Source organism: Pantoea sp. Cr_R13 (assembly GCF_029222565.1).
Taxonomy (GTDB): Bacteria; Pseudomonadota; Gammaproteobacteria; order Enterobacterales; family Enterobacteriaceae; genus Pantoea; species Pantoea eucalypti.
In genome coordinates this window covers 1-115,067 of the sequence record NZ_JARHXL010000002.1, presented here as the reverse complement: position 1 = coordinate 115,067, position 115,067 = coordinate 1, and the positions used below count along the sequence as shown (strand labels likewise).

The window sequence follows — 115,067 nt, the reverse complement described above, 5'->3', positions numbered from 1 at the left end:
CAACCCGCTTCCCGTTGCCGGTGTTCCGTGTCGATGGAGGCGCATTATAGGGAGTTTACTCAGGCTGACAAGTGTTTCTTCGAATTAATTTACTGAGCGCCTCTTTTTTAAACGAACGGCTTAAAAAGAGACGTTTCATGGCCGAATAACGCACAAAAGTGGCAACGAAACGTTGTAAAGAGACCTGCCGTTGCCGATTGCGGGTGCTATTATTTTGCTTCTTCTCGCAGGATAACCCCAGGAAGGACACTCAATGATAAAATCCGCGCGCAGCATGGCTGGTTTGCCATGGATAGCTGCTATGGCCTTTTTCATGCAGTCACTCGACGCCACCATACTGAACACTGCCCTGCCCGCTATCGCCACCAGCCTCGACCGTTCTCCCCTTGCCATGCAATCCGCCGTCATCAGTTACACCCTGACTGTCGCTATGCTGATTCCGGTCAGCGGCTGGCTCGCCGATCGCTTCGGCACGCGCAAAGTGTTTATTGTGGCGGTATCGCTGTTCACCCTTGGCTCACTGGCTTGTGCACTCTCACCGACGCTTTCGGTGCTGGTCATGTCGCGCATCATACAGGGCGTCGGTGGCGCAATGATGATGCCGGTCGCGCGACTGGCACTGTTACGTGCCTATCCGCGCAGTGAACTGCTGCCGGTACTCAACTTTGTGACCATGCCAGGTTTAGTCGGGCCGATACTGGGCCCGATGCTGGGTGGCGTACTCGTCACTTACGCCACCTGGCACTGGATCTTCCTGATTAATATCCCGATTGGCATTCTCGGCATTATCTACGCACGCAAATATATGCCGGACTTCACCACACCTAAGCGCCGCTTCGACTTTTTCGGCTTCATATTATTCGGGGCTGGACTGGTGATGATCTCGATTGGGATTGAGCTGTTCGGTGAGCGGATTGTTTCTGCCTGGCTGGCCGGCGGGATATTACTCAGCGGGATCGTGCTTTTACTCCTCTATATAGTGCATGCCCGAAATCACCCTTCACCGCTGATCAACCTGCCGATGTTTAAAACCCGGACCTTCTCAGTTGGCATCGTCGGCAACATTGCCTCTCGTCTCGGCACCGGCTGTGTGCCCTTTCTGATGCCGCTTATGTTGCAGGTTGGATTTGGCTTTTCCGCGATTATTGCAGGCTGCATGATGGCGCCAACCGCCCTGGGTTCGATTCTGGCGAAGTCGACGGTGACACAACTCCTGCGCTGGCTGGGCTACCGCCGTCTGCTGGTCGGCATTACCGCCATTATTGGCATCCTGATCGCCAGCTTCTCCCTGCAGTCACCCGCTGAAAGTATCTTCGTACTATTGCTTCCACTGTTTATTCTCGGCATGGCGATGTCTACGCAATTCACCGCCATGAACACCATTACGCTGGCCGACCTGAATGATGATAACGCCAGCGGCGGAAATAGCGTGCTGGCAGTAACGCAGCAATTAGCGATCAGTTTTGGTGTGGCCGTCAGCGCTGCGGTGCTGCGCTTTTATCAGGAGTTTGAAACCAGCACCATTTCACAGTTCCATGCCACGTTTCTGACTATGGGTATCGTCACCGTACTTTCGGCGCTGACCTTTATGCTGCTGAAAAACGGGGATGGACGTAATCTGATCAGTAATCGTGACAAGAAGAAAAAGCGCTAAACCGACCCCCGCACCACCAGTTCCGGCGTCAGCACCAGCGTTTGCTGACTGGCGTCGGGATCGCTGAGACGATGAATTAAGGTGTCTATCGCCAGTTCACCCAGCGCATCTTTCGGCTGATGGATGGTACTCAGTGGCGGAGTGAGATAACGCGCCAGTTCAATATCGTCATATCCCATCACCGCCATCTGCTGCGGAACCCGCATCCCGGCCTGATAGAGCGCGTGATAAACGCCGACCGCCATTGCATCGTTACTGGTGAAGACGGCTTCTGGCGGCGTTTCCAGCGCCAGCAGTTCGACCATCCCGTTGTAGCCCCCCTGAAATTCAAAATCACCATTCACCACATAGCCGGGCAGAATCTCCAGGCCACTCTTTGTCATGGCGTTACGATAACCTTCCAGGCGCATACGCGCAGGCGTTTTATCCTGTGGACCGGCGATACAGGCTATACGGGTATAACCGCAATCGATGAGATGCTGAGTAGCCAGTTCGCCGCCCAGCAGCGCGTTATCCTGAATAATGTCACCGCGGCCTTCAAAAGGTGCCCAGTCCATCATCACCGTAGGTATAGAAGGATAACGGTTCAGAATATCTGCCGAGGGCAGGTGACTTTCAGTGCACATCATCAGCAAACCATCGACACGCTTCTGCATCAGCGTTTCCAGACTGCGATTCATTCGCTCCTCGTCACCCGCCGTGTTACAGAGAATCAGGCTATAGCCACGCTGATAGCAGCTCTCCTCCACACCGCGCACCACTTCGGCATAAAAGGGGTTACTACTGGTGGTCAGCAGCATACCGATGGTGTGGGTCTGATTAATTTTCAGACTGCGTGCCAGCGCAGAAGGGGCATAGTTGAGATGACGTATCGCCTGCTCAACTTTTTCGCGCACGCCATCACTGACAAAGCGATTGTTATTGATCACGTGCGAGACAGTTGAGGTAGAGACGCCCGCCAGGCGAGCAACATCTTTCATGGTGCTCAAATGCTTAGTCCTGCTGCTGCAAAAATTCATCAATCTCCGCGCGCCACGGCACGGAGGGCTGTGCACCCGATCGCGTAACGGCAATAGCGGCGGCGGCATGGGCAAATCGCACCGCGTCGTACATTGGCTTCTGCTCCAGTCGCGCGGTAATAAAGGCACCGTTAAAGGTGTCACCCGCCGCGATGGTGTCGATAGCTTTAACACTGAAGCCTGCAATACGCTGACCTTCTCCCTGCTCGCTCAGCCAGACGCCACGGCGACCCAGAGTAATCAGTACCGTGCCAATGCCTTTTGCATGCAGCACGGCAGCAGCGCGCGCCGCATCTTCATCATTATTTACTGCAATGCCGGTCAGGCTCTCGGCTTCGGTCTCATTCGGCGTAATAATATCGACCAATGCCAGCAGTTCATCTGAAAGAGAGGTAGCGGGAGCCGGATTGAGGATAACCTGCGTCTGATGCTGCCGGGCAAGCGTCGCAGCGGCCAGCACGCTTTCCAGTGGTGATTCCAGCTGCATTAATAGTGCATCAGCATCGGCGATGACATGCTGATGACGCGCCACGCAATCGGGTGTTAACGCCGCATTTGCACCAGAGTAAATGCCAATGTTGTTCTCACCGTCACCGTTGACGAAAATCATTGCCACACCGGTCGACTCGCCCTCGACCACCTCGACTGGCGTGGTATCAATATTGTCCTGCGCAAGCTGCTCACGAATACGTTTACCCATGTCGTCAGCGCCCACACAGGCGATAAATGCGATATCGGCACCGGCACGACCAGCGGCTACCGCCTGATTTGCACCTTTACCGCCAAACGCAATCTGATAATTCTGCCCGATCACCGTTTCACCGGGACGAGGAAAGTGCGCCAGATTAAGGATGTGGTCAGCGTTGATACTGCCAAGAACGGCCAGTTTTGCGTTTTTGCTCATTAGGGGAGTCCGAAATAAGTGCGCCACCGGGAGGGTGGCGCGGTGCCCTGCTTTTCTTTGAGTTATTGAGTGACCAGCTTCAGGTCGACCGGATTGACCGCCTGCACTTTTTTACCCTTCAGCACTTTATCAGCGGTATCCACGCCGATCATGCCAATTTTGTCTGGCATCTGTGCCACAGTCGCAGACAGTTTGCCAGCTTCTACGGCTTTAACGCCATCAGCAGTGCCGTCAAAACCCACCACGATCACACCAGTTTTTCCGGCTGTCTGCAGTGCACGCAGTGCACCCAGTGCCATTTCGTCGTTCTGCGCGAATACCGCCTGAACATCCGGATGCGCCTGCAGCAGGTTCTGCATGACGTTCAGACCTTTGGTACGGTCAAAGTCAGCTGGCTGGCTGGCGAGGATCTGGAATTTATGCGCATCAGCGGCCTGTTTGAAGCCTTCGCCACGTTCACGGGCAGCAGATGTCCCGGCAATGCCCTGCAGTTCAATAATTTTGGCGTTTTCGCCCACTTTTTTGGCGATGAAGTCACCGGCCATTTTGCCGCCGAAGCGGTTGTCAGAAGCGACATGGCTGACCACGGTGCCCTGAGCTGCAACACGATCCAGGGTGATAACCGGAATTTTCGCCTGGTTAGCCATCTTCACGGCGTTACCCACGGCATCAGAGTCGGTCGGGTTGATCAGCAGCAGCTTCGTGCCGCGAACGGTCAGATCCTGCACGTTCGCCAGCTCTTTCGCCGGGTTATTCTGTGAATCCAGCACGACCAGGTTGTAGCCCAGTTTATCGGCTTCTTTCTGTGCACCCTCTTTCAGCGAAACAAAGAACGGGTTGTTCAGGGTTGAGACCACCAGCGCGATGGTATCTTTTGCCATAGCGTTGGTACTGAGTGTGGCGCCGAGGATCATGGCCAGTGCGGTTAACTTTTTCATCTTGTTATCCTGTGTAAGGTCAGAGTTATTTACTGCTTTTATTATCCACCAGCACCGCCAGCAGGATGACTACCGCTTTAACGATCATCTGGTAGTAGGAAGAGACGCCCATCAGGTTCAGGCCGTTGTTCAGGAAGCCAAGGATCAGCGCGCCAATCAGGGTGCCGAAAATACGGCCTTTACCGCCGGCCAGGCTGGTTCCGCCCAGCACGACCGCAGCAATCGCATCCAGTTCATAGCCGGTGCCCGCTGTCGGCTGTGCCGAAGAGAGACGCGCCACTTCAATGGTGCCCGCCAGCGCAGCCAGCATGCCACTCAGTGAATAGACGATAATTTTGACGCGATTCACATTGATGCCAGAGAGGCGCGTTGCCGCTTCATTACCACCCAGTGCATAGATATAGCGGCCCAGGCGGGTGTGTTGCAGCATGTACCATGCGGCAATAAAGACCAGCGCCATCAGCCAGACCGGCGCAGGGATACCCAGTGGGCGACCAATACCAAACCAGCCCAGCAGATCGGCATTGGCACTGAAGCCGGTGTTAATCGGGCTGCCGTCGGTGTAGACCATGGTCACACCGCGCAGCAATAACATCATGACCAGCGTGGCGATAAAGGCCTGTACCTTGCCGCGCGCCACAATGGTGCCGGTCAGGCCACCGATTGCCGCGCCCAGTGCCAGCGAAGCCGCCACCGCGACCAGCGCATTGACTTCCATGCCCACCAGCGATGCACCCACTGCGCCCGTCAGGGCCAGCAAAGAACCCACAGAGAGGTCAATGCCTGAGGTCAGGATCACCAGCGTCATCCCGACTGCCATAATGGCGTTAACCGAGGTCTGCTGCAGAATGTTGAACAGGTTCGCCACGGTAAAGAAGTTCGGACTCTGGCTGGCCACCACGGCGATCAGCACCATCAGCGCAATCAGTGACTTCTGTTCCAGCAGCCAGCTTTTGCTAAACCAGCGACGGCTGGCCGGTAAAGTTTGGGTCGTCATACCACTAAATCCTCACTGTGTTGCTTACCTACGGCGGCTGCCATCAGGCTTTCCTGAGTGGCTTCTTCTCGGGTAAATTCGCCGCTGATACGGCCTTCATGCATCACCAGAATCCGATCGCTCATGCCCAGCACTTCCGGCATTTCCGAGGAGACCAGGATGATGCTCAGCCCTTCGGCTTTAAACTGGTTAATCAGTTGGTAGATCTCTTTCTTCGCACCGACATCCACACCGCGTGTCGGTTCATCCAGAATCAGCACGTTGGGCCGGGTCATCAGACCGCGGGCAATCGCCACTTTCTGCTGGTTGCCGCCCGAAAGCAGGCCAATCGGCTGCTCCATAGACGGCGTTTTAACATTGAACAGACGGATAAAATCGCCCACCGCCAGCTGCTCTGCTGCATGTTTCAGCGTGCCGCTGCCGTGACTGAAATAGCGCAAGGCCGTCAGAGACATGTTCTCTTTTACTGACATGCCCAACACCAGGCCATCACGCTTACGATCTTCGGAGATATAGACGATGCCATTCGCCAGTCCATCCTGCGGAGAACGCGTCACGACTTCCCGGCCATTGAGCCACAGGTTGCCTTCGCGACGCGGCAATGCGCCGTACAGCACCTTCATCAGTTCGGTACGGCCCGCGCCCATCAGGCCGGAAACGCCGAGGATTTCACCTTTGCGCAGGCTGAAACTGACGTTCTCTACACCTGGTCCGCTGACGTTCTCCACTTTCAGTCGCACATCGCCTGGCGCCTGATCGATATGAGGATATTGATCTTCCAGCTTACGTCCGACCATCATCTCGATGAGGCTCTCTTCGGTCAGCTCGCTGACCGGACGTTCAGCAATAAACTGGCCGTCGCGGAACACCGTGACGTCATCGCAGATCTCAAAGATCTCTTTCATGCGATGCGAGATATAGACAATGCCGCAGCCCTGCGCTTTCAGTTCGTTGATCACGCGGAATAGAGACAGCGTTTCGGTATCGGTCAGCGCATCGGTCGGTTCATCCATAATGATGACCTGCGATTCGAAGCTCAGGACTTTGGCGATTTCGACCATTTGCTGATCGCCAATCGACAGATCCCCGACCAGCTTGTGGCTGTTGAAGCGCAGATTAAGACGTTTAAGCAATGCATCCGCTTCGGCATACATTCGCGGCCACTGAATACGGCCAAAACGACCTACATATTCGCGACCGAGGAAAATATTCTCCGCCACGGTTAACTGAGGGATCAGGTTCAGTTCCTGATGGATGATGCCAATGCCCGCTTCCTGAGACGCTTTTGGTCCACTGAAACGGGTCTCTTTGCCGAGCCAGCGCAGCGTACCGGCATCATATTGATAGATCCCGGTCAGCACTTTCATCATGGTGGACTTGCCTGCGCCATTCTCGCCCACCAGCGCCATGACGCGTCCTGCCCTAACATTCAGCGATGCACCCTTGAGGGCTTTCACACCCGGAAAGGATTTTTCAATGCCGTCGAGTTGCAGTAAAGGTTGCATAGCGGCCTCAGAAGGTCACACCGGCGCTGAGGATGACATTCGCAAACGGAGAACACTCTCCGCTGCGAATGACCGCCTGACTACGCTGCGTTTGTTGTTTGAATTGTTCATGACTGGTGTAGCTGATGGTGATGATATTCCCCTGGTGCTGTTGCAAGGCTTCGAGCACGGCGACAAGCGCACTATGAAGTTGCGGATTATGCTGCTTAATCTCTTCCGCGATCAGGGCGCTCTCTACCTGCATCTCCAGTCCGACAGCATTCACCACCTGCATAAAATCGGGCGTACCCGGCGTGAGCGCTAAGTCGATACGCTGCGGTCCTGCCGGAATCGGCAAGCCTGCATCGGCAATCGTCAGCGTATCCGTGTGTCCCAGGCGGGCAATCACATGAGAGAGTTCAGCGTTTAACAAGCGACCTTTTTTCATCTTTTCACTCCACAGCGAAACGTTTCGCTGATGGGAGTGTATGAAAAGCCGCCATCAACTCAACGGGCAAAGAAGAAATCTGTGATCGCCATCGAAACGTTTCGATCACGGGAGGGGAAATTTGCATTAAGGCGGGGAACGGGCAGAAAAAAGGGCCGCAAATGCGACCCTGAAGCAAAAGATTAAAGCAGCTTTTTAACCTGCTTAACGTCCATCTCAATGCTATTGAAATCTTTATCCAGTTCGCCCGTGAGCTCTACGTTATCTTTGGGCGTGATTGTCTGGCCGTTCCAGTGCTTGTGGTCGATTTCGACTTTCATGGTGCCGGTCTGGTCGCGGAACAGATAATCTTCTTTGCCGGTCTGTTTCTCCAGCTTGCCGCGCACGGTGATCCAGCTGTCATCTTTCATCTCTTCAGCCTGCTTCACGGTCACCACACTGGTGTGGTCTGCACTAAAGCCACCCTGTCCGGCTGCTGACTGCGTCTGTGTGGCTGGCGCGCTGGGATCAACAAATCCGCCCTGCTGCGCAGCGAAAACCGGGGCGGAAGCCAGCATAACGACGGCCAGAATTGCAGCATGCTTTTTCATGGTGTACCTCTTTTCAGTGGTGTTTTCGGTTTGAATACGCCCAGTTGACCATAGAGTTCTTAACAGCTTCTTAAGCGTTAAAAATAAGCGATTTTCGCCGAAATCATCTGTACACCAGGGAAGTTGCTTCGTATAAAGCGCTATCGGAACAGGGAGACGTGATGCGTATTTTACTGATTGAAGACGATCGCTTAATTGGCGACGGCATCAAAGCGGGGCTGAGCAAACTGGGCTTTAGCGTTGACTGGTTTATGTCTGGTGAGTCGGGCTTTAACGCGCTGGAGGCCGCACCCTGGGATGCGGTGATTCTGGATCTTTCACTGCCTGAGCGGGATGGACTCGATATCCTGCGGCAGTGGCGACAGCAGGGCAACGATGTGCCGGTACTGATACTGACCGCCCGCGATGCGCTCGATCAGCGGGTCAAAGGCCTGCAGCTGGGCGCCGATGACTATCTATGCAAGCCTTTTGCCCTAACCGAAGTGGCCGCTCGCTTACAGGCACTGATCCGCCGCCGTCACGGCCAGCTCCAGCCCGAACTCCGTCACGGTAACGTGGTGCTGATCCCCGGCAGCCACAGTGTGATGCGCGAGGGTGAGACGATTGCGTTGAAAAGTCGTGAACTGGCGCTGCTGGAACTCTTTATGCGCAATCCAGGCCGGGTGCTGACGCGTAGCCAGCTGGAAGATAAGCTCTACAGCTGGGACGCCGACGTCTCCAGCAATGCGGTGGAAGTGCATATCCATCATCTGCGTAAAAAGCTGGGCAGCACATTTATCCGCACGCTGCATGGCGTCGGTTATACACTGGGGGCCGCCGAATGCGATCAATGAGTCTGTTTCTGCGGCTGGGCATCGGTTTTGTGCTGCTGCTCGGCCTCTGCTGGGCCAGTGCCAGCCTGAGTGCCTGGCATCAGACGCGTGAAACCCTGGATGAGCTCTTTGATACCCAGCAGATGCTGCTGGCTAAGCGTCTGCTGACGCTGAATTTCTCCTCGCTGGACAATACCACACTGCCAAGAACCAAAGAGATGCTGCGCCACCATCGCGGCGAACAGGATGATGATGCACTGGCCTTTGCTGTCTTCACGCGTGACGGCAGGCAGGTGATGAATGATGGCGACAACGGCCGTTATCTGCCGTTTGAGGCGGAGCATCAGGGATTTCATGAGGGGCAGCTCACCAATGATGACGATCGCTGGCGATTTGTCTGGCTGACCACGCCCGATAAGCAGTTCCGGGTGGTGGTGGGACAGGAGTCGGAATACCGCGATGACATGACGCGGGATCTGATGAAGGCCAGCATGTTGCCCTGGCTAATCGCGCTGCCTTTAATGTTACTTCTGCTTATCGGTCTGGTCTGGTCTGAATTGCGGCCGCTAAAGAGGCTGGCAAAACAACTGGCGCAGCGTTCGGCCGATGATGATACGCCGCTAGAGGCAGACCGCGTGCCAAAAGAGGTGCAACCGCTGATGGTCGCGCTCAATGGTCTGTTCAGCCGCATTAGCGCCATGATGCAGCGTGAACGCCGCTTTACCTCCGATGCCGCGCATGAACTGCGCAGTCCGCTGGCCGCGCTGCAGGTGCAAAGCGAAGTGATACAGCTGACAGCGGATGACGAAGTCATGCGAACCCATGCGCTGCAGCAGCTGGATGCCGGGATTGTCCGCGCAACGCGGCTGGTGGATCAGCTGCTGACGCTCTCGCGGGTTGAAGCCGATGATGTGCGCAGCGCCTTCGAACCGGTGGCCCTGAAACGCACGGTGCAGGAGACGCTCGCCGCACAGCTGCCGCTGGCGGACAAAAACGGTGTGACGCTGCGCCTTCACGCAGAGGCCGATCCGCTGATTCAGGGGCATCCGCTGTTACTGTCGCTGCTGGTGCGGAATCTGCTGGATAACGCCATTCGCTACACGCCTGCGGGCAGTGAAGTCGATGTGCGGTTGCAGGCAAACAGCCTGTCGGTGGAGGATAATGGCGAGGGTTTGAGTGCAGCGGATCTGCAACGGCTCGGAGAACGTTTCTGGCGACCGCCGGGCCAGGAGAAGAGTGGTAGCGGGCTGGGATTGTCGATAGTCCGCAACATTGCCCAGTTGCACGGAATGCAGGTCACCTTCAGCCAGCGACCCGGCGGCGGATTATGCGTCACGCTGCGCTGGTCAGCGCCCGCCCCGTAAGGCGGACGCTGCAGATCAAATCTCGACCTGCGTGCCCAGCTCGATCACCCGGTTTGGCGGGATCTCAAACTGGTCTGGCGCGCGGAGCGCATTGCGCTGCAGCGCCAGGAAGAGTTTGCCGCGCAGGCGCAGATACCACGGACGTTTGCCGATGATCAGCGATTCATGTGACATGAAGAACGACGTCTCCATCATGCGGCAGTTAAGACCTTCCAGACCGCAGCGGTGGAAAATCTCCTCGACGTTTGGCGTTTCGCGCCAGCCGTAACTCGCCACCACGCGCCAGAAAGTCGGCGACAGCTGCTCAATAGTGACGCGACGCACGTTGTGCACATAAGGCGCATCTTCAGTTCGCAACGTCAGCAGCACCACCCGCTCATGCAACACTTTGTTGTGCTTGAGGTTATGCAGCATGGCAAACGGAATCACATTCAGTGCACGTGACATATAGACCGCCGTGCCCGGAACGCGAACCGGCGGCGATTTCTCCAGTGACGCGATCATCGCCTCCAGAGAGTTGCCATGTTCGTGCATACGGCGCAGCAGGCGGAAACGCTCGCTTTTCCACGTCGTCATAATGATAAACATCACCAGGCCGAGACAAAGCGGCAGCCAGCCACCGGAGAAGATTTTCACCAGGTTGGCGGTAAACAACGGTACATCGATGCAGAGCATCAATATCAGAATGACGGCGACCGCCAGCTTGTTCCAGTGCCAGTTTTTAACCGCCACGGTGCAGGAGAGCATCGCGGTCAGCACCATGGTGCCAGTCACCGCAATACCGTAGGCGGCAGCCAGATTACTTGAATGCTCAAAGCTGATAATCACAATCAGCACCGCGAAATAGAGCACCCAGTTGATTACCGGAATATAAATCTGGCCCGATTCACGCTCAGAGGTGTGGATGATGCGCATACCCGGCAGATAGCCCAGTCGCACCGCCTGACGCGTCAGCGAGAAGACACCAGAGATCACCGCCTGCGAGGCGATAACGGTGGCCAGGGTCGCCAGAATCAGCATTGGGATCAGCGCCCATTCCGGCGCCAGCAGGAAGAAGGGGTTTTTAATCGCTTTAGGGTCGCTGAGTAACAGCGCACCCTGACCAAAATAGTTCAGTGCCAGCGACGGCAGTACCACCGAGAACCAGGCCAGCCGAATCGGTACTTTACCGAAGTGCCCCATATCGGCATAGAGCGCTTCAACCCCGGTAATCGCCAGCACCACCGCGCCAAGCGCGAAGAACGAGACAGATTTATAGTGCACGAAGAATTCGACCGCATAGGCGGGATTCAGCGCATGCAGCACTTGCGGGTTTTTCATGATGCCGCTGACCCCAAGGATCGCCAGCACCAGAAACCAGACCAGCATCACCGGCGCGAAGAGTTTGCCCACCATGCCGGTGCCATGTTTCTGAATCGCAAACAGCAGCGTCAGCACCGCAATCGACATCGGCACGATAAAGGGATCCAGCGACGGCGCAGCAATTTCCAGGCCTTCAATAGCGGACATCACCGAAATGGCTGGCGTGATCACCACTTCCCCATAGAAGAAGCTGCCCCCAATCAGGCCCATGATCACCAGTACCGCCGTGGCCCGCGCACCGGTATGGCGGCCAGCCAGCGACATCAGTGTCAGTATTCCGCCTTCACCGGCGTTGTCGGCACGCATCACATAGCTGATGTATTTCAGTGAGACCACCAGCACCAGCAGCCAGAAAATCAGCGACAGAAAGCCAAACACCGCTTCCCGCTCAACGCCGAAGCCAAACTGTCCGGAGAGACATTCACGCAAGGTATACAGCGGACTGGTGCCGATATCCCCGTAAACAACACCAATGGCGGCCAGCGTTAATCCGCGAAGTGACTGCTTATTATCCGAGCTCATAGAGTTATCTTTTGTTGGAGTCTAAGAGGCGCGAAAACCCCTCGCTCAGGCCATCAAAAAGCGCACAGTATGCACGGTTTACCGAAAATTCCTATACCCGCTTCGCCTCGCTGGCAGGGTAACGGGGTCACTTCTGGCGATAAAGCGTTAATTAGCGTTGCTTTTAATCCAGGCAAACCTTCTGAAACAAAAAAGCTGACAGCTATCAACGCTTTCACGCATGATGATCTATAGAGTAAAGCGCTTGCTTAAGCGCGGCGGCCCGACGATCGTAAGGACAGTGAAGTGATTATGGCTCAACCCCATCTTTTGGCAGAAAGAATTTCTCGCCTCAGCAATGCGTTAGAAAAAGGATTGTATGAGCGGCATCACGCCATACGCCTTTGCCTGCTCGCGGCGCTGAGTGGTGAAAGTGTGTTCCTGCTGGGACCGCCAGGCATCGCCAAGAGCCTGATTGCCCGTCGCCTCAAATATGCCTTTCAGCATGCCCGCGCCTTTGAATATCTGATGACCCGTTTCTCCACACCGGAAGAGGTGTTTGGTCCGCTCTCCATTCAGGCGCTGAAAGATGAAGGGCGCTATCAGCGTCTGACCAAAGGATATCTGCCCGACGCCGAAATTGTTTTTCTGGATGAGATCTGGAAAGCGGGGCCGGCGATTCTCAATACGCTGCTGACAGCTATTAATGAGCGCCGCTTCCGCAATGGAGACAGCGAAGAGACTATCCCGATGCGACTGCTGGTCACCGCCTCCAATGAACTGCCGGAAGCGGATAGTGGCCTTGAAGCGCTCTACGACCGGATGCTGATCCGCCTGTGGCTGGATAATGTGCATGAGAAGCAGAACTTCCGTAGCATGCTGACCCACCAGCAGGATGAGCACACCAATCCGGTCGCGGAGTCCCTGCGCATCAGTGATGAAGAGTATGCACAGTGGCAGCTCGGCATCAGCCAGGTCAGTCTGCCCGATGCGGTGTTTGAGCTGATTTATCAGTTGCGTCAGCAGCTGGAGAGCCAGCCCGCCGCGCCTTACATTTCCGATCGTCGCTGGAAAAAAGCGATTCATCTGTTGCAGGCCAGCGCCTTCTATAGCGGTCGCAACACCATTGCACCGATTGACCTGATCCTGCTGAAAGATTGTCTCTGGCACGACGTTGCGTCCATGCAGCTGCTGGAGCGCGAAATCGACCTGCTGATGACGCAGCACGCCTGGCAGCAGCAGCCGATGCTGATGAAACTGCAGCAGATTAAAGCTCGCCGCATGGCCCTCCAGCAACAGCAGAGCATCGCGCAGGCGATCACGCTGGAAAAACACAGCGGCATGTTCAGCCGCAAACCCCATTACGATCTGCCAGAAAGCTTTACCGATGAGCAACTGACGCTGATGCTGCAAAAACCGCTGATGCTGCATGACATGCAGGTAAGTCATCTGGTGATCGCGCGTGATGCCCTGAATCAGTGGCTGCAAAAAGGCGGCGAGGTTCGCGGCAAGCTCAATGGGATTGGCTTTGCGCAGAGCCTGGATTTACACGTGGATGCACAGCATTGTCTGGCTATCCGTGATGTCAGCCTGCAATCGTCGCGCCTGACACTGCCAGGCGTCAGCAGCAGCGAGCCGCTGCCCGGTGAAATCACTGACGCGCTGGATGCACTGGAGAGTGAACTGCGGTCGCAGCGACATCAGTTCAGTCAGCATCAGCGCTGCCTGTTTATCAGTGATGACTGGCTGGCTCGGGTTGAAACCAGTCTGCAGGATGTGGCGGAACATCTGAAACAGGCGCGTAAATGATCTCAGTAGAGACGCTCAGCACACTGCTCTCAGTGGGGGAAACCGAACTGATTGAAGAGCTGATCATTGCTCTGCTGGCGTCGCCCCAGCTGGCGCTGTTTTTTGAAAAGTTTCCCGGGCTGAAGAAAGCGCTGCTGCGCGATATACCGCGCTGGCGAGCCGAAATCACAGCCGATCTCAAAGCCACGCCGGTTCCGGCCACGCTGGCCGAAGAGTTTCAGCTGTTCCAGCGAGTACAACTTCTCAGCGATCATGACTTCAGTCACCAGCTGAATGCCACACTTCAGGCACTTGAAAGCCTGCCGTCCCCCTTTCTGGATGAAGCTAACCGGCTGCTGCAGCATACCGATATTGCTCATCTCAGCAGCGCGCAGCACCAGCTTTTTCTGCAGCGCTGGCGGCTGAGCCTGACCTTACAGACGCTGACGCTGAATCAGCAGCTGCTGGAACAGCAGCGCGAACGTCTGCTGGCGGAACTGCAGCAGCGCATGGCACTGAGCGGCCAGCTGGCACCCATTCTGGGCGACGATGACGAAGCTGCCGCGGGGCGGTTGTGGGACATGAGTAAAGCGTCACTGCAGCCTGGCGACTATCAGCTGATGCTGCAATATGGCGACTTTCTGGCTCAGCAGCCGGAGCTGCTGAAACTTGCCCAGCAGCTGGGTCGCAGCCGCGAGGCAAAATCGGTGCCATCGCAGGATGCCCCGATGGAAGCTTTTCACCATCTGGTGCAGGAGCCTGCGTCAGTGCCGGAAGAGGTCAGCGGCATTCATCAGAGCGATGACGTACTGCGACTGCTGCCGCCGGAGTTAGCGGCGCTGAGCATCAGCGAACTGGAGCTGGAATTTTATCGGCGGCTGGTCGAGAAACGACTGCTGACCTACAAGCTGCAGGGCGATGCCTGGCATGAAAAGGTGACGATGCGCCCGGCCAGCCACCAGCAGCATGAAGAGCAGCCGCGCGGACCATTCATCGTCTGCGTTGATACCTCCGGGTCGATGGGAGGCTTTAATGAGCGTTGTGCCAAAGCGTTTTGCCTGGCCCTGCTGAAGGTCGCGCTGGCCGATCGCCGTCGCTGCTACATTATGCTGTTTGCTCATGAGGTGATTGGCTATGAGCTGACCGGCGATGATGGGCTGGAGCAGGCGATTCGCTTTCTCAGTCAGCGCTTTCGCGGCGGCACCGATCTGGCTGCCTGCCTCTCTTCCGTTGTTACCCGAATGGAAGGCGCACTGTGGCAGGAAGCTGATGCGGTGATCGTCTCCGATTTTATTGCCCAGCGTCTGCCGGAAGAGGTGATCGGGGCAATTAAAAAGCGTCAGCGACATAATCAGCAACGTTTTCACGCCGTGGCGATGTCGGCCCACGGAAAACCAGGCATTCTGCGCATCTTCGACCATATCTGGCGCTTCGATACCGGCATGAAAAGTCGTCTGCTGCGGCACTGGCGCCGTTAAGTCATCTGACAGAAAAACTTCTTTGCTATAGTAAATTACCGTTTCACTTACTCAGCAATCTGGAGCTTCCTGTGACGCTTGCTCAACCTCACCGCGATTTGCCTGCACCCACGCGGACGTTATTGCTCTCCGGCCAGAATAGCGAACAAAAACGTGCCGAATTGCTGGCCTATTTTCATCAGACCTGGGAACAGTATGAAAGTCTGTTCACCTGTCTGGCCGATTCAAAGGCCTGGTTTACTAAAGCTATTCCCCTGCGCCATCCGTTGATCTTCTATTTTGGTCATACCGCCACCTTCTACATTAATAAGCTGATGGCCGGACGTCTTATCGACGCGCGTCTGGACGATCGCATCGAAGCGATGATGGCGATTGGTGTTGATGAGATGAGCTGGGATGATCTCAACGACAGCCACTATGACTGGCCGACCATTGAGGAAGTCCGTGCATACCGCGGACGCGTTAAAGCGCTGGTCAGCGATCTGATCCAGACCATGCCGATCACGCTGCCGATCGGCTGGGAGAGCCCGGCGTGGGTGATCCTGATGGGGATTGAGCATGAGCGTATTCATCTGGAAACCTCCAGCGTGCTGATCCGCCAGCTACCCGTTGAGTGGGTCAGACCTCAGGCCGCGTGGCCGGCATGCCCGATGGCACGCCACCAGCGCGAGGCTGTTCCGGCCAATACCCTGCTGCCGATGCCTGGTGGCACAATTACGCTGGGGAAAACCGACGACACCTACGGCTGGGATGTCGAGTATGGCCGCCAGCAGGTTACGCTGCAGCCGTTCCAGGCGAGCAAAATGCTGGTCAGCAACGCGGAATTTCTGGCGTTCGTTGAGGCAGGCGGTTATCAGGATGCCCGCTGGTGGGATGACGAAGGCTGGGGCTGGTGTCAGTTTGCCAAAGCAGAAATGCCCACCTTCTGGGTCGGCACGCCTGCGATGCCCGATCAGCTTAAACTGCGTCTGATGTGTGAAGAGGTCGCAATGCCATGGGACTGGCCTGCCGAGGTCAATCAGCTGGAAGCGGCAGCCTTCTGCCGCTGGAAAGCGAATCAGACCGGCATGAGTGTTCAGCTCCCCTGTGAAGCGGAATGGGCTCAGCTACGCGAACAGGTCGCGGGCGATCAGCCAGACTGGGATCGGGCGCCGGGCAATATCAACCTGGCGTACTGGGCTTCCTCCTCGCCGGTCGACCTCTTCGCCCAGGGCGAGTTCTTCGATATCGTCGGTAACGTCTGGCAGTGGACGACCACACCGACCAATGGTTTTGAAGGCTTCAACGTTCACCCGCTGTACGATGATTTCTCCACTCCGACCTTTGATGGCAAACATTCGCTGATCAAAGGCGGCAGCTGGATCTCGACCGGCAACGAAGCGCTGAAATCAGCCCGCTATGCGTTCCGCCGCCACTTCTTCCAGCATGCTGGTTTCCGCTACGTGGTTTCCAGCCATCAGGAGACGATGGCGCCGAACCCATATGAATCTGACGCGATGGTGTCGCAGTACCTCGACTTCCAGTATGGCCCGCGCTATTTCGGTGTGGATAACTATGCCGAAAGCCTGGTGAAGCTGGCGCTGGACTACACAACGGCACGTGGCGAAGCCCTTGATATCGGCTGTGCCACCGGACGCGCCAGTTTTGAGCTGGCTCGCCACTTTGAACGCGTCACCGGTATGGACTACTCGGCGCGCTTCATTGATGTGGCGCTGCAGCTGGCCAGCGGCGAAGACTTTCGTTATCTGCTGCCGCAGGAAGGCGATCTGGTGGAGTATCGTCAGGTTCGCCTGAAAGATTTCGCACTGGAGAGCGAACTGGCGCAGCGGATTCAGTTTGTTCAGGGGGATGCCTGTAATCTCAAACCTCAGCCTGGCCGTTACGACCTGGTACTCGCCTCCAACCTGATTGATCGTCTACGCCAGCCTGCGCGCTTCCTGCGTGATGTCACGCCGATGCTGCGTCAGGGCGGTATTCTGATGCTCTCATCCCCTTATACCTGGCTGGAAGATTTCACACCGAAAGAGAACTGGCTGGGCGGTGTACGTGAGAACGGTGAGGCACTGACGACGCTGCAGGCACTGCAACGTCTGCTGGCGGCCGACTTCGAACTGGTCGATGAACCGCAGGATAAACCGTTTGTGATCCGCGAAACGGCCCGCAAGTTTCAGCATACGCTGGCGCAGGTCACCGTCTGGCGCAAACGCTAAGTGAACCGGCAGCGGCGCCCGTCGCTGCCGGGAGTTGCCTGAACCGTTATTTTGCTGCACATTCACCGTTGTTTACTCAAGCAGACCCATAACGAGGATGGCCATGGCCGAACATCTGCAGCTCGATAACCTGGATCGCGGCATTCTGAATGCCCTGCTGGATAATGCGCGCACCGCTTACGCCGAGCTGGCAAAACAGTTTAATGTCAGCCCGGGCACCATTCATGTGCGCGTGGAAAAAATGAAGCAGGCGGGCATCATCCTGGGAACACGGGTTGATATCGATCCGCGCCAGCTGGGGTTTGATGTCTGCTGCTTTATTGGCATTATCCTTAAGAGTGCGCGTGACTATCCGGCGGCGCTGAGCAAACTGGATGCGCTGGATGAAGTGGTTGAAGCCTGGTACACCACCGGCCACTACAGCATTTTTATTAAAGTGATGTGCCGCTCAATTGACGCCCTGCAGCAGGTGCTGATCAATAAGATCCAGACCATCGATGAAATTCAGTCCACAGAAACGCTGATCTCCCTGCAAAACCCGATCATGCGCACCATCAAGCCCTGATCCTCTTTTCCTTGTGCATAATCTTATCCCTGACGAATGTGGCGGCTGACAACGGCTGCATTCGCTTCTTCTGATCTATTAACCCTGTTGTCCACAGGTGGATCACCGCTTGATCACAGCGTACAATGCTCGCCTTAATGTCCGGGAGAGCAAGATGGCCGATATTACCTTAATCAGTGGCAGTACTCTGGGTAGCGCAGAGTATGTGGCTGAACATCTCGAAGAAAAATTACAGGAAGCGGGCTTCTCAACCCAGATGCTGCATGGTCCGGCGCTGGATGAGGTGCCGCACGAGGGTATCTGGCTGGTGGTCTGCTCAACCCACGGTGCTGGCGATATTCCTGACAACCTTCTGCCCCTGTTCGAGGCCATCACGGAAAGCAAACCCGATCTCTCGCAGGTGCGGTTTGGTGCTATCGGACTCGGCAATCATGAATATGATCTCTTTTGTGGCGCGATCCGCCAGATTACAGCGCTGTTAATTGCTCAGGGTGCCCGTCAGATCGGCGATCGCCTTGAGATTGATGTGCTGGAGCATGAGATTCCTGAAGATCCCGCAGAAGCTTGGCTGGAAAGCTGGAAAAACGCGATCTGAAGGGGGCTGGGGATCGCGAAATAGTCACGATCCCCAGTGGAAGATGCTGATTTTATCCTTTTCCTTCCTTTTATTTTGTGGATAACTACCCTGTTTTGTTGCGTATAACCGGTAGTTATCCAGATAACAACGGGGGAACGATTTTTGAGCTGTGGATAACAGTCCATTTTGATCCCAGCTTATACGGATCAGGATCACCGATCACTCACAGGTAGTGATCCTCTCTATCCTGTTGTTTCTGAGGTGCTTCTGGCACATATCCACAGAAAAGCGGGATCCTAATAAGAGATCTAACAGAAAGATCATATACAGATCTAAGATCCTTTCTTTTAAAACCGGACGATCCCGCGGCTTTCACCCCAGACGGAATTTGAGTAGAATCCACGCCCCAGGACGACGATCCTGCAAGTTCATCAACCGAGGTACCACTTCATGTTTTATCAGGATCCTTTTGACGTCATCGTAATTGGTGGTGGTCATGCGGGCACCGAAGCCGCAATGGCGGCAGCCCGAATGGGTCAGCAAACCCTGTTACTCACCCATAACATTGATACGCTTGGACAAATGTCCTGTAACCCGGCGATTGGTGGTATTGGCAAAGGACATCTGGTGAAGGAAGTGGATGCCCTGGGTGGTCTGATGGCCAGTGCAATTGACCAGGCCGGTATCCAGTTTAGGATACTAAACGCCAGCAAAGGCCCGGCGGTACGGGCGACCCGTGCTCAGGCTGACCGCGTGCTCTATCGGCAGGCGGTGCGAACAGCACTGGAAAACCAGCCTAATCTGATGATCTTCCAGCAGGCGGTTGACGATCTCATTGTGGAAAACGATCGTGTGGTCGGTGCAGTCACGCAAATGGGACTGAAGTTCCGTGCCAAAACGGTGGTCCTCACCGTCGGTACTTTCCTTGATGGCAAAATTCATATCGGTCTGGACAATTACAGTGGCGGTCGCGCTGGTGATCCCCCGTCCATACCGCTGGCAAAACGACTGCGTGCGCTGCCGCTGCGGGTAAACCGCCTCAAGACCGGTACGCCACCACGTATCGATGCGCGCACCATCGATTTTTCAGTGCTTAGCCCGCAGCATGGCGATAACCCCATGCCGGTGTTCTCGTTCATGGGCAATGCGTCTCAGCATCCACAGCAGGTGCCTTGCTGGATCACGCACACCAATGAGAAAACCCATGAAGTGATCCGCAATAACCTGGATCGCAGCCCGATGTACGCCGGGATCATTGAGGGGATCGGTCCACGCTATTGCCCGTCGATCGAAGACAAAGTCATGCGTTTTGCCGATCGTAACTCACATCAGATTTTTCTGGAGCCTGAAGGGCTGACCAGCAATGAGATCTACCCGAACGGTATCTCAACCAGTCTGCCGTTTGACGTACAAATTCAGATCGTCCGATCGATGCAGGGCATGGAGAATGCAAAGATCGTGCGTCCGGGGTATGCCATTGAGTATGACTTCTTCGATCCGCGCGATCTAAAACCGACGCTGGAGAGCAAGTTTATTCATGGCCTGTTCTTTGCCGGACAGATCAACGGCACGACCGGTTACGAAGAAGCGGCAGCGCAGGGGATGCTGGCGGGTCTGAACGCGGCACGTCAGTCTGCTGACAAAGAGGGCTGGGCACCGCGTCGTGATCAGGCTTATCTGGGCGTACTGGTTGACGATCTCTGCACGCTTGGCACTAAAGAGCCTTACCGGATGTTTACCTCCCGTGCTGAATACCGTCTGATGCTGCGCGAAGACAACGCCGATCTGCGTCTGACTGAAACCGGCCGTGAACTGGGTCTGGTGGATGATGCGCGCTGGGCGCGTTTCAACGAGAAGCTGGAAGCGATTGAACAGGAGCGTCAGCGCCTGCGGGATATCTGGGTTCATCCAAAGTCAGAGCACGTGACCGAAGTGAACACGGTTCTCAGCGCGCCGCTGACCAAAGAAGCCAGCGGTGAAGATCTGCTGCGCCGTCCTGAGCTGACCTATCTGAAGCTGATGACACTGGATGCCTTTGGTCCGGCTCTGGCTGATGAGCAGGCCGCTGAGCAGGTTGAGATTCAGGTCAAATATGAAGGCTATATTGCGCGTCAGCAGGAAGAGATTGATCGCCAGTTGCGTAATGAGAACACACTGTTGCCAGTGGAGCTCGACTACCGCCAGGTGAACGGGCTGTCGAATGAGGTGATCGCCAAACTGAACGATCACAAACCCGTGTCAATTGGTCAGGCGACACGTATCTCCGGCATAACACCGGCGGCGATCTCAATTCTGCTTATTTATCTGAAAAAACAGGGTCTGCTGCGTAAAAGCGCCTGATCTGAAACGGGGCGTGGCGACACGCCCCCGCTGAATGGACTTATGTTGTGATCAACACACTCACATCGCTGCTAAAGGCAGCCAGTATTTCCCTCTCCGATCAACAAAAACAGCAGCTGGTTGCCTATGTCGGCCTGCTGGATAAGTGGAACAAAGCCTACAATCTGACATCTGTGCGCGATCCTGAGCAGATGCTGGTCCGTCATATCCTCGATAGCATCGTGGTGGCACCGCATCTTAAAGGCTCGCGTTTTATTGATGTCGGAACCGGTCCCGGACTGCCGGGTATTCCGCTGGCTATCATAATGCCCGATGCGCACTTTACGCTGCTCGACAGTCTGGGCAAACGGGTGCGCTTTCTGCGTCAGGTTCAGCATGAGTTAGGACTCACTAACATTACTCCGGTCCAGAGTCGGGTTGAAGCGTTCCCGGCTGAGCCGCCTTTTGATGGCGTTATCAGCCGTGCATTTGCGTCACTGACCGATATGGTGAACTGGTGTCATCACCTGCCAGGAAGGGAAGGGCGCTTCTTCGCGCTTAAAGGCGTGCGTCCGGACGATGAAATTGACGAATTACCGGCTGGCTATGTTTCTGATGACGTCATTAAACTGCAGGTGCCGCAGCTGGAAGGTGATCGTCATCTGGTCATCATTCGTCATCAGTAGCCCTTCAGCTAGCAGGGGCTTTTATCAGGGTTCTGATGAAAAAAGTGCAGATGATGCGCTATCGATAAAAGATTTTGTTTAAGCCCTGGCGGAATGAAGGTTAAAACAGCGACGGAAATTATCCGAAAAGCTCTGTTACATTTAACGATTGGTTCACATTTAATTATCAGAAATATCACTTGTATAGGTGGGACGCGGAATAAAAGTAGTCACGCCAGAAAATATATCGCGGTAATAACTTTGCGTGCGTAATATCAATTTCACGTTTCTTAAGCATACTTCGATGTCAATAGCGTGTTTTTGATGAAAATAGACTTGCACACGCAATTTTATAATTTCAAAACAATGATTTTAAAGGTTTAATCTGTTTTACAGATTGTTCTTAAATAGGTCGAAGATAAAACTCAGTGTAGTGTGAGTGCTTATTATGTGATCTAAAGCACGCTTTAAAAGCAAGTTGCGCGTGAAATTTCAGTCAGATTAGTGCGAATCTCCGCAGGGTAATCTTTGGAAAAATAGCCCTCCGGAAAGAAATTTAAATAATTGTTCACCTTTTCGCTACTTACCGATTGAAATCGCAGGTGCGGCCCGTATAATTTGCACGGCTTTTGCTGCTTGACTCAACTGCGCAAAGGCAGTCTTATACGACACGCGACATACCCCTAACGGGGCAGGAGAGTATCAGCGTCATGTCAGTGTCTCTTTACAGTTTAAAATTCGCCCGAACGGTGCTGATGATTCAGCTGGTGACGATAGTCATCATCGGCGCACTCTTTACTGTTAAAGATGTCACCTGGGGTGTCTCTGCTCTTGCGGGTGGAGCGGCAGCCTGGCTGCCAAACGTAATGTTTTTGTTTTTAGCCTGGCGCCTGCAGGGGCAATCCCCCACTTCGGGGCGAGTCGCGTGGAGCTTCGCTTTAGGTGAAATAGCTAAAGTGTTTGCGACCATCATTTTGCTCATTGTGGCGTTGGGTCTGTTCGGCGCGGTCTTCTGGCCGGTCGGAATAACCTGGTTATCGGTGCTGGTGGTACATATTCTGGCACCGGCGGTAATTAACAACAAAGGGTAAGAGGCATCATGGCTGCAGGAGAAATCTCTACTCCGCAAGAGTACATTGGTCACCACCTGACACATCTTCAGTTGGACCTGCGTACCTTCGAGTTAGTGAATCCGCACGACGCTCCCGCGACGTTCTGGGTATTAAATATCGATTCCATGTTTTTCTCTATGGTGCTGGGAATCATCTTCCTGGTGTTGTTCCGTAGCGTGGCGAAGTCTGCCACCAGCGGTGTGCCAGGGAAAATGCAGGCGGCTATCGAACTGGTTGTCGGTTTCGTTGATAGTAACGTGCGCGACATGTATCACGGTAAGAGCAAACTTATCGCCCCGCTGGCTCTGACAATTTTTGTCTGGGTCTTCCTGATGAACTTCATGGATCTGCTGCCAATCGACTTGCTGCCGACAATCGCTGAGAAAGGTTTAGGCCTGCCGGCATTGCGCGTCGTACCGTCTGCAGACGTGAACATCACGCTATCTATGGCGTTGGGCGTATTTATTTTGATTCTGTTCTACAGCATCAAAATGAAAGGCATTGGCGGCTTCACGAAAGAGCTGACGCTGCAGCCTTTTAACCACCCGATCTTCATCCCGATCAACCTGATTCTGGAAGGTGTGAGCCTTCTGTCTAAGCCTGTATCACTGGGTTTACGACTGTTCGGTAACATGTATGCGGGTGAACTGATCTTTATCCTTATTGCCGGTCTGTTGCCGTGGTGGTCGCAGTGGGTGCTGAATGTGCCGTGGGCCATTTTCCACATCCTGATCATTTCGCTACAGGCTTTCATTTTCATGGTCCTCACGATCGTCTATCTGTCGATGGCATCTGAAGAGCATTGATTTTTTTCTCAACACTACTTTCCCTCTTGATTCCGGGTGGCAGCGCACCACGCTGAGGCCCGGAAGATTAAGGGAGCATTTAACTGAAACAAACTGGAGACTGTCATGGAAAACCTGAATATGGATCTGCTGTACATGGCTGCCGCTGTGATGATGGGCCTGGCGGCAATCGGTGCTGCGATCGGTATCGGCATCCTCGGAGGAAAATTCCTGGAAGGCGCTGCTCGTCAGCCTGACCTGATTCCTCTGCTGCGTACGCAGTTCTTTGTTGTAATGGGTCTGGTGGATGCAATCCCGATGATCGCTGTTGGTCTGGGTCTGTACGTGATGTTTGCTGTCGCCTAAAGCCCTGTGTTCACTCAGCGCACAATGTGCAAGGGTGAACGGATTCTGCCGCTTATCACGTTGATAACGGCAGAAAAGTTAAATACTCAATCTAGAGGCATTGTGCTGTGAACATTAATGCAACAATCCTCGGCCAGGCTATCGCGTTCATCCTGTTTGTCGCGTTCTGCATGAAGTACGTATGGCCGCCGCTGATGGCTGCTATCGAAAAGCGCCAGAAAGAAATTGCTGAAGGCCTTGCTTCTGCTGAACGTGCCAAGAAAGATTTGGATCTCGCGCAGGCTAATGCGACCGACCAGCTGAAAAAAGCCAAAGAAGACGCTCAGGTCATTATCGAGCAAGCGAACAAGCGTCGCGCGCAGATTCTGGATGAAGCCAAAACCGAAGCTGAAAACGAACGTAATCGCATCGTGACACAAGCGCAGGCTGAAATTGACGCCGAGCGTAAACGTGCACGTGAAGAACTGCGTAAGCAGGTTGCGTTGCTGGCTATGGCTGGCGCCGAGAAGATCATCGAACGCTCCGTGGATGAAGCTGCTAACAGCGACATCGTTGATAAACTGGTCGCTGAACTGTAAGGAGGGAGGGGCTGATGTCTGATCTGATTACTGTAGCTCGCCCCTACGCCAAAGCAGCTTTTGACTTTGCTGTTGAGCATCAAAGTATAGAACGCTGGCAACAGATGCTGGCGTTTGCCGCAGAAGTGGCTCGCAATGAACAGATGGCTGATCTTCTCTCAGGTGCATTAGCCCCTGAAGCGCTGGCAGCGTCGTTTAACGCAGTCTGTGGTGATCAACTGGATGAACCCGCACAGAACCTGATTAAGGTGATGGCGGAAAACGGACGTTTGACAGCGCTTCCGGCTGTACTGGCTCAGTATATCGAACTGCGTGATGCTCATGAAGCCACCGCTGAAGTCGATGTTATTTCCGCCAGTACGCTGAGTGACGACCAGCTGAATAAAATCAGCGCCGCGATGGAAAAACGTCTGTCACGCAAAGTTAAGCTGAATTGCAAAATTGATAAGTCTGTGATGGCAGGCGTGATCATCCGTTCGGGTGATCTGGTTATTGATGGCAGCGTACGCGGCCGTCTTGACCGTCTGGCTGACGTCTTGCAGTCTTAAGGGGACTGGAGCATATGCAACTGAATTCCACCGAAATCAGCGAACTGATCAAGCAGCGCATTGCTCAGTTCAATGTCGTGAGTGAAGCTCACAACGAAGGTACGATTGTTTCTGTAAGTGACGGTATCATCCGCGTACACGGCCTGGCCGATGTCATGCAGGGTGAGATGATTGCCCTGCCGGGTAACCGTTACGCTATCGCCCTGAACCTCGAGCGTGACTCGGTTGGTGCAGTGGTGATGGGTCCGTACGCTGACCTCGCCGAAGGCATGAAGGTTAAGTGTACTGGCCGTATTCTTGAAGTACCGGTAGGCCGTGGCCTGCTGGGCCGCGTCGTGAACACCCTGGGTGCACCTATCGACGGTAAAGGCGCAATCGACAACGACGGTTTCTCACCGGTCGAAGTGATTGCACCTGGCGTTATCGATCGTCAGTCAGTCGACCAGCCAGTTCAGACCGGTTATAAGTCGGTCGATGCGATGATTCCAATCGGCCGTGGCCAGCGTGAGCTGATCATCGGTGACCGTCAGACCGGTAAAACCGCGATGGCGATCGATGCGATCATCAACCAGCGTGACTCAGGCATCAAGTGTGTCTACGTTGCGATTGGTCAGAAAGCCTCAACCATCTCTAACGTGGTTCGTAAGCTGGAAGAGCATGGCGCACTGCAGAACACCATCGTCGTTGTGGCGTCTGCTTCTGAATCCGCTGCACTGCAGTATCTCTCTCCGTACGCAGGTTGTGCGATGGGCGAATACTTCCGTGACCGCGGTGAAGATGCGCTGATCGTATACGATGACCTCTCCAAGCAGGCTATCGCTTACCGTCAAATCTCTCTGCTGCTGCGCCGTCCACCAGGCCGTGAAGCATTCCCTGGCGACGTGTTCTATCTCCACTCTCGTCTGCTGGAACGTGCATCACGCGTAAGCGCTGATTATGTTGCGCGTTTCACCAATGGCGCAGTGACAGGTAAAACCGGTTCACTGACCGCGCTGCCGATCATCGAAACCCAGGCGGGCGACGTTTCTGCGTTCGTTCCGACTAACGTAATCTCGATTACTGATGGTCAGATCTTCCTGGAATCGAACCTGTTCAACTCCGGTATTCGTCCGGCTGTTAACCCAGGTATTTCGGTATCCCGCGTAGGTGGTGCTGCACAGACCAAGATCATCAAGAAACTGTCCGGTGGTATCCGTACCGCGCTGGCACAGTATCGTGAACTGGCGGCGTTCTCGCAGTTCGCCTCTGATCTGGACGATGCAACCCGCAAACAGCTGAGCCATGGTCAGAAAGTGACCGAGCTGCTGAAGCAGAAACAGTATGCGCCGATGTCTGTCGCGCAGCAGGGTCTGGTTCTGTTCGCTGCAGAGCGTGGCTACCTGAACGACGTTGAACTGGCAAAAATTGGCAGCTTCGAAGCTGCGCTGCTGGCCTTCGCCGATCGCGACCACGCTGAGCTGATGGCTGAAATCAACCAGTCGGGTAACTTTAACAACGATATCGAAGCGAAGCTGAAAGGCCTGATCGATACGTTTAAAGCAACCCAGTCCTGGTAATGTCTGGCGGCTTGTCTGAAAAGGCAGGCCGCAAGGCTTTGAGGAGAAGCTAATGGCCGGCGCAAAAGAGATACGAAGCAAGATTGGAAGCGTGAAAAATACGCAGAAGATCACCAAAGCGATGGAAATGGTCGCCGCCTCCAAGATGCGTAAAACGCAGGAACGCATGGCGGCCAGCCGTCCGTATGCAGACACCATGCGCAAAGTGATTGGTCACCTTGCGTTGGGTAATCTGGAATACAAGCACCCTTACCTGGAACAGCGCGACGTGAAGCGCGTCGGCTACCTGGTCGTTTCTACAGACCGCGGGCTTTGTGGTGGTTTGAACATTAACCTGTTCAAAAAATTACTGGCGGATATGAAGTCCTGGTCCGATAAAGGCGTGCAGAGCGATCTGTCGATTATCGGTTCAAAAGGGGCGTCATTCTTCAGTGCAGTGGGTGGCAACATCGTGGCGCAAGTCAGCGGCATGGGCGATAAACCTGCCCTGTCTGATCTGATTGGCCCGGTAAAAGTGATGTTGCAGGCGTATGATGAAGGCCGCATCGACAAACTGATGATCGTCAGTAACAAGTTCAATAACACCATGTCTCAGACTCCGACCATCACCCAACTGCTGCCGTTAGCGCCAGCGGAAGGTGAAGAAGAGATGAAGGCGAAGACCTGGGATTACCTGTACGAACCCGATCCGAAAGCGCTGCTGGATACCCTGCTGCGTCGTTATGTCGAATCGCAGGTTTATCAGGGTGTGGTGGAAAATCTGGCCAGTGAGCAGGCCGCACGTATGGTAGCGATGAAAGCCGCAACCGATAACGGCGGAAATCTGATCAAAGAGCTGCAGTTGGTTTACAACAAAGCTCGTCAGGCTAGCATCACCCAGGAACTTACCGAGATCGTCTCGGGGGCCTCCGCGGTTTAACCAGGTTTGGAATTAGGTAGAGGATTCAAGATGGCAACTGGAAAGATTGTCCAGATTATCGGCGCCGTTGTTGACGTCGAATTCCCTCAGGACGCGGTACCGCAAGTGTACAGCGCCCTCGAGGTTATGAATGGTGATGCGCGTCTGGTGCTGGAAGTACAGCAGCAGCTGGGCGGCGGCGTAGTACGTACCATCGCAATGGGTACGTCTGACGGCCTGAAGCGTGGTCTGAACGTCAACGACCTGCAGAAACCGATTCAGGTACCAGTCGGTAAAGCGACTCTGGGCCGTATCATGAACGTTCTCGGCGAGCCAATCGATATGAAAGGCGAGCTGAAAGAAGAAGATGGCAGCGCAGTAGAGATCGCCTCTATTCACCGCGCAGCGCCTTCTTATGAAGATCAGTCTAACTCGCAGGAACTGCTGGAAACCGGCATCAAGGTTATCGACCTGATGTGTCCGTTTGCCAAAGGCGGTAAAGTGGGTCTGTTCGGTGGTGCGGGTGTAGGTAAAACCGTCAACATGATGGAACTGATCCGTAACATCGCAGCTGAACACTCAGGTTACTCAGTGTTTGCTGGTGTGGGTGAGCGTACTCGTGAGGGTAACGACTTCTACCACGAAATGACTGACTCAAACGTTATCGACAAAGTTGCTCTGGTCTATGGCCAGATGAACGAGCCGCCGGGTAACCGTCTGCGCGTAGCCCTGACCGGTCTGACCATGGCGGAAAAATTCCGTGATGAAGGCCGCGACGTTCTGCTGTTCATCGATAACATCTACCGTTATACCCTGGCCGGTACAGAAGTCTCTGCACTGCTGGGTCGTATGCCATCTGCGGTAGGTTACCAGCCAACGCTGGCAGAAGAGATGGGTGTGTTGCAGGAGCGTATTACCTCCACCAAGACCGGTTCAATCACTTCCGTACAGGCCGTTTACGTCCCTGCGGATGACCTGACTGACCCGTCACCAGCAACTACCTTTGCGCACTTAGACTCAACGGTAACGCTGAGCCGTCAGATCGCATCTCTGGGTATCTACCCGGCCGTTGACCCGCTGGACTCTACCAGCCGTCAGCTGGATCCGCTGGTTGTTGGTCAGGAACACTATGATGTTGCGCGTGGCGTTCAGTCACTGCTGCAGCGTTATCAGGAACTGAAAGACATCATCGCCATCCTCGGTATGGATGAGCTGTCTGAAGAAGACAAACTGCTGGTGGCACGTGCGCGTAAGATTCAGCGCTTCCTGTCTCAGCCGTTCTTCGTTGCGGAAGTATTCACCGGTTCACCGGGTAAATACGTTACGCTGAAAGACACTATCCGTGGCTTTAAAGGCATCATGGAAGGTGAGTTTGACCACCTGCCAGAGCAGGCCTTCTACATGGTTGGCGCCATCGAAGAAGCCGTGGAAAAAGCGAAGAAACTGTAATAACGGTTTCCCGGGAGGAAGATTATGGCTATGACTTATCACCTGGATGTGGTCAGCGCAGAGGAGCAGTTGTTCTCTGGTCTGGTACAGAAGATTCAGGTGTCAGGTAGCGAAGGTGAACTGGGGATTTTCCCTGGCCATGCGCCGCTGCTGACTGCCATTAAGCCTGGAATGATCCGTATCGTGAAACAGCACGGCGAAGAGGAGTATATCTACCTCTCTGGCGGCGTGCTGGAAGTGCAACCAGGCAGCAGCACCGTTCTGGCCGATACCGCGATTCGCGGTACCGATCTGGACGAAGCGCGCGCACTGGAAGCAAAACGCAAAGCAGAAGAGCACATGAACAGCAGCCATGGCGACGTGGACTATGCTCAGGCCTCTGCCGAGCTGGCGAAAGCCATTGCTAAACTGCGCGTGATCGAACTGACCAAAAAAGCGATGTAATCCAGCTTTATGCGTCACGAAATGCCAGCCCTCGGGCTGGCATTTTTTTTGCCTGCGGCGCCCGATCTGCCTGTCCGCCTAATTTCGGCCTGAGAAAAATGTAGTAATCTCAACCTCAAACCGTTTTACTTTCACCCGTAAAAATTCACTCAGGATAGTTATGTCTAACAGTGCGATGAGTGTGGTGATCCTTGCTGCTGGCAAGGGCACCCGTATGTATTCCGATCTGCCTAAAGTTCTGCATACGCTGGCAGGCAAACCGATGGTTCAGCACGTCATTGATGCCGCCAAAGGGCTGGGCGCACAGCATGTGCATCTGGTTTATGGTCATGGCGGCGATCGCCTGAAAGCGACCCTCACTGACAGCACGCTTAACTGGGTGCTGCAGGCCGAGCAGCTCGGCACCGGCCATGCTATGCAGCAGGCTGCCCCTGCTTTTGCAGATGATGAAGATATCATGATGCTCTATGGCGACGTGCCGCTGATCACGCAGGCGACATTACAGCGTCTTCGCGAAGCAAAACCGCAGGGCGGCATCGGCTTACTCACCGTGGTACTGGATGACCCTACCGGCTATGGCCGCATTGTGCGTGAAAACGACACCATCACCGGCATTATCGAACAGAAAGATGCCAGCCCGGCGCAGCTCACTATTAAAGAGATCAACACCGGCATTCTGATCGCCAACGGGGGCGACTTAAAACGCTGGCTGGCGCAGCTGACCAACAACAATGCGCAGGGTGAATATTACATCACTGATATTATCGCGCTGGCGCATCAGGAAGGCCGGGTGATCAACGCGGTCCATCCGGCACGCATCAGTGAAACGGATGGTGTCAATAACCGGCTGCAGCTGGCGACATTAGAACGCACTTTCCAGGCTGAACAGGCGGAAAAACTGCTGCTGGCCGGCGTAATGCTGCGCGATCCGGCGCGTTTTGATCTGCGTGGAACGCTGACCCATGGACGGGATGTTGAAATCGACACCAACGTCATTATTGAAGGCCAGGTCACGCTGGGCTCGCGCGTCAGAATTGGCGCAGGCTGCATTATCAAAAACAGCGTGATTGGCGATGACTGTGAGATCAGCCCCTATACGGTGATCGAGGATGCTAATCTCGCCACCGCCTGTACCGTTGGGCCTTTTGCCCGTCTGCGTCCTGGCTGCGAGCTGGCGCAGGCCGCCCACGTGGGTAACTTCGTCGAAATGAAGAAAGCGCGTCTGGGTAAGGGTTCGAAAGCGGGTCACCTCTCCTACCTGGGTGATGCAGAGATTGGCGACAACGTGAATATCGGTGCAGGCACGATCACCTGCAACTACGATGGCGCGAATAAATTCAAAACTGTGATTGGCGATGACGTGTTTGTCGGCTCGGATACGCAACTGGTGGCACCGGTCAACGTCGCGCCAGGCACCACCATCGCGGCAGGTACTACCGTTATGAGGGATGTGCCTCAGGCCGGTCTGGTTTACAACCGCAAAGAGCAGAATCACAAAGCGGACTGGCAGCGTCCGGTGAAGAAAAAATAAATTTTTTAACGGCCCGCTTTATGCGGGCCGATGCAGTGCAGTGCCAAAACTATAATCCCCACTCTCTACAAGGCTCGGGGAACCGGCAAAGCCGGATATCAGGTCGCATGACAACAGAAGTGGCGAAAAGCCATGTAGTCAGGAAAACATCATTATGTGTGGAATTGTTGGTGCAGTAGCACAACGCGATATCGCAGAAATTCTGCTGGAAGGTCTGCGTCGTCTTGAGTATCGCGGATATGATTCGGCCGGTCTGGCCGTGGTCGATCGTCAGGGGCACGTCACGCGCCTGAGACGTTTAGGGAAAGTGCAGAAGCTGGCAGAAGCCGCTGAACAGCAACCGCTGATTGGTGGCACCGGCATCGCGCACACGCGCTGGGCAACCCATGGCGAACCGTCGGAAGCGAATGCGCATCCGCACATCTCAGAGCACATTATCATTGTGCACAACGGCATCATTGAAAACCATGAGCCGCTGCGCGCTGAGCTGATCGCGCGCGGCTACGTCTTTGCCTCTGAAACCGACACCGAAGTAGTGGCGCATCTGGTTCACTGGGAGCAGAAGCAGGGCGGTTCACTGCGCGAAGTGGTGTTGCGTGTGATTCCACAGCTGCGCGGTGCCTATGGCATGGTGATCATGGATAGCCGCGATCCCTCACTGCTGGTGGCGGCCCGTTCCGGCAGCCCGCTGGTTATTGGTCGTGGGATGGGTGAAAACTTTATCGCTTCTGATCAGCTGGCCCTGCTGCCAGTGACCCGCCGCTTTATCTATCTGGAAGAGGGTGATATCGCCGAGATCAGTCGTCGTGATGTCACGATTATTGACCGCGAAGGCAACACCGTGACGCGTGCCGAGATCGAATCTAATCTGCAATATGATGCCGGTGACAAAGGTATTTACCGTCACTACATGCAGAAAGAGATCTACGAACAGCCGATGGCGCTGAAAAGCACCCTGAGCGGTCGGTTCAGCCAGGGTAAGGTTGATCTCAGCGAACTGGGCGCGGGCGCAGAAGCGCTGCTGAGCCAGGTAGAGCATATCCAGATTATCGCCTGTGGCACCTCCTACAACTCTGGCATGGTGTCACGCTACTGGTTTGAGTCGCTGGCTAACCTGCCCTGTGATGTGGAGATCGCCTCTGAGTTCCGCTATCGCAAGTCAGCGGTGCGCAAAAACAGCCTGCTGATCACCCTGTCGCAGTCGGGTGAAACGGCAGATACCCTGGCAGCGCTGCGTCTTTCTAAAGAGCTGGGCTACCTGGGGTCACTGGCGGTCTGTAACGTAGCCGGTTCGTCACTGGTGCGGGAATCTGACCTGGCGCTGATGACCAAAGCGGGCACCGAAATCGGCGTCGCCTCTACCAAAGCGTTCACTACACAGTTAGCCGTGCTGCTGATGCTGGTGGCGAAACTGGGCCGTCTGAAAGGGATGTCTGCTGAGACTGAACATGAGATCGTTCATGCCCTGCAGGCGTTGCCGAACCGGATTGAGCAGATGCTGGCGCAGGATAAGCTGATTGAGAATCTGGCTGAAGGCTTCTCTGACAAGCATCATGCGCTGTTCCTGGGTCGTGGCGACCAATATCCGATTGCCATGGAAGGGGCGCTGAAGCTTAAAGAGATCTCCTACATTCATGCGGAAGCCTACGCCGCAGGCGAGCTGAAACATGGCCCGCTGGCGCTGATTGATGCTGACATGCCGGTTATTGTGGTGGCACCTAACAACGAACTGCTGGAGAAGCTGAAATCCAACATCGAAGAGGTGCGCGCACGCGGCGGCCTGCTCTATGTGTTTGCCGATCAGGATGCGGGCTTCAGCGACAGTGACGGGATGAAAATTATTCCGTTACCGCACGTTGAAGAAGTGATTGCTCCTATCTTCTACACCGTGCCATTGCAGCTACTCTCCTATCACGTCGCCCTGATTAAAGGTACCGACGTCGATCAGCCTCGTAACCTGGCAAAATCCGTTACCGTGGAATAACCTGGTGGGCCCCGTCGCGGGCCCACTTCATTCTGGGCCTCTGTCATATAACTGTCATATTTCGTACATTTCACTGTCATCAAACTGTCCTATTTTCCCTCCTGCAGCAATCACAGACTCTTACTAAAACGGCCCCAAGCCTGACTTTTCTCCCCTGGAGGGAACATGACACTGATGCGTAGCACCGTAGCCCGAATCCTCGCCACCACCTTCGCCGTAAGCGCGGTATCTGCTTTTGCGGCCACCGATCTCACTGGCGCAGGCGGGACGTTCCCGGCGCCGGTTTATGCCAAGTGGGCAGCAGAATATCAGCAAGCCACCGGTAGCAAAATTAACTACCAGGGCATCGGTTCATCTGGCGGCGTTAAACAGATCATCGCCAAAACCGTTGATTTCGGTGCGTCCGATGCGCCAATGAAAGATGAAGATCTGCAGAAAAATGGCCTGTTCCAGTTCCCTACCGTGATCGGTGGTGTGGTACTGGCAGTTAACCTGCCCGGTATCAAGTCAGGCCAGCTGACGCTGGATGGCAAGACCGTTGGTGATATCTACCTCGGCACCATCAAAAAGTGGAACGACCCGGCGATCGCCAAACTTAACCCGGGCGTGAAACTGCCGGAAACCAACATCAACGTGGTGCGTCGCGCTGATGGTTCAGGCACCTCCTTCGTCTTCACCAGCTATCTGGCGAAAGTGAACCAGGACTGGAACAGCAAAATTGGTAAAGGCAACACCGTTAACTGGCCAGTGGGTCTGGGCGGTAAAGGCAACGACGGCGTCGCCGCGTTTGTTCAGCGTCTGCCGGGTTCAATCGGTTATGTTGAATATGCCTACGCTAAACAGAACAACCTGACCTACACCAAACTGATGGATGCTGATGGTAAAGCGGTCGCACCAAGCGAAACCAGCTTCAGCAATGCCGCGAAAGGCGCTGACTGGAGCAAATCGTTCGCACAGGATCTGACCTTCCAGAAGGGCGCTGATGCCTGGCCAATCTCCTCAACCACCTTCATTCTGATCTACAAAGACCAGGCGAATGCGGCCAAAGGCGCTGAAGTACTGAAGTTCTTCGACTGGGCTTACAAGAAAGGCAGCAAAACCGCCACTGCGCTGGATTATGCTGCGCTGCCAGAGAGCGTGACCGAGCAGATTCGCGCCGCCTGGAAAGCCAACATCAAAGACAGTTCTGGTAAAGCGCTTTATCAGTAATTGACCGACCCTGACTGGGCAGCGGTCCGGTCAGACCCAACGGGCGGCTCATGCCGCCCTGATAACTTCTGAAGACTGAGACTTCTATGGCTGCAACGAAGCCGGCATTCAAAGCCCCGGGTAAACAAGGTGATAAGATTTTTGGCGCGCTGGTCAGACTGGCTGCGCTGATTGTACTGTTACTGATGGGCGGCATTATTGTTTCCCTGATCATCTCCTCGTGGCCCAGCATCCAGAAGTTTGGTTTCGCCTTTTTGTGGACCAAAACCTGGGATGCGCCCAACGAACAATTTGGTGCACTGGTACCGATCTACGGCACCCTTGTAACCTCCATCATTGCCCTGATTATTGCCGTGCCGGTGAGTTTCGGTATCGCGCTGTTCCTGACTGAACTCTCACCCGCCTGGCTGCGTCGCCCGCTGGGCACGGCTATTGAGCTGCTGGCGGCTATCCCGAGTATCGTTTACGGCATGTGGGGCCTGTTTGTTTTCGCGCCGCTGTTCGCCGAATATTTTCAGACGCCGGTTAACGACGTGATGTCGGGCATTCCGATTGTCGGCGAACTCTTCTCCGGCCCGGCTTTTGGTATCGGTATTCTTGCTGCAGGGGTGATTCTGGCAATCATGATCATCCCTTACATCGCTTCGGTCATGCGCGACGTGTTTGAACAGACCCCGGTGATGATGAAAGAGTCTGCTTACGGTATCGGCTGCACCACCTGGGAAGTGATCTGGCGCGTCGTACTGCCCTTTACCAAAAATGGCGTGATTGGTGGTGTGATGCTGGGACTGGGTCGTGCGCTGGGCGAGACCATGGCGGTCACCTTTATTATTGGCAACACCTACCAGCTCGACAGCCCGTCGCTGTTTATGCCGGGTAACAGCATTACCTCAGCACTGGCTAACGAGTTTGCAGAAGCGGAGTCGGGCGTGCATGTTGCCGCGCTGATGGAGCTGGGACTGATCCTGTTTGTGATTACCTTTATCGTGCTGGCGATTTCAAAGCTGATGATTATGCGACTGCAGAAAAGTGAAGGAGCGCGCTCATGACTACGATTGAAATTCAGGCGCGCGCCGATCTGGACGCATCGCGCCGTAAAATGCAGTCCTGGCGCAGTACTAAAAATAAAATTGCGCTGACGCTGTCGCTGCTGACCATGGCATTTGGTCTGTTCTGGCTGGTGTGGATCCTGTTTACCACCGTAACGCGCGGCGTAGATGGGCTTTCCTGGTCCCTGTTCACTGAATCAACGCCACCACCGAATACCGCGGGCGGCGGTCTGGCGAACGCCCTGGCGGGCAGTGGATTACTGATTTTCTGGTCTACCTTTTTTGGTACGCCGCTGGGCATCATGGCGGGTATTTACCTGGCGGAATATGGTCGCAAATCGGCGCTGTCAGAAGTGATTCGCTTTATTAACGACATTCTGCTTTCAGCTCCCTCCATTGTGGTCGGCCTGTTCGTCTACACCCTGGTGGTGGCGAAGATGCAGCACTTCTCCGGCTGGGCCGGGGTGATTGCGCTGGCCCTGCTGCAGGTGCCCATTGTGATTCGTACCACTGAAAACATGCTGCGTCTGGTGCCAGACAGCATGCGTGAAGCCGCTTATGCGCTCGGCACGCCCAAGTGGAAGATGATCTCGGCCATCACCCTGAAAGCCTCGGTCTCCGGCATCATTACTGGCGTGCTGCTGGCGATTGCCCGCATCGCAGGTGAAACAGCCCCGCTGCTGTTTACGGCGCTGTCGAACCAGTTCTGGAGCACCGACATGATGCAGCCGCTGGCGAACCTGCCGGTCACCATCTTTAAATTCGCCATGAGCCCGTTTGCCGAATGGCAGAGCCTGGCCTGGGCGGGTGTGCTGATCATTACCCTTTGCGTGCTGTTGCTGAACATTGTCGCGCGGGTCATTTTCGCCAAAGGTAAACACGGTTAACTTCCGGCGCGGCCCTGAGCGGCGCCGTATAAGAGAGATGAATTATGAGTATCGCGACAGCATCAGCCGATAAAATTCAGGTCCGTAATCTGAACTTCTATTACGGCAAGTTTCATGCGCTGAAGAACATCAATCTGGATATCGCTAAGAATGAGGTGACCGCGTTTATCGGGCCCTCGGGCTGTGGTAAGTCTACCCTGCTGCGTACCTTCAATAAGATGTACTCACTCTATCCGGAGCAGCGGGCCGAAGGGGACATTCTGCTGGATGGCGAAAATATTCTGGCGACACAGCAGGATATCGCGCTGCTGCGCGCCCGCGTCGGCATGGTGTTTCAGAAGCCGACACCGTTCCCGATGTCGATCTATGACAACATCGCTTTCGGCGTGCGTCTGTTTGAAAAGCTGTCACGTGCCGATATGGATGAGCGCGTACAGTGGGCGCTGACCAAAGCGGCGCTGTGGAATGAAACCAAAGACAAGCTGCATCAGAGCGGTTACAGTCTTTCCGGCGGCCAGCAGCAGCGTCTGTGCATTGCCCGTGGCATCGCGATTCGTCCGGAAGTTCTGCTACTGGATGAACCCTGCTCCGCGCTGGACCCCATCTCCACCGGCCGTATCGAGGAGCTGATCACCGAGCTGAAGCAGGATTACACTGTGGTGATCGTGACGCACAACATGCAGCAGGCAGCACGCTGCTCTGACCATACCGCTTTCATGTACCTGGGCGAACTGATTGAGTTCAGCGACACCGACACGCTGTTCACCAAGCCCGCGCAGAAGCAAACCGAAGACTACATTACTGGCCGCTACGGCTGATCTGACAGGAGAACGACATGGATAATCTGAATCTGAATAAGCACATCTCCGGTCAGTTCAATGCCGAACTGGAGCATATCCGTACCCAGGTGATGATCATGGGCGGCATGGTCGAGCAGCAGCTGACTGATGCTATTACCGCGATGCATAATCTGGATGGCGAACTGGCGCAGCGGGTGATCGACGGCGACCAGAAGGTCAACATGATGGAAGTTGAGATTGATGAAGCCTGCGTGCGCATCATCGCCAAACGTCAGCCAACCGCGATCGATTTGCGTCTGGTGATGGCGATCATCAAAACGATCTCCGAGCTGGAGCGCATTGGCGATGTGGCGGAGAAGATCAGCCGCACGGCGCTGGAGAAGTTTGGTCAACAGCATCTTCCGCTGCTGGTGAGCCTTGAGTCGCTGGGACGTCACACCGTGCAGATGCTGCATGATGTGCTGGATGCCTTTGCACGTATGGATCTCAATGAAGCGATTACCATCTACCGCGAAGATAAAAAGGTGGATAAAGAGTATGAAGGCATTGTTCGTCAGCTGATGACCTACATGATGGAAGATCCGCGCACGATTCCCAGCGTGCTGACGGCACTGTTCTGCGCCCGCGCCATTGAGCGCATCGGCGATCGTTGCCAGAACATCTGCGAAATCATCTTCTATTTCGTCAAAGGTCAGGATTTTCGTCATGTGGGCGGGGATCGGCTCGATGAATTACTGTCGGGTGACGATGGCAGCAACAAACCTTCCTGATACACCTTATCCCTGTGCCAGACAGGCGCAGGGATAAGCCTTTCTGATTGGTCACCTCCTGAACTCTCTTTATAATTGCGGCACTTTACTCTCTGAGGTGCGCAATGATGTCCCCTTCTCCCCAATCTAAACCGGGCGTAACGCCGGGCAAAGCGATGCTGGCTGCGGTAAGCGGTTATGCCATGGATGGATTTGACCTGCTGATACTCGGGTTTATGCTGCCGGCTATCAGTGTTTCACTGGCGCTCAATCCATCACAGGCAGGATCGCTGGTGACCTGGACGCTGATCGGCGCGGTCATCGGTGGCATCGTCTTTGGTCATCTCAGCGATCGTTATGGGCGTATTCGTATGCTGACCGTCACGATTCTGGTCTTCTCTATCTTTACCGGCCTGTGCGCGGTGGCGCAGGGCTACTGGGATCTGCTCGCCTGGCGAACGCTGGCAGGTGTGGGACTGGGCGGCGAGTTTGGTATTGGCATGGCGCTGATTGCCGAAGCCTGGCCTGCGGAGAAGCGTAATCGTGCCTCAGCCTGGGTCGGTATCGGCTGGCAGCTGGGCGTGCTGATGGCGGCCTTTATCACGCCACCGCTGCTGAATATCATCGGCTGGCGTGGCATGTTCCTGGTTGGTTTGTTGCCTGCGCTGGTCTCGTTCGCCATTCGTCGCGGGATGGGAGAACCTGAGGCGTATCAGCGACAGGTTAAACATGTGCCGTCACTATCGTTTCCGGCACGCCTGAAGCTGCTGGTCCGCGATCGCGCTACCGCTAAAGCCAGCCTGGGCATTTTTATCCTCTGCTCCGTCCAGAATTTTGGCTACTACGGGCTGATGATCTGGATGCCGAGCTACCTCTCTTCCAGCTTTGGTTTCAGCCTGACAAAATCGGGCCTCTGGACCGCCGTGACCGTCGTCGGCATGACCTTTGGCATCTGGCTGTTTGGCGTGCTGGCCGATCGCTTTGCACGCTGGAAAATTTTCCTGCTCTATCAGTTTGGCGCTGTCGTGATGGTGGTGGTCTATGCGCAGCTGCGTGACCCGAACATCATGCTCTTTACCGGCGCCATCATGGGGATGTTTGTTAACGGCATGATTGGCGGCTATGGGGCGCTGATTTCCGATACCTTCCCGCCACAGGTACGTGCCACCGCGCAGAACGTCCTGTTCAACCTTGGGCGTGGCGTAGGCGGTTTTGGTCCGGTCGTGATTGGCCTGCTGGCGAGCCAGTTCTCGTTCACAGCGGCGATTACTCTGCTGGCGCTGATTTATCTGCTGGATATTGTGGCAACGTTGTTCCTGCTGCCGAAGAAACAGAGTCAGGAAGATACGCTGGGGGCCATTGGCTGATGCTCACCTGAAGGATGGGCTGTGACTGTCATCTCAGCTATGCGGGTTCAGCAACAGGATTGACGATCGTCATCTCAGTAGATGATCAGCAAGATGAGAAAAAAATCCGCACTCTATTTCAGGATAGAGTGCGGTTGATAACATATATCAAGCGGATACAGAGGGATTTATTCAGAGAGCTTACACACTCAATTAATCTCACTGGCAATAAAATTGTCAGATTCCGATGAGATCAATTTTTGATCAGATTAATTTCTTTCTGGGTCTTGTCGCTTTTTTTAACACCAAATTTGCTTCTGACTTAACTGATTTTATATCAGGCTTACTGGCACAGAATGGACATGCCATCACACCCGTATAGCTTATCCTGGCTACGCTAAGTGCCTGATTGATAGTATAGCAACTTCCTATAAACGCCCGCCTTGTCTCTGAAGGCAGCTGCGGACAATCCATCCGATGCAGCAGCAATCCTCCGGTTGAATGATCGCTGACGTAGAATTTCATGGCCTTATACATGCCATATCCTTTTGCTGTGTGTAACAAACGAAAATTTAAAAATGCGCTTTTTAAGGTTATCCATAACCTGTAAAAGCAGCGTCTGAATCTATGTGAAATTAATATGATTGCGGTTTTCACATTAGCTCGTCTGCGTTAAATAAATTTAGCATTTAATTTTAAAATTAAAGAGCATTTTTATTTGGGCTAAATAAATACCTTGTAAAGATAAATCTTTTTTTCGCTTTAGAATCTAAGAAGGATAATTCTGCTAAGTTACTGATTTGTTGTTTCGTAAACACTAGTCCGTTTCATAAATCATTACGATGAGTAAGAGTAAGGACATATAAAAAAAGCCATAAGAACCTGAGTTAAAAGAGTTCTTATTTTATACGCACTAAGGTTTGATTCAATAATTGTGATTTTAAATCGACAATAAGATTAAAATATTTGGTCAATATAACTTTGGCTGAGCCTGTAAATATTACATTAAGGGTATAATTGATAAGAGTTATTATTACCTGTGGCAGTAAATCATTAAACAATTTTATCCAGGTCTTTTTTTATCGTCAGATGAGCGTGGGTAATATCGTCATGCAGGGTGTGGATGTAATGCGCCGTTACCGCACAGCGTAATACCAAAAAAAAGCCGCAGGCGGAGTAATCCGCTTGCGGCATAAGTCAGCTACTTGCTTCAGGTACTTTATTCTGTTGTCAGGGGCTACTCACTCTGCCAGTGAAAGGGGGAATGTTGCACCGCAACAACCCGCAGGCCATTCTTTATCTTCACCACCCGTTGCGGACCCAATATCTGCTGGGGCTCAGGATTTTTATTCAGCATCACCGTAGCATGTGTGATGCCAGATCTTTCAGCTAGCTGGCACGTATGGCCTGCTATCGCAGGCCTCTTCTTTGCTTTGGTCGCAGGCCTCTTCTTTGCTTTGGTCGCAGGCCTTTGAACCAGGGTGGTAGCTGGCTTCGTAAAAGATTTGATACTTCCTTCTTCTAATGCGTCAGCCTGACCATTATTGGGTTGTTTCAGGCATACCAGACATCGGCCAACTTCGTGGTGATGCTGTAATGCTACGGTCATTGCCTGCAGCGCTGTATAAAGGGTGCCAATAAATGTCCGATCGTCGAGAGACTTCGGAATTAAATTACAGCCTTCCCGATGTAACAACGTTCCGCTCTCATAATGATTGCTGATGTAGTATTTCATTGCTTTTAACATGCTAATTCCTTAAGCATTACTGGACCTGAATATATCAGGTGAAAGATAATGATATTGATTCTTATTATTATATTTTCTATTGTCGGGCAGATAATGATTGCATAGCTCGCCTGGAACTAAATGCGCGCGCCAAAAAAAATCGTTTTAGTTTGCGTGAAGGTATTTAACCGGTTTAACCCGCGCAATCTGAATCAACGCTGAATTTTCACGTTACGTAAAACAGAAGCATTTTAGTGTAGCAGCGAAATAAGCTGGCAGTTAGCTGAGATACACTTTTCTGGTGTTGACTGATTAAGCGTCAGTGCAAAGAATAGCGTGACAGGTGGTAAACAGTATCCGTCTGCTTCGCAAACCGGCAGACAACATCGCCAGCCTGGCTTATCGGCATACGCCAGCATTAAACCTTATTATCGACGGGGGCCATTAATTGATACTGCGCCAGGAGACGCGTTAATACGGCAGCGGCTGAACAGTAAGAGGCAGTAGCAATAAGGAAGGATGCCAGGCCAAACGGTTGCTATACCGGGCATCCTGGACGGATTACTTCATGAGCGGCAGAAGTTGCTGATACAGAATTGAAAAGGTCTCCCGACGTGACTGGTAATGTACCCTTTTGTCCGGATCCGGTTGATGCCGCTGCACCAGAGTCGGCGTCGGGACGGTGACTTCCGGATTCAGCGCCTGCTGCGCCAGCCTTGCGGCGCCCAGAGCCGGACCCACTTCACCTCCGTGGCAATAGTCCAGCGTCTGGCCACTGATATCCGCCAGCATCTGACGCCACAGGGCACTGCGTGCGCCGCCGCCGATCAACATAATACTCTTTGGCTGCACGCCACACTCATGCAGCACATCCATGCCCTGCGCCAGAGCAAATCCCACGCCTTCCAGCACCGATCGTGCCAGCTCAGGCCGGCCGTGCTGGTGGGTGAAGCCAAAGAAGGCGCCCAGTGCATTCGGGTTGTTATGCGGCGTACGCTCACCGGAAAGATAGGGCAAAAACCATAACCCGGGTACGTCATCGCGTGCGCGCTCCGCTTCAGCCAGCAGCTCAGGAACATCTTTGCATCCGGTCAGTGTTGCCGCCCAGTCGAGACAGGAGGCTGCGCTGAGCATCACCGACATCAGATGCCAGCGCTGCGGTAACGCATGGCAGAAGCTGTGTACCGCGCGCGCCGGATTGCTGAGATAGCCGTCGCTTACCACAAAGTAGACGCCCGATGTCCCCAGCGACAGCATTCCCTGATCGGGTTCGGTCATGCCGACACCTATCGCACCTGCAGCATTGTCGCCACCGCCCGCAGCCAGCGGCACCGCGTTCATCTTCCACCGTGTCGCCAGTTCAGCATGCAGTGTGCCCGTCAGGGCATTGCCTTCATAGAGCGTCGGCATCTGATCCCGGCTGAGATCGCAGGCGTGCAGCATCACATCGCTCCAGTCACGCTCCGCCACATCCAGCCACATTGTCCCTGCGGCATCAGACATATCAGTGGCGAAGTCGCCACTTAATCGCCAGCGCAGATAATCTTTGGGCAACAGCACGTGAGCAATCTGACTGAAGATGGCCGGTTCATGCTGCTGCACCCACAGCAGCTTGGGAGCCGTGAAGCCGGGCATCATCAGGTTGCCGGTGATAGCCCGCGAATCCGGCACCTTCCGTTCCAGCTCACGACACTGCGCCTCGCTGCGTCCGTCATTCCAGAGCATGGCTGGACGTAACACCTGGTTAGCGCTGTCGAGCAGCGTGGCACCATGCATCTGTCCGCTTAGCCCGATGGCCTGCACTACGCGCAGATCCTGCTTCGCGCTCAGCGCCTGCATAGCCAGCTCCAGCGCCTGCCACCAGCTTTCGGGATCCTGTTCACTCCACAAGGGCTGTGGACGCGAAACCTGCAGGGGCGACGTTTCTGTCGCCACCACGTTGCCCTGTGCATCCATCAGCACCACTTTGACGCCAGAGGTGCCTAAATCGATCCCGATAAACATGCTCTGCTCCTGAAGGGTTAGAAATCAAACAGGTAGTGATTCACCAGATTCTCCAGCTGCTCCTGACGTCCGCTCTGATGCTGCGGATTGAGTTGCTGCTGCTGAGCATGCGCCGCCAGTGCCTCCAGTGAAAACTCACCTTTCAATATTTGCTGACCGAACTCACCATTCCAGCCGCTGTAGCGCTGTGCCACACGCTTGTCGAGTTCACCATCACTGATCATGCGAGCCGCCACTTTCAGCGCCAGCGCCATGGTATCCATCGCGCCAATATGACCGTAGAAGAGATCATATTTATCGGTGCTCTGACGACGCACTTTGGCATCAAAGTTTAAGCCGCCAGTGGTAAAGCCGCCCGCTTTAAGGATCTCATACATCACCAGTGCATTCTCTTCCACGCTGACCGGGAACTGATCGGTATCCCAGCCGCACTGCGGATCGCCGCGGTTGGCATCGACTGAACCAAAAATACCCAGCGCAATAGCGGTAGCGATTTCATGATGGAAAGAGTGGCCCGCCAGCGTGGCATGGTTAGCCTCAACGTTAACCTTGATCTCTTTCTCCAGGCCGAACTGTTTCAGGAAGCCATACACCGTCGCGACATCATAATCATACTGATGCTTAGTCGGCTCCTGCGGTTTTGGTTCAATCAGCAGCGTGCCCTGGAAGCCAATTTTATGTTTGTGTTCGACCACCATCTGCATAAAGCGGCCAATCTGCTCGCGCTCCTGGCGCAGATCGGTATTCAGCAGCGTTTCGTAGCCTTCACGTCCGCCCCACAACACATAGTTTTCGCCACCCAGGGTTTTGGTCGCCTGCATTGCACTGCAGACCTGCGTCGCGGCCCAGGCAAAGACTTCCGGATCGGGATTAGTGGCAGCGCCGGCCCCGTAGCGTGGATGGGTAAAGCAGTTGGCCGTGCCCCACAACAGTTTCACGCCGGTCTCCTGCTGTTTCTCCAGCAGCTTATCGGTCATAGCGGCAAAGTTTTCTTTGTAGCTGTGCAGCGAATCACCTTCAGGAGAGACATCAACGTCATGGAAGCAGTACCACGGCACATTCAGTTTATGAAAAAACTCAAAGGCCACATCCGCCTTTAGTTTTGCCTGCTGCAGCGCATCCCCGCTTTTCTGCCATGGGCGATCAAAAGCCCCCACGCCAAACATATCTGCGCCATTCCAGCAGAAGGTGTGCCAGTAACAGGCAGCAAAGCGCAGATGCTCCGCCATGGTCTTGCCGAGGATGACCTCATCGGGATTGTAGTGGCGGAAAGCAAGAGGATGCGTCGACTGGGTGCCTTCATAACGAACCCGATCGATCTGATCGAAATAAGCGTGCATGGTGTGCTCCTTAGCATCAGTACCCGAATGGTCTGCGTTGAAGCAATATTCAATAGGGGCTGTGGCTTCAGCTCAATTACGATATTTCATAACGGGCATCAGATAATTATTATTTGTGCGCTGTCTCGCAAAATAATGTTATTAACGGGATGATTTAACATGTTCACTCTCTTGTCTTAAAAAGATGAAACCTCGATCGCGCTCATAAAAAATGAAATAAACCAAAAAACGTAATAGCCGGATAAAAATCAGTAATTGCTGTAACCGGAGAAGAAGGGCAACAATTCATCTGCCTGGTTTATAGGCCTGAAACGACAATAGCCTCAACCTACAGGATGATCACAATGAAGATGAAACATGCACTGCTCGCCGCCTGCGCGGCGCTGGCGCTGTTCAGCCAGACCAGCGTGGCAAAAGAAGTGAAGATCGGCATGGCGATTGACGATTTGCGCCTTGAGCGCTGGCAGAAAGACCGCGATATTTTCGTTAAACAGGCGGAAACGCTGGGTGCTAAGGTGTTTGTTCAGTCAGCCAACGGCAACGAAGAGACACAGATGTCGCAGATTGAAAATATGATCAATCGCGGTGTCGATGTGCTGGTGATTATTCCCTACAACGGTCAGGTATTGAGTAACGTAGTCGCTGAAGCGAAACGGGAAGGCATTAAAGTGCTGGCCTATGACCGAATGATAAATAATGCAGATATCGATTTTTATATCTCTTTCGATAATGAAAAAGTGGGCGAGTTGCAGGCCGAAAGCATTGTGAAACAGGTGCCTAAGGGCAACTATTTTTTAATGGGCGGTTCGCCAGTGGATAATAACGCCCGCCTGTTCCGTGCCGGACAGATGAAAGTGTTAAAACCTTATATTGATAACGGCAGCATTAAAATTGTCGGCGATCAGTGGGTCGATGCCTGGCTGCCGGAAAACGCCCTGAAAATTATGGAAAATGCCCTGACCGCCAACAGTAACCACATTGATGCGGTTGTGGCCTCAAACGATGCCACCGCAGGTGGTGCAATTCAGGCCCTGAGCGCGCAGGGGCTGGCCGGAAAAGTGGCGATCTCCGGACAGGATGCCGATCTGGCCGCGATTAAACGTATCAAAGCGGGTACGCAGACCATGACGGTTTACAAACCGATCACGGAGCTGGCCACCGAAGCGGCGAAAATTGCCGTCGAACTGGGCGAGGGCAAAACACCCGCCAGCAACAGCACGCTGAACAATGGCCTGAAAGATGTGCCGTCACGGCTGCTGAAGCCGATTCCGGTTAACAAAGACAATATCGAAAGCACCGTGGTGAAAGACGGTTTCCACAAACAGAGCGAACTCTGACCGCGCATAGCGTGAGGGAGAACAGTCGATGCTGCTGGAAATGAAAAACATCACCAAACGTTTCGGTGCTGTTAAGGCGCTGAATGATGTCAGCCTGCAACTTGAGGCGGGTGAAGTGATGTCGTTGTGCGGTGAGAATGGATCGGGCAAATCGACGCTGATGAAAATCCTGTGCGGACTCTATCCGCACGGCGATTTTGAGGGACAGATTCACTTCTCTGGCGACGACATTCAGGCACAGACCATTCGCGATACCGAACGTAAAGGCATTGTGATTATCCATCAGGAGCTGGCGCTGGTGCGGCAACTGACGGTGATGGAGAACATCTTCCTCGGAGCCGAACTGAGTCGTTTCGGTATGGTGGATGATGAAACCATGACCCTGCGCTGCCAGCAACTGCTGGCGCGGGTCGGGCTGAACGTCTCGCCTGCCACCCGCGTGGGCGAGTTAGGCCTGGGTCAGCAGCAGCTGGTGGAGATTGCCCGCGCCCTTAACAAACAGGTCCGGCTGCTGATTCTGGATGAGCCGACCTCTTCTCTGACGGAGCAGGAGACGGATGTGCTGCTGGGCATCATTCGTAATCTGCGTGAACACGGTATCGCCTGCATCTACATCTCGCACAAGCTGAACGAGGTCAAGGCGATCTCCGACACCATCTGCGTAATCCGTGACGGCCAGCATATTGCCACCCGTCCTGCGGCAGGCCTGAGCGAAGATGACATCATCACCATGATGGTCGGACGCGAGCTGACCGCGCTCTATCCCCATGCGCCGCATCAGATTGGCGATGTGATACTCAAAGTGGACAATCTCACCGCCTGGCATCCGGTTAACCGCCACATCCGCCGCGTCAACAATGTCTCGTTTACACTCAGACGCGGTGAAATCCTTGGCATTGCCGGGCTGGTCGGCGCAGGCAGGACTGAAACGGTGCAGTGCCTGTTTGGTGTCTGGCCCGGGCGCTGGCAGGGTGATATCTGGATCAACGACAAACAGGTCAACATTACGGATTGCCGTGCCGCCATTGCGCACGGTATTGCGATGGTGCCGGAAGATCGCAAAAAGGATGGCATCGTGCCGCTGATGGCAGTGGGCAAAAATATTACCCTGGCGGCGCTGGATCAGTTCAGTCACCGACTCTCGACGCTGGATGAAGCGCAGGAGCAGCAAGCGATCAACGACGCGATCAGTCGGCTGCGCGTAAAAACCTCCTCATCGGAACTGCCGATTGGCCGTTTAAGCGGCGGCAACCAGCAGAAAGCGATTCTGGCGAAGTGCCTGCTGCTCAATCCAAAAATCCTGATCCTGGATGAACCGACACGCGGCATTGATGTGGGTGCCCGTCAGGAGATCTACCTGCTGATCAATGCGCTGGTTCAGCAGGGTATCGCGGTGATTGTGATTTCCTCTGAGCTGCCGGAAGTACTGGGCCTGAGCGACCGGGTTCTGGTGATGCATGAAGGGCAGATCAAAGCCGATTTGATTAACGATAATCTGACTCAGGAGCAGGTGATGGAAGCTGCCCTGCGGAGTGAACATTATGCTTAAAAGTGAAAGTACCCAAAGCCGCCTCTCAGGTACGCCGGGCAAACCGTCACCGGGCAGGTTCACGCTGCCTAACCTGCAGGTTCTGGTGATGCTGGGCGCGATTGTGCTGATTGCGCTGTTCTTTACCTGGACTACCGATGGCTCGTGGCTCAGTGCGCGTAACGTCTCCAACCTGCTGCGTCAGACCGCCATCACCGGCATTCTGGCGGTCGGCATGGTGTTCGTGATTATCTCGGCGGAGATCGACCTGTCAGTGGGTTCCATGATGGGTCTGCTGGGCGGTGCGGCGGCAATCTTTGATGTCTGGCTCGGCTGGCCGCTGCCGCTGACCATCGTGGTCACACTGGTGATGGGACTGCTGCTCGGCACCTGGAATGGCTGGTGGGTGGCTTATCGCAAAGTGCCGTCGTTTATTGTGACGCTAGCGGGGATGCTGGCGTTCCGCGGTATTCTGGTCGGCATTACCGATGGCACCACCGTTGCGCCGATTACACCGGGCATGTCGCAGATTGGACAGAGTTATCTGCCGGGCGGTGTCGGTTTCGGCTTTGGTGTTGCAGGTCTGGCGCTGTTTACACTCTGGCAATGGCGGCTGCGGCTGCGTCGTCAGCAACTCGGCCTGCCACAGGGCGCAGCAAGCGGCACCGTGGGGCGTCAGGCGATCACGGCTATCTTAGTGCTGGGTGCCATCTGGTTACTCAATGATTATCGTGGCGTACCTACGCCGGTGTTGTTGCTGGCTGTGCTGCTGCTCGCGGGCATGTTTATGGCAACCCGCACCGCATTCGGCCGTCGTATCTACGCTATTGGCGGCAACATAGATGCAGCACGCCTGTCGGGCATTAACGTGGCGCGGACCAAGCTGGCGGTGTTTGCCATCAACGGTGTGATGGTGGCGATTGCCGGGCTGATTCTCAGCTCGCGGCTGGGTGCCGGCTCACCATCGGCGGGTAATATTGCGGAACTCGACGCGATTGCCGCCTGCGTCATTGGCGGCACCAGCCTGGCGGGCGGCGTGGGATCGGTGGCGGGCGCGGTCATGGGGGCCTTTATCATGGCCTCGCTGGATAACGGCATGAGCATGATGGATGTGCCGACTTTCTGGCAGTACATCGTCAAAGGCGCGATTCTGCTGCTGGCGGTGTGGATGGATACCGCAACGCGGCGTCGGGTGTAATCGCGCGGGCGATCACATTGTGGCGCAAACAATTTTTTTGCCCCTTTCAGCCGTGTTATGCAATGCGCTGAGGATTTAAGGGAACGCGCCATCATGCATGATAAACGTTATCGCATTACGCTGTTGTTTAACGCCAATAAAGTGTATGACCGTCAGGTGGTTGAGGGCGTCGGTGAGTATTTACAGGCGTCGCAGACGGACTGGGATATTTTCATCGAAGAAGATTTTCGCTGCCGCATCGACAACATCCGTGAGTGGCTGGGTGATGGGGTGATCGCCGATTACGACGATCGCTCTATCGAAGCTCTGCTGTCGAATGTCTCTGTCCCCATTGTCGGCGTGGGTGGCTCTTATCATCGCCAGGAAGATTATCCTCCGGTGCATTACATCGCCACTGACAACGCCGCGCTGGTGGAGAAAGCTTTTCTGCATCTGAAAGAGAAGGGCATCAACCGCTTTGCCTTTTATGGTTTACCGGCCTCCAGTGGCAAGCGCTGGGCGCAGGAGCGGGAACAGGCATTTCGCCAGCTGGTAGGGCATGAGCGTTACCAGGGCGTGGTCTATCAGGGTATGGAAACCGCGCCGGAAAACTGGCAGCACGCTCAGAACCGGCTCGCCGACTGGCTGCAGACACTGCCGCCGCAAACCGGCATTATCGCCGTGACTGACTCCCGGGCGCGACATCTGCTGCAAGCCTGTGAACACCTGAAAATACCTGTGCCGGAAAAGTTAACGGTGATCGGGATTGATAATGAGGAGCTGACCCGCTATCTGTCACGCGTCGCGCTCTCGTCCGTGGCGCAGGGCTCACGGCAGATGGGTTATCAGGCGGCCAAACTGCTGCACCGTTTGCTGGATAATCAGCCTCTGCCCCTTCAGCGCATTCTGGTGCCGCCGGTGAAAGTCATCGCAAGGCGCTCAACCGACTTCCGCTCACTGCGCGATCCGGCGGTGATTCAGGCAATGCACTACATCCGCTTTAACGCCTGTAAGGGCATTAAGGTGGAACAGGTGCTGGATGCGGTCGGGCTGTCGCGATCTAACCTGGAAAAACGCTTTCGTGATGAGACTGGAGACACCATTCATGCCATGATTCATCGCGAAAAACTGGAAAAAGCGCGCGAACTGCTGGCTTCTTCATCGCTCAATATCAATGAGATCTCGCAAATGTGCGGTTACCCTTCGCTGCAATACTTCTATTCAGTGTTCCGCAAAAGCTACGACACCACCCCGAAGGAGTATCGCCAGCATTTTGGGGAGAATGTGTTGTAGAAGGAAAGGGTGAGTATGGCGGGAATGGATATCGGGTAAAAAAGCACGGGCCGCGCCACTAAAACATCCGCTGCTCACTCTCCTCCAGCACCGCCAGTGCCAGCCCGTTAGCCGGGTCAATCCGGTTCTCCGGGAAGTGCAGCTGAGTATGCGCGGCGGTAAAGGCCAGCGCGTTACCGTGTGCGGTATCGCGTACCGCCTTACAGAAGCGCTCACTGGCGTTCCACGGACAATCAATGATGATTGTGGCGGGATTGAGCAGCAGCATAATCTGACTCAGTGCCGCACCCAGATAGCCACCCGCCAGCGCCATTACCTCATCCACCACGCGTGGCGCGCTGTCGCGGTTCTGCCAGCTCAGGCCAGGCTGACGCTGTGCCAGCTGTTGTTTAATCGCAGGCTGACTGACCAGCGCTTCAAGGCAACCCCGACGACCACAACTGCAACGCGGCCCTTCGGGCTGGACAACCAGATGGCCCGCCTCGCCCGCCGTCCAACTGTGGCCGGTAAAGACTTCGCCATGCTGTACCAGTGCGCCGCCAATCCCCTCTGAAATACGCAGATAAAAATGGCTGCTCTCCACCGATAATCCACGCTGATCAACAGCCAGCAGCGCGGCGGCTTTAACATTGTTCATAATGCGAATCGGCAGACGAACGTGCTTGCGTAGCGCGCTCAGCAGGTCAACATCCTGCCATTCAAGCGGCAATGAAATGTGCATCCAGCCGCGTCGCGGATCAACGATGCCGGGAAAGCCCAGGCCAATGCCGAGCAAATCGGGATAGTGCTCAATCAGTTCCCGGCACAGCATGGCCAGCTCAGCCAGCAGGCGGGTCGGATTACTGGTATCAGTACGTAGCGTCGCTTCAGCCAGTACCTGGGAAAAATAGTCGCAGACCCGCCAGTGGACAACGTTGCGTTCCACCATAATGCCTGCGCTCTTAAGTTTTTCTGGCCTGAGGGTAATCCCGATTTTAGGCCGTCCGGCGGCCGCCACGCTGACCGGGCCCAGCTCTTCGATCAGGCCTTGTTCAAGCAGGTCATCAATGATTAACGAGACGGTATTTTTGCTGAGTGTCAGCACCTCCGCCAGATCCTGACGCGACGTCACGCGCAGCTTACGCAGCTGAGTCATCACCCGTTTCTGGTTATTCAGTCTCAGTAGTGCAGGGCCTTTGCCATTCGTTTTCATCACGGGTTCACTCAACAGAGGAGTAACAATTGAGTGTATCAGCCCATGCGGATTCTTCATCCCACACTTTGCGTGCTGTTTCACACAACCCAATCGACGGTGGCGGAGATCGTGATGATGATCGGATTGCCGGATTAACACGGGTTTTCTGCGGTACCGGCGGAGCGGGCGAGGCTGCGGGTGCAGCACCGTTGTCTGCGCCGGGTTGGGGAGAAAGACAAAGCAAGGGTGGCGAAAGGCAAGGATGCGGAACATCAGGCCCGATTAACGCAGTGACCCGGCACAGCCGGGTCACTGATTAATATTCGTCGCCGCGCACCCGACTGCGATAGCTTTCCCAGTCGAAACGCACCCACAGGCTGTTACCGAGCCGCATACGATCCATGACGCGTTCACCCAGCAGTGCATTCATACCCGCATGGTCGAGGTTAGATAACATGCCGGTCGGTCGTTTCGACGAAGAACGGCGATCAACGATCTGGTTGATGATCACTTTTTCGTAGCGCGATTCGCTCTGCATACCAATTTCATCAATCACCAGCAGATCAACGCTGCTGAGATCCTGAATCAGCCGTTCTTCGGTAATGCCGCTACTGCCGCTGAAGGTGCCCTTCATGCTCGACATCAGATCGGCGACCGTCACGATCAGCACACTTTTACCGCGCAGGATCAGGTCATTACCAATCGCGGCGGCCAGATGGTTTTTACCGGTGCCAGGGCGTCCTGAAAAGACAAAGCTGGCGATGCTGCCATCAAATTCGGCAGCGTACTGACGTGCCAGCTCCAGCGCTTTGCGCTGTCCCTCATTCTCTACCCGGTAATTATCAAATGAGCAGTTCATGTGCAGCTCACGAATACCGGATCGGCCCATCACGCGCTGCATTTTCATTGCGCGGTTTTCACGCACAATCGCCTCTGAACGCAGGCGACCCTGCTCCTGATTCCACGCCAGCAGTTCTTCGCCATTGGCAAATTTCGGCCGGGTGCCCTCAGGCATCATTCTTTTCAGACGGTTAAAGAGATCGTTGGGCGTTTTCATCATTCACCTCGGAAACCATCGGGAATGGTACGGTCAGGATCAGGCAACTGCGTAATATCACGCTTCGGTTGCCCGCCATTTGCGGCGCGGTTCATCTGAATGCTGCGCGCCAGCTTTTGTTGCCACTGCACATGATGGAACATCCGGCCTTCGGCCTGCCAGTAGGCCACAAAGGCCGCCAGCTCGCTGGGCGTCACCGGTTCACTCAGCGCCACGCCCCAGATGGCGGCCTGACGCGTAAAGTCGGCGTCCGGCTGCCAGCCCTGATACATGGCGAACTTCCCTGCTGGCGTATGAATCGCGGCGGGCGCGTCGTCATACAGGCTGTCATCCAGCGCCACATCATTTGGCTGCCGGGCGGCGGCTTCCAGCGCCAGCAGCTCAGCCAGACGCGTCGGTGTGATGGCGTACATCACCGGCGCATAGTTATCTAACACCGCCAGCGTGCCCTTTTCCGCCTGCTGCAGGGCAGTCAGCGGATCCTGTCGGAAGGCATCCAGGCCAATGAGCGTTGAAGTTAAGATTTTAGCTGACATGAAAAGACCTGAGGTTAACGAACACCTTGCGTCGGGAACCCATCGCCGACGCAGAAGTGTTTATTGTACCTGTTTTAAGGGTGCGGATCGCTTAAAAAGCAACGCTGCGGATCAGTGTGAGGTGACCGGGGAGGTCGCGTGGCGGGCCGATGCAGATTCGGTGGTTTGTACCCGGACACCCGCAGCAGCCGGACGGGTCTGCCATAAGTAGCGCACCGAGGCGAGCCAGCAGAGGCTGTATCCCAGAAGCTCGGTACCCTCTTCGGCCATGTTTTTCACCACGCGGTTGTAATCCCCCAGCATCAGATGCTGCCACAGCGCATGCACACCAAACAGGCGGGAGAAGACCAGCACCACTAAGAAGCCAGAGGCCATCACCGGCCAGCTGCGATGCAGCAGCAGATTCGCCAGCGCATGCACGGTTTTTTTCGGCGTCCGCAGCGCGACAGCCAGCGAACCCGCCGTAACGGCCAGTGCAAACCAGACCCAGCTGCCGTGCTGAAAAGTATCAAAAACAAAGTCGAGTTCGCGGATGAGCATGCAGCTGTAAAAGCCCGCCACCAAAGTCAGCGCCCCGCGCTGAGCGGGACGACGGCGAGCCGCAATAAAGAACAGTGCGGCGATCATCGCCAGCATGCATTCCTGGGTGGTTTCAGTAAAAGAGGTTTCGTGGAGCGCGTCGTTCATCCAGGCCACATCAATGTAGACAGGGACGATAGTCAACGCGAGAACCAGAGCTGCCAGAAGGAAAACCGCTATTTCGCGGCCAATAATTGTCAAATCGTTGCGCATAATGTTACCGGTATAATGATTAGCGGACTCATTATATTTTAAACGCCCGATTCCCTTTCTCATTTTATGCCCCGCTAGAAGCTGGCACTGAATCCAAAGGTATAAAGTTGCTGCTCCTGATTATTCAGCGCCTCACTTTGTGAAAACGCAGCGAAAGCCGCCAGATTCGCGTTGAGTGGCATTTGTGCACCGATGCTCACATCAATGCCGTCGGATTGATCAGAGCCGTTGGTTGCCTCGCGCCGGGGATTCTGCGATGTATCGGCCATCAGATAGTGATAACTCAGCTGCGCCCAGGGCGATATCCATCCCTGTTTCGAATCAATGCGCCAGCCGACGCTGGCGCTCTGCTCACGGCTCTGCTGATCGCTGTAATCGCATTGCAGACAGTTCATCTGCTGCGGATCGACCGCATACTGCGCCACCGGCCCGGTGGTGAGTGACGGGGCAATAGGCAGGTCAACGCCCGCCCGATAGCGTTTTCCCAGTGGCGTAGTGCCTACGCTGCCGGTTTCACTGTGCAGGGCAATGGGGGATGCGGTAGGCGAGTTAATGGCGGCTTCAAACAGGGCGCGGCTTTCATCGCTGAAGGCGAGTGGGTTCAGGGCGATCTTCTCCGCCAGGATCGTGTCGTAGTCGGGAGGGAAGACGGGATGTTGAGGCGCAGAGGTGCCGCCGCGGGCAAAAGTCGGTTGCGTTAAGAGTAACAGGCATACAGCACAGCAGGTCCGCAGACCTTTCCAACCGCTTCTCGGCACCATCGCTTCTCCGGGCAAAACTGAAGTTATTATCCGGCGTCTTAATTAAATTTTCGGCCCGTCTCTGTTATTTAACCGGTGGTTGTTTAACTATCAACCGATAAATTCTAAGATCAAGCGGACCGCCAGAATTTTCACGTCATTAAAGGAAAAAGTGATGCAACGATGTGGTTGGGTAACGCAGGATCCCCTCTATCTGGCCTATCACGACCGTGAATGGGGTGTGGTGCAAAGAGACAAGCGCGCGCTGTTTGAGATGCTTTGTCTGGAAGGACAGCAGGCGGGATTATCCTGGATCACTGTGCTGAAAAAGCGGGAAAACTATCGGGCGGCCTTTCACCAGTTTGATCCGCAGGCCATAGCATTGATGGATTCTACAGATATTGACGCGCTGATGATCAACAGCGGCATTATCCGCCACGCGGGTAAAATCGCGGCCATTATCGCTAACGCGCGTGCTTATCTTGAAATGGAGACGAAAGGCGAGGATTTCAGCCACTTCGTCTGGCAATTTGTCGATAACGTGCAAATCGTTCACGATTATCCTGATTACAGCCAGGCACCCACGACGTCAGAGCACGCCATTGCCCTCTCTAAGGCGTTAAAGCAGCGTGGTTTTAAATTCATCGGTCCCACAATTTGCTACTCCTTTATGCAGGCCTGTGGGCTGATAAACGATCATCAGAGCAACTGTTTTTGTCATCCTGACAATCAAAAGACGTGATTCACGGTAAATCAGGATTTTTCCGCACTACATTCCTTGGCATCAGGCGGCATAATCGTGCCACTTATGGGAAAGGTTTTCCCCTGTGTGTCGAATGTAAGGGAACAAAAATGCAGAAAAAATCAATCGCCATCACTTTGTTATTAAGCGGCAGCCTGGCCCTGCCAGGGTGTACGACTAATCCTTACACCGGCGAATCTCAGGCGGGTAAGTCAGGCGTGGGCGCGGGCCTGGGCGCACTCGTGGGTGCCGGTGTCGGCGTGCTCTCCTCGTCGAAAAAAGATCGTCGTAAAGGCGCACTGATTGGTGCCGCTGGCGGTGCTGCACTGGGCGGTGGCGTGGGCTACTACATGGATGTACAGGAAGCGAAACTGCGCGACAAAATGCGCGGCACGGGTGTCAGCGTGACCCGTAATGGCGATAACATCGTTCTGAATATGCCAAATAATGTCACCTTCGACTCGAATAGCAGCAATCTGAAACCGGCCGGTGCAAACACCCTGACCGGTGTTTCAATGGTGCTGAAAGAGTATCCGAAAACAGCGGTAAACGTCGTAGGTTACACCGACAGTACCGGCAGCCGTGCACTGAACATGCGCCTGTCTCAACAGCGTGCTGAAAGTGTTGCCAGCGCGTTGATCGTGCAGGGTGTTGCCAGCGATCGCCTGCGTACGCAGGGTGCAGGCCCGGATAATCCGGTTGCCACTAACAGCACCGAAGCAGGCAAAGCACAAAACCGTCGTGTTGAGATCACGCTCAGCCCACTGTAATAATCGCGCGCGCCCCCGCCCGGGGGCGTCTTTTTTTCTGTAAAGCCTTCCGCTAAAAGAACCAGTAATGTTTCGGCGAATAGAGCCAGCAGACGCTTTATGGTAGTCTGATCAAAAATTGATCAGAGAATATTTCCTCATGTCTCTTAAAGCCATCGCTACGGTTTTAGGCCTTTCCGTGACGACGGTCAGTCGTGCCCTTAATGGTTATCAGGACGTTGCTCACGAAACGCGTAAGCATATCGAAGAGGAAGCGCAGCGGCGCGGCTACCGACCCAATGCAGCGGCGCGGCGTCTGAAAACCGGTCGTGCTAACGCGGTGGGTCTTATCTACCCGATCAGTGCATCTTCTCTGAGTGGCAGCGACTTTAGCGACATGCTGCTGTCGCTGGATCATCACCTTGCCTGTCATGACATTAATCTGCTGTTACTGATGGATAAGCAGCAGAGTCAGTCGACACTGACACATCTGTTGCGCAGTGGGGCCGTGGATGCCCTTATCGTCGGTCACACGACGCCCGATGACAGCCGACTTCATGCGCTGATTCAGGCTAATTTTCGCTTTCTGGCGCTGGGCCGCAGCGATCTGCCGCCCACTTATGCCTGGCTTGATGTGGATCACTTCGCGGGTTCGCAGATGGCGGTGAGCTGGTCGCTGGCGCAGGGACGGCAGCGGATAGCCTGGCTCGGTAGCAATGAACACAGGACGCGGGTGCGTGAGCGTCGTCAGGGATATCTGACCGCGCTGGGCGATGTCGCACCTTATGCGATGGCGGCTGTGTCGCCGTCTCGCCGTGCCGGCTATCAGCAAACCAGGCAGTGGCTGGCAGAGGCAGCGTTGCCGGAAGTGATTATCACCGACTGCGCTGTGCTGGCTGAAGGCGCCGCTCTGGCACTGCAACAGACTGGGCGGTCAGCAGGTGAGCGTGCCATTCTGCTGGCAGGCTGGGAGGGATTGCCGCGTGATGCGATTCTCGATCATCCCATTGTCGCTATTCGCCAGGCAACACCGCACCAGGCCGGAGAGCAGGTGGCTGAAATGGTCATCCAGCTGATCAATGGCGCACCACCGGAAACGTTACAGACTCTTTGGCAACCCTGGCTGCAATTACCGGTATAGCACTTTTTGCGGTGAGCTTTGCTTGTGCTAGTCTCTGCCTGGTTTCTCATTTCGCAGGATATCTCATGAAAATCAGGCCGCCTCGCGCCACCATCAGCGATGTTGCTCACGCGGCACGAACGGGCAAAACCAGCGTTTCACGCTATCTCAATGGCGAGCTGCATCTGCTTTCTGACGGTTTAAAAGCGCGGATTGAGCAGGCGATTGCCGATCTCAGCTATCGTCCAAGCCAGATGGCGCGCGGCCTGAAGCGCGGACGTACCCGCCTGATCGGGCTGATTATTGCCGATATCACCAATCCCTATTCCGTTGATGTGATGAGCGGTATTGAAGCCGCCTGCCGCGAGCAGGGTTTTACTCTGCTGATGTGTAACACTAATAATGAAGTGGATCTGGAGCAGCACTATCTGCAACTGCTTAGCAGCTATCAGGTAGAAGGCATCGTGGTTAATGCGGTCGGTATGCGTGAAGAGGTGCTGAATCATCTGCAACAATCCCTGCTGCCAATGGTGCTGATTGACCGAAAAATCCCCGACTTCCCCTGCGATGTAGTGGGGCTGAATAACGCCGAAGCGGCTGAAACAGCCACGCGCCATCTGGTCGACAATGGCTATAACGCACTGCTGTTTCTGAGTGAGCCGCTGGGCAGCGTCAACACTCGCCGCGAGCGTCTGCAGGCTTTCCGCCAGCTGCTGGCAACGCATCCTAAGGTTGAGCATGAGAATACTGAAGTGGGGCTGCATCAGCCCGATGCGCTGGACCAGGCGTTGCTGGCCTTCCATCAGCGTCATACCGGCAAACGCTGCGCGGTGATGGTCGCCAACGGGGCGCTGACGCTGCAGGTGGCGCGATCGTTACAACGACTCAATCTGCACTGGGGCCGCGATATTGGCCTGCTCGGTTTTGATGAACTGGAGTGGGCGGCGCTGGCCGGTGTCGGTATCACCACGCTGAAACAACCCACCTGGCAGATTGGCTTCAGTGCGCTGGAACGCCTGATTGCCCGAATTGAGGGCAGTGATGTGCCGGTTGGCGAGCAGGTCTTCTCTGGCGAACTGATTGTTCGCGGCTCAAGCCAGCCTCTGGGCTGAATTTCAGATTTAACCTTCCGTTTACGTGCTCGCTTCGTGAGCACGATCATAATTTCACAGTTTGCTCCTTTGCTTTGGAACCGGTTCCATTTAGGGTTTTTCTATTCGTTATGGGCAGAACCCTGCCATGGAGTAGAACATGAAACCTGACATCATTGTGGTGACCGCCGCTTATGGTCACGCGCAGATCGCCGCACTCGGTGGTCAGCGTGCGCTGCTGCCGATTATTCAGCAGGCGGGCGCTGACGGCGTTGAAATCCGCCGTGAACTGCTTGATGACACGGCGCTTACCGATCTGCCAGCACTAGGCCGGGCGGTGGCGCAGCATCAGCTGCACGCCAGCTATTCGGTGCCCGATACGCTGTTTTGTGACGGCGGCGAAATCAATCCACGCCTGATCCACTACGTTGAAGAAGCACGCCAGTTAAACGCTCAGCGGCTGAAAGTGGCGCTGGGAGACTTTACCGGTGCACTCCCTCGCGAAACGTTGCAGACGTTGCTGGCGGATCTGCCGTTTCAGCTGACCGTGGAAAATGACCAGACTGAGCATGGTCGACTGGCGCCGTCCGTCGCCTTTTTTACGGCGGTCAGGGAAGCCAATCTACCGATCAGCATGACCTTTGATATGGGTAACTGGTGCTGGACCGGGGAAGATGCCGACCAGGCAGCGCAACAACTGGCTGCGCAGGTGGGTTATGTGCACGTCAAAGCGGCCGTGCCGCACCAGGATAGCTTCCGGGCGATTGCGCTGGATGAGGCGGATGACCACTGGCGCACGCTGCTGCAACAGCTGCCCGCACAGGCACCGCGCGGTATCGAATTTCCGCTGGAAGGCGACGATCTGACTGCGGTGACACGCCACTATGTGTCGCTGCTGCGTAACGTGTAAGGAACAGATATGACGCACATTAATCATCACAACGGTCCACTTGATGTGGTCACCATCGGTGAAGCGATGGCGATGTTTATTGCCCGCGAGACTGGCGATCTGGCCGCAGCAGAGACCTTTGTTAAACGCGCAGCGGGCGCTGAACTCAATGTGGCGACCGGCCTGGCACGTCTTGGCCTGAAAGTGGGCTGGGTCAGCCGTATCGGCGATGACGCTTTCGGCCGGTTTATCTGCCAGCAGCTGGAAAAAGAGGGTATCGACCACGCCTGTGTGACGGTCGATAAACGCTATCCCACCGGTTTTCAGCTCAAGTCCAAAGTGGATGACGGTTCTGATCCGCTGGTGGAATATTTTCGTAAAGGCTCGGCGGCCAGCCATCTGTCGGTTGACGATTTTGATGCAGACTATTTCGGCTCGGCGCGTCATCTGCACCTGAGCGGTGTGGCGGCGGCGCTGTCAGAGAGCTCGCTGGCGCTGCTGAAGCACACCGCCAAAGAGATGCGTGCACGCGGTAAAACTATTTCGTTTGACCCTAACCTGCGGCCGGTGTTGTGGCGCAGCGAAGAGGAGATGCGTAAGCAACTCAATCTGCTGGCGGAGTATGCCGACTGGGTGCTGCCGGGCGAAAAAGAGGGGCTGATTCTGACCGGTTATCGTCAGCCGGAAGCGATCGCCGATTTCTATCTCGACAAGGGTGTGAAAGCCGTGGTCATAAAAACCGGTTGTGACGGTGCCTGGTATAAAACGTCGCAGGGCGAAAAGGGTCAGGTTGAGGCGATAAAAGTCGATAACGTGGTGGATACCGTGGGTGCCGGTGACGGCTTTGCCGTTGGCGTTATCAGCGCCCTGCTGGAAGGTCAGTCGCTGCCGCAGGCGATTCGTCGCGGCAACAAAATTGGTTCGATGGCGATTCAGGTCATTGGTGACAGCGAAGGTCTGCCGACGCGTCAGCAACTGGGCGACGTGTAGTTCGCGCCCCTCTACAGTCACAGGAGTTCCCGATGAAAAAGCAGACAATCGCGCCAAAACGCTGGTGGTTCATCATGCCCATCGTGTTTATCACCTACAGCCTGGCGTATCTTGATCGTGCAAATTTTAGCTTCGCTTCTGCTGCCGGGATTAATGACGATCTCGGCATCACCAAAGGCATGTCCTCGCTGCTGGGTGCGCTGTTCTTCCTGGGTTACTTCTTCTTCCAGATCCCGGGTGCGATTTACGCCGAACGCCGCAGCGTCAAGAAACTGATCTTCGTTTGCCTGATTCTGTGGGGCGGCTGCGCCTCGCTGACCGGCGTGGTCAGCAACATTCCGATGCTGGCAGCCATTCGCTTTGTTCTGGGCGTGGTGGAAGCTGCGGTAATGCCTGCGATGCTGATTTATATCAGCAACTGGTTTACCAAATCGGAGCGTTCACGCGCCAACACCTTCCTGATCCTGGGGAATCCCGTCACGGTGCTGTGGATGTCGGTGGTGTCGGGCTATCTGATCGAATCCTTTGGCTGGCGTGAGATGTTTATCATCGAAGGGATTCCTGCGGTGATCTGGGCGATCGCCTGGTGGTTCCTGGTGCAGGATAAACCCGCACAGGCGCGCTGGATGAGCGATGCCGAGAAAGCGGCGTTGCAGGCTGAACTGCAGAAAGAGCAGGAAAACATCAAAGCGGTGCGCAACTACGGTGAAGCGTTCCGTAACCGCAACGTGATCATTCTCTGTCTGCAATATTTTGCCTGGAGCATCGGCGTGTACGGCTTTGTGCTGTGGCTGCCGTCGATTCTGCGTAACGGCACGCAGATGGGTATGGTCGAAGCGGGCTGGTTGTCAGCGGTGCCTTATCTGGCGGCGACCATTGCGATGGTGATTGTCTCCTGGGCGTCTGACAAAACCCAGAACCGCAAGCTGTTCGTCTGGCCACTGCTGCTGGTGGGGGCGCTGGCTTTCCTCGGCTCGTATCTGGTGGGATCGAACCACTTCTGGATGTCCTACACCCTGTTGGTGATTGCCGGTGCCGCGATGTATGCGCCTTACGGACCGTTCTTTGCCATCATCCCTGAAATGCTGCCGCGTAATGTTGCCGGTGGTGCAATGGCGCTGATCAACAGCATGGGTGCGCTGGGGTCGTTTATCGGTTCATGGATTGTCGGCTATCTTAATGGAGCCACCGGCAGCCCATCCGCCTCCTACATCTTTATGGGATCGGCCCTGCTGGTTTCGGTGTGGCTGACGCTGATTGTGAAGCCGGCGCAGAATAAAGCGCCACCGTTGCAGGGTGCGAAACCGGCCTGAAAGCGTAAACGTTAGCCTCTATTTCTCCGGGCGGCCTGCAAGCCGCCCGTAACTTATTGACCGGGAGCCACCGAATGAAACCCGCTGTAATTCTTTATAAAAAACTGCCTGACGATCTTTATGCCCGCCTGGCTGAACAGTGTGACGTGACGGAAATCAGCGATCTCTCACCAGAGAGCCAGCAGAAGTATGCTGCGGATTTCCAGCAGGCAGAAGGTCTGCTGGGATCGGGCGGTAAAGTGAATGGCGAGCTGCTGGCGAAAATGCCCAATCTTCGCGTCTGCTCCAGCGTCTCTGTGGGCTACGACAATTTTGATGTAGACGCCCTGAATCAGCGTAATGTGGTGCTGATGCACACGCCGACCGTGCTGACCGAAACCGTGGCAGACACCATGATGGCGCTGGTGCTGAGCACGGCGCGCCGGGTGCCGGAACTGGATGCCTGGGTTAAAGCGGGTAACTGGCAGAAAAGCATCGGACCGGCGCAGTTCGGCATCGACGTGCATCATAAAACGCTGGGTATTCTCGGCATGGGACGTATCGGGATGGCGCTTGCGCAGCGGGCGCACTTTGGCTTTGGCATGAAAATCCTCTATAACGCCCGCCGTGAGCATGAGGAGGCACAGTCACGCTTTGGCGCACAGCGCTGTGAACTGGAAGCGCTGCTGAAGCAGAGTGATTTCGTCTGCATTAGCCTGCCGCTGACTGAAGAGACACACCATCTGATTGGGGCCGCCGAGCTGGACCTGATGAAACCGGATGCGGTGCTGATCAACGCCGGTCGCGGACCGGTGGTGGATGAGAAGGCGCTGATCGCTGCCTTGCAGGCAGGCAAACTGCATGCCGCCGGACTGGATGTGTTTGAGCAGGAGCCGGTCTCTGCCGACTCCCCGCTGCTGTCATTGCCCAATGTAGTGACGCTGCCGCACATCGGTTCTGCGACTCACGAAACCCGTTACGGCATGATGCAGGATGCGGTAGAAAATCTTATCGCCGCACTTGGCGGAAGCGTCGAGAAGAACTGCGTTAACCCGCAGGCACTGAAGTAATCCCCACGCCTTCCCATTGCGCCCGCCGATGGCGGGCGTTATGGTGGACCCCCGATTCGTTATCACAAATATTTAACCGCTATGTCCTTTTCTCAGTTCGGCGACAAATTTACCCAACATTCCGGCATCTCACGTCTGATGGAAGATATGGGCGCGGGCCTTCGCACGCCCGGCACCATCATGCTGGGTGGCGGCAATCCGGCGCAAATTCCGGCCATGAACGACTACTTTCAGCAACTGCTGCAGCAGATGCACGAGGAAGGCAAACTCAGCGAAGCGCTTTGCAATTACGACGGTCCGCGTGGCAAAGCGACGCTGCTGGCGTCACTGGCTGAATTGCTGCGTGAACAGCTTGGCTGGCCGATCACCGCAGAGAATATCGCACTGACCAACGGCAGCCAGAGCGCCTTCTTCTATCTGTTTAACCTGTATGCCGGTCGCCGGGCCGATGGCAGCAAGAAGCGAGTGCTGTTCCCGCTGGCGCCTGAGTATCTTGGCTATGCGGATGCCGGTCTGGAAGAGGCGCTGTTTGTCTCGGCGAAGCCGAACATTGAGCTGCTGCCGGAAGGCCAGTTTAAATATCATGTCGATTTCGAGCATTTGCCGATGAACGATGAGGTCGGGCTGATCTGCGTCTCGCGCCCGACAAATCCTACCGGTAATGTGATCACTGATGATGAGCTGATGCAGCTCGATGCGCTGGCACAGCAGCATGACGTGCCGCTGCTGATCGACAATGCCTATGGTGTGCCGTTCCCCGGCATCATCTTCAGCGAGGTGTGCCCGCTGTGGAATCCCAACATCATTCTCTGCATGAGTCTGTCGAAGCTCGGCCTGCCAGGTGCGCGTTGCGGCATTATTATTGCTGACGAGAAGACGATTACTGCACTGAGCAACATGAACGGCATTATCAGTCTGGCACCGGGCAGCATCGGTCCGGCCATCGCCAATGAGATGATTCGTCGCGGCGATCTGTTGCGGCTCTCCGAAGAGGTGATCAAGCCGTTCTATCATCAGAAGGTGCAGCAGACCATTGCAATCCTGCGGCGCTATCTGCCGGAAGAGCGCTGTCTGATCCACAAGCCGGAAGGCGCGATTTTCCTCTGGCTCTGGTTCCGCGATCTGCCGATCACCACTGAATTGCTTTATCAGCGGCTTAAAGCGCGCGGCGTGCTGATGGTGCCAGGCCACTTCTTCTTCCCGGGCCTCGAACAGGCGTGGCCGCACACCCATCAGTGCATGCGGATGAACTACGTGCCGGATGCAGAGAACATTGAAAGGGCGGTGCAGATTCTGGCGGAAGAGGTTGAGATCGCCTGGCGCGACAGCTAATCCTGCTCTTCCTGTGGATCGGTTAACGACAGCTGGCACCACTGTGCCAGCTGCTTAATGGCCTGTTCCACCTCCGCATTCCAGCCGAAACCGGCATTCAGCCGGAAACAGTGATCGTAGCGATCATCGGTGGCAAAAATGTGGCCCGGTGCAATGCCGATACCCGCATTACGCGCTTTCAGAAACAGTTCGCGCACGTTCAGCGCCTCTCCCGGCATCTCAACCCACAGCACATAGCCTCCTTCCGGATCGGACACCCGCGTTCCCGCCGGAAATTCCCGCAGCACCGACTGACGCATTTCGCGAATTTGCCGTGCCAGCTCGCGACGCAGCTTGCGCAGATGCGCATCATAGCCGCCGCTGCGCAGCAACTCCGCCACTGCCGCCTGTGACAGCACCGAGGTGCCCATCGTCGAGGTATATTTTAGCGAGGCGATTTTGCGCATGTAGTTAACACTGTGAACCCAGCCAATACGAATGCCGGGTGCTACGGTTTTAGAGAAGCCGCTGCAGAGAATGGCGTTGGGGCTGAAGGCGCGCATCGGGAAGGGGCGACGCTCACCAAAGGCGGTATCGCCAAAAATATCATCCTCAATGATCACCACATCGTTTTCATCCGCCTGCCGCGCAATATAGGCTTTATGCTCGTTGGGAATGCTCTTGCCCAGCGGATTATTGACGTTGCACAGGGTCAGAAAAACCCGCACCGCCTTGCGTTGAAATAATCCGGTCAGCTTCGCCACATTCACATACCCTTCCGGCCCGGCTTCCACTTCAATCACCCGTAAATTGAGATTGTGCAGCATCTGCAGCAGCACGAAGTAGCAGGGCGACTCGACTGCCACCACATCGCCTGGCTGGGTGGTAGCACGCAGCGACAGCGAGATCGCCTCAATGCAGCCGTTGGTGATCAGAATGTCGTCGGCGCTGATATTGCAGCCGTAATCGACCGCGCGACGGGCAATCTCAGTTTTCAGCGGCGCATAGCCGGTACCTTTGACCGTATTGCCGAGCAGAGCCGGTTTGCTGTAGCCCATCTGGCGCATCAGCAGGCCGATGCGCTTGACCGGGTAAAGTGCGCTGTCGCCGTTGGCCAGATCGAGCCGTACCCGGCAGTCTGAGCCGAGCATCGCCAGATGCAGTTCTGTCTGCTCATCCAGCGGCGCGATGGCGCGCGGCTGTTCGCTGACGGCGGGCAACTGACGCGAAGCGGGCCGCTGCGGGGCAACAAAAAAGCCCGATTTAGGGCGGGCGACGGCGTAGCGCTCATCTTCCAGCGTGCGCAGGGTTTTCAGGGCGGTGGTGAGGCTGACATTGTACTGCGTCGCCAGCGTCCGCACCGACGGCAGACGACTGTCGGGTGCCAGCGAACCGGCATGAATGGCCTGCTTAATCTGTTCTGCGATCTGGCGGTAACGACTGTTCTGACTCTCCTGTTCCCCGATAACATCGGCCATCTGTTCCACCCCATATCGCGCTGATCTGTGCATATTCAACAGAGTACATTCAAAGTACTTTAGGCTGCATCTCTTAATTATTCATGACGCTAAACGGCCCGGCGACCTCGTCAGCCGCCGGGCTTCAGGCCATAAAGTGATTCTGTTCACCTGAGGGAAACGTGAAAAATGAATAATCTGCCCGCCATGATGAAGGAGATTGAAGCGTATCTGTCACCCGCCATTATTGAGTCAGCTCAGCGCTGCTCTGGCCGCCTGATGGCGGCGTTGCCGGATCAGCAGCAACTGGAGAATAACCGTGTATTGCTCGCTTATGGCGGCGGAAAAGACAGCAGCTACATGGTGGCTTACGTGCGCTACATTCAGGGCCTCATCTGGCAGCAACAGGGCAGCACCTTTCATCTGCGGGTCAGCACCAACCGCCATGCGGCAATGAATCAGAGCGTGATGGAGAATATCCACCGTGTTTATCAGGCGCTGGCCATGCATAACGATGACCGGGCGGAGTGTCTGGTGGTGGATGGCCTGCTGATCCGGCCATTTGACCGGGCACTGCCGATGCCGGAGAGCGTGCGGCAGCAGAACCGTAATGACGTACTGATGAATGGCCACCGCTTTCGCGCCGATGCGCGCTCCACCTTCTGCAACGCCTGTAATCTCAGCATGGTGAACTCCTTTGGCCTGGCGGCAGACTATAACGGCGGGGTGGATATGATTATCACCGGCGACTCGCCGCAGGAGCAGGCCGCCTATGTCGCCTGGGCGCGGCACCTTTCCCGGCTTTTTGATGCGCCCGTAGCGGACAAAAGCCGGGGCTTTAGCGGATTTCTGCAGACGCTGGACGGTGTGGCTGAGCGCTACTTCTCTGACGTTTACGGGGCCGATCAGCTGACGCCCGCGCACCGCATCACCCACCAACTGGCGCGCGACCCGCTGTTTTTCAACATCTATCAGGACACCGCCTATGAAGCGGGTGCGCACTGGGCGCTGCTCAGCGAATTTATGCACTTCCGTTTTGATGAACTGATGTTCAGCTTTTCCGAGTCCGACTGCGGTAATCCGACGCTGATGGCGCATCTGCGCGGACTGCGGGCTGAAACGCTGCTGCAGCGCCACTACGCTGAAGGGATTCGCGAATATGTGCGCTTCGCGTTGGGGCTGATGGTGAAGAAAGATTTTCCGCCTGCGCTTATTGATGAGATGGCAACGCGCTATCAGGACGACGACGCCATCTGGCAGCAACGGCAGCGCGCAGCAGACTTCGCTATGCAGGCGTTTAACCTCAGTGAAGATCAGTTGATCTGCATGATCTACTCACCCTTCCTGGCACACGGAGAGCAACTGGGACACTGGCTGTCGCAGCAGCAGATTGCGCTGGAGGAAGCCGCTATTCGCGATCTGATTGAACAACGCAATAACGACGTCGAACTGGCTCAGCAGTTAACACAGCTCTCCGGCCTGACGCTGACACAGATGCGCCACTGCTGGCAGAGCAGGCCGGTCAGTTCGCTGCTGGAGGGCAAAAGCACCGATCCGCTGTCGCGCGTCCTGCGTTTTGATCCTCACAAAGCGGTGATTCAGGTCAATAACGGTGTGCTCAATGACATCGTGACAGAAATCATTTCCGGGCGTTAACCCGGTAAGGCGAGGCGATGAAAAAGATTTTCCTGCAAATTGGCGCCACCCGCGACGGACAAAATCCTTATTGCGCGGTGGCGAAGCGCGACGGCTATTTTACCGTGCTGGCGGAAATGGGTGATTTTGTCGATTACCAGTCGCTCAGTCTGGCGTTGCCGTTTGATCTGATTATTCGCCTCGACCGTCCTGAGAATCCGTGGGAGCTCATGCAGGCTTATCTGCATGCCGGTTTACTGGCGCATCCGCTGGTGGTGCTGGCAGGCTTTGAAGCTTACAACGCCAGCGCCGGACGGCTGCGTGAGATGCTGGCCGGGCCAGACGCGCCTGCCGCCTTTATTCCCATGGATAAATATGCGCAGCGCATGGCGCTGAAAAAAGCCTGGCCGCGCTTCCCGCAGCCAGAGTTCCGCTTTTTCGCGTCACCGCTCAGCATTCTGGATGCGGAACAGGCGCTGATCTATCCGTGTGTCGTGAAACCAGTGGATGGCGGCGGCGGCCTGGGCATCTTTCTGATTGAACGCGCCGATCAACTGCGCAGTGTGGTGAAACAGCTGGTGCAGACCATGAACTATGGCGGTCGCGGCTTCAGCGGCTTTATTGTGGAAAGTGCGCTGACAGGCACTGAGTTTTCGTTGCAGGGTGTGGTGCATCAGGGGCATCCCCAGGCACTGACCTGCTGCCAGAAGGTGATTGAGCAGCACCGGGATAGCCAGGGATGCGTCAGTTTTTATGAGTCGGGGCATGTAGCAATGGCGGCAGCGGCCTTGCCGGCATCGTTCAGTAGCCTGATGACCTTCTGTTGTGAAACCTTTGGCTATCTTCAGGGCGCGTTTCATATCGATTTTATTGTGGTTAATGGCGTACCGCATTTCCTTGAGATGGGATTCCGGCTTTCCGGCATGGGGGTGGCAATGCTGGTGCAGGAGGCAACGGGCATCAACTGGGCGGATGTCACCTTCCGGCTGGAGGCGGGCGATCCACTGCCTGCTTTTGCTTTCACCGGATCCGGTGCGGTTGGACAGCTGCGGTTACGGCAACCGGCGCAGCTGCAGGCTGCCGAAAGCTGGATCGAACAGCATCAGCAGGGTGCGCTGTTGCCCCCCCTCAGATTGCCTGCACTGCAGGTTTCGCCACGCTCCTCGCTCTATGCCGATCTGACCCGTCATGCGGGTATCCTCGCCACCTTCAGTCTGACAGATACAGCACGTGAGCCAATCATGACCACGTTTAAGCAGGTGATTGCCGCGCAATCAGTCACCGCCGGGAGAGACAAAGTATGTGCAGGATGATTCTGGCATATGGCCAGTTTGACAGCGCACAGATTCTGGAGGCAGCACGCGCCATGAGCTGCGGCGAAGGCGCCGAACACGATGGCCCGATCAAATCGCATCCCAATGGCTGGGGCTGTCTGTGGCTGGAACAGGGCGAGATTCACACCCTGCATGGCACCGGCCCGTTCGCAGACGCCCTGCCGGGTATTGACGTGGATCGTCTGCGCAGTCGGTTTCTGGCGGTTCATGTGCGTCACGCCACATTGAGCAAAAATCAGGGGATCGAGTTTTCGCATCCGCTGTGGCGCAACAGCGCCGGACATCAGTGGTACATGATGCATAACGGCTTTCTGCCGACCATTTACCGTCAGCTCGGCCTGGCGGAATCACGCTTCGATTCTGAAGAGTATCTGCGCTATTTAGTGGATCAGACCACCCCTGCTGATTTCACCCGGGACTATCTGCGCGCAAAGATGGCGCAGGTTGAGCCAGGCGGCAGCGCAGGCAATGCCATTTTCGTCACCCGCGACAAAGCCTGGGCGTGGCAGTGGTATCCGCACGACACCCCCTGGCCGGACTATTTTACGATGCATTTTCGGCAACAGGACGGTTGCACGCTGATCGCCTCTGAACCCGTGGCAATACCAGGCAGCGCCAGCAGCTGGCGGCGAATGAATAATCATGAACTCTATGAAATACCGTTTAGGGAGTGATAAACATGGCAATTTTCAATCAGTTCCGCGTGATTAATCCCAACATGTTTGTGGAATCGACCTGGCTGGATGACATCGTCACTGCACGGGTGCCGCTACTGGTGCTGCGTAACTTTCTGACGTCAGACGTGCGGCAAGCGGTGGTGACTGACCTGCAGAGCTGCCGGGAAAAGATCCGTGTCTCTCACTATCCCAATGGCGCGCTGACCACGCTGGGTCCCTATCTGGCACGCCATACGGCGGCACATGATAACTATTTCACTGAGCTGCGCGATATCCAGCCGGCGCTGCCGGCATCACTCAACATACTGCGCGAACAGATTTACCGCTGGGTGCAGCACGCGCTGCGGCTGGAGAGCTTAAACATCGCCCACGAACCGGGTTGTGGTGACTACGCCGGTTCTATCGTGCGCTTTCATGCTGATGGCGTCGCGAACCCGCTACATAACGACAATATCGTGCGCGATGCTGCAGGAACCTCGCTGGTGGTGACACAAATATTGCATCAGCTCAGCTGCGTGGTCTGCCTGCAGGAGTGCAGCGCGGGTGGTGCGCTGCGCATCTACAACAAAAAGTGGTCGCCGGAGGATGAGCAGTTCAAAACCGCCGGTGAGCTGGGCTATCGCAGCGGGGTCATTGATCACAGCGAGATCTGCGAATTTTCACCGCGCAGTGGCGATGTCTATTTGTTTAATCCCGCTTTTTATCATGAGATTGATCGGGTCGAAGGCGATACCCGTATCACGATGGGCTTCTTTTTCGGGCTGACCGATAAAAAGATGAAACATGCTATCGCCTGGAGCTAAGCCAGGTTGTGCCATTAAGTTGTGCCAGAAAAGGAGAAGGGAATGACGACGTTTGAAAAGATTACTGCGCTGCTGGATCAGCATCAGGCCAGCTACCGTGTGGTGGAGCATGAGGCGGTAGGGCAGACCGAGCAGATCAGCCAGATACGCGGCAACGCACTGAGTCAGGCGGCCAAAGCGATGGTGCTGGAGGTGAGCATGCCGGATGGTGCGCCCTCGCGACAGCTGCTGGCCATTGTGCCGGGCGACTGCCGGATCAATTTCAAAAATGCGGCTCGCGCGATCGGTGGCAAAAAATCCTCTTTCGCCGCGCCGGAGCTGGCACAGGCACTGACCGACTGCGTCATGGGCGCTGTGCCGCCATTTAGTTTTGATGACCGGCTGGCGCTGCGGGTGGATTCCCGGCTGCAACAGGTCGGCACATTATGGTTTAACGCGGGCGAACTGGAGAAGTCGATCGCGCTGGCTGCAGAGGATTATTTTCGCATCGTGGGGGACGCGTGTTGTGCTGATATCGCCACCCCGATTGCGGTCACCGCCTGACGGCGGCACAAGGAGTTTCTGATGTCGGTAAAAGATATGCTGTTAGCGCTGTGCGTGGTGGTGGCGTGGGGCGTGAATTTTGTGGTGATTAAGCTGGGGCTGCAGGGCATGCCGCCCTTTTTGCTCGCCGGACTGCGTTTCTCTCTGGTCGCCTTTCCCGCCATTTTCTTTGTGCGTCGCCCGCCGATCCCGCTGCGCTGGCTGGTGGTTTACGGCATGACCATCAGTTTTGGTCAGTTCGCGTTTCTGTTCCTGGCGATCAAGCTTGGTATGCCAGCCGGTCTGGCCTCGCTGGTGCTGCAGGCGCAGGCCTTCTTTACCCTGTTGCTGGGCGCGCTGCTGCTGGCGGAAAAGCTGCGCTGGAATCATATCGTCGGGATTATCATCGCCACGCTGGGGATGTTTATGCTGGCAACAGCAGGCATGGAAGGGCAAACCAGCGCCGGTATTACGCTGACCACCATGATGCTGACACTGTCGGCGGCGCTGTCATGGGGGCTGGGCAATATCACTAATAAGATCATTATGCGGAACCGCAGTGTGCCGATCATGTCGCTGGTGGTCTGGAGTGCACTGGTACCGGTCATTCCCTTTTTTGCCTGTTCGCTGCTGTTTGATGGCGAGGCCGCCATCGTTAACAGCCTGCGGCATATCGGCCTGCAGACCGTGCTGGCGCTGTTCTATCTGGCGTTTGTCGCCACCATTGTGGGCTATGCCATCTGGGGGAATCTGCTAAGTCGCTATGAAACCTGGCGCGTCGCGCCGCTGTCGCTGCTGGTGCCGGTTGTAGGGATTGTTACCGCTGCGCTGGTGCTGGATGAGCATCTCTCCGGGCAGCAGATGCTGGGCGCGGCAGTGATTATTCTGGGGTTGCTGGTCAATGTGTTTGGTGGCGTGCTGGGTCAGCGTTTAGCGATGAGAACGCAGCCGTAAAGGTAAAAAACGCCGCTGCCACGGCGTTAGAGGTTGTTGATAAAATCTGACCCGGTTAGCTGTGAGACCTGGCAAGCGCAGGAAGCACGGTCAGATCGGAAAGACGCAAAAACCGCCCTCCATGGCACGCTCGGCCCGCGCGATTACGCACCTCATCCCTGAGGTGCGCCCGCTGCCGGGCCAACGCTTCGCGTTGTTCAAAAACGCTCCCGACGTTTTTGTCCATGGCGCGGGACGCTTTCCTCTTCTGCCCGTGTTTCCTGCGCGTTGAGTTTACTCGTTGCGGCCAGATTCACCCTGATTTGGGTATGCCAGCAGTCTGAAACGCCGCTGACGCTGCGTATGCATCAAAAACAACAAACGCCGCATTAGCGGCGTTTGTTGTGGTTAATTCTGAATCCCAATCTTACTTCAGAATCTCAATACGGCGTGGTTTCGCCTCTTCCGGCACCAGACGTTCAAGGTCGATGCTCAGCAGACCATTTTCGAGACGGGCATCGCGCACCACAATGTGGTCGGCGAGCTGGAATTTACGCTCGAAGTTGCGCTCGGCGATTCCCTGATACAGGTATTTACGCTCGGCCTGCTCTTCAGGATGGGCTCCCCGCACAATCAGCACGTTATCGTGCGCTGTAATATCCAGTTCGCTCTGAGAAAAACCGGCCACCGCAATCGTAATGCGATAGTGATTTTCATCGACCAGTTCTACGTTATAAGGAGGATAGCCGCCATTGCTCTGATTCTGATTAGATTCGAGCAGGTTAAACAGGCGATCAAAACCGATAGCAGAGCGATAAAGTGGGGTGAGATCAAAATTACGCATATTAAGACTCCTGAAGTTCAGCAAGTTTTGGCAACCTTCCACTAGTGGACAGGCTGGATACGGCACCTCACTGTCCCTTGCGGCAACCGTGAGTGCGTCCGTAAAGTAAAAATGGGTATCAGAAGAGGATTTTCAAGAGGGTAAAATGCAATTTTTTTCGCCAATCTGAGGAAATGACATACACTCAGGACTACTTTTGCCAGACCAGAACGGACTTCGCCCCAGAGTGTTGACGTTGTCTGGCAAGCAAACTCAGCCAGGCTTATGCCATGACTGAAGGGATGATGATGATGAAATTAAAGACCTTACCTCTGGCTGGAATAGTGTGCTGCGCAATGGTGACAACCGGCTGTTCCAGCGTGATGTCTCACACCGGTGCGAGTCAGGGCTACTATCCCGGCACCCGTGCCAGCGCTGACATGCTGGCCGATGGTGATACCAGCTGGGCGCTGAAGCCGCTGGCGTTAATCGATCTTCCTTTCTCTGCCGTGCTGGATACGTTGCTGCTGCCGTGGGACTACTACCGTAGCGACCAGGACAAAACTCTCGACTCCCCACGTGAACGCATCCTGCAGAGCGAAAGACTCGCGCATACCAACGAAAGCCTGGCACAGGCGCAGCCTATGCCTCCTGTGCGGTCGCAGCCGCAACCGTAAAGAGTTGCCGCCAGCCATTCACCTCACGCATATAAGCAATCTGTGTACCGTCCGGTGACCAGACCACCGCGTCACCTGACGGTGCTTCTTCCGTTCTGCCGGTCAGCCGCTGACACGCGCCGCTCTCAACGTCACATCGCATCACGCTGTTATCACAGATAAAGGCAATCGCCTGGCCCTCAGGATGCCAGCTAAAGGCGGACTGAATGCTGTGGCTGAGTCGGGTAATCTGACGCGGTTCGCCGCCATTGGGCGACACCATCCAGAGCTGGATCACCTCTCCGGCATCCGCCATCAGAAACGCGATCTGGCTGCCATCCGGTGCAGCACGCAGCCAGTGGCGCGGTTGCAGCGCCACGCCGCGGCTGTGCGTCAGGCGACGCTGCTGCACGCCAGCCGGTGGCGCAGGTAACTGCTGGCTGCTGCCCTCCAGCGGCTTCTCTCCGGCGCGGGCGTAATCCTCCAGCGCGTCAGGCAGATCAACAATAAAAACTTCAGGCCGTTTCTCGCCCTGTGCCGTCACGGTGTCGCCAATAAAAGCGATAGCCCAGCGCTGCCAGCTGCCGTCTGGTTTCTGATAACCGCGCTCACCGACCCAGCACTCCTCATAAGCACGATTGATCTGGTCGCTGCCGGGTTGTGGTTCCGTATGCGTCTGGCTCACCAGCACGCAGAAAAAAGTGCCGTCATATTCACGCGGATGCTGCTTTACAGGCGTGACAGCACACAGCGGCAAGGCGACGCCGACGTTGCGCAGATCCTGACGGCTATCCAGTTCATGCATCACGTGGTCATTGTAGGTAAAGCTCAGGCGTGAACCATCAGGGCTGAAAACATGCACATGCGAACCACCACGCAACGCGCCAGGGGTGAACGGCGGCGTGATATCGCAGGCATCCAGATTCACCGCCGCGCCGTTCTGAACGATCACACCGCGCCGGTGGTGGAAATCATACTGCCAGCTGGCATCAGGATGTTCCGGGCCATGAATGCAGACGTAGCGTGGCGGCAGGTCGGGACTGACCGTAACGACACCGACGTGGGCTCCGTGTCGGGCCTGATAGAGCACCTCTACCTCTCCGGTCATCACATTGACCCGCTCAATGGTCTGGCTGGTAAACGACACGCCCGAGGGACGGACGTCAAACGCCAGCCACTGACTGTCGGCAGTCCAGATATTGATATTGGTGAGCTGATGCTGACGGGCAGCAAAGGTGATCTGTTTTTCTGACATGATAAAACCCACGGAGACAGCGTTGCCCGACAAATTACGCGATTCTGTTTTGCGGTGCAGCTTTTTTGCCGGATGCAGGGAGCCGGGCCGCTGCGGCCCGGCAGAGAACAGAGCCGTTAAAGCACTAACTCTTCAATGGCATGCGCCACACCATCTTCCATATTGGTTTTGGTGATGAATTGCGCGATTTTCTTAACAGAATCAATGGCATTACCCATTGCGACGCCGGTTCCGGCGTATTCAATCATCGCCAGGTCATTCTCCTGGTCGCCAATCGCCATCACCTCTTCCTGCTTAAGACCGAGCTTGTCAGCCAGCATTTTGACGCCCTGGCCTTTATTCACCCGACGATCGAGAATTTCCAGGTAGTAAGGCGCGCTCTTCAGGATGGTATAAGTCTGGTGAGCATGTTCGGGCAGACGGGCAATCGCCGCGTCGAGCAAATCCGGCCGGTCAATCATCATCAGTTTCGGGAAGCGCATGGCGCGATCCATCTCTTCCACGGCGCGATAGCGCACCGGAATCCCGGTCAGGCTCGCTTCATGGATGGTGTATTCACTGATGTCTTTATTGGGTGTGTAGAGATGGGATTTGTCGAACGCCTGGAAATGCACGCCAAGCTCACGTGCCAGATTCTCGATGTAGAGGTAGTCGTCAAAGGTCAGCGTCACTTCCGCCACACACTCACCATCTTCGGCCTGATGAACCAGCGCACCGTTGTTGCTTATCGCATACTGGCCGGGCGTCTGCATATCCAGCTCAATCAGATAGCGCTGGATACCCACAAATGGCCGGCCGGTGGTCAGCACAATCGACACACCTTTCTGGCGGGCGCGATCCAGGGCAGATTTCACCCCTGGTGTGATCTCATGTTGCGGGTTGAGCAGGGTGCCATCCATGTCGATAGCGATCAATTTAATAGCCATACAATCCTCGTAGCGTCTGGGTTTTATTCAATGCTAGCGCGATTCAGCGCACATTGACCAGCTTCATGGCAGGCAGGAACGGACAGCAAACCGCTGGGTTCAGGCGGTAAAGAGATCGCGGTGGATTTTAATCACGGCTTTTCGGATAGTTGCGGGTTCGCCTGGCGAACAGCAGGGGCGCGGCCTGACGGATTTTCGCCCGTACGGTACAAAAAAAGGCCATCACCTGAGTGATGGCCTGTTACGTCCGCTGCCGGTTAGATATCGATATTGGCGGCTTTCAGCGCATTCTCTTCGATGAAGGCGCGACGCGGCTCCACCGCATCGCCCATCAACGTAGTGAACAGCTGGTCAGCGCCAATCGCATCTTTAATGGTGACGCGCAGCATACGACGGCTGTCTGGATCCATGGTGGTTTCCCACAGCTGATCCGGGTTCATCTCACCCAGACCTTTGTAGCGCTGGACGGAGAGGCCGCGACGCGACTCTTTCACCAGCCACTCAATCGCCTGTTCGAAACTTGCCACTGGCTGACGACGTTCGCCACGCTCAATGTAAGCATCTTCTTCCAGCAGACCACGCAGCTGGCTACCCAGCGCGCAGATTTTGCGATACTCAGGCCCCTGAATGAAATCCGCTTCCAGCGGATAGTCGGTATCCACACCGTGGGTACGGACGCGCAGCACCGGCTCGAACAGGTTCGTTTCGCGGTTTTCACGCACCTGTGCCAGATAGGTGCTGCCGTGCGCTTCGCGTTCGGTCAGATAGCTCACCAGACCGTTCAGCCAGGTGGTGACCTCTGCTTCGTTGCTCAGGTCGCTCAGCGTGTCGTGATAAATCATCGCACGCAGCATCGCCATCGGATAACGGCGTTCCATGCGCTTGATCATCTTCTGGGTACTGTTGAAGTCAGAGACCAGTGTTTCCAGCGGCTCACCGCCCAGCGCCGGAGCGCTGGCATTGGTGTGCAGCGTCGCACCATCAAGCGCGATAGCGATCTGGTATTGATCCATCGCCTCATCATCTTTGATGTACTGCTCCTGCTTTCCTTTCTTCACTTTGTAGAGTGGCGGCTGGGCGATATAAACATGGCCGCGCTCAATGATTTCAGGCATCTGACGATAGAAGAAGGTCAGCAGCAGGGTACGGATGTGTGAACCATCGACGTCGGCATCGGTCATGATGATGATGCTGTGATAACGCAGCTTGTCCGGGTTGTACTCATCGCGACCAATACCACAGCCCAGCGCGGTGATCAGCGTGGCAACTTCCTGGGAAGCAAGCATCTTGTCGAAACGCGCTTTCTCAACGTTAAGGATTTTACCTTTCAGCGGCAGAATCGCCTGGTTCTTACGGTTACGGCCCTGTTTAGCCGAGCCGCCAGCGGAGTCACCCTCCACCAGGTAGATTTCTGACAACGCCGGGTCGCGCTCCTGGCAATCCGCCAGTTTGCCTGGCAGACCTGCCAGATCCAGCGCGCCTTTACGGCGGGTCATTTCACGGGCGCGGCGGGCCGCTTCACGGGCACGGGCTGCGTCAATGATTTTGCCGACCACGATCTTGGCGTCTGACGGGTTTTCCAGCAGGTATTCTGCCAGCAGCTCATTCATCTGCTGCTCAACCGCCGATTTCACCTCGGATGAGACCAGTTTATCTTTGGTCTGTGAGGAGAATTTTGGATCCGGCACTTTCACCGACACTACGGCGATCAGACCTTCACGCGCATCATCACCGGTGGCGCTGACTTTGGCTTTCTTGCTGTAACCCTCTTTGTCCATGTAGGCATTCAGGGTACGTGTCATCGCCGCACGGAAACCGGCGAGGTGTGTACCACCGTCACGCTGCGGGATGTTATTGGTAAAGCAGTAGATGTTTTCCTGGAAACCGTCGTTCCACTGCAGTGCCACTTCCACACCGATGCCATCTTTCTCAGTAGAGAAATAGAACACGGTAGGGTGAATAGGGGTTTTGTTTTTGTTCAGGTACTCAACAAACGCCCGGATGCCGCCTTCGTAATGGAAGTGATCGTTTTTGCCATCGCGCTTGTCTTCCAGACGAATCGACACGCCCGAGTTGAGGAATGAGAGTTCACGCAGGCGTTTCGCCAGAATGTCATACTCAAAATCGCGCACGTTGGTAAAGGTTTCGTGGCTCGGCCAGAAACGCACACGGGTCCCGGTAATGTCGGTCTCACCCGTTACCGCCAGCGGTGCCTGCGGTACGCCATGGACGTAAACCTGCTGATGCACTTTGCCTTCGCGACGAATGGTCAGCTCCAGCTTCTGCGACAGGGCGTTAACCACGGAGACGCCCACGCCATGCAGGCCGCCGGAGACTTTATAGGAGTTATCATCGAACTTACCGCCAGCATGCAGCACGGTCATGATCACTTCAGCGGCAGAGATGCCTTCTTCTTCATGAATACCGGTTGGAATGCCGCGTCCATCATCCTGCACCGAAACGGAGTTATCCGCGTGGATGGTGACCACAATGTCACTACAGTGACCAGCGAGCGCTTCGTCGATTGCGTTATCCACGACCTCGAATACCATGTGATGCAGACCGGTACCGTCATCGGTATCGCCGATATACATGCCCGGGCGTTTGCGTACCGCATCAAGTCCTTTCAGGACTTTAATACTTGAGGAGTCATAAGAATTCGACATCAACGTTTCTCGCTCATTTTAATCTTCAGGTTGAACCGCTATTTTACCCTGTTCCACGCGGAACATCTTGCCCTTTTCGTCAGTCATGTCGATTACATGCCCGGCAGAAATAGCGCTGACAAACACCTGCGCCTGAGTGGCCTTTAACCGGTCCGCCAGCAGGCGTCGTCGGCTCTCATCCAGCTCAGAAGCAAAGTCATCAATGAGGTAAATACAGCGGCGTCCGCTCTGGCTTGTCAGGAACTCGCCCTGTGCCAGACGCAATGCACACATCAGCAGTTTTAACTGCCCGCGTGAGAGTAAATCTTCCACCGGCGTCCCTTCAGCCCGAATACGAAAATCGGCTTTATGGGGGCCGCTGGCGGTATAGGTCAGCGCACGATCGCGCTCGAAGTTACGTTCCAGCAGTTCGCCGTAATCACTCTCTTTGTCCCAGCCACGCTGGAAAGAGAAGCGCAGTTCAAACTCTGGCAGAAACTGGCTACAGGTGGCGGTGATCTCTGCAGATATTGCCGCACTGTATTCCGCCCGCCACTGGCTAATCTGTTCAGCCAGCGGAACCAGCTCCTGATCCCAGGGGCGAATCTGGCTGTAACGTGAGACCTGGCGAAGCGCCGCGTTCCGCTGTTTAAGCAGGCGACGCATGTTGTTCCATGCGTTGAAAAAGCCGGGCGTGTTATGGAAACAGCCCCAGTCGACGTAGGCCCGGCGGTATTTGGGACCGCCATTCAGCAGACTAAAACCTTCAGGCGTGATTAACTGCATCGGCAGCAGCTGCGCCAGCTCTGCGACTTTATGACCATCGCTGCCATCAATACGCACTTTGCTGTCACCGGCCCGGTTTTTGGTCAGCCCGACAGAAATTTCCCGCTCTGCGTTTTCCAGACGCCCGTGCAAGACGAACGCCGCCTCGTCGTGACGAATGACGCGACCCGCCTGCAAACTGCGAAACGATCGACCATGCCCCAGCGTATGAATCGCCTCTAAAACGCTGGTTTTCCCACTGCCGTTGGCACCCACCAGGAAATTAAATCCGGGGGCCAGTTGCAGGTCGGCCTGCTCAATATTACGAAAATCTTTGATAAGAAGGCGGGTTAAAGCCATGAATCAATCCAGCGTGAAGGGCAATAAAGTTTTTGGACCTGGCGATCAAGTGCGTTAACGGCAAAGCAGGTTTGGCCGACATCCCAGTCACGAGGCCGTCGGCGTCGCCGCTACGTTGCGCCTCGCCAGCGCACAGCCACCGGAGCGTACTGAAGTACGTGATGATGGCGAGCACTGCCGGGGCACAACATAGCAAGTAAGCCAGGCCGATATATCACACCTACAAGCGCATGGGCATGACGACGTAAGCTGCTGCGGGACTCGCCACATCTTCGATCTGCACGCTCGACACTGAATCCGTCAGCAGCAGGCGGACGTTTTCGCACTTCAGCGCGTTCAGCACATCCAGCACGTAACTGACGTTAAAACCGATCTCCAGTTCCGTGCCGTTATAGCTGACATCCAGCATCTCTTCCGCTTCTTCCTGTTCAGGGTTATTGGCGGTGATTTTTAGCTGATTTTCGGTGATATAGAGGCGAACACCGCGGAACTTCTCGTTAGAGAGGATGGCAGCACGGGCAAAGGCCTGTTTGAGCAGATCGCAGCCCGCTTCCAGCACTTTATCGGGATTCTTCGGCAATACGCGGCGATAGTCAGGGAAGCGACCATCAACCAGCTTAGAGGTAAAGATATAGTCGCCGACGTGCGCGCGGATATTGCTGCCGCCAATCCGGACCTGCAGAGGCGTATCGCCGCCATCCAGCAGACGCAGCAGCTCAATGACGCCTTTACGTGGCACAATCACGGAATGACTTGGCAGTGCCTGACCAATCGGCATGGAGCAAACGGCCAGACGGTGACCATCAGTGGCTACAGTGCGCAGCTCTTCCCCTTCGGTTTCAAACATCATGCCGTTGAGGTAGTAACGCACATCCTGATGGGCCATCGAGAACTGAGTGGCTTCGATCAGCCGTTTCAGGGTCGCCTGCGGCAGGGTGAATTCAACTTCACTCTGCCAGTCGTCGAGATTCGGGAAGTCACTGGCGGGCAGGGTCGACAGCGAAAAACGGCTGCGGCCAGAGCGAACCAGCATACGATCGCCTTCCAGCGCCAGCGTGATTTCTGCACCATCCGGCAATCCGCGACAGATATCCAAAAATTTTCGCGCCGGAACGGTGGTGGAGCCAGGCTCATGCGCCTGCGTCAGCGCCACACGTGCGACCATCTCCATTTCCAGATCGGTACCGGTCAGCAGCAGCGAACCTTCTGTAACCTGCAGCAGCAGGTTTCCGAGAATCGGCAGCGTCGGACGACCACCCAGTGGGCCACTAACTTGTTGCAGCGGCTTCAGCAGCTGCTCACGTTCAACAATAAATTTCATAGCGTCAGGAAGATAATGTTCTGATGAGATTAGAGAAATCTTCTTTGATATCGTGGCTCTCTTCACGCAGCTGCTCAATCTTGCGGCAGGCATGAAGCACCGTTGTGTGGTCGCGACCCCCAAAAGCGTCGCCAATTTCTGGCAAGCTGTGGTTCGTCAACTCTTTCGCCATCGCCATCGCCATCTGGCGCGGACGCGCTACCGAGCGCGAACGGCGTTTGGAAAGTAGATCGGCCACCTTAATCTTGTAGTACTCAGCCACGGTCTTCTGAATATTATCGATGGTGACCAGCTTTTCCTGCAGCGCCAGCAGATCGCGCAGCGCTTCACGCACGAAGTCGATGGTGATCGCCCGACCGGTAAAGTTAGCATTGGCGATGACGCGGTTCAGTGCACCTTCCAGTTCACGCACGTTAGAGCGCAAACGCTTGGCAATAAAGAAGGCAACTTCACCCGGCAGACGGATGTCGTTCTCATCCGCTTTTTTCATCAGGATCGCCACACGCGTTTCCAGCTCAGGCGGCTCGATCGCCACCGTTAAACCCCAGCCGAAGCGCGATTTAAGACGATCCTCTACACCGTTGATCTCTTTGGGATAGCGATCCGAGGTGAGGATGATCTGCTGATTGCCTTCTAATAAGGCATTAAAGGTGTGGAAGAACTCTTCCTGTGAGCGCTCTTTATTCGCAAAGAACTGAATGTCATCGATCAATAGCGCATCCACAGAACGGTAGTAGCGTTTGAACTCTTCAATTGCATTGTTCTGCAGCGCTTTAACCATATCCTGTACAAAACGCTCGGAGTGCATGTAAACCACTTTTGCATTGGGTTTGCGGGCAATGATGCCGTTGCCCACCGCATGCAACAGGTGCGTTTTACCGAGACCCGTGCCGCCATACAGAAAAAGTGGGTTATAAGCGCCGCCTGGATTATCCGCCACCTGACGTGCCGCCGCGCGCGCCAGCTGGTTAGATTTACCCTCAACAAAGTTATCGAAGTTATGACGGTTATTCACATTCGAGCGGTAAGTGACGTCGGCCGGAGCCGGGACATTATCCCAGCTGGGACGCATGATCTGCGCCGGGGCCGGACGAATATGGCTCTGTACGGGCATCACGGGCGCGCTGACGCTGGCCATGACGGGCTGGCTGACCGCTGCCGCTTGCTGCTGAACCGGGCGCGTACCTACTTCAAAACGCAGTGCAGGCACGTTTGGACCACAAAATTCATTTAGCAGTGCGTTGATGCTATTAAGGTATTTGTCCCGAACCCAGTCGAGTACGAAGCGATTTGGAGCATACAAGGCAAGCGTATTGTCGTTTAACTCAGCCTGGAGTGGACGGATCCACATGCTGAATTCGGTGGCAGGAAGCTCATCCTGCAAACGGGCAAGACACTGTTGCCAAAGCGTAAGTGACACGGCGGACTCCACTCGTACAAATTCGAAAAGAATAGTAGGCGTTACTCTAAGAAACGTTCATTTTTGACACAGACACTAAGAAAGCGCCTGCGACCGCTATCAGCGGTTTTCCGTCCTGCAATCACCGGAGGATCGTCAGCGGAAGGGCGGATCATAGCGCAAAGCGAGGCAGAGATCTCCCCTTTCTACACAGTTTTGATCCTTTTTATCCACAGGCCAGAGGCGCGCAAAGAAGTTTACGCCAGTTGCGGGAAAAACCAGCAGAGATCTGACGCAATAGATGAAAATTTCGGACGTTATCTCATTTTATCCCCAGGATCCGGTGAGCCGATCGCAATAAGATCCCGCGCGATCCTTGCGCTTTAGTGCGGAGCCCGTATAATTCTCCACCCGACAATGAGCCATCAGGCGCAAAGTCGGGACTCTGCGGGCTGTATGCGGGTTTTCAGGCACTATGACACGCGAAGTAAATTGACTCGGGACTGTACAATTATTACAATCCCGCCTCTTTATTAAAGACACATTGAGGCGTAGGTCGATTTTCTGGCCCGAAACGCGTCACCCAGTGAAAATTTTCAAGTTTAGGTAGAAACCGCCATGAAACGCACTTTTCAACCGTCCGTACTGAAGCGCAACCGTTCACACGGTTTCCGTGCTCGTATGGCAACAAAAAATGGTCGTCAGGTTCTGGCACGTCGTCGTGCTAAAGGCCGTTCTCGTCTGACCGTTTCTAAGTAATAAAGCAAGCCCTGATGGGTAAGCTCGCATTTCCCAGGGAGTTACGTTTGTTAACTCCCACTCATTTCACTTTCGTCTTCCAGCAGCCACAACGGGCTGGCACGCCGCAAATTACTATTCTCGGCCGCCTTAACGCGCTGGGGCATCCCCGCATCGGTCTCACCGTCGCTAAAAAACATGTGAAACGCGCTCATGAACGCAACCGGATCAAGCGATTGACCCGCGAAAGCTTTCGTCTGCGTCAACATGAACTGCCGTCGATGGACTTCGTGGTGGTCGCGAAGAAGGGGGTTGCCGATCTGGATAACCGTATGCTGGCGGAAGCGTTGGAGAAATTATGGCGTCGTCACTGTCGCCTGGCGCGCGGCTCCTGATCGTCCTGATACGCGTCTATCAACGCGGTATCAGTCCATTACTGGGACCACACTGTCGGTTTCACCCGACCTGCTCTCATTACGGAATTGAGGCATTACGCAGGTTCGGCCTGATAAAAGGCAGTTGGTTGACATTAAAACGCGTATTAAAATGCCACCCCTTGAACCCGGGTGGTGACGATCCTGTGCCGCCAAAAACCTTTGATACCAGAGAACATTAACGATGGATTCGCAACGCAATCTCTTTCTCATCGCTTTTCTGTTCGTGACCTTTATGATCTGGCAAGCCTGGCAGACGGACCACGCTCCGCAGCCACAGCAGACGCAGACCACACAGGGCACCAACAGCGTAGCGGGTGATGCCGCCAGTCAGGGTGTACCGGCCAGCGGTCAGGGCCAGACGATCACCGTTAAGACTGATGTCCTGTCATTGAATATCAACACCCGAGGCGGTGATGTTGAACAAGCACAGCTGCTGACTTTCCCGGACAAACTGGGTTCAGACCAGCCGTTCCAGCTGCTTGAAACAACGCCAGCGTTCCTTTATCAGGCTCAGAGCGGTTTAACCGGTCGTAATGGCCCGGATAACCCGAACAACGGTGCACGTCCGCTGTTCAACGCTGCACAGAATCACTTCGAGATGGCTGATGGCCAGTCCGAACTGCGTGTGCCGATGACCTATACCGCTGAAAATGGCGTGGTTTATACCAAAACCTTCATCTTCAAGCGTGGCGAATATGCCGTTAATGTCGATTATCATGTCAACAACACCACGCAGCAGCCGCTGGAAGTGTCGTTGTTTGGCCAGCTGAAGCAGACGATTGATCTGCCAAAGCATCGTGATACCGGCAGCAACAACTTTGCGCTGCACACCTTCCGTGGTGCGGCCTACTCCACCAGCGAGTCGAAATATGAGAAGTATAAATTCGACACTATCGCGGACAACGAGAACCTGAACGCGACCACCAGCAATGGCTGGGTGGCGATGCTGCAACAGTACTTTGCGACGGCATGGGTTCCGCGTACCGAAGGCACCAACACCCTTTACACCAGCAACCTGGGTAACGGCGTTGCGGCAATTGGCTATAAATCTGCACCGGTCACCATTGCCGCAGGCGCACAGCAGAATCTGGGTGCAACGCTGTGGGTCGGCCCGGAAATTCAGGACAAGATGGCCGCGATTGCGCCGCACCTTGATCTGACCGTGGATTACGGCTGGTTGTGGTTTATCTCTCAGCCGCTGTTCAAACTGCTGAAATTCATCCACAGCTTCATCGGTAACTGGGGCTTCTCCATTATCGTGATCACCTTCATCGTGCGCGGCATCATGTACCCGCTGACTAAAGCGCAGTACACCTCGATGGCCAAGATGCGCATGCTGCAGCCGAAAATTCAGGCGATGCGTGAGCGTCTGGGTGATGACAAGCAGAAGCAGAGCCAGGAAATGATGGCGCTGTATAAAGCAGAGAAAGTGAATCCGCTGGGTGGCTGTCTGCCGCTGGTGATTCAGATGCCAATCTTCCTGGCGCTCTACTATATGCTGTCAGGCTCGGTTGAACTGCGTCATGCCCCATTCGTTCTGTGGATCCATGACCTGTCAGCGCAGGACCCGTACTACATCCTGCCGATTCTGATGGGCATCACCATGTTCTTCATTCAGAAGATGTCACCGACCACCGTGACCGATCCGATGCAGCAGAAGATCATGACTTACATGCCGGTGATTTTTACCGTGTTCTTCCTGTGGTTCCCGTCAGGTCTGGTGCTGTACTACATCGTCAGCAACCTGGTCACCATTCTCCAGCAGCAGCTGATTTATCGCGGCCTGGAAAAACGTGGTCTGCATAGCCGCGACAAGAAGAAAGCGTAAGCGATTCAGCGCGGGAGTCATCCCGCCCTTAAATAGTCTATTCTCAGGCGGTCAAAGCGACCGCCTGTGTTTTTTGTAGCGAGAGAAAATTTATGAGCCACAGCGATACCATTGTTGCCCAGGCAACACCGCCTGGACGCGGCGGCGTAGGCATTCTGCGCGTCTCTGGCGCCCAGGCGGCAGAGGTTGCCCGCCAGCTGCTGGGTAAACTGCCTAAGCCGCGTTACGCCGATTATCTGCCGTTTACCGATAGTGACGGCAGCGTGCTGGATCAGGGCATTGCGCTGTGGTTCCCTGGCCCCAACTCCTTTACCGGCGAAGATGTGCTGGAGCTGCAGGGGCACGGTGGTCCGGTTATTCTTGACCTGCTGCTGAAGCGCATCGTGGCGCTGCCTGGCGTGCGTATTGCCCAGCCGGGTGAGTTTTCTGAGCGGGCGTTTCTGAATGACAAGCTCGATCTGGCGCAGGCCGAAGCGATTGCCGACCTGATTGATGCCAGCTCTGAGCAGGCGGCACGGTCAGCGGTCAACTCGCTGCAGGGCGCATTCTCCACCCGCATCAATCATCTTGTGGAAGCCCTTACTCATCTGCGGATTTATGTCGAAGCGGCTATCGACTTCCCGGATGAGGAGATCGATTTCCTTTCTGACGGCAGAATCGAAGCGCAGCTGAATACGGTGATCGGCGATCTGGATGCGGTCCGCGCCGAAGCGCGTCAGGGCAGCCTGCTGCGTGAAGGGATGAAAGTGGTGATTGCTGGCCGGCCTAATGCGGGTAAATCGAGCCTGCTGAATGCGCTGGCGGGCCGTGATGCCGCCATCGTTACAGACATTGCGGGCACCACCCGCGACGTCCTGCGTGAGCATATTCATATCGATGGCATGCCGCTGCATATCATCGACACCGCCGGTCTGCGTGAGGCCAGCGATGAAGTTGAACGTATCGGGATTGAGCGTGCCTGGCAGGAGATCGAGCAGGCTGACCGCGTGCTGTTTATGGTCGATGGCACCACCACCGATGCCACCGAAGCAGCGGCTATCTGGCCCGATTTTGTCTCCCGTCTGCCGCCGGAACTGCCGATTACCGTGGTCCGCAACAAAGCAGACGTCACCTGTGAGCCTCTCGGTCTGACAGAAATAAACGGTCATTCACTGATTCGTCTGTCGGCACGTACCAGTGAAGGCGTTGATGAGCTGCGTGATCACCTGAAGCAGAGCATGGGATTTGCAGGCAACATGGAAGGCGGCTTCCTGGCACGCCGTCGTCATCTCCAGGCGCTGGAGCTGGCGGCAACGCACTTACAGCAGGGCAGAGCGCAGCTGCTCGGTGCCCGGGCCGGTGAGTTACTGGCCGAAGAGCTGCGTGTTGCTCAGCAGGCGCTGAGTGAAATCACCGGCGAGTTCACCTCTGACGATCTGCTGGGGCGTATCTTCTCCAGCTTCTGTATTGGTAAATAGGCTCACTGGCCTGATGGCGATGCGCTGTCAGGCCTGATTTCCCGCCTCGCGCTATCCTCTGCTATTCCCGCTTCTGCGTTCATTCTTGCTGATAAGTTATTTTGCGACGGCACCGCGTTGTCGTATAACGGTAGACGCGCCGATCTGACGGCGGCTACAGATTGCGGTGAATGATCCCCGCCTCATCCAGCCGCGTCGAGCCGGACGCAAATCCACGACGTGAACACCCTTGGGCGAAGCTTTTCGCCTGTAACAGGAGAGTTACATGAGTACACCGCTCGACACTGCCGCACTGGACACGCTATTTAATGACGCCCGTACCCACAGTTACTGGCAGGATAAGCCTGTTGATAACGCCCTGCTGGAACAGCTCTATGCCTTAACGGCACTGGGCCCGACCTCGGCGAACTGCTCGCCAGCGCGTTTTGTTTTCGTAACGTCTGCGGAAGGCAAAGAGAAGCTGAAACCGGCACTCTCTTCCGGCAATCTGGATAAAACCATGAGCGCGCCGGTCACGGTGATAGTGGCCTGGGATCGCGAGTTCTATGAACAACTGCCCGCGCTGTTCCCGCATGCGGATGCGCGTAGCTGGTTTACCGGCAGCCCGGAAGCGGCGAAAGAGACGGCTTTCCGTAACAGCAGCCTGCAGGCAGGTTATCTGATTCTGGCGGCTCGCTCGCTGGGTCTGGATGCCGGTCCGATGTCCGGTTTTGAGCCGGCCAAAGTCAATGACGCCTTTTTCCCGGACGGTCAGTATCAGGTTAACCTGCTGATCAACCTCGGATATGGTGACGCATCAAAACTGCATCCGCGTCTGCCGCGACTGAGCTTTGATCAGGCGAGCCGCTTCGCCTGATGCTCTCCGCGTCGCGATTCAGTTCGTGACGCGGATCACCGCATTAACGGCGCAGCATTTTCTGCAGGCGCTTTTGCTGCCAGCGCTGCGTCAGACCATGAAACACAAAGGTCCGCATCGCCCGGACAATCAGCAGCGCTCCCCAGATTGCCGCGACCCAGAGCGACCAGTGATCATCCGGTGCCGTCACATGATTCAGGACGAACAGCAGTCCGCAAACCACCACCGCAGTAATCAGTGAACGGTAAAAGCGAGCTTCACCGGCGATCCTGCTGCGCGCATCAGTAATCCGCTGATCCAGCGCCTGATCTTCCCCGTTCTGCGGACCGGTCAGATCAGCAACGTTCACCTCAAAGACGGCAGCCAGCGCACTCAGGGTTTCCAGTCCCGGCCGCTCACCATTTTCAATACGCTGCACGGTGCGGGTGCTCAGTCCCGCCATTTCTGCCAGCTGTTCCTGTGACCACGCCCGTGCCAGGCGATGTTCTTTAAATCTGTTGATGCTGCTCATTCTTATTCTCCGAAGTAACAGACAGGAAGGAAAAGTGTGCGGCGGAACGTCCGGCAGTAACACGATCCTGACCCGACAGCAGCCTGACACCCGCATGACAGCGGTGTCACAGCTACGCTGGCTGCCCGCGGGATGGCTAACCAGGCACGCGCATCAAACCCGGTTCTGCTGAGGGTGTCCCCTGATGAAACACCATTCGCCAGTTCTGACCCTCACGTAGCCAGTGTGACGTACGCAATGCGGCCCGACGGCCATCGGCATCACAGCTCTGGTAGAGCAGGATGAGACCCATCTCGCCCGTCCTGACCAGCTGAAAGTCACTACTGAGCATTTCAGGTAGTGCTTCTTCTTTTATCAGTGCCGCAATGGTCTGCGCGCGAGTGACAAAGTACCCTGAACGGGTGATCTCACAAAAGTCAGGATGGAGCATCTGCTCCAGCCACGCCAGCTCCCGCCGCCTGACACCGTGCAGACTGCGCTCTCGTTTCACCATCTCGTCCAGTAGCATAAGTTATCCTCTTCTTATCCAGTGTGACAGGTAGCGACCATCATTCCGTTAAGGCCTTGTGACAGCCCTGTCCGGTATGCTATCCCTCACGACGCCGCTCATCCTATTCTGAATTTAAACTAATGTTCGCGTTGACGGATGCAATGTGTTAAGAAAATTCCTACAATGCTTCTGATGATTATCTGACCATTTTCACGGAGCGACAGATGGCTGGTCATTTTGTACGCTGGACGGGCGACCCCGGCTTCCCGGCGAAAGATATGTGTATTCCCCAGGCGATTACCGACACGGCACAGCAGTTTGCTGACAAACGCCGTGGGCGATTTCTTGCCGCGCGAACCCTGCTGGCACAGCTTATGCTGCGGGTTTATGGCATTCAGACACTGCCGCGCCTGATTATCCAGAGCAATGGACGTCCGGTGTTTGCTGACAGCGAACTGCCCGATTTCAGTATCGCCTATGCGGGGAATACGGTGGGCGTCCTGTTGGCTGAAGAGGGAGGACGTGCCGGTCTGGATATGGAGATCGTCCATGCGCGGAGCCGTCAGACGCAGGAGCAGTTGATTCAGGGATTCACCTCGGGCGAGATCGCCTGGATTAATGCCCAGCAGGATGCCATGGAAGCGGTGACGCAGATCTGGACGTTGCGGCAAAGCATTCTCAAGCTGACGGGAGAGGGTGATCGGGGACTGGATTCGCTGCGGCTGTTGCCGGGAGCGGGTCGGCTGCGATCGTCACTTTATCCTGATATCCAGGTGGTGTGCGATGCGGAGCCTGTGCTGGTCTGGTCGTGCGCGCTGTCGTCTGCGACCCAGCGTCTGCACCTGTGGGAGATGGATAGTGACTTTCAGTGGCGCGCATTACGCGAAATAGAAATGGGTAAGCCCAACATCGGGCCTCTTGCCCTGCGGCTGACCAGCCTGCCCAGCGAGCGCAGCCTGCATCCTGAAATGTAAAAAGCCGCAACCCGAAGGTTGCGGCCCTGAATGTGCTTAGTGCCCGTCCACAAAAACAATCTTCAGAACAAACAGCAGCGCAACAATCACTACGCAGGGGCTGATTTCACGCCAGCGTCCGGTGCCCAGCTTCATTACGCAGTAAGCGATAAACCCCAGCGCAATGCCTTCGGTGATGGAAAAGCTGAAGGGCATCATGGCAGCGGTCACAAAGGCCGGAACGGCTTCGGTCAGATCATCCCAGCGCACGCGCGACAGGCTGGCGGTCATTAACACGCCTACGTAAATCAGCGCGCCCGCGGCAGCGTAGGATGGCACCATTGCGGCCAGCGGTGACAGGAAGGTTACCAGCAGGAACAGCAGGCCGGTCACCACGGCCATCAGCCCGGTACGGCCCCCAATCGCCACGCCCGACGTGCTCTCAATATAGGCGGTCACGGATGAGGTGCCCGCCAGCGCGCCACTGACCGAACTAATGCTGTCGACATAAAGCGCCTGCTGCATGCGCGGGAAGGTGCCGGTTTCATCGGTGAGTCCCGCTTTATCGGTAACGCCGATCAGTGTGCCGGAGGAGTCGAACAGATTGACCAGCATAAAGGAGAAGATCACCCCCGCCATGCCAATGTTGAATGCGCCTTTAATATCGACCTGACCGACTACAGACGTTATCGATGGGGGTGCTGAAAACAGGCCGACAAACTTCACGTCGCCCAGCATCCAGCCGATGCCGGTGGTGATCACCATTGAGATCAACACCGCTGCGTGGATATTGCGTGATGCCAGAATGGCGATAATAAAGAAGCCGAGTGCGCCCAGCAGTACGCTGTGCGAGGTCAGATTCCCTACCGCCACCAGGGTATCGGGATTTGGTACGATAATGCCGGCATTTTTTAGCCCCATCATCGCGATAAACAGGCCGATACCGGCGGTGATGCCAACGCGCAGGCTCAGCGGGATATTGGCAATCATCCAGTAGCGAACCCGCAGCAGCGTCAGGATCAGCAGGCCAACCGCGCCCCAGAAAATCGCGCCCATACCGACCTGCCACGAATAGCCCATCGCCCCGACCACCACAAAGGCGAAGAAGGCATTCAGCCCCATTGCGGGTGCCAGCGCCACCGGCAGATTAGCAAACAGTCCCATCAGAATGCTGCCGAAGGCGGCGATCAGACAGGTGGTCACAAACACCGCCTGGGTATCCATGCCGGCGACGCCGAGGATCTGCGGATTGACGAAGACGATATAGACCATCGTCAGAAAAGTGGTGATACCCGCGATCACTTCGGTGCGCACCGTGGTGCCATGTTCCTGCAGCCTGAAGATGCGCTGCAAAACGCCTTGCTTGCTCATGCCATCCATCCAGAAGAAAAAATCATCGGCGCGTATCCTGGCGATTTTACCGGGGCAATACAATGATTTTTCGCAACCGATTGCCAGTCTCGCAATCTGCGCTGAGTGCGGTAGAGTGTGGAATACACCCCGAATCGAAGGATAGAGTCTGATGTCAGTAGAATGCGTCTTTTTTGATTGCGATGGCACGCTGGTCGACAGTGAGTTGCTCTGTACCCAGGCCTACGTTAACACCTTTGCCCGTTACGGCCTGGCGCTGTCGCTGCAGCAGATGTTTGAAAAGTATAAAGGCGTCAAACTCTACGACATCATTCGTGACGTGGGCGATGCGCATCAGGTAACGCTGCCGATGGAAGAGGTGGAAACAGCTTATCGCGCGGAAGTGGCAAGACTGTTTGATCTGCAACTGCAGCCCATCCCGGGCGCGAAAGCGCTGGTTGAGCAGATAAAAGTGCCGATGTGCGTAGTCTCAAACGGAACCGTAAAAAAGATGCAGCACTCGCTGGGCTTAACCGGCATGCTGCCGCTTTTCGAGGAGCACCTCTACAGCGGCTATGACATTCTGCACTGGAAGCCCGCTCCGGAACTGATGTACCACGCCGCAGAACAGATGCAGGTGCCGATTGAGCGCTGCATTCTGGTGGATGACTCCGAAGCGGGCGCCCGCGCCGGTATCGCCGCTGGCATTCCTGTCTACTACTACTGCGCTGACCCGCACAACCCTGAACTGGACCACCCACTGGTGACCCGCTTCGACGATATGGCGCAGCTGCCTGCGTTGTGGCGCGCCCGTGGCTGGGATCTGGTGTAGCGCTGGCCAGAATATGACACGCACCGTCTGGTTTTTAACCCTGCCTGGCGTGATGGCGCTGGATCTGACCGGCCCGGCTGAGACGCTGCAGCTGGCGGGCGATCGCTTTTCGCTGCGCTATATTGGTCCGCAGCCGGAGGTGGTCTGCTCCACCGGCATGACCATTGGCGGCATTGAACCTTTACCGGAACAGTTGCCCGCAGGGAGCCTTCTGGTGGTGCCGGGCGTCTATGATTCGCAGATCTGTTATGCCACACCTCAGGCCGCAGAAGCACGCGACTGGCTGAGGCGCCAGAACGCCGCGCTGTGCGCGCAGACCTTTATGCTGGTCTGCGTCTGTTCGGGTGCGCTGCTGGCGGCGCAGGCGGGCATGCTCGATGACGTACTTTGCACCACTCATCATGATGTGATTACCCGCCTGAAAGCGGCGGCTCCGCGTGCACGGGTGCAGGAGAACCGCGTGTTTGTCGGGCATGAGAATATCTGGACCAGCGCGGGCATCACGGCCGGGATCGACCTGACATTGCATCTGATCGCTCAGCTTTGTGATACCCCCACCGCGCTGGCGGTGGCGCGGGAAATGGTGGTCTGGTTTCGCCGCGCCGGTGACGACCCACAGCTTTCACCCTGGCTGCGTTATCGCAACCACATGCATCCGGCCATTCACCGCGCGCAGGATCTGATGATTGCCCATCCAGAGCATGGCTGGACGCTGACCGAGCTGGCCGGACGCACCCACGTCAGCAGCCGTCATCTGGCGCGTCTGTTTCGTCAGCATCTGGGGATCAGCGTACGGGAATACCATGAGCAGCTGCGGGTTGGCGTGGCGCGCCAGCGTCAGCAGCAGGGTGAGTCTGCCGAAAAAGCGGCGCTGGCGGCGGGTTTTTCATCGGCGCGCCAGCTACGACGCGCCCGCCAGCGTGAAGCCGATCAGCTGACGAAATGACGGGTATCGACGCGTTTCAGTGCCATCCCCAGCAGCAGGCTGCCGCCCAGCGTCAGCCCAAACACCCAGGGCAGGTCGAGCCAGGGACGCGACATATCATCGTAGTGATGCGTGCGCAGATAGTGAATGAAGAGCGCGTGAAAGCCGTAGATTGGCAGTGAATAACGGGCAATCAGCCTTAAACCGGGAAGGGTGCGCTGGTTCAGGCTGTTTTTAAACACGATCAGCAGGCTGATGGCGGCGATAAACACCAGCGGTCCGCAGTAAAGATACCAGGTATCGTTAAACGCGCCGTTGACGATCAGCGCCTTTTTCGTCCCCAGCGTAATACCAATCACACAGGCGATAAACAGTCCGGTAGCCAGCGGCGTCAGGCCGCGCCGGGTCGTATCCATGGTGCCAATCGCCCGTCCCAGTAGCGCATAGAGCAGGTAGTAAATGCTGTCACCGCTGACATAGAGGTTAACCGGCAGGAAATGAAACGGGCCCAGCGACTGGCTGACCGTATTGGGGTTGGCGAGCACCGCCAGCACCAGCACCAGTAGCGCCACATAACGCGCCTGCACATTTTTCACCTGAATCAGCGGCGACATCAGATAGATGCCAATCAGCGCAAAGAAGAACCACAGGTGATAGAACACCGGCTTCTGCAGCATCTTCAGGATCGACCGTCCTTCGCTGATCGGCGTCAGCCAGGTGATATAGGCCAGCGAGACCGCGCTGTAGAACAGCAGACAGAGCACCAGCCTGACCATGTGGCGCGGCTGGGCGCTGCGTTCGCCGAAAAACAGATAACCGGAGATCATAAAGAACAGCGGAACGCAGACGCGTGATGCCGAGTTCAGCAGATTCGCCACATCCCAGGTGGTGCCCGTCACCGCCATCGGCCCGGTGATATACCAGGTGGTGGTGTGAATCACGATCACCATCAGGCAGGCGACCGCGCGTAAATTATCTATCCAGTAAATCTTCTGCGGCATGGCGTCCTCTTGCGCATCGCTCCGTGCGCCAAAGGGTAGTCAAATGCGACCAGAGCAACAACTGCTGCCAACAGGATTCAGAGGCATCTGTATGCCAGCGCCCGGAATCACCGCGAAAACGAGCCGGTTGCGCCTGGGATTTACGGCTGCACATCGCGCGGTCAAAGGGTATACTGTCGGCCTCTTTTTTTAATCTAACCGAAGCGCGTGCACACTCAACATGCAAAAGTTTGATACCAAAACCTTTCAGGGGCTGATCCTGACCTTGCAGGATTACTGGGCGCGTCAGGGCTGCACCATTGTCCAACCGCTGGACATGGAAGTGGGCGCTGGCACTTCACACCCGATGACCTGCCTGCGCGCACTCGGCCCGGAGCCGATCGCCGCCGCCTACGTGCAGCCATCACGCCGTCCTACCGATGGTCGCTACGGTGAAAACCCGAACCGTCTGCAGCACTATTACCAGTTCCAGGTGATCATCAAACCGTCACCGGACAACATTCAGGAGCTCTATCTCGGCTCGCTGAAAGAGCTGGGTATGGATCCGACGGTGCATGACATTCGCTTCGTGGAAGATAACTGGGAAAACCCGACGCTGGGTGCCTGGGGACTCGGCTGGGAAGTGTGGCTCAACGGCATGGAAGTGACGCAGTTCACCTACTTCCAGCAGGTTGGCGGCCTGGAGTGTAAGCCGGTGACCGGCGAGATTACCTACGGCCTGGAGCGTCTGGCGATGTATATCCAGGGCGTCGACAGCGTTTACGATCTGGTCTGGAGCGACGGCCCGCTGGGCAAAACCACCTACGGCGATGTGTTCCATCAGAACGAAGTGGAGCAATCCACCTATAACTTCGAATACGCCGACGTCGATTTCCTCTTTACCTGCTTTGAGCAGTACGAGAAAGAGGCGCAGCATCTGCTGGCGCTGGAAAAACCGCTGCCACTGCCCGCCTACGAACGCATTCTGAAAGCGGCACACAGCTTCAACCTGCTGGATGCCCGTAAAGCGATCTCGGTAACAGAGCGTCAGCGCTATATTCTGCGTATTCGTACCCTGACCAAAGCCGTGGCTGAAGCTTACTACGCCTCTCGCGAGGCAATGGGCTTCCCGATGTGCAATAACAAAAAGTAAGAGGCAGCCATGACTGAACAAACCTTCCTGGTGGAGATCGGCACCGAAGAGCTGCCACCAAAAGCCTTGCGCAGCCTGGCAGAAGCTTTTGCCGCGCAGGTCACCGCTGAACTGGATGCCGCCAACCTGAGCCACGGCGAGGTCAGCTGGTTTGCTGCACCGCGTCGTCTGGCGCTGAAAGTGGCAAACCTGAGCGCCTCACAACCCGATCGGCAAGTCGAGAAGCGCGGTCCGGCTGTTTCCGCAGCGTTTGACGCTGATGGCAACGCCACCAAAGCCGCCGAAGGCTGGGCGCGTGGTAACGGCATTACTGTCGATCAGGCTGAACGCCTCGCCACCGATAAAGGCGAATGGCTGGTTTACCGCGCTCAGGTCAAAGGCGAAGCCGCTCAGGCGCTGCTCCCTGCGATGATTGCGACCGCACTCAGCAAGCTGCCAGTGCCAAAACTGATGCGCTGGGGCGACAGCGATGTGCAGTTCGTCCGTCCGGTTCACACCGTGACGATGCTGCTGGGCGACGAGCTGATTCCAGGCACCATTCTGGGCATTAAGTCAGATCGCGTTATTCGCGGTCACCGCTTTATGGGTGAAAGCGAAATTACGCTCGACAACGCCGATCAGTACCCTGATGTGCTGGAAAAACGCGGCCAGGTCATTGCCGACTATCAGGTCCGCAAAGCGATGATTAAAGCCGATGCCGAAGCCGCCGCACGTCGCTTAGGCGGCAACGCGGATATCAGCGACAGCCTGCTGGAAGAGGTGACGTCGCTGGTAGAGTGGCCGGTGGTTCTGACCGCGACCTTTGAAGAGAAATTCCTCAAGGTGCCTGCGGAAGCGCTGGTCTACACCATGAAAGGCGATCAGAAATATTTCCCGGTGTATGACAATGATGGCAACCTGATGCCGAACTTCATTTTCGTCACCAACATCGAATCCAGCGATCCGCGCCAGATTATCTCCGGCAACGAGAAAGTGGTGCGTCCACGCTTGGCCGATGCGGAGTTCTTCTTTAACACCGACCGCAAAAAACGTCTGGAAGATCATCTGCCGCGTCTGGAGACGGTGCTGTTCCAGAAAGAGCTGGGTACGCTGCGTGATAAAACCGATCGCATTCAGGCTCTGGCAGGCTGGATTGCCGGTGAAATTGGCGCCGATGTGAATCACGCCACCCGCGCGGGCCTGCTGTCGAAGTGTGATCTGATGACCAACATGGTCTTCGAGTTCACCGACACGCAAGGCGTGATGGGCATGCACTATGCGCGTCACGACGGCGAAGCCGAAGATGTAGCGGTCGCGCTGAATGAGCAGTATCAGCCGCGCTTTGCCGGTGATGATCTGCCGTCAAGCCCGGTTGCCTGTGCGCTGGCGATTGCTGACAAAATGGATACGCTGGCCGGTATTTTTGGCATCGGTCAGCATCCAAAAGGCGACAAAGATCCGTTCGCACTGCGTCGTGCGGCGCTGGGCGTGCTGCGTATCATCGTTGAGAAGAATCTGCCGCTCGATCTGCAAACGCTGACTGAAGAAGCGGTGCGTCTGTATGGCAGCAAGCTGAGCAACACTCGCGTGGTCGATGATGTGATCGACTTTATGCTGGGTCGCTTCCGCACCTGGTATCAGGAAGAGGGTCACAGCATCGACACGCTGCAGGCCGTTCTGGCGCGTCGTCCGACCCGTCCGGCTGACTTTGATGCACGCATGAAAGCGGTATCGCACTTCCGGACGCTGGAAGCAGCCTCAGCACTGGCGGCGGCGAACAAGCGCGTCTCTAACATTCTGGCGAAATCGACCGAAACGCTGAATGAGAGCGTGCAGGCGTCGCTGCTGAAAGAGAGCGAAGAGATCCAGCTGGCGACCTTTGTCACCGCGCTGAGCAGCAAGCTGCAGCCTTACTTCGCGGAAGGCCGCTATCAGGATGCGCTGGTCGAACTGGCTCAACTGCGTACTGCGGTAGATAACTTCTTCGATAAAGTGATGGTTAACGCCGACGATCAGGCAGTGCGGGTCAATCGCCTGACGCTGCTGTCAAAACTGCGTGAGCTGTTCCTGCAGGTCGCGGATATCTCGCTGCTGCAGTAATGTGATTAGCGGTGTGAAAAAGGGACGAGCAATCGTCCCTTTTTTTATGGGATTTTTAGTCGCGAGAATCATCGCTAGCCGGGTTACTCACAGCACCCATCACGCCGCAGGCGGCGTCGTCCGCGCAAAGCTCTCACGCTGAAACAGCGTTTCCGCCAGCTTCACCAGCGCCGGTCGTTCGACACACCAGTTTGGCACCACGCGGCGGAAATTGAGATAGCCGATCATGCAGCCGGTGGCGATATCCGCCAGACTGAGCTGGCCGTTGTTCAGCCATTTTCCTTCAGCGGCCACGGCTTCCAGCATGTCGAGGCTGCGCTTAATCTTTTCACGATTACGCAGCAGGACCTCTTCGGACTGCAAATTACCCGGACGCATCTGCTCGCGAACAATCACCAGCGCAGCGTCGCTGACGCCATCTGCCAGCTTCTCCAGCTGACGGATGTTGAGCGACTTAAGCGGATCGGCAGGCAGCAGGGCCGGCTCCTCACCGCGCAGTTCCAGAAATTCCGCGATGATGCTGGAGTCGAACCAGATTTGCTTATCGTCAGCGACCAGCGCCGGAACTTTGCCCAGCGGATTGTAGTGCGACACGTGACTGTCATCGCTGTAAGGCGATGCATTAACGAATTCAAACGTGATGCCTTTTTCCAGCAGGATAATCGAAATCTTACGCACAAACGGGCTGGTATAGCTGCCAATCAGTTTCATCAGGTTCTCCGGATTCAGTGACTATTCGCCAGGAAACATAAAAGGATTGAGACTGCTGCGCGCGAAGCCTTCCAGCTCCATTTTTGCATCCAGTATCAGCGACGCCAGGTCATCGGCCACCGGTTCAATGGCCGGATCGTTCTCCTGATAGAGCATCTTCAGATAGGTGCCGCAGTCGCCACAGCTTTCCGCCTTCACGGCCGCTTTCTCGCTGCTGAGCGACCAGTAGTGCAGGTCACGGGTCTGTTCGCACTGGGTACATTTGCTGCCCACGACATGCCATTCACTTTCGCACAGATTGCAGCGCAGATAACGCGCGCTTTCATGACTGCCCATATGAACGATGCTGGCGACCGGCATACTGGCGCAGACCGGACAGAACTGACGCTGATTCCCCATCTCAGCGTGTGCCTTACCGGGTATCAGGGCTGCCATCTGCGCCCAGTAGAGCGAGAGTGCTGCCCAGATAAAGGGCGCTTTATCGTTGCTCACCTGTGCATACTCGCCGGTAAACAGCGCACCGGCCAGTGTCTCCAGCTCTGTGGCTGAGGCCTTCTCCAGATTCTCCAGCACCGCCAGCGCCTGACCGCTCATCTCCGGCTTCAGCTCAGCAATCAGCGAGTGCAGCAGCCGTTGCCAGTGTGAATCGCGCGGCAGGGTATGGATGTTCAGCGGTGGCTTGCCCTCGCTGGCGCTCTGCGTCAGTCGGGCATGCAGATCGAGATGCAGAGGATGGTCATACAGCACAATCTCCTGTGCTTCAGCGATCACCGCCGCAAAGCGCAGATAATCGCCGAGTGGATTTTTCGCCGCAAGATCGCGCAGTCGCGCGGCACGACGGCTGTATAAATTTTTCAACCGTGGAAAAAGTAACGGCGGAATTCTCTCCTCCGTTGTTTTTTCGCCTTTCTCCAGCGGATTCTGCGGGATTATACGAATACTCATCAGGGGCGTTTTTCCTGTTTTATTGGCGAATTACGCCGCTCACGATATCCACAAGGATAATGCTGTCCGGCTCATTCATTAAGAGCATATCCAGCCTTCTACCCTCGCGGCCAGTGTGCCTCTGACCCATAATGCGGCATAAACGGGCACCATAATGACGATGATCAGCGTCACTGCCGAAACAGAATGCACAATCAGTGCCAGCCGACTCAGCGGAATGACAAAGGCATCTGAAAAGTACGGTTCCCGAATCACAATGCCGCTGGCAGGCGGCGGTACTACGCTGATGATAGCAGTCCAGAACACACTCTTCTGACCAAAGTTCTCTTTACGGGGGTCTCCTGCCTCTTTATTCATTGTAATCTGATGAATCTCTCTGGCCCGTTAAAGGGTAAGGCGACGGATTGGCGTGTGTTTCGGGTTACCCCCAAAACATCCGCATTAACACCCCAGTGATTTGCAGATTTTCCCGGGGTTAAGACATGAAAAAGACCCGCTCTCATGGGGCCGCCAGCAGGCATGGCGACAGCTATTTTCACTGAATAAACCGCATCAATTGGCTCGCTGTTTATTTGCGCTTTCGGGGGCTAAAAGGCAGAATCAGGACGCGTCTATGCTCTGCATTACCGGGCACCGAATGAGATCATCTCTTATCAACAGGTCATATTTTTGAAAGCTATCCAGCCTGATTCAGGCGAAGGTTTAACAATTCAAACCGGCGTTAGCAGGACGCAGGTGTGGCAGCGCGCCAGTCTGACCGATGCACAGGATGACTGGCTGGCAGACGAAGTTCCGGTGGCGCTGGTCTATAACGGTATATCACACGTGGTGATGATGACCACGCCCAAAGACCTGGAGGCATTTGCGCTGGGCTTTTCGCTATCAGAGGGCATTATCGACGCACCTGGCGACATTTTCGGCATGGACATTGTGCCGGGCTGTTACGGTATTGAGGTGCAGATTGAGCTGTCCAGCCGCCGCTTTATGGCGCTGAAAGAACAGCGTCGCGCGCTGGCAGGCCGGACCGGCTGCGGCGTGTGCGGTGTTGAACAGCTGGACCAGATTGGCAAGCCGCTCTCTCCGCTGCCGTTTACCCAGACCTTCGCGCTGGACCACCTGGATCGGGCGCTGGGCCAGCTGAAAGATTATCAGCCGGTCGGACAGAAAACGGGCTGCACCCATGCTGCTGCGTGGATCCAGCCTGATGGTCAACTGGCGGGTGGCTGTGAAGATGTGGGGCGCCATGTGGCACTGGATAAGTTGCTGGGTTATCGCAGTCAGGCTGCGTGGGGACCGGGCGCGGTGCTGGTCTCCAGCCGCGCCAGTTATGAAATGGTGCAGAAGTCTGCCATGTGCGGCGTAGAGATCCTGTTTGCGGTCTCGGCGGCGACCCGCCTGGCGGTTGAGGTGGCTGAGCGCTGCAACCTGACGCTGGTTGGATTCAGTAAACCTGGCCGCGCCACAGTCTACAGCCATCCTCAGCGTCTGCGTTAAACCACCATTACCGCTGGCAATGTCTGCTGCAACGCCTCAAGGGCGACACTGTTGTCGCCGCCACTGTCAGTAATCAGCAGGGAGATTGCCTGCGGCGGCGCGTAAACCGTGCGGCTGACCACGCCGAGTTTGGTGTGATCGGCCAGCAGATAGCAGGCAGCGGATTGCTGCACCATTGCTCTGGCGATAGCCGCTTCGTGCGGGTGAAAACTGCTGCCACCGCACTCTGCGTCAATCCCCACTGGCGACAGCAGCGCGACATCGGCTCGGTAGCGGATAATCTCGCCAACGGTGATTTCGCCGCGCGTCTGTTGCGCACCCGCCGACATCGTCCCACCCAGCAAAATAATCTGATTATTCAACGGCTGGTTTTCTTCTCCAGCGCTCAGTGCCAGCGCGGCCTGCAGGCTGTTGGTCACTATCGTCAGGCCGGAAAGGGCGTGTAACTCCTCTGCCAGCAGCGTGGTGGTGCTGCCCGCATCAAGAAACAGCGTCTGTCCGGGCTGCAGCAATTGCGCAGCGGCGCGGGCGATTGCGCGTTTCTCCCGGGTCTGGGTGCTGCGACGTTCCGTCAGCGGCGGTTCAGCCTGGGTTTCAATGGCCACCAGGCCACCGTGGACGCGGCGTGCCAGACCCAGCGCTTCCATCTCAATGATGTCGCGGCGCGCGGTTTCGCGTGACACCCCCAGCTCCCTGATAATGCGCTCGGTACTGACCTGGTTTAGCCGGGTCAGTAAGGCACGGATGCGATGAAGGCGCGTTTCCTGCAGCATAGAGAAATCCTTATAAAGCGCGAAGAGCATGGATGATACGCCAGTGACGCGAAAGATTCTGTCTGGATCAGAGAGCAAGCTTAGCGCGGCGGCTTGACGGCGTCATGTGTATTTTATTGCTTTTGTGTATTTGGTTGCATTTTAGATTCAGGCAGGCATGATACAGGAGTCCGCTCTTCTTCCTTCATCCTTGTAACGGGAGTCAATATGGCCACGCGTTCCACCATTATGGATACCAACAGTTTTCGTGCTGAACATGCCGATGCGCTCGACAGTGACACACGCAAACTGACCGATAAACGCAGCAAAGTGCTTGGCGAATCCTATCGCCTGTTCTATCGCAAACCGGTTCATCTGGTGCGGGGTGAAGGGCAATATCTGTGGGACGCAGCGGGCGATAAATATCTCGACGTTTACAACAACGTGGCGAGCATCGGTCATTGCCATCCGGCCGTGATTGAGGCGGTGACGCAGCAGATGAAAATGCTGAACACCCACACGCGTTACCTGCATGAAAAGATTCTGGATTACAGTGAAGCGCTGCTGGCAACGACACCTGCGGCGATCGATCGCGCGATGTACATGTGCACCGGATCGGAAGCCAACGATCTGGCGATTCGAGTGGCGCGCGCGTTCAGCGGCGGTACCGGAATTATCGTCAGTAAAGAGGCCTATCACGGCACCAGTGAGCTGACCTCCGGCGCGTCTCCGGCACTGGGCAGTGGACAGCCGCTGGCACCGACCACGCGGCTGGTGATGCCGCCAGATGCCTACCGTGTGGATGCGCCCGACCTGGGTGACTGGTTCGCAGATCAGATTCAGCAGCAGATTGATGACATGGCGGCGCACGGCATTAAATTTGCCGGTTTCCTGGCGGACTCGATTTTCTCCTCGGACGGCGTTCTGCCCAATCCTCGCGGCTTCCTGAAAAAAGCGATTGAGGTGGTGCATGCCAACGGCGGCATTTTTATTGCTGACGAAGTTCAGCCTGGTTTTGGCCGTACCGGCGACGCGTTCTGGGGCTTTGGTCGCCACGATGTGGTGCCTGATGTGATTACCACTGGCAAGCCGATGGGCAATGGCATTCCGGTTTCCGGACTGCTGGCAAAAAGTGATGTGCTGGCAGCCTTCAGCGATTCGATTCCCTACTTCAATACCTTTGGGGGGAATCCGGTCGCGATGGCGGCGGCGCAGGCGGTGCTGAACGTGATTACCGAAGAGGGATTACAGGAACACAGCCGCGTGGTCGGCGCGAAGCTTCTGGCTGAGCTGCGAACCCTGATGGATCGCTATGAGTGTGTGGGGGATGTGCGCGGTGCCGGACTGTTTATCGGCTTTGAGCTGGTCACCGATCGTCACAGCAAAACGCCGGACAAAACGCTGGCGCTGGATTTGATTGAGAAGCTTCGTGAACATCGTGTGCTCACCTCGGTCGCCGGTCCGTATGGGAATGTGCTGAAACTGCGTCCACCACTGGCTTTCCAGGAGAGCGATATCGACTGGCTGGTTGGCGCACTCGACAGCGCCCTGCGCGAGCTGGGTCAGTAACGCGCAGAGCAGGGCCGACGCGGCGTTCAGGCGGGAGGCGTGCTGGCTGATAGCCTGGCATCAGCGTGCTGCTCTCCCTGCCTGGCACGTCTGAAAAGGCAGAGCCAGCATCAGCACACTGTAAAAACAACGGGTTGCTAATGCCGGCTTTCGCAAATCCTTATGGTTAATAGGGCATTGATTACCCTTTTACGCTACATGAATTTAACTATAATGATTCGACTGCTTACGCGGCACGTCCCGAATTCGTCGTGCTGCTCAAACTAAATGGAGAGGAAGAACATGAGTTATTCACTGCCATCCCTGCCTTACGCATACGACGCACTGGAACCGCATTTCGACAAGCAGACGATGGAGATCCATCACACCAAACACCACCAGACCTATGTGAACAACGCTAACGCCGCGCTGGAAGGTACTGAATTTGCTAATCTGCCGGTAGAAGAGCTGATCACTAAACTGGATCAGCTGCCAGCAGACAAAAAAGGCCCACTGCGTAACAACGCAGGTGGTCACGCTAACCACAGCCTGTTCTGGAAAGGCCTGAAAACCGGCACCACGCTGCAGGGCGACCTGAAAGCGGCTATCGAGAAAGATTTCGGTAGCGTGGAAAAATTCCAGGAAGAGTTCGAGAAAGCCGCTGCGACCCGTTTCGGTTCTGGCTGGGCATGGCTGGTTAAGAAAGGCGACAAACTGGCTGTGGTTTCTACCGCAAACCAGGATAACCCGCTGATGGGTGAAGCGGTTGCCGGCGTTTCTGGCTTCCCGATCATCGGTCTGGATGTGTGGGAACACGCTTACTATCTGAAGTATCAGAACAAGCGTCCTGACTACATCAAAGCGTTCTGGAACGTGGTTAACTGGGACGAAGCGGCAGCCCGCTTCGCTGCTGCTCAGTAAGTTAACAAAGCGTAAACGCAATGAAGATAAACCGGTGAAATTTATTTCGCCGGTTTTTTTTATCTCTATTTTGTGTATTCCAGATTCGGACCCGAAGTCATCAGATATGAGTTTTAATGTTATTCCGCATTAACCTGCCGTTGATATTGACTATGTTATTTTCAGTGACATTCTTGTTTAACTCATTGTGTGTCGCTGACTATGTCAATTATAACTACTCAGGAAAATACGACCGAATCCTCTGCTTCTCTTTTTTTTCAGTTAATTAGCGGGAAATATGTTCCGGATAAACTCTGGAAAAGTAAACGTTTCCGCCTGAAATTTGTGTTAAGAACCTTAATATCGCCACTGACTACGCTGCATTATCTGGACGCGTTGTCGCATTTACCGCAACTCCCGCTGCTGATGAGCACGCAGGGATTGTTGCCCGCTAAGCTGCACCGGCCCTATCTGCGTTCAGGACTGAGCATTGCAGCACGTGCGCAGGCGATACTTGATCATTACAGCCTGATGAATAATCTGGAAAATCCTATGCTGCGCCAGCTGTTGCAAAGCGCTACGGATAATCCACTGGCCACACTGACCGGTAAAAATGGTGAAAACTTTATCCTCTCGTGCAGCTCTGGTTATTTCGACCGGGAAGGGGAAGTGACACTGGTATTGCGTTATAACGACGAAATTATTGCATCGCTCTCATTTTCTATTCTCAACGAGAATAGCCAGCGCACTCTGTTAATTGGTGGACTACAGGGGCCGCGGAAACATATCAATAATGAGATGATCCGCGAGGCGACCAAAGCGGCTCACGGTCTCTTTCCAAAGCGTCTGTTAATGGAAGCGGTATTTATTGTTGCGAAGCAGTGCGGTGTGGAAAATATTCTGGCGGTAGGTGATGAGACACATGTCTTCCGCAGTCTGCGTTATCGCCATAGCAAAGGGGATAAGTTCTTTGCCAGCTACAGTGAATTCTGGCTGTCGCTGAGCGGTGAAGCGCGCAAAGATGGGATGTTTACTCTGCCGCTGAGCCTGCCGCGCAAGACACTGGAGGAGATCGCCAGTAAGAAGCGGGCAGAGTATCGCCGTCGCTATGAACTGCTGGATGCGCTGGCGGAGCAGGTGTACGCCGCCGCTGGCGAACGCAAAGCCGATGTCGATCAGGCTGCTGCCTGATCGACCCCGTCAGAATGCGGTTTTAGCGAAGCCGGTCATCGCTGTCAGACCCATCTCACGTCCCAGCGCGGTCATTGGATGCACCACCACCAGGCCGCGCACGCTTTTCTTCAGCGCGCCCAGATTTGCCTGCTCTTTTTTGGTAATTTCGCGGCTGAAGCCCATTTTCTGCAGCTTCTGCGCTTCGGCACTGAGTTTTTCAACTCGCTGACCGCGCAGGCGCTCAATCTCAATGACCAGCGCTTCTTTCTCTTTCAGCAACGCGCCCAGTTTCTCGACATCACCCGATTCAAGTAGCTGCGGTTCTTTGCGGTTCAATGCGTCCAGCTTATCGCTGAGAAGTTTGATTTCGTTCTTTTCTTGCTCTTTCATGACAACAACTCGTTGAGGAAAACAGGGCAAGGATACACCAAATCTGGCGCATATTCCCGTTCAGGTTAAGACGAAAAAGGCGCCATAATGGCGCCTGACAGGATCAGCTACCGGACTTTTTAAACGCCTGCTTCATACTGATGCGCGCGATCAGCTCGGTGAGTGACAGGACCATGGTGGATCGCACCATCTGCAGATAGCGCTGCTGCTGCATACTGCGCAGCTCGGGATCTTCAGTATTAAACACCGGCGCGGGTGGCCAGGCCGTGACACAGTGCAGTTCCCCAAACGGGCCGAGAATCTCGTCGTCAGTAAAACGATAATCGCCGTGGTCGTGATTCAGCTCTTCGCGCAGCGCCAGCAGCAGTTCACCATCTTCATATTCGTGCCGGCTGATGACGCCAAGTCCGTAAATCAGCTTCAGGCGAACCGAGAGTTCGCCCAAAGGGCCATTACCCAGAAGCAGCGGTTCTACGGCATATTTAACCGCATAGTCATCTTTGCGGAACACCTGCAGCACCAGCAGATTGACGGCTTCAGCCAATAGCTCAACGGCGGCGATCAGAAAGCTTCTCACCGAACGACCGGCGTTCAGGCGCTCAAGCACCCGGTTCTCAAAAGCCTGCTTCTCTTCCATTATTGCCTGCATGGGTTCAATACCGCCGTTGGGCGCAGGCGAACTGCGCCCGGCTTGCGTCACTAACACGTGCGCATTATGCCATAGCGTGCCAGGCGCTCACCACAGAAGCCACCACTTCGCTGTCGGCATCCAGTCCTGAAATCTCAGCCAGCGTAGCCTGCGGGCCTTTTTCTGCCAGCAGCGCGGCCAGTTCCTGTGCCTGCGGGTCCTGATCGCTATGGTAGTGCATGGCAGCAGCAATACCCTGCACCAGGCTGGCGTGCGGTAAACCATACTCCAGTGTGCCCAGCGTGGGCTTAATCAGGCGATCGCCCGCGCTAAGTTTACGCAGCGGCTGACGGCCTACACGCTCAACATCATCTTTCAGATACGGATTTTCAAAACGACCCAGAATTTTCTGGATATAGGCCGCATGTTTTTCCGCGTCAAAACCGTAACGTTTAATCAGTACCGCGCCGCTCTCATCCATTGCGCCTTTCACTACGGCCCGGATTTTTTCGTCGAGGATGGCGTCACGAATGGTCTGATGACCGGCCAGCTGGCCGAGGTAGGCGGTAATGGCGTGACCGGTGTTCAGGGTGAAGAGTTTACGCTCAACAAAGGCCATCAGATTGTCGGTCAGCTCCATGCCAGGAATGGCTGGCAGGTCACCTTTAAACTGGGTTTGATCGACGATCCATTCGCTGAAGGTTTCAACGGTTACTTCCAGTGGATCGGTGCTGCCTGCTTCAGAAGGGGGCACAATGCGATCGACAGCGGAATCCACAAAGCCGACATGCTCTTCCAGCCAGGCGTGATACTGCGCCGGCAGCGCCTTCAGCACATGCTGTTTTAGCTGGCTGGTGCCGCGCACCATATTCTCACAGGCGATGATATTTAATGGACGGGTGTTACCGTTGTCGCTGCGTTTTACCAGACCTTTTGCCACACTGCCGGCAATACGCTCCAGAATCTGCGGACCCACGGCGGTGGTAACCAGATCGACGTCAGAGACCAGGCTGATGATCTCATCGCTGGTGCTGTTTACGGCACTGACGCCTTTAACGGTTTCTACTTTGGCCTGTTCGCCAACCACATGAACGGGATACTCATGACGCGCGTTCAGTGCATCCAGCACCGTCTGATTCACATCAGCAAAAACCAGTTCGATACCTGCATCAGCCAGTAATTTGCCGATAAAGCCGCGACCAATGTTTCCTGCTCCGAAATGTAACGCTTTCATAATTTTTGACCCATATCAAATGACGATGGGGCGGGCAAACCCGCCCCAGGAAATCGGGACGGGCATGACCGCCCCAGGGAAAGAATTGCTCTGAATTACGCGACGGCAGGCTTGCCTGACAGCAGATCCAGTACTTCCTGCACGCTGGTGGTGTTCGCCAGCTTCTCAATCACGCTGTCATCATCCAGCGCATTGGTCAGGCTGGTGATCACCTGAATGTGCTCGTTGTTACGGGCAGCAATACCAATCACCAGGCGCGCGACGTCGTCTGGCTCTTCGCCAAACAGGACGCCTGCCGGATACTGACAGAACACCACGCCTGTTTTCAGCACGCGATCTTTCGCTTCAACAGTCCCGTGCGGCACCGCAATCGACTCACCGAGGTAGGTCGGCGTCAGTTTTTCACGCGCCAGCATCGCGTCAACATATTCTGGCTCTACATAACCGCCTTTCACCAGCTGTTCACCAGCAAAACGAATTGCCTGTTCTTTGTTGCTGGCGGTCAGGCCGAGGAAGACGTTATCTGCACCCAGTTTAAACAGGTGTGCGTTGCCTTCATCGTAACTGTCAGAGAGCGCAGTGGTGACCGTTTGACGATGCACATCGCTGCGATTAGCGGCAACCAGACGTTCGGTCAGCGTGCTGTAGAGCGCACTGTCGAGGAAATTGTTCAGCGAGATGTGCTGCGCATGCGGAGCCTGGCGAATAGCACGCTCGGTCAGATCACGATGGGTAATCACCAGATCGACATCGCCTGGCAGGGCATTGATCGCGGTATTCGTCACCGACACATTGCTCAGACCTGCATCCTGCACTTTCTTACGCAGAACACCTGCACCCATGGCGCTTGAGCCCATACCGGCATCACAGGCGACGATAATTTTGCGCACGTGATGCAGCTCGACGCTCATCGCATCGCTGGCGACGGGTGCACCCGCCACGCTCTGGCCTTTCGACTGCGCTTTCATCTCATGCATGCGCTGAGTCGCGGCTTCGATATCGTCATCTTCTTTAACTTTGCTGGTTTTCAGCAGGATAGCGGAAACCACGAAGGAGACGGCGAAAGCGGCAGCAATGGCGGCGATGTTCGCAAAGTAGGCACCCTTTGGTGTCATCGCCAGCACAGCCAGGATTGAACCCGGTGAAGCAGGAGAGACCAGGCCACCGTTCAGCACGGTCAGCGTGAAGACACCCGTCATGCCTCCCAGGATGACTGCCAGCAGCAGGCGAGGCGCCATCAGCACATACGGGAAGTAGATCTCATGGATGCCGCCGAGGAAGTGGATAATTGCCGCACCGCCTGCAGACTGTTTAGCACTACCACGACCAAAGAACATGTAGGCCATCAGCACGCCCATACCCGGACCCGGGTTGGCTTCGATCAGGAAGAAGATCGACTTGCCCGCCTCACTGGCTTGCTGGATACCCAGCGGTGAGAAGATCCCGTGGTTGATGGCGTTGTTCAGGAACAGGATTTTTGCCGGTTCCACGAAGATTGAGGTCAGCGGCAGCAGGTTGTTCTGCACCATGAGATTCACGCCTGCGGCGAGAATGTGTGACAGACCTTCTACCAGCGGACCAATTGCCAGGAACGCCAGCAGTGCCAGAATCATCCCGATAATACCGGCCGAGAAGTTGTTAACCAGCATCTCGAAACCGCTTTTGATTTTGCCGTCAATCGCCCGGTCAAACGACTTAATTGCCCAGCCGCCCAGTGGACCGGCAATCATTGCACCGAGGAACATCGGCATATCCGCACCGACAATCACACCCATTGTCGTAATTGCACCGACCACACCGCCACGATCGCCGCCCACCAGACGCCCACCGGTAAAACCGATTAGCAGTGGCAGCAGGTAGGTAATCATTGGGCCAACCAGTTTGGCCAGCGTTTCGTTCGGGATCCAGCCAGTTGGAATAAACAGCGCGGTGATGATACCCCAGGCGATGAACGCCCCGATGTTTGGCATCACCATATTACTCAGAAAGCGACCAAAGCTCTGTACTTTGACCTTCACTGATGAGGACATAAACCCACCCCTTATTGAGACGCGCTGCAATAGGAGAGCGCGTTTGTTTTTGTTTAGCCACCCCGACTCGTAGCCGGTGGTATTACTGTATGCACGCGGACTCTATCACGCGAATTTGGCACTGCGTAGCACGCGGATAAAGTGTGATCTATATCACTGATTAAGGGTGGTGGCAGGGGTGATTAGCGTGACATTGATCACGTTTTTAAAGCAGTTACGTGTTGTTTTGCCTGGTTTTTACGCGTGATAGCTGATTATCTGTGAGTTTGATCACACTAAAAGGGCGGGGGTTAGTTATATAAATGTGACTCAGATCACAAACTATTTTTGGTCGAAAATGCGCCAGATCACACTTCATTCAACAGGCTATCGGATGAGATTAGAAAAGGCGTGGAGACGGGCAGGCGACCTACGCCTGCCCATAAAGCAGATTTACTGCAGGCCACCCTGAACGGCAGCTTGTGCCTGAGGAAGCGCCTGTGCATTAGCGGATAACGTGCTCATTATCGCGTTATATTGTGTAGCCTGATCCTGCGTCGGGAACTGCACGCCGCCGTCATTAAAGCTGACGCGGGTGCCCTGAGTTTGCAGGAATTCGCCGGTCTGCACGGCAGCCTGGCTCAGCGCCTGAAGTTTAGGCAGCAGCGGAATCAGCTGATTGGCGGGAACCGTCACCACTTTGTTATAGGCGGTGTCGTAGACTTTTTTCAGATCATCCGTCTGCTTTAGTGCCGCTTTGCTGCTGTCCGCCTGCATTTTTGCGCTCTCAATCTGCTGGGTAACAATGACCAATGCGCTTGTGGCCTGACGCAGGGAATCACGACGGGTGAGATAATCCTGCGGAACGCGAATGGCAGAAAGTTCATCTACCACCGGACGCATCCCCTGTTCAACGGCTTTGTTCGCCTGCTGCGAAAAGCCGTACATGATGGCGTAATCGCTGGCGAAGTTGCCAAAGCTTTGCTTCTGGTTTTCGCTGAGGCTAGGGAGATGCTCGCCACTGCGCATCACGGTATTCTGGAGGAAATCAATAAATGCTTTACGCTGCTCGCCTTCTTTGTCACCGCATGCGGTGAGTTGCAGCACGATGAGCGCGCCAGCGAGCATAATGCCGCTGCGTGCCATAAGGCGTGTAAGTCCTGAAGCCATTGGGTCAACTCCTGTCGGTAGTACTGTCTGATGTCCAGGTCGGAATGGCCTAAAGAATAGAACAAACCGCCGTCACGGCACAATGTGAAACCGCCTGTGAAGCAGAGGCTTTCTTAAACGCCGGTGATACAACGGGATCGCCCGCACGTCAGAGCGCGCTATGTTTCCTGCCATCATGCGTTAACCTGAATGTCAGTTTAGCGGTAGGGCGATCACGGCTGCAGCCTTAAAACACCACCGCCTGACCATCTTTGCGACTTTCGCTGGCTGCAATATAGAAACCCTGCGGATCGCGCACTATAGCCTGTGCGCCACCAAAGTTGTAATTGCTCAGGGGATCTTCCAGTACCACGTTGTGACCCATGCGGCGCAGCGTGCTCAGGGTATTGCGATCGAGTGTTGATTCAAACACGACCTCGCGTCCCTGAACCACCCGCCAGCGCGGCGCATCAATCGCAGCCTGCGGATTCTGGCGGTGCAGCATAATTCGCAGCGCCAGCTGGACATGGCCCTGCGCCTGCATCGGGCCGCCCATCACACCAAACGCCATGAGCGGCTGACCCTGCTCATCCAGCGCAAAGGCCGGGATGATGGTGTGAAAAGGGCGTTTACCACCTGCCACCACGTTAGGATGGTGCGGATCGAGTGAAAAGCCCGCCCCACGGTTCTGCAGGCTGATGCCGGTGTCGGGCACCACCACGCCGGAGCCAAATCCCATGTAGTTAGACTGGATGAATGAGACCATCATACCGCTGGCATCAGCCGTCGCGACATACACCGTGCCGCTCTGCTGCGGTGATCCAAAGCGGAAATCTCCCGCTTTGTCAGGATCAATCAACGCTGCCCGCTGGCGGATATAGTCTTTACTCAGCAGTAACGCTGCCGGGAAATCGAGATGATCTTCATCGGTGACATAACGTTCCAGATCAACCAGTGCCAGTTTCATCGCCTCAATGGAGAGATGCAGCCACTGCGGCGAATCAGGCGCATAACGTTTGATCTCCCACGCTTCCAGAATGCCGAGCGCAATCAATGTCGCAATGCCCTGTCCGTTAGGCGGCAACTCCTGCACCGATCCCCCGGCAAACGGATGTGACAGCAGGGTAACCCAGTCGGCGCGATGGTTTTTAAAATCGTCCAGCGTCAGCGCCGCGCCATGTTCACGGGCAAAGGCTGTCATCTTCTGCGCCAGTGCGCCGCGATAAAAACTTTCACCCTGTGTCTCAGCGATCGTCTGCAGGGTCCGTGCCTGAGCCGGATTGCGGAATAACTCGCCCGCACGGGGTGGACGGCCCTGCGGCGCAAAGCAGTCGATGAAGCCAGGCTGCTCCCGCAGCTTGTCATAGCCTCGCTGCCATAGCTGGCCAATCAGCGGTGATACCGGAAAACCGTTGCGCGCATAGTCAATTGCGGGTTGCGCCAGGGTTGTCAGCGGTAAGGTCCCGAAGCGCTGCGCCAGCGTGACCCACGCCGAGACGGCACCCGGGACGGTAACGGATTCCCAGCCGGTTTCTGGCATTGCACTCAACCCGGCGAAGCGCTCAGGATGCCACGCGGCGGGCGAACGGCCTGAGGCGTTTAATCCATGCAGCTCGCTGCCGTCCCAGACAATGGCAAACGCATCGCTGCCGATGCCGTTTCCGGTTGGCTCCAGCACAGTTAAGGCGATGGCGGTAGCGACAGCGGCATCTACAGCATTACCGCCCTGCTGCAGCATCCGTAAGCCCGCCTGCGCCGCCAGCGGTTGTGAGGTCGCTACGGCATTGCGTCCCATCATCGGTACGCGATGAGAAGGGTATCCGACATCAAAATCTGTTTCACGCATCGCTCTTCATCCTTTCAGGTGGCGGGTCTCTATTTATCCGTCATGAGTGCGCAATCACAAGGCTGCACTTTTAGCGCGCATCAGCGCGATTAAGGACCGCTGACTGCACCGGCATGAGGCATCTGCCGTTTCGTTAGAGTGACTGTTGATTTCGCTGACGATATGGCGGCGTTCAGAATAAAAGATTTCTCCGCACGTCGCTGTGAGCCGCCGCGCGCCAGGGCTCAGGGGCAAACCAGGACTATTCTTAAATTAATCAGAACTGTGAATATAAGTGTTCATGAAGTAAACCATTGGCGTATATTTTGCACTCACTACCTGAAGAGGTGTAATGCCTCACAGAAATGAGAATGTGCCCGCCAAAAGCTTGATGGCATCCACATAAATAGCAAACACCATTTGATTTTTTTGCCCGCTGTGCAGGCGCAAAAATCAACCGCCTCAGCAGGTTAGAAGCGCTGGAGCGTTTTCGGCAAACGTTAGTTAAAAAAATAATTATAAATTGCGCGGCAAATAGTCAGGTCTCTATCCATACTTAGTCTCCCGGCATTTGTTGCATTGTTCTGACACCTTTATAAGCAGTGCACCGCAGGCTGTGTCCCGTAATGGTTTTTCTCATAACAAAAACAAACCCTTGCGGGATCCAGCCTGAACAGGCCCGGTTTCAGAGTCCTGACTTCAGGCTCGTACCTCTCTACTTTCACGTGCTTCATAGTGAGTTTTTAAGGAGTTCTCTATGGAATTAAAAGACCCGATGTTTGAATTGCTCAGCAGCCTTGAGCAGATTGTTTTGACACGTGATGATCGCGCCGCCGAGTTACTTATTCAGCGTCAGCAACCCGCCCAGCCAGAGCCACAGCGTCTGCGCGAAATGACCGGCATGCAGGTTGATGAGTTTGCTAAAGTGATGGGCGTGAGCGTATCTTCCGTGAAAAGCTGGGAAGCCCGGCGTACCCGTCCATCCGCGACGGCGCAGAAACTGATGAAGTTATTACAGGCCAATCCCTATCTGGGACGCCAGTTGCTTGAATAATCAGGCATCATGAAAACACCCGCCGCTGGCGGGTTTTTTTATGCGTGTTTTTCGCTGTATTTAGCGGCCTGTTTGACAAACCAGCTATCCGGTACGCTGTAGGGCGGCTCCCGCAACCGGGCAAGCCCGCTTTCTATGATCGTCGAAGCCTGCTGCCACAACTGTGCATCTCCCTGCTTCAGCAACGCAATCTGTATCTGCTTTTCCACCAGGTAGACCCGCGCAAAGTCAGGATCAAAACGCACAATCGCGCGGGTATTGTCGATGATGTCCGCCAGCTTAATAGTCTGTGCCTCAGGACTGGCGCTGGCTGTATGGCGAAAATGCGCAAGCTTGCGGGCCGCCCGATTTTTCGCCGTAGCCGGTGCGCTATCGGTCAGCATCTCCACCAGGCTGGCCACGCGCGCGCCAAAATGGGCTTCGATATCGCTCTGGGTCGTGGAGGTATCTTCTACAGTATCGTGCAGCCAGGCTGCCGCTAACAATGCCTCGTCATGGCTGACGCTGCGCACCAGTTCCACCACCGCGGCCGGATGAACAATATAGGGCTCATCGGTATATTTGCGACGCTGACCGGCACTGGCATGTGCCTCGGTGGCGAATCGACGCGCCTGTTCTTCCAGTGAATCCTGCATGCTTTTACCCCTGACTAAAAGTTTGCTTGCAATTATCTAGCGCGCTATCTATATTAAACATCATGAACTGTGATCAAGATGACAAAAAAGTGAAAACGATGCCACTGTTGGTCGATCAGCAACTCTGCTTTGCGCTTTATTCTGCCAATCTGGCAATGAATAAAGTGTATCGCCAGTTGCTGAGCCAGCTCGACATTACCTATCCACAATATCTGGTGATGCTGGTGTTGTGGCAGAAAGATGATGTTACGGTGTCAGAGATTGGCGAGCAGCTTTTTTTAGACTCGGCAACATTAACGCCACTGCTGAAGCGACTGGAAAGCGCGGGTCTGATTAACCGGCAGCGTACCCGTCAGGATGAACGGCAGGTTGCAGTAACACTGACCGAGGCTGGCCGTGCGCTGCGCGTTAAGGCTGAAGCCATTCCTGAAGCGGTTAAATGTGCCACTGCCTGTGACGATGATGCCCTGCTGGCGCTGAAATTACAGCTTGATGGATTGCGTGATAACCTGAATCAGTCACGATAAATATTGCCGACGGGTGCGTTGCACCCGTTGAACCTCACCGCCCGATTACGGTTAAATAAGTAGCGGGCGATTAAATAGTGTAATGGAGAAATGTCATGTCTTTAGAACAAGTGGTTTACCGCGCCAAAGCCAAAGCTACCGGTGGTCGTGATGGTCGTGCAACCTCTTCTGACGGTGTACTGGACGTTAAACTGGGCGTGCCAAAAGAGATGGGCGGTGCAGGCGGCGAAGTGACCAACCCTGAGCAGCTGTTTGCGGCGGGCTATTCTGCCTGCTTCATCGGTGCGATGAAGTTTGTTGCGGGTCGCGACAAAATCGCGATGCCAAAAGATGCGTGGATTGAAGGTGAAGTGGGTATCGGCCCAATCCCCAACGGCTTTGGCATCGAAGCGACGCTGAATATTCACCTGCCGGGAATGGATGAAGCAGAAGCGCAGAAGCTGGTGGATGCGGCACACATCGTGTGTCCTTACTCAAACGCCACGCGCAACAACATCGACGTGACGCTGAACATCATTCGCTAAGCATGGCTGCGGGCCTGAAATCATCAGGTCCGCACTTTTGCCTGTTATTCAATCCTGCGCTCCCGTCTCACTGCGTCAGCCTGTCCGGTTAATCCTCCGCGCCGTGTACAAAAAATGTGCTAATCAGGTCGACAGCGATTATTATCTGGTCTATGAAACGCCCTCATGCTTTACTGAGCCACCTCGCGTTATAGCCTATAAATCCGTTCAGAATTTTCCTTCATCTTGTCCGGTCCGCTTATTCAGCGAACTCTGCCGCGTTTCGGCAGTCACATAAAAGATTTGGTTAAGCGCTTCACACCGGAGAAACACCTTTTTTCATGAATTATATTAAAACCCTGACTCAGCAGAAGTTATCGTTACTGCTGGCGCTCTACCTCGGTATCTTACTGAATTTACCGATTTTCTATCGTCGTTTTGATGGTTTTCTTACGCACTCTACGATAACGAACTGGCTGACTGCCGTGACTGAAGTGGTGGCCATTGTGCTGCTGACGTTCTTCCTGATGCGGCTGCTGTCGCTGGGTGGAAAGTGGTTTTATCGCGTGCTGGCCACGCTGATAGTGCTGATTTCCGTTGCCGCTGCTTATTACATGGCATTTTTTAACGTCGTGATTGGCTACGGCATTGTGGCTTCGGTGATGACCACTGATACCGATCTTTCTAAAGAGGTGGTTGGCTACCATTTCATTCTGTGGATGGTGCTGGTGAGCGCGCTGCCGCTGCTGATGATCTGGCGCAATAAGCTGAGCATGACGTTGAATGAGCAGCTGCGCACGCCGGGACAGCGTCTTAAACCCTCCGTGATCATGCTGCTTTGCGTGGCGCTGGTCTGGTTGCCGATTCGCTTTCTGGACAAACTGCAGAAGCAAAACGAAGAGATTACCAACGTCGATCTGCCGAGCTACGGCGGTGTCGTGGCACACTCTTATCTTCCTTCAAACTGGCTTGCAGCTGTAGGACTCTTTGCCTGGACCCGCGTGGATGAGACGCTGAATAGCGAGGAACTGTTGGATCCGGCGAAGAAGTTTACCTACGTCGCGCCTGCCGGACTGGACGACACCTACGTGGTGTTTGTGATTGGTGAGACCACCCGCTGGGATCACATGGGGATGCTGGGCTATGAGCGTGACACAACGCCAAAGCTGTCAAAAGAGAAGAATCTTGTGGCGTTCCGCGGCGAGTCCTGTGATACCGCGACCAAGCTGTCGCTGCGTTGCATGTTCGTACGTGAAGGCGGCACCATGGATAACCCAGGTCGTACGCTGAAAGAGCAAAACGTGTTTGCGGTGATGAAAGAGCTGGGCTTCACGTCTGAGTTGTTTGCGATGCAGAGCGAAGTCTGGTTCTACGACAACATTAATGCCAACAACTTTGCTTTCCGTGAGCAGATTGGTTCAGAGAAGCGTAATCAGGGCAAAGCGGTGGATGACATGCTGCTGGTGCCGGAGATGAAAGCGTCACTGGATCGTTTCCCGAAAGGTAAGCATCTGATCGTGTTGCACACAAAAGGGTCGCACTACCTCTATTCACAGCGTTATCCGCGCAGCTTCGCGAAATATCAGCCGGAGTGCATGGGCGTCGACGAGACCTGCAGCAAAGCGCAGTTGATTAACGCTTATGACAACTCGGTGCTGTATGTCGACAGTATGCTGGATAGCGTGCTGGATCAGCTGCGTGATAAGAAGGCGATTGTTTTCTATGCCTCTGATCACGGTGAGTCGATTAGCGAGAATATGCATTTGCACGGCACGCCGCGCGAGATGGCGCCACCTGAGCAGTTCCGCGTACCCATGATGGTCTGGGCGTCAGATAAGTATCTGGAAGACAGTCAGAACCGCAGCAATTTTGAGCGTTTGCAGGCGCAGCAGCGCGTAGGCCGCACTCATCGCCATGTTGAGTTGTTCGACACCATTCTGGGCTGTCTGGGTTATACCTCGCCAGATGGCGGTATTAACCCCGCCAACAATTGGTGTCAGGCACCGGTCAAAGGTCAGGCTAAAGCGCTGTAATAGTGAGCGAAAAGGGCAGGGCAGGTGGTTAATTACGGGTAACCGCATGCTTTCCAGGCGATTGGCGGCAAAAGCATAAAAAGCGGTTGACGCTGATCGGGGGTAGCAGTAACATGCGCCCCCATCGGCGAGTAGCGCAGCTTGGTAGCGCAACTGGTTTGGGACCAGTGGGTCGGAGGTTCGAATCCTCTCTCGCCGACCATATTTAAGAAAACCTGTCTGAAAAGACAGGTTTTTTTTCGTCTGTAGAAAAGTGATTTGCAGGCAAAGAATTAGCGCTGTGCGGGCTACAGGGAGCATACGCCTTTCGCAAAGACGCAAAAGACGCCATCCCTGGCATGCTCAGCGCGGCCCATCCCTGGCCTGCGATGCTTTGCTACAGGCACATGCTCCCTTCGCTTCACGTCTGGCAGACGCATCAGGTACTTACATGGGCGCTTCAGATGACTGACAGGTTCAAAGCCAGATCTCAATCTGACTGCTAAGCATTCACACTCTTATCAGCTGAGCAGGCTTCAGGGAGCATACGCCTT

The 115,067-nt window shown here is 55.4% G+C and carries 104 protein-coding genes, 1 tRNA gene and 1 pseudogene; 67 read left to right on the top strand and 39 right to left on the bottom strand.

The features are described from left to right. Window positions 1-253 precede the first annotated feature (253 nt). Complete coding sequence (gene mdtD / locus P2R09_RS01085; RefSeq protein WP_275766285.1) at window positions 254-1,654, top strand: multidrug transporter subunit MdtD; 1,401 nt, start codon at window positions 254-256, stop codon at window positions 1,652-1,654. Here the strand turns inward: mdtD and rbsR are convergent. The 7 genes from rbsR to P2R09_RS01050 form a co-directional block, all read right to left on the bottom strand. Continuing rightward, on the bottom strand, window positions 1,651-2,634 hold the full coding sequence (rbsR, locus tag P2R09_RS01080) for a ribose operon transcriptional repressor RbsR (protein ID WP_275766293.1): 984 nt from the start codon (window positions 2,632-2,634) through the stop codon (window positions 1,651-1,653). The genes mdtD and rbsR overlap by 4 nt on opposite strands. A gap of 13 nt (window positions 2,635-2,647) precedes the next feature. Then, window positions 2,648-3,577 (bottom strand): ribokinase, encoded by a 930-nt coding sequence (gene rbsK, locus P2R09_RS01075; protein WP_275766283.1) that lies wholly within the window; start codon window positions 3,575-3,577, stop codon window positions 2,648-2,650. Between the two features lie 62 nt (window positions 3,578-3,639). Beyond that, on the bottom strand, window positions 3,640-4,515 hold the full coding sequence (gene rbsB / locus P2R09_RS01070; protein ID WP_275766280.1) for a ribose ABC transporter substrate-binding protein RbsB: 876 nt from the start codon (window positions 4,513-4,515) through the stop codon (window positions 3,640-3,642). 25 nt (window positions 4,516-4,540) lie between these two features. Next, window positions 4,541-5,512, bottom strand: coding sequence for a ribose ABC transporter permease (gene rbsC, locus P2R09_RS01065; RefSeq protein ID WP_003849479.1), 972 nt, complete (start codon window positions 5,510-5,512; stop codon window positions 4,541-4,543). Beyond that, the gene (rbsA, locus tag P2R09_RS01060; RefSeq protein WP_003849481.1) at window positions 5,509-7,017 is read right to left on the bottom strand and encodes a ribose ABC transporter ATP-binding protein RbsA; all 1,509 of its coding nucleotides are present in this window, start codon (window positions 7,015-7,017) and stop codon (window positions 5,509-5,511) included. Before rbsA ends, rbsC begins: the two co-directional genes overlap by 4 nt. A gap of 7 nt (window positions 7,018-7,024) precedes the next feature. Beyond that, window positions 7,025-7,444 carry a D-ribose pyranase gene (gene rbsD / locus P2R09_RS01055; RefSeq protein WP_275766276.1) on the bottom strand — a complete coding sequence of 140 codons (420 nt, stop codon included), beginning with the start codon at window positions 7,442-7,444 and terminating at the stop codon, window positions 7,025-7,027. Window positions 7,445-7,626: 182 nt separating this feature from the next. Next, window positions 7,627-8,034, bottom strand: coding sequence for a YgiW/YdeI family stress tolerance OB fold protein (locus P2R09_RS01050; RefSeq protein WP_275766273.1), 408 nt, complete (start codon window positions 8,032-8,034; stop codon window positions 7,627-7,629). Window positions 8,035-8,195: 161 nt separating this feature from the next. Between P2R09_RS01050 and qseB the strand changes: the two genes are divergently transcribed. Next, a complete protein-coding gene (gene qseB / locus P2R09_RS01045; protein ID WP_275766270.1) occupies window positions 8,196-8,867 on the top strand; it encodes a quorum sensing response regulator transcription factor QseB in 672 nt (223 codons plus the stop codon). After that, a complete protein-coding gene (qseC, locus tag P2R09_RS01040; protein WP_275766267.1) occupies window positions 8,855-10,210 on the top strand; it encodes a quorum sensing histidine kinase QseC in 1,356 nt (451 codons plus the stop codon). Before qseB ends, qseC begins: the two co-directional genes overlap by 13 nt. 15 nt (window positions 10,211-10,225) lie before the next feature. Here qseC and kup read toward each other — a convergent pair whose 3' ends face one another. Next, the gene (gene kup / locus P2R09_RS01035) at window positions 10,226-12,094 is read right to left on the bottom strand and encodes a low affinity potassium transporter Kup (protein ID WP_275766265.1); all 1,869 of its coding nucleotides are present in this window, start codon (window positions 12,092-12,094) and stop codon (window positions 10,226-10,228) included. Between the two features lie 291 nt (window positions 12,095-12,385). Between kup and ravA the strand changes: the two genes are divergently transcribed. From ravA to P2R09_RS00915, 24 genes are all read left to right on the top strand, one after another. Next, a complete protein-coding gene (ravA, locus tag P2R09_RS01030; protein WP_275766264.1) occupies window positions 12,386-13,882 on the top strand; it encodes an ATPase RavA in 1,497 nt (498 codons plus the stop codon). Beyond that, complete coding sequence (gene viaA / locus P2R09_RS01025) at window positions 13,879-15,339, top strand: ATPase RavA stimulator ViaA (protein ID WP_275766261.1); 1,461 nt, start codon at window positions 13,879-13,881, stop codon at window positions 15,337-15,339. The genes ravA and viaA overlap by 4 nt, the downstream gene beginning before the upstream one ends. 71 nt (window positions 15,340-15,410) lie before the next feature. Beyond that, complete coding sequence (gene ovoA, locus P2R09_RS01020) at window positions 15,411-17,549, top strand: 5-histidylcysteine sulfoxide synthase (RefSeq protein WP_275766259.1); 2,139 nt, start codon at window positions 15,411-15,413, stop codon at window positions 17,547-17,549. Window positions 17,550-17,652: 103 nt separating this feature from the next. Continuing rightward, window positions 17,653-18,114: a transcriptional regulator AsnC gene (gene asnC, locus P2R09_RS01015; RefSeq protein ID WP_003849496.1), complete on the top strand. Its 462-nt coding sequence runs from the start codon at window positions 17,653-17,655 to the stop codon at window positions 18,112-18,114. 154 nt (window positions 18,115-18,268) lie between these two features. Further along, window positions 18,269-18,709: an FMN-binding protein MioC gene (gene mioC / locus P2R09_RS01010; RefSeq protein WP_078805083.1), complete on the top strand. Its 441-nt coding sequence runs from the start codon at window positions 18,269-18,271 to the stop codon at window positions 18,707-18,709. 432 nt (window positions 18,710-19,141) lie between these two features. Further along, window positions 19,142-21,031, top strand: coding sequence for a tRNA uridine-5-carboxymethylaminomethyl(34) synthesis enzyme MnmG (gene mnmG, locus P2R09_RS01005; protein WP_275766254.1), 1,890 nt, complete (start codon window positions 19,142-19,144; stop codon window positions 21,029-21,031). 47 nt (window positions 21,032-21,078) lie between these two features. After that, window positions 21,079-21,696 carry a 16S rRNA (guanine(527)-N(7))-methyltransferase RsmG gene (gene rsmG / locus P2R09_RS01000; RefSeq protein WP_275766252.1) on the top strand — a complete coding sequence of 206 codons (618 nt, stop codon included), beginning with the start codon at window positions 21,079-21,081 and terminating at the stop codon, window positions 21,694-21,696. 689 nt (window positions 21,697-22,385) lie between these two features. Next, window positions 22,386-22,766, top strand: a complete 381-nt coding sequence (gene atpI, locus P2R09_RS00995; RefSeq protein ID WP_003849503.1) for a F0F1 ATP synthase subunit I — start codon at window positions 22,386-22,388, stop codon at window positions 22,764-22,766. 8 nt (window positions 22,767-22,774) lie between these two features. Beyond that, window positions 22,775-23,593, top strand: coding sequence for a F0F1 ATP synthase subunit A (gene atpB, locus P2R09_RS00990; RefSeq protein ID WP_275766247.1), 819 nt, complete (start codon window positions 22,775-22,777; stop codon window positions 23,591-23,593). Between the two features lie 105 nt (window positions 23,594-23,698). After that, a complete protein-coding gene (gene atpE / locus P2R09_RS00985) occupies window positions 23,699-23,938 on the top strand; it encodes a F0F1 ATP synthase subunit C (RefSeq protein ID WP_003849523.1) in 240 nt (79 codons plus the stop codon). 107 nt (window positions 23,939-24,045) lie between these two features. Further along, window positions 24,046-24,516: a F0F1 ATP synthase subunit B gene (gene atpF / locus P2R09_RS00980; RefSeq protein ID WP_003849528.1), complete on the top strand. Its 471-nt coding sequence runs from the start codon at window positions 24,046-24,048 to the stop codon at window positions 24,514-24,516. 14 nt (window positions 24,517-24,530) lie between these two features. Then, on the top strand, window positions 24,531-25,064 hold the full coding sequence (gene atpH / locus P2R09_RS00975; RefSeq protein ID WP_003849530.1) for a F0F1 ATP synthase subunit delta: 534 nt from the start codon (window positions 24,531-24,533) through the stop codon (window positions 25,062-25,064). A 14-nt stretch (window positions 25,065-25,078) separates the two neighbouring features. Continuing rightward, on the top strand, window positions 25,079-26,620 hold the full coding sequence (gene atpA, locus P2R09_RS00970) for a F0F1 ATP synthase subunit alpha (RefSeq protein ID WP_275766242.1): 1,542 nt from the start codon (window positions 25,079-25,081) through the stop codon (window positions 26,618-26,620). 52 nt (window positions 26,621-26,672) lie between these two features. Further along, window positions 26,673-27,539 carry a F0F1 ATP synthase subunit gamma gene (gene atpG, locus P2R09_RS00965; RefSeq protein ID WP_003849534.1) on the top strand — a complete coding sequence of 289 codons (867 nt, stop codon included), beginning with the start codon at window positions 26,673-26,675 and terminating at the stop codon, window positions 27,537-27,539. Window positions 27,540-27,569: 30 nt separating this feature from the next. Beyond that, window positions 27,570-28,967: a F0F1 ATP synthase subunit beta gene (atpD, locus tag P2R09_RS00960; RefSeq protein WP_008926373.1), complete on the top strand. Its 1,398-nt coding sequence runs from the start codon at window positions 27,570-27,572 to the stop codon at window positions 28,965-28,967. Between the two features lie 24 nt (window positions 28,968-28,991). Next, on the top strand, window positions 28,992-29,411 hold the full coding sequence (locus tag P2R09_RS00955) for a F0F1 ATP synthase subunit epsilon (RefSeq protein WP_008926374.1): 420 nt from the start codon (window positions 28,992-28,994) through the stop codon (window positions 29,409-29,411). Window positions 29,412-29,571: 160 nt separating this feature from the next. Then, a complete protein-coding gene (glmU, locus tag P2R09_RS00950) occupies window positions 29,572-30,942 on the top strand; it encodes a bifunctional UDP-N-acetylglucosamine diphosphorylase/glucosamine-1-phosphate N-acetyltransferase GlmU (protein WP_275766235.1) in 1,371 nt (456 codons plus the stop codon). Window positions 30,943-31,096: 154 nt separating this feature from the next. Next, on the top strand, window positions 31,097-32,926 hold the full coding sequence (gene glmS, locus P2R09_RS00945) for a glutamine--fructose-6-phosphate transaminase (isomerizing) (protein WP_275766232.1): 1,830 nt from the start codon (window positions 31,097-31,099) through the stop codon (window positions 32,924-32,926). Between the two features lie 165 nt (window positions 32,927-33,091). Further along, window positions 33,092-34,135 (top strand): phosphate ABC transporter substrate-binding protein PstS, encoded by a 1,044-nt coding sequence (pstS, locus tag P2R09_RS00940; RefSeq protein WP_003849544.1) that lies wholly within the window; start codon window positions 33,092-33,094, stop codon window positions 34,133-34,135. Window positions 34,136-34,221: 86 nt separating this feature from the next. Then, a complete protein-coding gene (gene pstC, locus P2R09_RS00935; protein ID WP_003849546.1) occupies window positions 34,222-35,184 on the top strand; it encodes a phosphate ABC transporter permease PstC in 963 nt (320 codons plus the stop codon). Next, window positions 35,181-36,071: a phosphate ABC transporter permease PstA gene (pstA, locus tag P2R09_RS00930; protein WP_275766229.1), complete on the top strand. Its 891-nt coding sequence runs from the start codon at window positions 35,181-35,183 to the stop codon at window positions 36,069-36,071. The genes pstC and pstA overlap by 4 nt, the downstream gene beginning before the upstream one ends. A 44-nt stretch (window positions 36,072-36,115) precedes the next feature. Then, on the top strand, window positions 36,116-36,889 hold the full coding sequence (pstB, locus tag P2R09_RS00925; RefSeq protein ID WP_003849550.1) for a phosphate ABC transporter ATP-binding protein PstB: 774 nt from the start codon (window positions 36,116-36,118) through the stop codon (window positions 36,887-36,889). Between the two features lie 17 nt (window positions 36,890-36,906). Next, window positions 36,907-37,641, top strand: a complete 735-nt coding sequence (gene phoU / locus P2R09_RS00920; RefSeq protein WP_003849553.1) for a phosphate signaling complex protein PhoU — start codon at window positions 36,907-36,909, stop codon at window positions 37,639-37,641. Between the two features lie 104 nt (window positions 37,642-37,745). Then, window positions 37,746-38,987 (top strand): MFS transporter, encoded by a 1,242-nt coding sequence (locus tag P2R09_RS00915; RefSeq protein ID WP_003849555.1) that lies wholly within the window; start codon window positions 37,746-37,748, stop codon window positions 38,985-38,987. 1,216 nt (window positions 38,988-40,203) lie between these two features. On the opposite strand, the gene P2R09_RS00910 is transcribed toward P2R09_RS00915, so the two are convergent. The 3 genes from P2R09_RS00910 to xylA all read right to left on the bottom strand — a co-directional run bounded on the left by P2R09_RS00910 (window position 40,204) and on the right by xylA (window position 44,036). Next, complete coding sequence (locus tag P2R09_RS00910; protein WP_275766223.1) at window positions 40,204-40,713, bottom strand: hypothetical protein; 510 nt, start codon at window positions 40,711-40,713, stop codon at window positions 40,204-40,206. Between the two features lie 540 nt (window positions 40,714-41,253). Then, window positions 41,254-42,696, bottom strand: a complete 1,443-nt coding sequence (gene xylB / locus P2R09_RS00905) for a xylulokinase (RefSeq protein WP_275766220.1) — start codon at window positions 42,694-42,696, stop codon at window positions 41,254-41,256. Between the two features lie 17 nt (window positions 42,697-42,713). Further along, entirely contained in the window at window positions 42,714-44,036 is a 1,323-nt protein-coding gene (gene xylA / locus P2R09_RS00900) for a xylose isomerase (RefSeq protein ID WP_003849568.1), read from the bottom strand. A 344-nt stretch (window positions 44,037-44,380) separates the two neighbouring features. Between xylA and xylF the strand changes: the two genes are divergently transcribed. The 4 genes from xylF to xylR all read left to right on the top strand — a co-directional run bounded on the left by xylF (window position 44,381) and on the right by xylR (window position 49,371). Then, complete coding sequence (gene xylF, locus P2R09_RS00895) at window positions 44,381-45,373, top strand: D-xylose ABC transporter substrate-binding protein (protein ID WP_182630227.1); 993 nt, start codon at window positions 44,381-44,383, stop codon at window positions 45,371-45,373. A 28-nt stretch (window positions 45,374-45,401) separates the two neighbouring features. Beyond that, on the top strand, window positions 45,402-46,922 hold the full coding sequence (locus P2R09_RS00890; RefSeq protein WP_275766215.1) for a xylose ABC transporter ATP-binding protein: 1,521 nt from the start codon (window positions 45,402-45,404) through the stop codon (window positions 46,920-46,922). After that, entirely contained in the window at window positions 46,915-48,099 is a 1,185-nt protein-coding gene (gene xylH / locus P2R09_RS00885; protein WP_003849574.1) for a xylose ABC transporter permease XylH, read from the top strand. Before P2R09_RS00890 ends, xylH begins: the two co-directional genes overlap by 8 nt. A 93-nt stretch (window positions 48,100-48,192) precedes the next feature. Further along, a complete protein-coding gene (xylR, locus tag P2R09_RS00880; RefSeq protein ID WP_275766212.1) occupies window positions 48,193-49,371 on the top strand; it encodes a D-xylose utilization transcriptional activator XylR in 1,179 nt (392 codons plus the stop codon). Window positions 49,372-49,429: 58 nt separating this feature from the next. Here the strand turns inward: xylR and P2R09_RS00875 are convergent, their stop codons facing one another. From P2R09_RS00875 to P2R09_RS00855, 5 genes are all read right to left on the bottom strand, one after another. Beyond that, window positions 49,430-50,563, bottom strand: coding sequence for an ROK family protein (locus P2R09_RS00875; RefSeq protein WP_275766209.1), 1,134 nt, complete (start codon window positions 50,561-50,563; stop codon window positions 49,430-49,432). A gap of 298 nt (window positions 50,564-50,861) precedes the next feature. Continuing rightward, window positions 50,862-51,602 carry a DNA replication protein DnaC gene (gene dnaC, locus P2R09_RS00870; RefSeq protein ID WP_003849584.1) on the bottom strand — a complete coding sequence of 247 codons (741 nt, stop codon included), beginning with the start codon at window positions 51,600-51,602 and terminating at the stop codon, window positions 50,862-50,864. Next, window positions 51,602-52,138 (bottom strand): primosomal protein DnaT, encoded by a 537-nt coding sequence (gene dnaT, locus P2R09_RS00865; RefSeq protein WP_275766206.1) that lies wholly within the window; start codon window positions 52,136-52,138, stop codon window positions 51,602-51,604. Before dnaT ends, dnaC begins: the two co-directional genes overlap by 1 nt. Before the next feature lie 111 nt (window positions 52,139-52,249). After that, the gene (locus P2R09_RS00860) at window positions 52,250-52,930 is read right to left on the bottom strand and encodes a hypothetical protein (RefSeq protein WP_275766203.1); all 681 of its coding nucleotides are present in this window, start codon (window positions 52,928-52,930) and stop codon (window positions 52,250-52,252) included. A 74-nt stretch (window positions 52,931-53,004) separates the two neighbouring features. After that, window positions 53,005-53,691, bottom strand: coding sequence for an autotransporter (locus P2R09_RS00855; RefSeq protein WP_110410888.1), 687 nt, complete (start codon window positions 53,689-53,691; stop codon window positions 53,005-53,007). 154 nt (window positions 53,692-53,845) lie between these two features. Between P2R09_RS00855 and P2R09_RS00850 the strand changes: the two genes are divergently transcribed. The 9 genes from P2R09_RS00850 to P2R09_RS00810 all read left to right on the top strand — a co-directional run bounded on the left by P2R09_RS00850 (window position 53,846) and on the right by P2R09_RS00810 (window position 62,945). Beyond that, window positions 53,846-54,412, top strand: coding sequence for a DNA-3-methyladenine glycosylase I (locus P2R09_RS00850; RefSeq protein WP_275766199.1), 567 nt, complete (start codon window positions 53,846-53,848; stop codon window positions 54,410-54,412). A gap of 110 nt (window positions 54,413-54,522) precedes the next feature. Continuing rightward, entirely contained in the window at window positions 54,523-55,182 is a 660-nt protein-coding gene (locus P2R09_RS00845) for an OmpA family lipoprotein (protein ID WP_275766197.1), read from the top strand. Between the two features lie 139 nt (window positions 55,183-55,321). Continuing rightward, window positions 55,322-56,302, top strand: a complete 981-nt coding sequence (locus P2R09_RS00840) for a LacI family DNA-binding transcriptional regulator (RefSeq protein ID WP_275766194.1) — start codon at window positions 55,322-55,324, stop codon at window positions 56,300-56,302. Window positions 56,303-56,367: 65 nt separating this feature from the next. After that, window positions 56,368-57,393, top strand: coding sequence for a LacI family DNA-binding transcriptional regulator (locus P2R09_RS00835; RefSeq protein WP_275766191.1), 1,026 nt, complete (start codon window positions 56,368-56,370; stop codon window positions 57,391-57,393). A gap of 139 nt (window positions 57,394-57,532) precedes the next feature. Continuing rightward, complete coding sequence (locus P2R09_RS00830) at window positions 57,533-58,282, top strand: sugar phosphate isomerase/epimerase (protein ID WP_275766189.1); 750 nt, start codon at window positions 57,533-57,535, stop codon at window positions 58,280-58,282. 9 nt (window positions 58,283-58,291) lie between these two features. Further along, on the top strand, window positions 58,292-59,251 hold the full coding sequence (locus P2R09_RS00825) for a sugar kinase (protein WP_275766186.1): 960 nt from the start codon (window positions 58,292-58,294) through the stop codon (window positions 59,249-59,251). 32 nt (window positions 59,252-59,283) lie between these two features. Then, on the top strand, window positions 59,284-60,564 hold the full coding sequence (locus P2R09_RS00820) for an MFS transporter (protein ID WP_275766183.1): 1,281 nt from the start codon (window positions 59,284-59,286) through the stop codon (window positions 60,562-60,564). 74 nt (window positions 60,565-60,638) lie between these two features. Next, window positions 60,639-61,613 (top strand): glyoxylate/hydroxypyruvate reductase GhrB, encoded by a 975-nt coding sequence (ghrB, locus tag P2R09_RS00815; RefSeq protein ID WP_275766180.1) that lies wholly within the window; start codon window positions 60,639-60,641, stop codon window positions 61,611-61,613. 81 nt (window positions 61,614-61,694) lie between these two features. Beyond that, window positions 61,695-62,945, top strand: a complete 1,251-nt coding sequence (locus P2R09_RS00810; RefSeq protein ID WP_275766178.1) for a valine--pyruvate transaminase — start codon at window positions 61,695-61,697, stop codon at window positions 62,943-62,945. Here the strand turns inward: P2R09_RS00810 and P2R09_RS00805 are convergent. Further along, complete coding sequence (locus P2R09_RS00805) at window positions 62,942-64,402, bottom strand: PLP-dependent aminotransferase family protein (protein ID WP_275766175.1); 1,461 nt, start codon at window positions 64,400-64,402, stop codon at window positions 62,942-62,944. The genes P2R09_RS00810 and P2R09_RS00805 overlap by 4 nt on opposite strands. 168 nt (window positions 64,403-64,570) lie before the next feature. On the opposite strand from P2R09_RS00805, the gene P2R09_RS00800 reads away from it, so the two are divergent. The 6 genes from P2R09_RS00800 to P2R09_RS00775 are packed head-to-tail and all read left to right on the top strand — an operon-like array spanning window position 64,571 to window position 70,306. Further along, a complete protein-coding gene (locus P2R09_RS00800) occupies window positions 64,571-66,037 on the top strand; it encodes a hypothetical protein (protein ID WP_275766172.1) in 1,467 nt (488 codons plus the stop codon). A 17-nt stretch (window positions 66,038-66,054) separates the two neighbouring features. Beyond that, a complete protein-coding gene (locus tag P2R09_RS00795; protein WP_275766169.1) occupies window positions 66,055-67,329 on the top strand; it encodes an ATP-grasp domain-containing protein in 1,275 nt (424 codons plus the stop codon). Beyond that, window positions 67,317-68,024: a class II glutamine amidotransferase gene (locus tag P2R09_RS00790; RefSeq protein ID WP_275766166.1), complete on the top strand. Its 708-nt coding sequence runs from the start codon at window positions 67,317-67,319 to the stop codon at window positions 68,022-68,024. Before P2R09_RS00795 ends, P2R09_RS00790 begins: the two co-directional genes overlap by 13 nt. Before the next feature lie 5 nt (window positions 68,025-68,029). Further along, complete coding sequence (locus P2R09_RS00785; RefSeq protein ID WP_275766163.1) at window positions 68,030-68,830, top strand: hypothetical protein; 801 nt, start codon at window positions 68,030-68,032, stop codon at window positions 68,828-68,830. Window positions 68,831-68,872: 42 nt separating this feature from the next. Then, window positions 68,873-69,373, top strand: a complete 501-nt coding sequence (locus P2R09_RS00780; RefSeq protein WP_275766160.1) for a YbaK/EbsC family protein — start codon at window positions 68,873-68,875, stop codon at window positions 69,371-69,373. A 21-nt stretch (window positions 69,374-69,394) separates the two neighbouring features. Next, a complete protein-coding gene (locus P2R09_RS00775) occupies window positions 69,395-70,306 on the top strand; it encodes an EamA family transporter (RefSeq protein WP_275766156.1) in 912 nt (303 codons plus the stop codon). Between the two features lie 406 nt (window positions 70,307-70,712). Here the strand turns inward: P2R09_RS00775 and ibpA are convergent, their stop codons facing one another. Continuing rightward, window positions 70,713-71,129 (bottom strand): small heat shock chaperone IbpA, encoded by a 417-nt coding sequence (gene ibpA, locus P2R09_RS00770; RefSeq protein WP_003849623.1) that lies wholly within the window; start codon window positions 71,127-71,129, stop codon window positions 70,713-70,715. 287 nt (window positions 71,130-71,416) lie between these two features. Between ibpA and P2R09_RS00765 the strand changes: the two genes are divergently transcribed. Next, window positions 71,417-71,785, top strand: coding sequence for a YceK/YidQ family lipoprotein (locus P2R09_RS00765; protein WP_283543753.1), 369 nt, complete (start codon window positions 71,417-71,419; stop codon window positions 71,783-71,785). Here P2R09_RS00765 and P2R09_RS00760 read toward each other — a convergent pair. The 6 genes from P2R09_RS00760 to dnaA all read right to left on the bottom strand — a co-directional run bounded on the left by P2R09_RS00760 (window position 71,751) and on the right by dnaA (window position 80,456). Next, window positions 71,751-73,019 (bottom strand): DUF3748 domain-containing protein, encoded by a 1,269-nt coding sequence (locus P2R09_RS00760; protein WP_275766150.1) that lies wholly within the window; start codon window positions 73,017-73,019, stop codon window positions 71,751-71,753. The two genes, P2R09_RS00765 and P2R09_RS00760, sit on opposite strands and share 35 nt — an antisense overlap. Before the next feature lie 116 nt (window positions 73,020-73,135). Further along, window positions 73,136-73,945 carry a sugar-phosphatase gene (yidA, locus tag P2R09_RS00755; RefSeq protein WP_275766147.1) on the bottom strand — a complete coding sequence of 270 codons (810 nt, stop codon included), beginning with the start codon at window positions 73,943-73,945 and terminating at the stop codon, window positions 73,136-73,138. Window positions 73,946-74,202: 257 nt separating this feature from the next. After that, complete coding sequence (gyrB, locus tag P2R09_RS00750) at window positions 74,203-76,611, bottom strand: DNA topoisomerase (ATP-hydrolyzing) subunit B (protein ID WP_140034180.1); 2,409 nt, start codon at window positions 76,609-76,611, stop codon at window positions 74,203-74,205. Window positions 76,612-76,629: 18 nt separating this feature from the next. Then, window positions 76,630-77,715, bottom strand: a complete 1,086-nt coding sequence (recF, locus tag P2R09_RS00745) for a DNA replication/repair protein RecF (protein WP_003849644.1) — start codon at window positions 77,713-77,715, stop codon at window positions 76,630-76,632. 220 nt (window positions 77,716-77,935) lie between these two features. Then, entirely contained in the window at window positions 77,936-79,036 is a 1,101-nt protein-coding gene (gene dnaN / locus P2R09_RS00740) for a DNA polymerase III subunit beta (RefSeq protein ID WP_003849646.1), read from the bottom strand. Window positions 79,037-79,040: 4 nt separating this feature from the next. Then, the gene (dnaA, locus tag P2R09_RS00735; RefSeq protein ID WP_003849649.1) at window positions 79,041-80,456 is read right to left on the bottom strand and encodes a chromosomal replication initiator protein DnaA; all 1,416 of its coding nucleotides are present in this window, start codon (window positions 80,454-80,456) and stop codon (window positions 79,041-79,043) included. A gap of 597 nt (window positions 80,457-81,053) precedes the next feature. Between dnaA and rpmH the strand changes: the two genes are divergently transcribed. The 6 genes from rpmH (at window position 81,054) to P2R09_RS00705 (ending at window position 85,751) form a co-directional block, all read left to right on the top strand. Next, on the top strand, window positions 81,054-81,194 hold the full coding sequence (rpmH, locus tag P2R09_RS00730) for a 50S ribosomal protein L34 (protein ID WP_003849659.1): 141 nt from the start codon (window positions 81,054-81,056) through the stop codon (window positions 81,192-81,194). A 14-nt stretch (window positions 81,195-81,208) separates the two neighbouring features. After that, the gene (rnpA, locus tag P2R09_RS00725; RefSeq protein WP_008926396.1) at window positions 81,209-81,568 is read left to right on the top strand and encodes a ribonuclease P protein component; all 360 of its coding nucleotides are present in this window, start codon (window positions 81,209-81,211) and stop codon (window positions 81,566-81,568) included. Then, window positions 81,532-81,789 (top strand): membrane protein insertion efficiency factor YidD, encoded by a 258-nt coding sequence (yidD, locus tag P2R09_RS00720; protein ID WP_008926397.1) that lies wholly within the window; start codon window positions 81,532-81,534, stop codon window positions 81,787-81,789. The genes rnpA and yidD overlap by 37 nt, the downstream gene beginning before the upstream one ends. Window positions 81,790-81,791: 2 nt before the next feature. Beyond that, window positions 81,792-83,438 carry a membrane protein insertase YidC gene (gene yidC / locus P2R09_RS00715; RefSeq protein WP_003849663.1) on the top strand — a complete coding sequence of 549 codons (1,647 nt, stop codon included), beginning with the start codon at window positions 81,792-81,794 and terminating at the stop codon, window positions 83,436-83,438. A 92-nt stretch (window positions 83,439-83,530) separates the two neighbouring features. Continuing rightward, window positions 83,531-84,895: a tRNA uridine-5-carboxymethylaminomethyl(34) synthesis GTPase MnmE gene (mnmE, locus tag P2R09_RS00710; RefSeq protein ID WP_275766111.1), complete on the top strand. Its 1,365-nt coding sequence runs from the start codon at window positions 83,531-83,533 to the stop codon at window positions 84,893-84,895. A 265-nt stretch (window positions 84,896-85,160) separates the two neighbouring features. Further along, window positions 85,161-85,751, top strand: coding sequence for a malonic semialdehyde reductase (locus tag P2R09_RS00705; RefSeq protein ID WP_275766109.1), 591 nt, complete (start codon window positions 85,161-85,163; stop codon window positions 85,749-85,751). Window positions 85,752-85,794: 43 nt separating this feature from the next. Here the strand turns inward: P2R09_RS00705 and P2R09_RS00700 are convergent, their stop codons facing one another. After that, window positions 85,795-86,262, bottom strand: coding sequence for a helix-turn-helix domain-containing protein (locus tag P2R09_RS00700; RefSeq protein WP_003849668.1), 468 nt, complete (start codon window positions 86,260-86,262; stop codon window positions 85,795-85,797). A 136-nt stretch (window positions 86,263-86,398) separates the two neighbouring features. Next, the gene (locus P2R09_RS00695) at window positions 86,399-86,770 is read right to left on the bottom strand and encodes a DUF4440 domain-containing protein (protein WP_275766105.1); all 372 of its coding nucleotides are present in this window, start codon (window positions 86,768-86,770) and stop codon (window positions 86,399-86,401) included. 206 nt (window positions 86,771-86,976) lie between these two features. On the opposite strand from P2R09_RS00695, the gene P2R09_RS00690 reads away from it, so the two are divergent. After that, window positions 86,977-87,726, top strand: a complete 750-nt coding sequence (locus P2R09_RS00690; protein WP_275766102.1) for a 4'-phosphopantetheinyl transferase superfamily protein — start codon at window positions 86,977-86,979, stop codon at window positions 87,724-87,726. 36 nt (window positions 87,727-87,762) lie between these two features. Here P2R09_RS00690 and P2R09_RS00685 read toward each other — a convergent pair whose 3' ends face one another. After that, on the bottom strand, window positions 87,763-89,076 hold the full coding sequence (locus tag P2R09_RS00685) for an NCS2 family permease (protein WP_008926398.1): 1,314 nt from the start codon (window positions 89,074-89,076) through the stop codon (window positions 87,763-87,765). A gap of 151 nt (window positions 89,077-89,227) precedes the next feature. On the opposite strand from P2R09_RS00685, the gene yieH reads away from it, so the two are divergent. After that, on the top strand, window positions 89,228-89,887 hold the full coding sequence (gene yieH / locus P2R09_RS00680) for a 6-phosphogluconate phosphatase (protein ID WP_275766098.1): 660 nt from the start codon (window positions 89,228-89,230) through the stop codon (window positions 89,885-89,887). Between the two features lie 13 nt (window positions 89,888-89,900). Beyond that, window positions 89,901-90,833, top strand: a complete 933-nt coding sequence (locus tag P2R09_RS00675) for a helix-turn-helix domain-containing protein (protein WP_275766095.1) — start codon at window positions 89,901-89,903, stop codon at window positions 90,831-90,833. Here the strand turns inward: P2R09_RS00675 and P2R09_RS00670 are convergent. Then, complete coding sequence (locus P2R09_RS00670) at window positions 90,818-91,813, bottom strand: acyltransferase (RefSeq protein ID WP_275766093.1); 996 nt, start codon at window positions 91,811-91,813, stop codon at window positions 90,818-90,820. The genes P2R09_RS00675 and P2R09_RS00670 overlap by 16 nt on opposite strands. 220 nt (window positions 91,814-92,033) lie before the next feature. On the opposite strand from P2R09_RS00670, the gene glyQ reads away from it, so the two are divergent. Together glyQ and glyS are read left to right on the top strand one after the other, a co-directional pair. After that, window positions 92,034-92,945, top strand: coding sequence for a glycine--tRNA ligase subunit alpha (glyQ, locus tag P2R09_RS00665; protein ID WP_003849680.1), 912 nt, complete (start codon window positions 92,034-92,036; stop codon window positions 92,943-92,945). 9 nt (window positions 92,946-92,954) lie between these two features. Then, the gene (gene glyS / locus P2R09_RS00660; protein ID WP_275766089.1) at window positions 92,955-95,024 is read left to right on the top strand and encodes a glycine--tRNA ligase subunit beta; all 2,070 of its coding nucleotides are present in this window, start codon (window positions 92,955-92,957) and stop codon (window positions 95,022-95,024) included. 99 nt (window positions 95,025-95,123) lie between these two features. On the opposite strand, the gene P2R09_RS00655 is transcribed toward glyS, so the two are convergent. From P2R09_RS00655 to P2R09_RS00645, 3 genes and pseudogenes are all read right to left on the bottom strand, one after another. Further along, window positions 95,124-95,735, bottom strand: a complete 612-nt coding sequence (locus P2R09_RS00655) for a glutathione S-transferase (RefSeq protein WP_275766087.1) — start codon at window positions 95,733-95,735, stop codon at window positions 95,124-95,126. Window positions 95,736-95,756: 21 nt separating this feature from the next. Continuing rightward, window positions 95,757-96,680 (bottom strand): formate dehydrogenase accessory protein FdhE, encoded by a 924-nt coding sequence (gene fdhE, locus P2R09_RS00650; protein WP_275766085.1) that lies wholly within the window; start codon window positions 96,678-96,680, stop codon window positions 95,757-95,759. Next, window positions 96,680-97,061, bottom strand: a pseudogene (locus tag P2R09_RS00645) (formate dehydrogenase cytochrome b556 subunit); the annotation flags it as partial. The pseudogene P2R09_RS00645 and the gene fdhE, both read right to left, overlap by 1 nt. A 288-nt stretch (window positions 97,062-97,349) precedes the next feature. On the opposite strand from P2R09_RS00645, the gene fdhD reads away from it, so the two are divergent. Continuing rightward, complete coding sequence (gene fdhD, locus P2R09_RS00640; protein WP_345799218.1) at window positions 97,350-98,174, top strand: formate dehydrogenase accessory sulfurtransferase FdhD; 825 nt, start codon at window positions 97,350-97,352, stop codon at window positions 98,172-98,174. Here the strand turns inward: fdhD and P2R09_RS00635 are convergent. Beyond that, window positions 98,171-98,947: a DeoR/GlpR family DNA-binding transcription regulator gene (locus P2R09_RS00635; protein WP_275766080.1), complete on the bottom strand. Its 777-nt coding sequence runs from the start codon at window positions 98,945-98,947 to the stop codon at window positions 98,171-98,173. The two genes, fdhD and P2R09_RS00635, sit on opposite strands and share 4 nt — an antisense overlap. 207 nt (window positions 98,948-99,154) lie before the next feature. Here P2R09_RS00635 and P2R09_RS00630 point away from each other — a divergent pair, with 207 nt between their 5' ends. The 3 genes from P2R09_RS00630 to P2R09_RS00620 all read left to right on the top strand — a co-directional run bounded on the left by P2R09_RS00630 (window position 99,155) and on the right by P2R09_RS00620 (window position 102,565). Further along, window positions 99,155-100,495, top strand: a complete 1,341-nt coding sequence (locus tag P2R09_RS00630) for an aspartate aminotransferase family protein (protein ID WP_003849706.1) — start codon at window positions 99,155-99,157, stop codon at window positions 100,493-100,495. 282 nt (window positions 100,496-100,777) lie between these two features. Next, window positions 100,778-101,395, top strand: coding sequence for a superoxide dismutase [Mn] (gene sodA, locus P2R09_RS00625; protein ID WP_008926407.1), 618 nt, complete (start codon window positions 100,778-100,780; stop codon window positions 101,393-101,395). A gap of 201 nt (window positions 101,396-101,596) precedes the next feature. After that, complete coding sequence (locus P2R09_RS00620) at window positions 101,597-102,565, top strand: VirK/YbjX family protein (protein WP_008926408.1); 969 nt, start codon at window positions 101,597-101,599, stop codon at window positions 102,563-102,565. A 9-nt stretch (window positions 102,566-102,574) separates the two neighbouring features. Here the strand turns inward: P2R09_RS00620 and P2R09_RS00615 are convergent, their stop codons facing one another. From P2R09_RS00615 to P2R09_RS00590, 6 genes are all read right to left on the bottom strand, one after another. Next, window positions 102,575-102,937, bottom strand: a complete 363-nt coding sequence (locus tag P2R09_RS00615; protein ID WP_003848030.1) for a YibL family ribosome-associated protein — start codon at window positions 102,935-102,937, stop codon at window positions 102,575-102,577. A 103-nt stretch (window positions 102,938-103,040) separates the two neighbouring features. Continuing rightward, on the bottom strand, window positions 103,041-103,586 hold the full coding sequence (gene mtlR / locus P2R09_RS00610; protein WP_181162247.1) for a mannitol operon repressor MtlR: 546 nt from the start codon (window positions 103,584-103,586) through the stop codon (window positions 103,041-103,043). Window positions 103,587-103,650: 64 nt separating this feature from the next. Further along, window positions 103,651-104,799, bottom strand: coding sequence for a mannitol-1-phosphate 5-dehydrogenase (gene mtlD / locus P2R09_RS00605; RefSeq protein WP_275766071.1), 1,149 nt, complete (start codon window positions 104,797-104,799; stop codon window positions 103,651-103,653). 95 nt (window positions 104,800-104,894) lie between these two features. Further along, a complete protein-coding gene (locus P2R09_RS00600) occupies window positions 104,895-106,829 on the bottom strand; it encodes a PTS mannitol transporter subunit IICBA (protein WP_154926833.1) in 1,935 nt (644 codons plus the stop codon). A 432-nt stretch (window positions 106,830-107,261) separates the two neighbouring features. Continuing rightward, the gene (locus P2R09_RS00595; protein ID WP_275766066.1) at window positions 107,262-107,978 is read right to left on the bottom strand and encodes a DUF3053 domain-containing protein; all 717 of its coding nucleotides are present in this window, start codon (window positions 107,976-107,978) and stop codon (window positions 107,262-107,264) included. 226 nt (window positions 107,979-108,204) lie between these two features. Next, complete coding sequence (locus P2R09_RS00590; RefSeq protein ID WP_275766063.1) at window positions 108,205-109,803, bottom strand: gamma-glutamyltransferase family protein; 1,599 nt, start codon at window positions 109,801-109,803, stop codon at window positions 108,205-108,207. 736 nt (window positions 109,804-110,539) lie between these two features. On the opposite strand from P2R09_RS00590, the gene P2R09_RS00585 reads away from it, so the two are divergent. Continuing rightward, window positions 110,540-110,836: an HTH-type transcriptional regulator gene (locus P2R09_RS00585; protein WP_003848045.1), complete on the top strand. Its 297-nt coding sequence runs from the start codon at window positions 110,540-110,542 to the stop codon at window positions 110,834-110,836. Window positions 110,837-110,874: 38 nt separating this feature from the next. On the opposite strand, the gene P2R09_RS00580 is transcribed toward P2R09_RS00585, so the two are convergent. Continuing rightward, the gene (locus P2R09_RS00580) at window positions 110,875-111,471 is read right to left on the bottom strand and encodes an HD domain-containing protein (RefSeq protein ID WP_275766060.1); all 597 of its coding nucleotides are present in this window, start codon (window positions 111,469-111,471) and stop codon (window positions 110,875-110,877) included. Window positions 111,472-111,533: 62 nt separating this feature from the next. Between P2R09_RS00580 and P2R09_RS00575 the strand changes: the two genes are divergently transcribed. From P2R09_RS00575 to P2R09_RS00560, 4 genes are all read left to right on the top strand, one after another. Beyond that, complete coding sequence (locus P2R09_RS00575) at window positions 111,534-111,998, top strand: MarR family transcriptional regulator (protein WP_095706422.1); 465 nt, start codon at window positions 111,534-111,536, stop codon at window positions 111,996-111,998. Window positions 111,999-112,093: 95 nt separating this feature from the next. Continuing rightward, a complete protein-coding gene (locus P2R09_RS00570; protein WP_003848051.1) occupies window positions 112,094-112,522 on the top strand; it encodes an organic hydroperoxide resistance protein in 429 nt (142 codons plus the stop codon). Window positions 112,523-112,842: 320 nt separating this feature from the next. After that, window positions 112,843-114,534, top strand: coding sequence for a kdo(2)-lipid A phosphoethanolamine 7''-transferase (gene eptB, locus P2R09_RS00565; RefSeq protein WP_275766054.1), 1,692 nt, complete (start codon window positions 112,843-112,845; stop codon window positions 114,532-114,534). A gap of 125 nt (window positions 114,535-114,659) precedes the next feature. Beyond that, window positions 114,660-114,736, top strand: a tRNA-Pro gene (locus P2R09_RS00560). Window positions 114,737-115,067 lie beyond the last annotated feature (331 nt).

Coding starts and splice junctions, on each gene's coding strand:
- dnaC (WP_003849584.1), bottom strand. CDS start 51,602: ATGAAAACGCCCAACGATCTCTTTAACCGTCTGAAAAGAATGATGCCT.
- P2R09_RS00850 (WP_275766199.1), top strand. CDS start 53,846: ATGCAACGATGTGGTTGGGTAACGCAGGATCCCCTCTATCTGGCCTAT.
- P2R09_RS00630 (WP_003849706.1), top strand. CDS start 99,155: ATGGCCACGCGTTCCACCATTATGGATACCAACAGTTTTCGTGCTGAA.
- rbsD (WP_275766276.1), bottom strand. CDS start 7,444: ATGAAAAAAGGTCGCTTGTTAAACGCTGAACTCTCTCATGTGATTGCC.
- P2R09_RS00590 (WP_275766063.1), bottom strand. CDS start 109,803: ATGCGTGAAACAGATTTTGATGTCGGATACCCTTCTCATCGCGTACCG.
- P2R09_RS00845 (WP_275766197.1), top strand. CDS start 54,523: ATGCAGAAAAAATCAATCGCCATCACTTTGTTATTAAGCGGCAGCCTG.
- P2R09_RS00670 (WP_275766093.1), bottom strand. CDS start 91,813: ATGCCGCAGAAGATTTACTGGATAGATAATTTACGCGCGGTCGCCTGC.
- kup (WP_275766265.1), bottom strand. CDS start 12,094: ATGAGCTCGGATAATAAGCAGTCACTTCGCGGATTAACGCTGGCCGCC.
- dnaT (WP_275766206.1), bottom strand. CDS start 52,138: ATGTCAGCTAAAATCTTAACTTCAACGCTCATTGGCCTGGATGCCTTC.
- pstA (WP_275766229.1), top strand. CDS start 35,181: ATGACTACGATTGAAATTCAGGCGCGCGCCGATCTGGACGCATCGCGC.
- P2R09_RS00580 (WP_275766060.1), bottom strand. CDS start 111,471: ATGCAGGATTCACTGGAAGAACAGGCGCGTCGATTCGCCACCGAGGCA.
- mnmE (WP_275766111.1), top strand. CDS start 83,531: ATGAGCCACAGCGATACCATTGTTGCCCAGGCAACACCGCCTGGACGC.
- P2R09_RS00825 (WP_275766186.1), top strand. CDS start 58,292: ATGACGCACATTAATCATCACAACGGTCCACTTGATGTGGTCACCATC.
- P2R09_RS00800 (WP_275766172.1), top strand. CDS start 64,571: ATGAATAATCTGCCCGCCATGATGAAGGAGATTGAAGCGTATCTGTCA.
- P2R09_RS00705 (WP_275766109.1), top strand. CDS start 85,161: ATGAGTACACCGCTCGACACTGCCGCACTGGACACGCTATTTAATGAC.
- pstB (WP_003849550.1), top strand. CDS start 36,116: ATGAGTATCGCGACAGCATCAGCCGATAAAATTCAGGTCCGTAATCTG.
- rbsR (WP_275766293.1), bottom strand. CDS start 2,634: ATGAAAGATGTTGCTCGCCTGGCGGGCGTCTCTACCTCAACTGTCTCG.
- P2R09_RS00620 (WP_008926408.1), top strand. CDS start 101,597: ATGTCAATTATAACTACTCAGGAAAATACGACCGAATCCTCTGCTTCT.
- P2R09_RS00785 (WP_275766163.1), top strand. CDS start 68,030: ATGGCAATTTTCAATCAGTTCCGCGTGATTAATCCCAACATGTTTGTG.
- P2R09_RS00775 (WP_275766156.1), top strand. CDS start 69,395: ATGTCGGTAAAAGATATGCTGTTAGCGCTGTGCGTGGTGGTGGCGTGG.
- atpB (WP_275766247.1), top strand. CDS start 22,775: ATGGCTGCAGGAGAAATCTCTACTCCGCAAGAGTACATTGGTCACCAC.
- P2R09_RS00600 (WP_154926833.1), bottom strand. CDS start 106,829: ATGTCCTCATCAGTGAAGGTCAAAGTACAGAGCTTTGGTCGCTTTCTG.
- yidA (WP_275766147.1), bottom strand. CDS start 73,945: ATGGCTATTAAATTGATCGCTATCGACATGGATGGCACCCTGCTCAAC.
- dnaN (WP_003849646.1), bottom strand. CDS start 79,036: ATGAAATTTATTGTTGAACGTGAGCAGCTGCTGAAGCCGCTGCAACAA.
- yidC (WP_003849663.1), top strand. CDS start 81,792: ATGGATTCGCAACGCAATCTCTTTCTCATCGCTTTTCTGTTCGTGACC.
- P2R09_RS00570 (WP_003848051.1), top strand. CDS start 112,094: ATGTCTTTAGAACAAGTGGTTTACCGCGCCAAAGCCAAAGCTACCGGT.
- P2R09_RS00690 (WP_275766102.1), top strand. CDS start 86,977: ATGGCTGGTCATTTTGTACGCTGGACGGGCGACCCCGGCTTCCCGGCG.
- P2R09_RS00790 (WP_275766166.1), top strand. CDS start 67,317: ATGTGCAGGATGATTCTGGCATATGGCCAGTTTGACAGCGCACAGATT.
- P2R09_RS00695 (WP_275766105.1), bottom strand. CDS start 86,770: ATGCTACTGGACGAGATGGTGAAACGAGAGCGCAGTCTGCACGGTGTC.
- P2R09_RS00765 (WP_283543753.1), top strand. CDS start 71,417: ATGATGAAATTAAAGACCTTACCTCTGGCTGGAATAGTGTGCTGCGCA.
- atpH (WP_003849530.1), top strand. CDS start 24,531: ATGTCTGATCTGATTACTGTAGCTCGCCCCTACGCCAAAGCAGCTTTT.
- P2R09_RS00830 (WP_275766189.1), top strand. CDS start 57,533: ATGAAACCTGACATCATTGTGGTGACCGCCGCTTATGGTCACGCGCAG.
- pstC (WP_003849546.1), top strand. CDS start 34,222: ATGGCTGCAACGAAGCCGGCATTCAAAGCCCCGGGTAAACAAGGTGAT.
- viaA (WP_275766261.1), top strand. CDS start 13,879: ATGATCTCAGTAGAGACGCTCAGCACACTGCTCTCAGTGGGGGAAACC.
- ravA (WP_275766264.1), top strand. CDS start 12,386: ATGGCTCAACCCCATCTTTTGGCAGAAAGAATTTCTCGCCTCAGCAAT.
- P2R09_RS00860 (WP_275766203.1), bottom strand. CDS start 52,930: ATGCGCAACGATTTGACAATTATTGGCCGCGAAATAGCGGTTTTCCTT.
- atpE (WP_003849523.1), top strand. CDS start 23,699: ATGGAAAACCTGAATATGGATCTGCTGTACATGGCTGCCGCTGTGATG.
- P2R09_RS00835 (WP_275766191.1), top strand. CDS start 56,368: ATGAAAATCAGGCCGCCTCGCGCCACCATCAGCGATGTTGCTCACGCG.
- mioC (WP_078805083.1), top strand. CDS start 18,269: ATGGCCGATATTACCTTAATCAGTGGCAGTACTCTGGGTAGCGCAGAG.
- glyQ (WP_003849680.1), top strand. CDS start 92,034: ATGCAAAAGTTTGATACCAAAACCTTTCAGGGGCTGATCCTGACCTTG.
- ghrB (WP_275766180.1), top strand. CDS start 60,639: ATGAAACCCGCTGTAATTCTTTATAAAAAACTGCCTGACGATCTTTAT.
- P2R09_RS00810 (WP_275766178.1), top strand. CDS start 61,695: ATGTCCTTTTCTCAGTTCGGCGACAAATTTACCCAACATTCCGGCATC.
- glyS (WP_275766089.1), top strand. CDS start 92,955: ATGACTGAACAAACCTTCCTGGTGGAGATCGGCACCGAAGAGCTGCCA.
- xylH (WP_003849574.1), top strand. CDS start 46,915: ATGCTTAAAAGTGAAAGTACCCAAAGCCGCCTCTCAGGTACGCCGGGC.
- recF (WP_003849644.1), bottom strand. CDS start 77,715: ATGGCTTTAACCCGCCTTCTTATCAAAGATTTTCGTAATATTGAGCAG.
- qseB (WP_275766270.1), top strand. CDS start 8,196: ATGCGTATTTTACTGATTGAAGACGATCGCTTAATTGGCGACGGCATC.
- P2R09_RS00635 (WP_275766080.1), bottom strand. CDS start 98,947: ATGCTGCAGGAAACGCGCCTTCATCGCATCCGTGCCTTACTGACCCGG.
- gyrB (WP_140034180.1), bottom strand. CDS start 76,611: ATGTCGAATTCTTATGACTCCTCAAGTATTAAAGTCCTGAAAGGACTT.
- xylF (WP_182630227.1), top strand. CDS start 44,381: ATGAAGATGAAACATGCACTGCTCGCCGCCTGCGCGGCGCTGGCGCTG.
- P2R09_RS00685 (WP_008926398.1), bottom strand. CDS start 89,076: ATGAGCAAGCAAGGCGTTTTGCAGCGCATCTTCAGGCTGCAGGAACAT.
- P2R09_RS00855 (WP_110410888.1), bottom strand. CDS start 53,691: ATGGTGCCGAGAAGCGGTTGGAAAGGTCTGCGGACCTGCTGTGCTGTA.
- yieH (WP_275766098.1), top strand. CDS start 89,228: ATGTCAGTAGAATGCGTCTTTTTTGATTGCGATGGCACGCTGGTCGAC.
- P2R09_RS00700 (WP_003849668.1), bottom strand. CDS start 86,262: ATGAGCAGCATCAACAGATTTAAAGAACATCGCCTGGCACGGGCGTGG.
- glmS (WP_275766232.1), top strand. CDS start 31,097: ATGTGTGGAATTGTTGGTGCAGTAGCACAACGCGATATCGCAGAAATT.
- eptB (WP_275766054.1), top strand. CDS start 112,843: ATGAATTATATTAAAACCCTGACTCAGCAGAAGTTATCGTTACTGCTG.
- rnpA (WP_008926396.1), top strand. CDS start 81,209: ATGGGTAAGCTCGCATTTCCCAGGGAGTTACGTTTGTTAACTCCCACT.
- xylB (WP_275766220.1), bottom strand. CDS start 42,696: ATGTTTATCGGGATCGATTTAGGCACCTCTGGCGTCAAAGTGGTGCTG.
- phoU (WP_003849553.1), top strand. CDS start 36,907: ATGGATAATCTGAATCTGAATAAGCACATCTCCGGTCAGTTCAATGCC.
- P2R09_RS00795 (WP_275766169.1), top strand. CDS start 66,055: ATGAAAAAGATTTTCCTGCAAATTGGCGCCACCCGCGACGGACAAAAT.
- P2R09_RS00915 (WP_003849555.1), top strand. CDS start 37,746: ATGATGTCCCCTTCTCCCCAATCTAAACCGGGCGTAACGCCGGGCAAA.
- rbsB (WP_275766280.1), bottom strand. CDS start 4,515: ATGAAAAAGTTAACCGCACTGGCCATGATCCTCGGCGCCACACTCAGT.
- P2R09_RS00780 (WP_275766160.1), top strand. CDS start 68,873: ATGACGACGTTTGAAAAGATTACTGCGCTGCTGGATCAGCATCAGGCC.
- rbsK (WP_275766283.1), bottom strand. CDS start 3,577: ATGAGCAAAAACGCAAAACTGGCCGTTCTTGGCAGTATCAACGCTGAC.
- P2R09_RS00910 (WP_275766223.1), bottom strand. CDS start 40,713: ATGTTAAAAGCAATGAAATACTACATCAGCAATCATTATGAGAGCGGA.
- P2R09_RS00890 (WP_275766215.1), top strand. CDS start 45,402: ATGCTGCTGGAAATGAAAAACATCACCAAACGTTTCGGTGCTGTTAAG.
- P2R09_RS00820 (WP_275766183.1), top strand. CDS start 59,284: ATGAAAAAGCAGACAATCGCGCCAAAACGCTGGTGGTTCATCATGCCC.
- rpmH (WP_003849659.1), top strand. CDS start 81,054: ATGAAACGCACTTTTCAACCGTCCGTACTGAAGCGCAACCGTTCACAC.
- rbsA (WP_003849481.1), bottom strand. CDS start 7,017: ATGCAACCTTTACTGCAACTCGACGGCATTGAAAAATCCTTTCCGGGT.
- P2R09_RS00760 (WP_275766150.1), bottom strand. CDS start 73,019: ATGTCAGAAAAACAGATCACCTTTGCTGCCCGTCAGCATCAGCTCACC.
- P2R09_RS00585 (WP_003848045.1), top strand. CDS start 110,540: ATGGAATTAAAAGACCCGATGTTTGAATTGCTCAGCAGCCTTGAGCAG.
- mtlD (WP_275766071.1), bottom strand. CDS start 104,799: ATGAAAGCGTTACATTTCGGAGCAGGAAACATTGGTCGCGGCTTTATC.
- rbsC (WP_003849479.1), bottom strand. CDS start 5,512: ATGACGACCCAAACTTTACCGGCCAGCCGTCGCTGGTTTAGCAAAAGC.
- glmU (WP_275766235.1), top strand. CDS start 29,572: ATGTCTAACAGTGCGATGAGTGTGGTGATCCTTGCTGCTGGCAAGGGC.
- fdhE (WP_275766085.1), bottom strand. CDS start 96,680: ATGAGTATTCGTATAATCCCGCAGAATCCGCTGGAGAAAGGCGAAAAA.
- P2R09_RS00840 (WP_275766194.1), top strand. CDS start 55,322: ATGTCTCTTAAAGCCATCGCTACGGTTTTAGGCCTTTCCGTGACGACG.
- atpG (WP_003849534.1), top strand. CDS start 26,673: ATGGCCGGCGCAAAAGAGATACGAAGCAAGATTGGAAGCGTGAAAAAT.
- P2R09_RS00675 (WP_275766095.1), top strand. CDS start 89,901: ATGACACGCACCGTCTGGTTTTTAACCCTGCCTGGCGTGATGGCGCTG.
- qseC (WP_275766267.1), top strand. CDS start 8,855: ATGCGATCAATGAGTCTGTTTCTGCGGCTGGGCATCGGTTTTGTGCTG.
- ibpA (WP_003849623.1), bottom strand. CDS start 71,129: ATGCGTAATTTTGATCTCACCCCACTTTATCGCTCTGCTATCGGTTTT.
- mnmG (WP_275766254.1), top strand. CDS start 19,142: ATGTTTTATCAGGATCCTTTTGACGTCATCGTAATTGGTGGTGGTCAT.
- mtlR (WP_181162247.1), bottom strand. CDS start 103,586: ATGCAGGCAATAATGGAAGAGAAGCAGGCTTTTGAGAACCGGGTGCTT.
- atpD (WP_008926373.1), top strand. CDS start 27,570: ATGGCAACTGGAAAGATTGTCCAGATTATCGGCGCCGTTGTTGACGTC.
- P2R09_RS00575 (WP_095706422.1), top strand. CDS start 111,534: ATGAACTGTGATCAAGATGACAAAAAAGTGAAAACGATGCCACTGTTG.
- mdtD (WP_275766285.1), top strand. CDS start 254: ATGATAAAATCCGCGCGCAGCATGGCTGGTTTGCCATGGATAGCTGCT.
- sodA (WP_008926407.1), top strand. CDS start 100,778: ATGAGTTATTCACTGCCATCCCTGCCTTACGCATACGACGCACTGGAA.
- P2R09_RS00805 (WP_275766175.1), bottom strand. CDS start 64,402: ATGGCCGATGTTATCGGGGAACAGGAGAGTCAGAACAGTCGTTACCGC.
- P2R09_RS00955 (WP_008926374.1), top strand. CDS start 28,992: ATGGCTATGACTTATCACCTGGATGTGGTCAGCGCAGAGGAGCAGTTG.
- P2R09_RS00655 (WP_275766087.1), bottom strand. CDS start 95,735: ATGAAACTGATTGGCAGCTATACCAGCCCGTTTGTGCGTAAGATTTCG.
- P2R09_RS00595 (WP_275766066.1), bottom strand. CDS start 107,978: ATGGCTTCAGGACTTACACGCCTTATGGCACGCAGCGGCATTATGCTC.
- xylA (WP_003849568.1), bottom strand. CDS start 44,036: ATGCACGCTTATTTCGATCAGATCGATCGGGTTCGTTATGAAGGCACC.
- atpA (WP_275766242.1), top strand. CDS start 25,079: ATGCAACTGAATTCCACCGAAATCAGCGAACTGATCAAGCAGCGCATT.
- asnC (WP_003849496.1), top strand. CDS start 17,653: ATGGCCGAACATCTGCAGCTCGATAACCTGGATCGCGGCATTCTGAAT.
- P2R09_RS00615 (WP_003848030.1), bottom strand. CDS start 102,937: ATGAAAGAGCAAGAAAAGAACGAAATCAAACTTCTCAGCGATAAGCTG.
- pstS (WP_003849544.1), top strand. CDS start 33,092: ATGACACTGATGCGTAGCACCGTAGCCCGAATCCTCGCCACCACCTTC.
- P2R09_RS01050 (WP_275766273.1), bottom strand. CDS start 8,034: ATGAAAAAGCATGCTGCAATTCTGGCCGTCGTTATGCTGGCTTCCGCC.
- xylR (WP_275766212.1), top strand. CDS start 48,193: ATGCATGATAAACGTTATCGCATTACGCTGTTGTTTAACGCCAATAAA.
- P2R09_RS00875 (WP_275766209.1), bottom strand. CDS start 50,563: ATGAAAACGAATGGCAAAGGCCCTGCACTACTGAGACTGAATAACCAG.
- atpI (WP_003849503.1), top strand. CDS start 22,386: ATGTCAGTGTCTCTTTACAGTTTAAAATTCGCCCGAACGGTGCTGATG.
- yidD (WP_008926397.1), top strand. CDS start 81,532: ATGGCGTCGTCACTGTCGCCTGGCGCGCGGCTCCTGATCGTCCTGATA.